A 115343-nucleotide genomic window follows, 5' to 3' on the forward strand; every position below is an offset into this window, starting at 1 on the left:
AGGCGCGGGACGCTGTTCTTGCCGGTGAGACGTGCCAGCGTCAGGTTGCCGAGGATCAGCGCACCGAACACCGGAATTTGCAGCAGACCGTAATCCAGCGTCGACAGCGACTCGCCGCTGATCAGGATCACCGGCGATTGGGCAATCCAGGCCAGCAGCGGCAGGCTGGCGAAACCGATGGCCAGCGCGCCGCAAATAAAGCGGCGGTTGGACAATACCTGACGATAGTCGCGCCACAGGTTGGCGGCCGAGAATTTCTCACCCTGCAGCGAAGCCGTCTCCGGCATGGCTTTCCACAGGCCGTAAAAGGCAAACGCAGCCAGTGCGGCGAACAGTACGAACATGCTCTGCCACGGCGCGACGTGGATCAGCGCGGCACCGGCCAACGGCCCCAGCAGCGGGGCAATCAGCGCCACGTTGGCCATCAGAGCGGTGATTTTGATGCACACCGACTCTTCAAACGACTCCTGGATGGTGGCGTAACCCACTGCGCCGATAAAGCACAGGCCAATCCCCTGCAGGAAACGCATAAAGATAAACTGTTCAATGCTGGTCACCAGCAAAATAGCCAGACAGGCGACGATAAAAAACGCCACGCCGGCCAGCATGACCGGGCGACGCCCGCGCCGATCCGACAACGGCCCCAGCAGCCATTGCAGGAAAATACCGCCGGCCAGATAGGCGGTCATTGAGGTTGGCACCCACTCTTCACCGGCGTTGAAATCGGCCACTACCGCCAACATGCCAGGTTGGATCATATCGTTGCCGATATAGGTGGCAAATTCGAACAGCACCAGACAAAGCGGGAATAAAAGCGCCTGTCGACCCAAGCGAGCCGCAGGTGGTAAAGTAGTTTTCATATTTATCGTACTGAAAGTAAAGAAGAAATAAGGAACTGCCAGGGCGGGAAGCGCAATCTGAGCGAGTTGTGGCGGCTATTTTGCCGCCAATTGTTCACCTTAGCAACGATAAGGTGTTGTTTCAGCACATTCTGATATTCGCCGTCAGGGTTGCCACCCACACTTTCGCTCTATAACCTTATTTTAACAAATCAAGATGACAATATTGCGGGCGATCTTTTGAGCAATAAAATTGGCTGGATAGATAACTTGCGCGCAGTGGCGTGCATGATGGTGGTGATGATCCACGCCACCACCTATTACGTCACCAGCGGGGTGGCGGTGGGCGAACATAACTGGGACATCGCTAACGTACTGAACTCACTGTCGCGCGTTTCGGTACCCCTGTTTTTCATGATTTCCGGCTACCTGTTTTTCGGCGAGAAAAGCGCCGGCAAAAAGCATTTCATCCGCATTGGCTGCTGTATTGCGTTTTACAGCGCGGTCGCGCTGATTTATATCGCGGCGTTTACCAAAATCGGTTTCTGGCCGTCGCTGCGTGGCATATTGTTAAAGCCGGTGTTCTACCATCTGTGGTTCTTCTATGCGATCGCGGTGATTTATCTGCTGTCGCCGCTGATCAACGTCAAGCCGGTATCACGCCGCTACCTGGCCGGCGTGCTGGTGATCCTGGCGGTGGTCGCCAATCCCAATACCAGCTCGCTGACCCTGGGTAACGCTCACCTGCTGCCGGTCAATCTGTATATCTATGGGGACACCTTTTACTACCTGCTGTACGCGTTGGCCGGCCGGGCGATTGGCATGATGGACACCCAGGGGCGAGGTATCAGTTGGCTGGCGATATTGGGGTTTGTGGCTAGCGTGGCGTTGATCGTTCAGGGCACCAAAAGCCAGATGTTCATCAACGGTAACTTTGCCGATACTTATTACATCTACTGTGGGCCGCTGGTGTTTATCGCGGCGGTATCCCTGGTGGTATGGTTTAAAAATTGTCTGCCCGAGCCTATTGGCTGGTTGGGCATTTTTTCCCGACATTCGCTGGCAATCTACGGTTTTCACGCCATTATCATCAATTTTATGCGCAGCCGTCACCTGACGCTGACCGCCCATCCGTTACTGGATATCTTCTGGGTATTCGGCGTGGCGTTGGCGCTCAGCCTGCTGTTGTCGATGGGATTGCAGAAAATAGACTCTCGGCGGCTGGTGTCATAACGCGGTCGAGCCGCGCTGCTGGGCACGCCGCAGTTGACGACCGGATGAAAACCCCGCCGCCAGCGCCGCCTTTTCCAGCCCATAGCCCTGTTGCAGCCGCTGCTGCGCCACCGCCAGCCGCAGCTGTTCATGGTATTCACGCACGCTGATGCCGACGTGGCTACGGAACAGCCTGGCTAGATGGCGGCTGCTGACATGGGCCTTTTCCGCCACCTGCGGCACCGACCATTCGGCCTCGGGTTCGGCGGCCATCACGTCTTGCGCACGGTGCACCGCCGGGTGCAGATGGTTGCGGTAACGCAGCCAGGGGGAGAGCTGCGGATCATCGCCGGAACGGCGAAAATACACCACCATTTCGCGGGCAATCTCCATTGCCCGTATTGCACCGCATTGACGGTTAATCAAATGCAGCGCCAGATCGATACCGGCGGTAATGCCGGCGCTGGTGTACAGGTTGCGGTCTTCAACAAAGATACGGTTCTCTTTCACCTGCGCGGCCGGGGCCTGCTGACGCATGCGTTCGATCACATCATGGTGGGTGGTGCACTGATAGCCGTCGAGTAGCCCGGCCTGCGCCGCCAGCAGGGCGCCGGAGCAGATACAGACCAGCGTGATGCGCTGCTGCCGCAAATCGGGTTGCAGCGCCGCCAGCCAGTGGCGGGCCTGTTCGGCCGCCTGATGGTCAAAATCGCTACGTGAATCGCGTGCGCCGGGCACCACCACAATAGCGCCGTCTTCCAGTCGGGCGGGCAGCGGCTGCAGTTGGCTCAACGTCATGCCAATCGAGCAGGTGATCTGCGGCAGTGGGCTGATGTAGCGCAGGCTGAATGCCCCGGCCAAACGCAGGGTTTCGGCCGGGCCGCTGACGTCCAGCGACAGCGCGTTGGGCAACATCAAAAAATAGACGGCCTGCGGCATGATTACTCCTGTGAGAGTTGCGCCAGCACTTCATCCACGCTGGCGAGCTGGGCGAAGCGGTCGACCAGCACCGTCTCAGTATGACGCTTGAGCTGTTCGGTGGTAAAGACTTCTCCATTGGGATGCTGCATCGGGAAAGTCATCGTGGCCTCGGTGACGAAAGTCACCCGATAACCGAGATCGGACGCCACCCGGGTGGTGGTTTCGCAGCACTGTTCGGTGCGGATGCCGGAGATAATCAAGTGATCGATATCCCGTTGGCGCAGCCAGGCGTCCAGACCGGATTCGGTCAGTGCATTGTGCACCTGTTTATGAACGGTGACGTCTGCCTGATGGTTGAGGAACGGCAGCGGTTTTACCCAGCCGGATGCCAGCGAAAACGGCCCCTCCGGTGATACGTGGAAAACATCAACCAAGGCTACGCCCTGCCGGCGACAGCCTTCGATCAGCCGTGTCAGTGCCTGCTGGAAAGCGGGCAGATCTTCTTCCTGCCAGAATGGGCGATGCTGGAATGATTGTTGAACATCGATGATCAATAACGCGCTCTGTGACATTTTCGGCCCTCCGCCAATGGGTATGACGCCATACTGCGCCGTTACTTTGTCTGGCAGAAGGCCAAAAACGGCCATCATGGTGACATCAACGGACCAGCATCAGGCTTTGCCGACCTGGCCGGCGACCAGCCGCCCCTGATGGAAAGTGGCCGTGCGCGCCGGCAGGCGGGCCACCGCCTCGGCGGAGCAACTGGCGTTGACCAGTACAAACTCTGCGTTGTCCCCGGCCTGCGGCCAGACGCGTTGGCCTTTGTCGTTCAGCGGCAGCACGCCACCGGTCGAGATTGCCATAGCACGGGAGAGGTGGAATTCGTCGGAGCCGCGGTAAAGTTGGGCGTAAAGGTTGGCTTTTTCCAGAATGTCACCGCTGCCGAACGGTGACCAATGGTCGATCACGCTGTCGGTTCCGGTCATCACAAATACCCCTTTTTCACTGAGCTGCGGCAGCGGCATCATCAGCCCGCCAATCGGCACCGTAGAGGCGATGGTGATTTGCTGCGCCGCCAGCCGGCTAGCGGTTTCCTCCAGTTCATTCTGGTTCAGCACGGTCAGGGCAAACGCATGGCTGATGGTGACTTTACCGCGCAGCGCCGGGTTCTTTTCTACGGTGGCGATCATGTAGTTGATTGCCGCTACGCCGGCGGGGCTGGTTTCATGCAGGTGGATATCGACGCCTTTGCCGGTGTCGAGTGCAATCTGGAACATCGCATCCAGCGACTTCTCCATGGCGCCGTCAACGTTGGTCGGATCCAGTCCGCCGACGTATTGCACCCCCATTTGCATGGCCTCGCGCATCAAGCCGTCGACTTTGGAATGCAGCAGGCCATGCTGCGGGAAGGCGACGATTTCACAGCTGAAGTCCGCCCGGTGGTTTTCCAGCGCACGCTGCAGGTGTTCCAGGCTTTTCAACCCGCTGACCGGATCGATATTGCAGTGGCTGCGTGCCACGGTGCTGCCTTTCGATTGCAGCAAGGCGATCAGGTTTTCCGCACGCTGCTGCGAGGTGGGCAACAGCTTGGGGATCAAGGTCTGTTCGAGCGCGATCATGTCCATGATGGTTTTGCCCTGACGTGGGCGCGGTGCCTGCCATGGGCCGCTGTAGAAGGTTTTATCCAGATGGATATGCATGTCGCGAAATGCCGGCAGCAGCAGTTGGCCCTGCGCCTGATAGCGTGCTACGCCGGCGGGAGGCGTTGCTTCTTTCGGGTGAACTGCGGCAATTTTTCCGTCTTTGATTTCAAGTTGATACAGCGCGGTGCGGGTGCCGATCACCGTCTCGCCATCGTACTCAAAACCGTCTTCCAGTCGAACGTCGCTCAGCCAGTAGTGGCTGTCGGCCAGGCTCATAGGTGTGCTCTCTGGTATACATGCGCTGCTCGCTGGCGCTGCGGCTTGCGCCACACCCCCCGTCAGACCAATGACTGCGCAGGCGGTGGTGATTTTGCCGGTTTGGCTGAGGAAAGCTCTGCGGCTTTGTTGTTGGTTTTTTTCCACGTTCAATTCCTTAATCCAGAGGTGAGGTGCGTCAAAAGACAGCCACCAATTTAGGAGAGGAGCGCGTGGGTTGGCAGCGACATTTGCCACTGGCGACTATTCGATTTGGCAATAATAAGGGGCGCTGTTTGGCCCCCTTTCGGTTTTACATCAACGGTAACAGACGGGAATAGAGCTCGCGGAAGGTGCTGCGCAGCGCGGTGTACTGCTGGTGGCGCTCGGCATCCGGTGTATGTACCTGTTCCAGCGGCAATTCAGGCAACAATTCAGCCAGTGGGCGCTGCGGGTTCAGGGCAATCTGAGCCAAGCGAGCCGCCCCCAGCGCCGGGCCAACATCGCCGCCGGTGCGGTATTCCAGCCGCTGGCCGCTGATATCCGCCAGCATTTGTCGCCAGAAGGGGCTGCGCGCGCCGCCGCCAATCAGGGTGATACTGGACGGCTGCAGACCGCTGGCGTGCAGTACGTCCATGCCATCAGCCAGGGCGAAACCAACCCCTTCCAGCACGGCGCGCGCCAGGTCGGTTGGCCCATGCTGGTGAGTCAGGCCCCAGAATGCGCCTTTGGCGTTAGGATTGTTGTGCGGCGTACGCTCGCCGGAAAGATAGGGCAGGAACCACAGCGGCGCTGCCGCCGGCGGCGCCTGTTCGACATTGCGCAGTAGGGTAGCGACGTCCTCGACGTTGGTCAGTTTGCACACCCAGTCCAGGCAGGATGCAGCGCTGAGCGTGACCGACATCAGGTGCCAGGTGTCGGGCAACGCATGGCAGAAACTGTGTACCGCGCTGGCCGGGTTACTGAGAAAACCGTCGCTGACGGCAAAATAAACGCCGGAGGTGCCGAGTGACAACATCGCCTGCCCCGCCTGATACAGGCCTACGCCGATCGCCCCGGCGGCATTATCACCGCCGCCGGCCACCACCGGCACTGGCGACATGCCCCAACGTTTGGCCAGTTCAATATGGGTCTGGCCGGTGATCTGATTGCCTTCGAACAGCTGTGGCATCTGGCGGCGAGTCAGGCTGCAAGCCGCCAGCATCTCCTCGCTCCAGTTGCGCCGCGCCACGTTCAGCCAGCCGGTTCCTGCGGCGTCCGACATGTCGCTGGCGAATTCGCCGGTGAGGCACCAGCGCAGGTAATCCTTGGGCAGCAGGACTTTATCTATACGTTTGAACAGCTCGGGCTCATGCTGCCGTACCCACAGCAGTTTGGGAGCGGTAAAGCCCGGCATCATCAGGTTGCCAGTGATTTGCCGCGACTGCGGCACCGCCTGTTCCAGCGCCAGACACTGTGCGGCGCTTCTGCCGTCGTTCCACAAAATCGCCGGGCGCAGCACCTGCTGACGTGCATCCAACAGTGTGGCACCGTGCATCTGACCGCTGAGCCCAATGGCTTTTACCTGCTGCAGGTTGTGTTGCTTGCCCAGCGCCAGCATCGCGCGGTCGGTGGCGTGCCACCAGTCCTGCGGGGCCTGCTCTGACCATAGGGGATGAGGACGGGAAATGGGCAGCGATTCACCGTGGCTGGCGAGCAATTGGCCCTGCTCGCTGAGCAAAATAACTTTTACGCCGGAAGTGCCGAGATCGATGCCGATATACATGGTTGAGGATCCTTAAAGGCGCGGCGTGTGCCGCGCGATCGGTTAGCCGAACAGATAGCGGTTCATCAGGTTTTCGAGCTGTTCCTGACGGCCGCTGACGTGCTGCGGCGCCAGTGCATGGCCTTCAGCGTACTGCGCCAAGGCTTCGAGCGACAGTTTGCCCTGCAAAATTTGCTGGCCCAATTCACCATTCCAGCCGGCATAGCGTTTCGCTACCTGCTGATGCAACTGGCCGTCAGTCACCATTTTTGCCGCGACCTTCAGTGCCAGTGCCATAGTATCCATGGCGCCAATATGACCATAGAACAGATCGTACTTGTCGGTGCTTTGACGGCGGACTTTGGCATCGAAGTTCAACCCACCGGTGGTGAATCCCCCGGCGTTGAGAATTTCGAACATCACCAGCGCGTTCTCTTCTACGCTGATCGGGAATTGGTCGGTATCCCAGCCCAGCTGTGGGTCACCCCGGTTGGCATCGACAGAGCCGAAAATGCCCAGCGCAATGGCGGTGGCGATTTCATGATGGAACGAATGGCCTGCCAGCGTGGCGTGGTTGGCTTCGATATTCACCTTGATCTCTTTTTCCAGGCCGAACTGCTTAAGGAAACCATAGACGGTGGCGACGTCGTAGTCGTACTGATGTTTGGTCGGTTCCTGCGGTTTGGGCTCAATCAGCAGGGTGCCCTGGAAACCGGTTTTGTGTTTATGCTCCACCACCATCTGCATAAAGCGGCCAATTTGCTCACGTTCCTGGCGCAAATCGGTATTTAGCAAGGTCTCATAGCCTTCACGCCCGCCCCACAGCACGTAGTTTTCACCGCCCAGGCGCTGGGTGGCGTTCATGGCGGTGAACACCTGGGTGGCTGCCCAACTGAAGATTTCCGGATCCGGGTTGGTGGCGGCCCCGGCGCCATAACGCGGATGGGTAAAACAGTTGGCGGTGCCCCACAGCAGTTTCACGCCGCTGCTGTGCTGCTTTTCTTCCAGCACGTCGGTCATTACCGCAAAGTTGTGCAGATACTCTTTCAGCGAGGCACCTTCCGGTGAGACATCTACGTCATGGAAGCAGTAGTAAGGTACGTTCAGCTTGTGGAAGAACTCGAACGCCACGTCGGCTTTGCGTTTGGCCAGCGCCAGCGCGTCGCCCGGCTGCTGCCAGGGACGATCGAAGGCACCGACGCCGAACATGTCCGCGCCGTTCCAGCAGAAGGTATGCCAGTAACAGGCGGCGAAACGCAGATGTTCCGCCATGCGCTTGCCAAGCACCAGTTCATCCGGATTGTAGTGATGAAAGGCCAGGGGGTTATTGCTGGCTGGGCCTTCGTAGCGCACTTGCTCAAGCTGATCAAAATAAGGTTGCATTATCGACTCCTGGGTAGCAATGCCCGAGTTACGGGATGGCTTTATCTTCGGAGTTTGCGGCAGACGGCTCAATTACGTTATTTCACACTTAAATTCACAGAATTATTAAATGTGCGGCAGATCCCATAATAAGGGTTTAACCGTGCTTTATTTAAGGCTTCTTTCATTTTTATTTGTCGATGTGCTGTTTTACAGCGTGAAAGCATGACCGCCATCATAAAAATAACATTAAACCAAAAATCGTAATTGGCCGGTAAAAATCAGTAATTGCCGAAGTATAAATAAGCGACAACAATCTGCTCGAAGCTGTGTAATCGGCCTATTTCAATTACCTTCCTTATGCTTTAAATAACAAAGGTATATAAGATGAAATTTAAACCTGTGTTCCTTTCTGTCTGCGCGCTGCTGGCGCTGGCCAGCCAACCGGCGTTCAGCAAAGAAGTCAAAATCGGCATGGCGATCGATGACCTGCGCCTGGAGCGCTGGCAAAAAGACCGCGATATCTTCGTCAGCAAAGCCAAGTCGCTGGGTGCAGACGTGTTTGTTCAATCCGCTAACGGCAATGAAGAAACCCAAATGGCGCAGATCGAAAATATGATCAACCGCGGCGTCGACGTGCTGGTGATTATTCCTTATAACGGCCAGGTGCTGAGCAACGTCATCAGCGAAGCCAAACGGGAAGGCATTAAGGTCCTGGCTTACGACCGCATGATCAATAACGCGGACATCGATTTCTACATCTCCTTTGATAATGAAAAGGTCGGCGAATTGCAGGCGCAAAGCCTGGTGCAGCGGGTACCGCAGGGCAATTATTTCCTGATGGGCGGCTCGCCGGTGGATAACAACGCCAAGCTGTTCCGCCAGGGCCAGATGAAGGTGCTGCAACCGCTGATCGACGGCGGGAAAATCAAGGTTGTGGGCGATCAGTGGGTTGATGGATGGCTGCCGGAAAACGCATTGAAAATCATGGAAAATGCGCTGACCGCCAACAATAACAAGATCGACGCGGTGGTGGCTTCTAACGATGCCACCGCCGGTGGCGCAATTCAGGCGCTTGCCGCACAAGGCCTGGCGGGCAAAGTGGCCATTTCCGGCCAGGACGCCGATCTGGCGGCGGTGAAGCGTATCGTCGCTGGTACCCAGACCATGACGGTCTATAAGCCAATCAGCAAACTGGCCGATGAGGCTGCGGGCATTGCCGTGCAGCTGGGCAAGGGCGAACAGCCGAAAACCAATGCCAGCTTAAATAACGGCAGCAAAGAAGTGCCCTCCTGGTTATTAACGCCGATCCCGGTGGATAAAGCGAATATTGACAGCACCATTATTGCCGACGGTTTCCACAAAAAAGCCGACATTCAATAATTCCGAAAGCCGGTAATGTGGAGGGAATAATGCCCAACCTATTAGAAATGAAAAATATCACCATGCAGTTCGGTGCGGTTAAGGCGGTGGATAATGTCAGCCTGAAACTGGAAGCTGGCCAGGTATTATCGCTGTGTGGTGAGAACGGTTCGGGAAAATCCACCCTGATGAAAGTGCTGTGCGGAATATATCCACACGGCAGTTATCAGGGAGATATTTATTTCTCTGACGATTTATTGACGGCGAAAAATATTCGTGACACCGAGCAGAAAGGTATTGCCATCATTCACCAGGAGCTGGCGCTGGTAAAGCAGATGACGGTGCTGGAAAACATGTTTCTCGGCAATGAATGGCGCCGCTACGGGGTGATGGATTATGACGCCATGTACCTGCGCTGCCGTCGCATGCTGGCGCAGGTCAAACTGGAGGTGGATCCCAATACGCCGATTGGCGAACTCGGGTTGGGGCAGCAGCAGCTGGTGGAGATCGCCAAGGCGCTGAACAAACAGGTTCGGCTGCTGGTATTGGATGAACCTACGGCTTCGCTGACGGAAAGTGAAACTGCCACGCTGCTGGCGATCATCGGGGATCTGCGCGATCACGGTATTGCCTGTATCTACATTTCGCACAAGTTGAACGAGGTGAAGGCGATCTCGGATCTGATCTGCGTGATCCGCGATGGCAAGCACATCGGCACCGGTCCGGCGGCGGAAATGAGTGAGGACGACATTATCGCCATGATGGTGGGGCGAGAGCTGACCGAGCTGTATCCGCAACAACAGCATGAGATAGGCGAGGTGATCCTGCAGGTGGATAACCTGACCGCCTGGCATCCGGTTAACCGTCAGGTTCGCCGAGTGGACGATGTCTCTTTCAGCCTGCGGCGCGGCGAAATACTCGGCGTTGCCGGGCTGGTCGGCTCAGGGCGTACCGAAACCATGCAGTGCCTGTTCGGCGTCTACCCTGGTCGTTGGCAGGGCAGCATTACCCTCAATGGTCAGCCGGCCACTATCAACAACTGCCGTCAGGCGATGCGCTACGGTATTGCCATGGTGCCGGAAGACCGCAAGCGTGATGGCATCGTCCCCGTGATGGGCGTCGGGGCCAATATGACGCTGGCGGCGCTGAGTGATTTCAGCGGCATGCTGACGGTGATCGACGACGCCCATGAACAGGCAACCATCCGCCAGTCGCTGGCGCAGCTGAGGGTGAAAACCTCCTCGCCAGAACTGGCTATCGCCCGCTTGAGTGGGGGCAATCAACAGAAGGCGATTCTGGCCAAGTGTCTGCTGTTGAAGCCGAAAATCCTGATTCTGGATGAACCGACACGCGGCATCGACATCGGTGCAAAACAAGAAATCTATAAATTAATCAATCAACTGGTACAGCAGGGGATTGCGGTGATCGTGGTTTCTTCCGAGTTGCCGGAAGTGCTGGGATTAAGCGATCGGGTGTTGGTGATGCACCAGGGGCGCATCAAGGCTTCGTTGATCAACCGCGGTTTGACTCAGGAACAGGTGATGGAAGCCGCTTTGAGGAGTGAAACAGATGTCGAAAAACACGCAGTCTGAAGCGTTGGTAGCGGCAAGGGTGGAGAAAAAAACGACGGTGAAGCTGAAATCCATCAATTTGCAGGTGTTTGTAATGTTGGCGGCGATAGTCGTCATTATGCTGTTCTTTACCTTTACCACCGAAGGGGCCTATCTCAGCGCGCGTAATATCTCCAACCTGCTGCGCCAGACGGCGATCACCGGCATTTTGGCAGTCGGAATGGTGTTCGTGATCGTTTCGGCGGAAATCGATCTGTCGGTCGGTTCGATGATGGGGCTGCTGGGCGGCGCGGCGGCGATTTTTGACGTCTGGTTCGGTTGGCCGTTGCCGCTGACCATCGTGGTGACGCTGGTGGCCGGTCTGCTGTTGGGGGCCTGGAACGGCTGGTGGGTTGCCTATCGCAAAGTCCCTTCGTTTATCGTCACTCTGGCGGGGATGTTGGCCTTTCGCGGCATCCTGATCGGTATCACCAATGGCACCACGGTGGCACCGACCAGCGGCGCCATGTCGCAAATCGGTCAGAGCTATTTACCGGGTGGGCTGGGTTTCGGTATCGGCGCGGTGGGGCTGATGCTGTTTGTGGCCTGGCAATGGCGGCGGCGCAGTCGACGCGTACAGCTGGGGTTGCCGGTAGCCACGCCGACCGGTGACGCAACCCGCCAGAGCATTTTGGCGCTGCTGGTACTCGGCGCAATCTATTTACTCAACGACTATCGCGGGGTGCCTACGCCGGTGCTGATCCTGACCGCGCTGATGCTGGCGGGGATATTTATGGCCACCCGCACCGCCTTTGGCCGTCGGATTTACGCTATCGGCGGCAATATTGACGCTGCGCGCCTGTCGGGCGTCAACGTCGAGCGCACCAAACTGGCGGTGTTTGCCATCAACGGTCTGATGGTGGCGATTGCCGGTCTGATCCTCAGTTCGCGGCTGGGCGCCGGTTCGCCTTCGGCGGGCAATATTGCCGAGCTGGACGCCATCGCTGCCTGCGTGATTGGCGGCACCAGCCTGGCCGGAGGCATAGGCAGCGTGGCCGGGGCGGTGATGGGGGCGTTTATCATGGCCTCGCTGGATAACGGCATGAGCATGTTGGACGTACCGACTTTCTGGCAGTACATCGTCAAGGGGGCCATTTTGCTGCTGGCGGTGTGGATGGATTCCGCCACCAAGCGCCGGGCATAAGAATATATCCTTCATACTTGAAGCTGCATCTGTGTTGGCTACACTCACTCACCCGGATCACTGACTTTAGTAAGCTCATCGGAATGAGTTCCTTTGCCGCCCTGATACGACTCCAATTATTTTGGATATAGCGCCCGCGGTCACAGTTATGAGGTGACGCTTGCTGCTCTCGCAGAGAATACCCTGTAGCTTTCAAGTTGCAGTCAGGCGACTCACTCGCCATCCCCAGACAGGGTAGGGGCGCTGCATGCTGCGCCCGCCTTAATCGGGGCGAATTTATTCGCCCCTACCGTCACTGGGGGTTACTGGGGATACCGCATGTTCGAAAAGCGCTTTCGCATTACGTTGCTGTTCAACGCCAATAAAGTGTATGACCGCCAGGTGGTTGAGGGCGTTGGTGAGTATTTACAGGCTTCACAGTGCGATTGGGACATCTTTATCGAAGAGGATTTTCGCTGCCGTATCGACAACATCAAGGACTGGCTGGGCGATGGGGTGATTGCCGATTTCGACGACCGTGAAATCGAACATTTGCTGCATAACGTCAGGGTGCCGATCGTCGGTGTGGGCGGCTCTTATCATCGTGATGAGGATTACCCGCCGGTGCATTACATCGCCACGGATAATCAGGCGTTGGTTGAGGCGGCGTTCAGCCACCTGAAGGACAAGGGCATTAATCGCTTTGCCTTCTACGGCTTGCCGAGCGAAGGCGGTAAACGTTGGGCGCAAGAGCGTGAACATGCTTTCCGTCAGCGGGTGGCGCTGGAGCAGTATCAGGGCGTGGTCTATCAGGGCATGGCCACTGCGCCGGAGAATTGGCAATACGCCCAGAACCGGCTGGCGGACTGGGTACAGACGCTGCCGCAGCAGACCGGCATCATCGCCGTGACTGATGCCCGGGCACGCCATCTGCTGCAGGTTTGCGAACATCTGGACATTGCGGTGCCCGAAAAGCTATGCGTCATCGGCATCGACAATGAAGAGCTGACGCGCTACCTGTCGCGGGTGGCGCTGTCTTCCGTGGCGCAGGGCACCCGCCAGATGGGCTACCGTGCCGCCAAGCTGCTGCATCAGTTGCTCGATCGTCGTGAGCTGCCGCTGCAACGTATTCTGGTGCCGCCGGTGAAGGTGATCGAGCGTCGTTCCACCGACTTTCGCTCGCTGCGTGACCCGGCGGTGATCCAGGCCATGCATTATATTCGCCATCACGCCTGTAAGGGTATCAAGGTCGAACAGGTGCTCGATGCGGTAGGGCTGTCGCGTTCCAATCTCGAAAAACGCTTCAGAGATGAAACCGGCGAAACCATCCACCATGTAATCCATCAGGAAAAGCTGGATCGGGCCTGTAACCTGTTAAAGGCAACTTCATTGACCATCAACGAGATTTCGCAGATGTGCGGCTACCCCTCACTGCAGTATTTTTACTCGGTATTCAAGAAGGGTTACGACATGACGCCGAAAGATTACCGCGAGCGTTACGGTGAGGTCGGGTATTAGTGCTTGCTTGTTTAATGTAGCTTTGTTGGCTACATTTGTAGCTAATAGGGCTACATAGAGAAGCACCATGTACGACTCTTTGCTCGATCTTTTATTCAGTGAATATCGACGAAAAGTGCTAAATCTGCTGCTAATGCAGCCGGAGCAGGCATTTCATGTCCGCGAAATTGCGCGTCGGACCGCAACTCAGGCCGGTACTCTACATAAAGAGTTGAGCAAGTTGGCGCTGGGCGGCATTCTGCTAAGACAGCCCCAAGGGAAGCAGATTTATTATCGCGCTAACCCCGACTGCCTGATTTTTGCAGAGTTGGTAGCGATTTTCCGCAAAACCTCTGGGGTGGCCGCACGTTTGCGGCAGGTATTATCCGAGCTTAATGCTGAGCTTGAGCTGGCGTTTATTTTTGGTTCGATCGCCAGTGGTAAAGCGACGGCAGACAGTGACATAGACGTCCTGATCGTCGGTCACTTGTCTTTTTCTGAGGTGATCAACGCGTTTTACCCGTTACAGCAGGAACTGGGTCGAGAAATTAACCCCAAGCTGTACTCGCCGGCAGAGTGGCAAATGGCTTTGGCGGAAAACTCAGCCTTTATTCAGGATATTATGAGTAAGCCCCAGCTAAGGATTTTGGGAGGCAAGGATGACGTTAGACAACCTGATAGGTCTTGGCCTGGAGGCGATACAACCTGACGCGGGCGCCATCAGAAAATTACTCTCCGCCGCTGCGCGTAACCAGCATGATGCCAGCATCACTTTGCTTAGCAATGAAACACGTTTTGATGCGGCCTATAAAGCGGTTATGCAAATTGCCAATGCTGCTCTGCAGGCGGAAGGTTTTCGGACTTCGACAAATAAACCTGGTCATCATCAGCTAATGATTCAATCGTTGCCGCTTACCCTGGGTATCTCGCGTGAAGCAATGATCTGTCTGGATGCTTTGCGAAAACAACGCAATATCGCTGATTACTCAGGTGATTTAGTGACGGATGCAGCAGTGTACACCTGCCTGGAACAAGCCGAGGCACTGTGGTTGGCGATTAATGATTGGTTGTCACTCAAACATCAGCATCTTTTGGAATAGCCTGTTCACACCAATCCGCAAAACGCCTTCAGCCGTTCAGCCAGTGCCGGGGTGGCGGCGGGGGCACCGTCGCGGTAATACAGCGCCAGTTCGATGCTGTCGATCGGCGGTAACCCTTCGGCGATGCCGAGCACCCGGTGGCTGGGCAAGCGACAGCTCGCTGGCAACAGCGTGACGCCCAACCCGGCGGCGGATGCGGCGGTGAGAGCCGCCAGACTGGCACTGCTGTAGCCGATGCGCCAGCGCTTGCCAAGGTTATCCAGCGCCTGGCACAGGTCATCGCGGTATAGGCCATTTAGCGGGAACACCGCCAGCGGTACCGGGGATTGTTCGATGGCCGGAAAGGCCAGGCTATCCAGCCACAGTAGCGGCTCCGGCCTGGCGGCGCGCGGAGGTTGACTACGACGCTGTTTCACCAGGATCAGGTCCAGTTCTTCACGGGCATAGGCGCTGTGCAGATCGGCGCTCAGGCCGCTGGTGACGTCCAGCCGCAGGTGCGGGTGCGCCCGGCTGAATTCCGCCAGCAGTTCCGTAGTTGGCGCCGCGAAATCCTCCGGCATCCCCAACCGCAGTACGCCGTCGCGCCAGATACCGGTCAGGGCGTCGTGTGCCTCTTCATTCAGCGCGATGATCCGCCGCGCATAGCTCAACAGTTTGACGCCTTCCTCGGTCAGCAACACCTGATGAGAGGAGCGCTCAAACAGCGGTTTACCGAGCATCTCTTCCAACCGGCGCACCTGCTGGCTGACGGTGGACTGCGATAAAAATACCCGGTCCGCGGCGCGGGTGAAGCTACCGCTGTCGCACACGGCGACAAAGCTGAGCAATAACTGCGGATTGAACATCGGGTAGCGATTCATTTTCCCACTGCTGGCTATTTTATTATTTAATTTCCCAATACTAGCGGCGTTGCCTAGAGTAATGCAACGCTGCGGCGTACAGGTTGTGACGTCGCACTCTTCACCCCGGAAGTTCAGGAATAGACCGTGTTAAATCATTTTATTGCTCCCCCTTTCTTACGCCGCTGGTTCAATCCCCTGCTGTGGGTACTGGTGCTGATTGGCTTGAATATGCGGCCGTTGCTGACGTCTATTGGCCCGCTGCTGCCGACGCTGCGCCAGGCTACCGGGCTGAGTTTTGGCGGCGCGGCCCTGCTGACCACCTTGCCGGTGTTGATGATGGGGCTGATGGCGTTGGCTGGCGGTGCCCTCAACCGTTTGTTCAGTGAACGCACCAGCGTTGTCCTGAGTTTGCTGGCCATTGGCCTGGGTGCTGCCTGGCGCGAGCTGGCACCGGGCAGCACGCAGTTGATGTTGAGTGCGGTGCTGGGCGGGCTGGGAATTGGCGTTATCCAGGCGGTGATGCCCGGTATTATCAAGCATCATTTTCTCAAGCAGATGGCGTTGGTGGCCGGGCTGTGGTCGGCGGCGCTGATGGGCGGCGGTGGACTGGGGGCGGCGATTACCCCCTGGCTGATGAGTGTTGGCCATGACTGGCATAGCGCGCTGGCCTGGTGGGCAGCACCGGCGCTGGTGGCGTTGATCGCCTGGTGGCCCGTCAGCCGAGGTTTGGCACGCCTGACGCCATCCGGTACTGCTCGCGGACCGAGCTTATGGTGCAGCCGTCGCGCCTGGTTGCTCGGTGCCTATTTCGGTTTGATTAATGGCGGCTACACCAGCCTGATCGCCTGGCTCCCCCCTTATTACATGCAGCTCGGCTGGCAGCCGCAGGCCAGCGGGTCGCTATTGGCGCTGATGACCTTCGGCCAGGTCGTGGGGGCGCTGCTGTTGCCCGCCTTGGCGCGCGCTACGGACCGCCGTCCGCTGTTGTTGCTGGCGCTGATCATGCAGTTGGCAGGTTTCATCGGCCTTATCTACCTGCCGCAAACGCTGCCTTGGCTGTGGGTACTGCTTTCCGGCCTGGGGCTGGGCGGTGCGTTCCCGCTGTGCCTGGTGCTGGCGCTCGACCATATTCCGCACCCGGCGGCGGCGGGGCGACTGGTGGCATTTATGCAGGGTATCGGCTTCCTGCTGGCGGGTACGACGCCGTACATTTCCGGCCTGTTGCGTGATTACAGCGGTGGTTTTGTGCTCGATTGGCAAATTCACGCACTGCTGGTGGTGGTGCTTATCGCCATCACCTGGTGCTTCCACCCGCGCAGCTACCGGCGAGCGTTCGCCGAATAATATTTCTGTCATTGCGGCTCCCTATAGTGACGTTGCTTTTACTTCTGGGCGATAACAACAAAAAGGGAACCATGACATGCACATCACCAAAACTCGTTTGGCGCTGTTGGCTGGCTGTATGGCGCTGAGCGGTAACCTGTGGGCTGATGCCCAACCGGTGTCTGCGACGCTGGCCGGGCATGCGATACTGGCGGTAAAATCCAGTATTGCGGCGCCACAGGGTGCTCCCACTGATTTGCAACAAAGCGGTAAGTACACCAGCGGCAAACGCGTGACGGAACTGGGCAGCGTGGCGGGAAAATCCGCCGATCGCATGACCGGTATCGGCCTGCCGATCGCGGGCCAACCCCTTCAGGGCCATTCCGGTATCAAGCACATGCCCGACGGCACCTACTGGGTGTTGACCGACAACGGCTTCGGCAGCAAAGCCAACTCACCGGATGCGATGCTGTACCTCAATCACTACAAAATCGACTTTGACAACGGCACGGTGACGCCGCTGAAAACGGTATTCCTGCACGATCCTGACCAGAAAGTGCCGTTCCATATCGTCAATGAGAGCACCGACCAGCGTTACCTGACTGGCAGTGACTTCGACCCGGAAAGCTTCCAGTTCGCCGACAATGCCCTGTGGATCGGCGATGAATTCGGCCCTTACCTGATCAAGGCCGATCTGGACGGTAAGGTTTTGGCGGTGTTCGACACCAAGGTGGACGGCAAGGTAGTCAAATCGCCGGATAACCCGACGCTGACCCTACCGGGTGCACCGGATGGCAAACAGAACTTCCAGGTAGCGCGTTCCAAGGGTTTTGAGGGCATGGCGGCATCGCCGGACGGCAGTAAGCTGTACCCGTTGCTTGAGGGCGCGCTGTGGGATGGCGAAAAGTTTGAAAACCGCGATGGAAAACGTTACCTGCGGGTGCTGGAATTTGACGTGAAACAGCAGGCCTGGACTGGCCGCAGCTGGCAGTACGTGCTGGAAGACAACCAGAACGCCATCGGCGATTTCAATATGATCGACGCTACCCATGGACTGGTGATTGAGCGTGATAATGGCGAAGGTACGCCGGACAAAGCTTGTGCGGCGGGTGCGCCAACCGACAACTGCTTCAGCCAGGTGGCGAAGTTCAAGCGGGTATATAAAATCGCTTTTTCTGATGCCAACGTCGGCAAACCGGTCGATAAACTGGCTTATATCGACCTGTTGAACATTCAGGACCCGAACAAGTTGGCGCGCAAACCGCTGAACAACGGTGTGCTGACCTTCCCGTTCTTCACCATTGAAAACGTCGACGTGGTGGACGGCAGTCATATTATTGTCGGTAACGACAATAACTTCCCGTTCTCCTCCAGCCGCCAGCCGAACATGGCGGATGACAATGAATTTATCCTGCTGGACGTCAAAGATCTGTTGAAGCCGTAATTCTGCCGGCCTCCGGTATTTTTGCCGGGGGCCGCCGCTATTTCCCTCTTAGCGCTAAGGATAAACTGCGCTATAATCAGGCTCTTGCTTCTGACTCCCGAAGGAAGATCCTCGTCCCCGGTGGGGCGGCCGGACTTCAAATCCGGTTGGGGCCGCCAGCGGTCCTGGGCAGGTTCGACTCCTGTGATCTTCCGCCACTCTCCAGCGTAAACCCCTTCGGAGCAGCCAATGACCTTCTGCCGCGATGGCTTTATCCCCACGGTAACCGACTTCTCATTGCAGGATGCGTTCACGCCTGTGCTGACAGCGTTGGTCGCAGGCTTGCCGAGCCATTTCCCCGACTTGATCCACTGTATTTATCTCTATGGCAGTGTGGCACGCGGGCAAGCGACACCGGGGGAGTCCGATTTGGATATCACCTTGTTGCTGAGTCGGCGGGCTACTGACGCTGAATTGGCGCTTATTGAGCAATGGCGTGAGGATTTCCAGCAACATCAGACGATAGTCAGTAAGGTGGATTTTGATATTGGCACCCTCGATGAAGCGCTAAATCCCGCCAATCGCTATAGCTGGGGCTATTGGTTGAAACACCATTGCCGCTGTCTTTGGGGAAATGACGTAAGCAACGCACTGCCACTGTTCCGGCCGGATCGTCGCATTGCGCGGGCGGTAAATGCCGATCTGCGCACCGTGCTGGAAGATTATGGTGTGAAAATCTCGGGCGGGTCTCGGGTTGCTGAGCTGCAACGACTCAAACGCGAAGCGGCCAGAAAGCTGATCAGAGCAACTAATATGCTGCGTGATCCTGATAGCCTGTTTTGGCCGATAGCGCTTGATGATTATGCCGAGCAATTATTAGCGCGGCATCCTGATAAGGCTACAGAAATAGATTATCTGCTGGCACATGCTATCAATAACGCTAATGACGCTGAGTTTACCGAGCGAATGATGGACTTTCTTTGTTGGCTTGAACGTCAGCAATAAAGCCGCCCCGAAGTGGCGGCTTATAACTTAAGGCTTAGGCGTACTGGGTTAACTTCCAGGTAGCCGCCTTATTATTGTAGGGCGGCATGGTATTACCTTTCGCGATGGGGGCGGTGGTTGATGGTGTGCCCACGACCTTCCAAACGCCGCTTTCCGGGCATTTTTGCCCTGTTGAAGCAGTAGTACCAAGGGGGGATCTGGTCATCATGATCTTTCCTTAATCAGTGCGGCGCTACCCTAGCACCGCTAATAAAGATATTTACAGGTTCCTGTAGATATTCAATCCCATAAGTGAAATACAAGACATTAGTTTGATATTAGTGAATGCTGGAGTTGATTTTCTAAATTTAAAGATATTTAGCTATTGTTTGTTTCGATATATAAATAATTTATATCATTTCTATTGCACTATTTTATTTATATATATGTTGATGAGTAATCTTAATTGATTATTATTAAATGGTTGGGGTGTTTATAAAATAGTCCAATATATAATAAATTAAAATAGCGCAGTGGACTCGGCTCAAAGACGTTATCTCTGGCGAACACCATTCTTTGCACTGACGCTAGATCGTCTAGTCAAACAGGGGCTGGTCAACAGCGTCAGCGCAGATGAATTTGAAAGGATAAATTAGCAGTGTTAAAGTAAGGATCCCGGTCAGCAGTGATTTTTCGTATACCCTGTCTGACCGGAAATTTTTCCCTGGTGTTGGCTGTGTTGGCTACCTGACCGTACAGGTCAGGTTTTTTTTCCAGTGCCTAACGAGACTCATTATATGTTGCGGTTCCAAATCCGTAAGTTGTACTTAAGTCCCATCTATACCTAAACTTAAGTTCAGGTTCGATCACCAAAGGGAAAGTCTGACCGCCACGGAGCCTGTATGTTTTCTGCCTTCAATGAAAATCGAACAATAACGGAAACCCTTCGGGATCATATCGATAGGAAGTTGTTACCATTCGGTAGCCCGGAATATGCCTACCTCGCTCTCAGAAAGAACAATCCATCAGATTCACTTATTATTTCAAGCTATCCGGGTGAGTGGCTGGATCTCTATCGAACCAATAATTTCCAACTCACTGACCCGGTAGTATTGATTGCGTCTAAACGCACTTCACCCTTTGTATGGGACGAGAATATTACTCTGATGACAGATAAGATATTTTCTCTCTCTAAACGGTACAATATTGTTAATGGATTGACCTTTGTGTTGCATGACCATCTGAACAATCTGGCGCTATTATCTGTCGTTATAGGCAGTCGCGTACAAGGGGAATTGGAAAAACGTATCTCATCCGATCTCGGGACTATGCAGATGTTACTGATCGATATTAATGAGCAGATGTATCGTCTAGCCGGATCGGCAATTCCCGGCATGCAGAAAAATAATATGAACACACAGAAGCCTATTTTCACCCCACGAGAAAAGGAAGTGCTGTATTGGGCGAGTATGGGTAAAACCTATGGGGAAATTGCTGCTATTTCAGGTATTTCCGTGAGCACGGTGAAATTTCATATGGGTAATACAGTGGTTAAATTGGGCGTCAGTAACGCTCGCCAAGCCATCCGGCGGGGCGTTGAGCTGGAACTTATTACGCCGGTGGCGACATCGGGCAGATAAAACGAAAGGTCAGGCGGTGAAACCTTCAGCCTTCTTGCAGGGCTGCCAGAAGGCAGTATGGTATTACCCCGCGAAAGGGCAGCTCTCCGCCAACTGAGTCAACCCCTCACGTTCTTGCCGGAACGAAACCTTGCCCTGATCCAGCGTGACCACAAAAATGCTGTCGAAGTCGCTGCCTGGCCATTCGGGCACCAAACTGGCGTCGCCGCCGCGCGCGGCAACGATGTTCTTCACTGCCTTATCGAGATTCTTGTGCTCCCAGGCGATGAAGATGCGCGAGTTTTGGTACTTATCGCTGAGCAGCTCCTGCTGCAGCCCGGCGATGTCATCGGCGTGGAATTGAATGCCGATCGGCAGTCCGACACGTATCGCGGTGGGCATAATGGTCGACAGTGCTCGCAGCGAACTGCCGGTCTTATTCTCTTTGGGCCCGGCGGCAAAGATAAAGTCAGGTTTGCCATAGCGGTCCAGTAGCACGTCCGGCAGTGCCAGCGCGCGATTGAGCCCTTTACAGGTTAACTGCCCGCTGTCGTTGGCGGGTTTTTCCCCGTGCCGCATGAAGATCAGCGTTTCCTGTGCCAGTACGCTTTGGCTGAGCAGCAGCGCCGCTAAACCGCCCAGGATTTTGTTGCCGATTTTGTTAAACATCCTCAACCCTTATGTAATGGCCTGCTGATTTCTGAGCGCTTTTCGTCACGTTACTCGCTATCATAACTGGCGTGACAACAAGGCATGCCGCACTGATGCGGTGCCTCTGGGATAATTAAATACTGGCCTAAGGAAGGATTTACAATGAAAAAAATTTTCTTTTTTGATGCGATGCTGACGCCGAAAATCATCACCGGCGTGTACTGGCTGTGCCTGCTGGGCATCATTGTTGTCGGGATTGGGTTGATGTTCTACGGTGAGTTCTTCCGCGGCCTGTTTGCGATCATTATCGGCGGCGTGTTCACCCGCGTTTGTTTCGAAATGATCATCATTGCGTTTAAAAATAATGAGTACCTGCGAAAAATCGCCGAAAAGCCTTAATTAAATAGTAAACGCCGGGCCATGCCCGGCGTTTTGTTATTCCCCCAGCGTTATTGCCAGCCGTTCCCTCATTAATTCAATAAAATTCTCCGGCACGGTTCTCGCCGTTGGCGCGCGTAGCGCCTGGCTCCAGACCGGCTCCGGGAAATGTGAGTCGTCGAGGTAGCGCGGGATGATATGCCAATGCAAATGGGGCAGTGCGGTGCCCAGGCTGGCGATATTGATCTTCGCCGGCGTCAGCAATTGCCGTAGTTGCGCTTCAACCTGAGCGACCACGGTCATGATGCTGTTGCGTTGGTCGTCACGCAAATCGCTCAGTTCGGCGATATGCTCATGCCAGACCACCCGACACCAGCCGGGGAAAGGGCTGTCGGCAATGAAAATGGCCCGGCACAGCGGGTTTTGCCACAGCAGGATTTCATTGGTTGGATGGCAGTAAACGCAGGATTCATTGTTCATTTTTATTCTCCCGCTGCGGTTTTGGGCGCAGCGAAGCTCCCGCCGCGCTTTAGCGCAGCATGGATTCAGTATGAAAGAGAGCGGAGCCGTAGCCCCGCAGGAGGTTACGTGTTAATGACCGACTGGCGGCGCACCAGGCTAGGCGCGAATAAAAACTCCTCCACCGGCAATTCAGGGTTTTCCAGCCGACCAATCAGCCGATCGACGATTTTCACCGCCATCTCGCGCAGCGGCGGCGCCACTGAGCTAAGCGCCGGGTTAAACAGCTCGGACAGGAACATGTTATCGATGCCGACAACTGAAATATCCTCGGGCACCCGCACACCAAGCCGCTGGAAGGAGGAAATCATGCCGATAGCCAACATGTCGTTCAGCGCCACAATGCCGTCCGGCCGGGTTTCACTCTGGCAAATTTGTTCGGCCAGCGTCTTGCCTAACTCGGCCATTTCAGCATCACCGTAGGCGAACTGCGCCTTGCCTTCGATCACCCAGGCCGGCAGCCCTGCGTTTTCCAGTGCCTGCCGGTAACCGGCAATTTTGTTGGCGCGGCTGCTGGTCATGCCGGAAGCGGTAGCGAAGGCGATACGGCGGCAGCCTTGGGCTATCAGATGCTGTGCCGCCATGCTGCCGGCGGCGCAATTATCCATCGACACGCTGTCAATCGGCAGCGCCGCCTCGCCAGGGACGGCCAGGGTGCGCTCGTCGTAGTTAATCATCACCAGGCCGCGTTTCAGGGCATCGCGAAAATGGGGGCGATCGTAAAACGTGGAGGCAACTACTACGCCGCGAATGCCTAACGCCAGCAGATCGTCGAGAAAACGGATCTCTTCTTCCTGTTGGCGATGGGTATCACCCAGCAACACCTGATAACCATAGTTTTGCTTGGCCGCCAGCTCAATTTCGCGCACCAGCGCAGCGAAGCTGGGGTTGACGATGGACGGCACCAGCAGGCCCAGCATTTTGACCTGCCCGGTTTTAAGCTGCTGCGCGGCGCGGTTTGGCTGGTATTGCAGTGCCGCCATCGCCTGTTCAATACGGGCCAGCGTATCCTTGCGCATCTGATCGACTCGGCCGTTCAGCACGTTGGATACCGTACTGACCGACACCCCGGCATGACGTGCCACATCACGTATATTCGCCATCACATTCCCGTTTTGCATTAACCCATTACCCCGACTTTATCACGCGGCCGAAAGTGAGTCACAGACCCTTAGGGCGCGAGTTGACCGCCGTTGACGTCGATAATTTGCCCGGTGATATATCCGCTACAGTTATGCGAGGCCAGGAACAGGTAGGTGGGCGCCACCTCTTCGCTGCGGCCAAAGCGGCCCATCGGAATGGAAGCGCGCATTTTACCCAGCACTTCGTCGCTCTTGCCGTGATGGAAGGCGGTGTCGATGCTGCCTGGCGACACGATATTGAAACGGATATTGTCCTGGGTGAACTCCTTCACCCAGTTGCGGTGGATATTGTGCAACCAGGCTTTGGCGCTGGCATACAGCCCGGCGCCGATCCCGCCGCCTTCGCGTGCAGCAATGGAGCCGGTGCTGATGACGCTGGCGGTCGTCCCATTCTCGCGAGCCGAAGCGCGCAGGTGAGGGATAGCGAATTTGGTCACCATCAGCGCCGAGCGGCAGTTCAAATCTATCACTCGATCAAAAAACTCGTCGTCTATCGCTTCCAGCCCGTTGCGACCGCCCAATCCACCGGCGTTGTTGATCAAAATATCGATGCCGCCAAAGCGGGCGACAAAGGCTTCCACCAATGCCTCACAGCCGGCGGAGCGCGACAGATCGGCCGAGAAGAATGCGCATTCACCGGGGAAGGTGGCGATCTCTGCCGGTGGCTCACTGCGCAGGCCGTTAATGCCTACCTTGGCGCCGTGCCGGGCGAACAGGGCGGCGGTCGCCAGCCCGATACCGGCGGTGGAACCGGTGATCAATACGCGTTTGTCGGTTAAATCAGAGAACATGGTGTGACTCCTTGCTTGAGAAAATCAGTAGCCCAGCCGCGTCGGCAACCAGGTGGAGAGCGCCGGGAATAGCGCGATAACGATGATGCCGAACAGCACGATCAGCAGGTATTTGGCCATAGGTTTAATCACGTCCTGCATCGGGACGCCGCAGATGGCGCAGGTGGTGTACAACCCCAGGCCGATCGGCGGGGAAAACAGGCCGAAACCCATCGCCAGAATCATCACAATGGCGTAGTGCAACGGGTTGAAGCCGAGCTGGGTGGCGATGGGCACCAGGATCGGCGCAAAGATAATCAGCGCCGGAGCGCCCTCCAGCACTGCGCCGAAGATAATCAGGATGACAATCGACAGCAGCAGGAACAGCCACGGACCGTAGTCTGCGCCGATGGCGACCAGCAGCTGTGCGCACTGCTGCGGGATCATTTCGATGGTCAGAGCGAAGGACAAACTGGTGGCGCAGGCGACGATAAACAGCAGCATGCCGGACAGCGCGGCGGTGTCGACAAACAGCTTCAGGGTAGCTTTCAGCGTCAGCTCACCAAAGGCCAACCGCCCGACCACGATGGCGTAGACCACCGCGAAGGCGGAGATCTCCGTGGAGGTGGCGATGCCGGCCACCACCCCCTTGCCGATCATCAAAATCATGACCAGACCGACGGCGGCGCCGATCAGCAGTTGGCGCGTCGGCATCCGTACCGGGTAGGCGTCATCGACGTTGATGCGTTTGCCGAATATCACGGCGGCAATCAGCAGCAATACCAGCAGGCATAGGGCGGGGATCAGCCCGGCGATAAACAGCGCGCCAATCGAAATGTTGGCGATAAAGCCCATTACGATCAGGTTTACACAGGGGGGAATGGTCTCCGCCATAATGGCTGAAGCGGCGAATACCCCGGCAGACTCTTCGGCAGGTTGGCGAGCCCGACGTACCGCCGGCATCAGCACGCCGCCGACCGTGGCGACGTCCGCCAGCTTGGAACCGGAAATGCCGGAGAAAAACGCCATCGACAAAATCGTCGTCATGTTCAGGCCGCCGCGATAGCGCCCCATGCCGCGCACGATCAGCTCAACCAGCCGTGACGACATGCCGTTGACTTCCATCACCGCGCCGGCCAACAGAAAGAACGGGATCGCCAGCAGCACGAAATGGTCGACGCCGGCGGTGACCTGTTGGGCAAAGAAGACGAACGGTAGCGACGGATCGCTGAGGAAAAACACCATCGCCGACATCCCGAGGGTAAAGGCGATCGGCACGCCGGAGATAATGCCAAGAATAAAGCAGGCCAGCATCAACGCGGCGGGCAGCGAGCTGAGCCCGGTGGCAGTATGCAAGCTAAGGTAGCCCGCGCCACCCAACAGCGCGACAACGGCGGCGCTGGTTAACACCACTTTCAGCGGCGCCTGGCAGGCGTGGTCGAGCGCGCTGACCAACATCACCGCGGCACCGATAAATACCGGCACCACGAAAATTGCCTGCGGCAGGCCGTGCTCGGTGGTCTGCGGCAGCGAAATACCGACCAGGCTGAAGCTGGATACCGTCAGCCCCAATGCCACCAACACCAAAACCCAGCGGCTGGCATGCACCACATACGGCCGGGTGGCTTCCGGTAGCCAGCGCAGAAACAGATCGACACCAATGTGTCTGCCGCGCCCGGTGGAGGTGGCGACGCCGAAGAACACCAGCGTCACCATCAGCGCTCGCGCCACCTCTTCAGCCCATTCGATCGGGCTGTGCAGCGCGTAGCGCCAGACGACTGAAGCGAATACCACCACCACGTTCACCAGCAGCGCCAGTGCGCCGCCCCAGGCGGTAAAGCGGGTCAGGCCGCGGCTTAACTGCGTCAGAATAGCCACTTTTTTCACGCTCATTTCAAGGGTTACAGGAAGGGTCATAGCAAATCCTCCGCCGGGGCGCGTTACGGCTGCGCTGCGGCATGAATGGCGTCCAGCACCGCTTTGGCCTGTGGATACTTAGCGGTAAATGCCGCCTGCAGCGGCAGGGTTTGCTGGCGGAAATAGTCGCGGTCGGTTTCGCTGAAAATCACGCCGGCGGCTTTCAGTTTTTCCATGGCCTGAATTTCTTTTTCCGCCGCAATTTTGCGTTCATAAAGGGTGGCTTCGTTGGCCGCGGCCAGCACCTCGTCACGCAGGTCTTGCGGAATGCGCTGGAAAGCCGCCTGGCTGATGGTGGCTACTATCGGGTTATAGATATGACGGGTCAGCGTGGCGTTTTTGGCGATCTCGTAATACTTGCTGGTGTACACCGTGGCGGCATCGTGTTCCACGCCGTCGATCACTCCCATCTGCAGTGCGGAGTAAACCTCACCGCCGGGCATTGGGATTGCCGTAGCGCCCATGCTTTTCAGCGTGGCGATGAAATTGGGGGCCGGCAGCACCCGCACCTTCATCCGATTAAGATCCTGCGGCGACTGCAGCGGTTTTTTACTGTAAATGTTGCGCGCCCCCAGGCTGAAACCGTAACCCAGCACCTTGATATTGCTCTGTTTGGCCAACATGGCGCTCAGCAGTTGGCCTGCCTGGCCGTCGAGCGCCCGGCCCAGCTGTTGGTTGTCATTAAACAGATAACCCAGATCCAACACGCCGATCTCCGGCACCAGCGTGGCCCAGATGGAAGTCCCGGAGATCATCATGTCGATCGCGCCGATGCGCACCTGCTGCACCGCATCGGCTTCTTTTCCGAGCATGCCGTTCGGGAAATAGTTGAGGGCAATTTTACCCGGCAGACGCTGCTCCAAATTCTGTTTGAAACGGTTGAACCAGATAGCGTGTGCGGAGTAGCCATCGTCGGGTAACGATGAATACACCCGCAGGTTGACTTCGGCGGCGTTGGCGCGCAGCGGCAGGGTAAACAGCATAAATAACAACGTGATAAACAGGCGCGGCGTTAAGCGGCATGTCATTGATTTCATGAGCCTGGCTCCCGATCGCAGACAGCCTGCGATGCTGGTGGTGAAGATGATTCCCCTGCTGGGCAATGCGGTAGGGACAGGGGGGAACGGGACGATACTTTGTGTCTTAATCTTTAACTATAACGTTTTAGTGTATCGTTACAGAAAACCTACAAACATTCGGTTGGCAGATCAATTTTTATCCGTGAAAAAGGCCGGGAAATGCGCGTTCTGTGAGCAGGCTCTAAAAATAGGCGAGTAGAAGTTGGCGGTCAGTGAGCTGACCCTGCGGGCGTTTAGCTTCTATAATCGCTGCTGGATAACCGCGAATTCAGGAGTGAGCATGCCTTCCAGGGCGATAATTAAATGGACCAAACGACTGACGATAGTGGGCGTCACCGTCTTGCTCACGCTGTTTGCGGTGCGGGTTTACGATACTCAGCGCGGCCCTGCGTTGGAGCCTTGGCATACTTTTGTGCCGCACGAGTTGTCGGCCGCCGAGCTGGATAAAACCAACTGGCAAGGTTATCTGGCCGCAGAGAGCCGGGTGTTTGACGAGGTGAAAGTTAACGTCACGGACAAACTCTCCGCCAGCGAACGCATTCCGCTCAACCGCTATTTTGACGGCAGCCCGGTCTACCCGGAACATTTTGCCCACGACTGGAACCGCTCCTACGAATTGCTGCCGCAGGGCGAACCCCGTGGTGCGGTGGTGCTGCTGCACGGCCTGACAGATTCGCCTTATAGCCTGCGGCATATCGCTGAGAACTACCGGCAGCAGGGGTATGTGGCGGTAGGTATTCGCCTGCCGGCGCACGGTACGGTGCCGGGGGCACTGACCGATATTGAATGGCGCGACTGGCTGGCGGCAACGCGTTTAGCCGTGCGCGAGGCGCGCAGCAAGGCCGGAGGCGACAAGCCGCTGCATATCGTGGGCTTTTCCAACGGTGGTGCGCTGGCGATGAAGTATGCGTTGGATGCGCTGGACGATCCGCAGTTAGCGGCGCCGCAGCGGTTGGTGTTGATCTCACCGATGATTGGCGTGACCAGTTTTGCCCGTTTCGCCGGTATTGCCGGCTGGCCAGCGGTGTTTCCGGCGTTTGCCAAAGCGGCCTGGCTCGGCGTCCTGCCGGAGTTTAACCCCTTCAAATACAATTCATTTCCAGTGAACGGCGCGCGTCAGTCTTACCTTCTCAGCAACGGTCTGCAACAGCAAATCGCTCGGGCAGCGCGTGACGGCAAGCTGGACAAATTGGCGCCGGTGCTGACCTTCCAGTCGGTAATGGATTCGACCGTCAGTACGCGGGCGGTGATCCGCGCGTTATATAATGAATTGCCGGCTAACGGCAGCGAACTGGTGCTGTTTGACGTCAATCGTACGGTAAACTTTGGGCCCTTGCTGCGACCCAATGCGGCGGCGGCGGTCAGCCAACTGTTGCCTGCTCCGCCGCGCCGTTATCAAACCACGGTGATTGCCAACGCCTCGCCCGAGAGTAGCGAGGCCATTGCCAGTGTGACAGCGGCCGGAGAAACGACGCAAAGCGTACAGCCACTGGGCATGACCTATCCGGCGGACATCTATTCGCTGTCGCACGTGGCACTGCCATTCCCGGTGAGCGATTCGCTTTATGGCCGCTTCCCGGCTCTGCGCGGCGAGTTCGGCATCAGCCTGGGCACGCTGGCAGCGCGTGGCGAACGTTCGGTGCTGGTGGTCGATCTGGATTCGCTGATGCGCATTGCCTCTAACCCGTTTTTCCCTTATCTGCTGCAGCGCATCGATAGCAAGCTTTAGTCGAAACCGAGGATGCTGAAGGCATCGTCCTGCGGGTAGTAGCCGAGCAGGCGGGTGGTTTCCTCCAGCGACAGGCGCTTATAGCGGTTGTTGGAAACGCCGTGCACCACCGCATGGTGCACGCCTTCAATGCGCAGGCAGCGTTCGAGCAGATCGGCGGCGTCGCGATGGCTGAGGAAGGCGCTCATATCACGGGCGCTGAGTTGTTCACCGCGTTCCAACGTGGTGAAGTTGGCGATGCGTACCGACAGTGAAGACAGCCCCTCCTGATGGGCAAAGTAGGCGGCGATGCCCTCGCCAAACGCTTTGCTGACCCCGTACAGATTTTTCGGCTTGGGCGCGTCCTGCGGTCGAATTTGGTAATCCAACGGATAGCCCTCCACCGCCTGCGCGCTGCTGGCGAACACCACGCGTTTGCAACCGGCGTCCTTCGCCGCACGGAAGATATTGAAGGTGCCGAGGATATTGTTGTCCATCAGTGAATTGCAAAAATCGGCATCGGGGGAAGGATCGGCCGCCAGGTGCAGTACGGTATCGATATTGGCGCAGGCCGCCCGGCAAGCTTCGATATCGGCGATATCAAAACTGATGATCTCGTCGTCCGGCTGCAGATTGTGCAACAGGCTGACGTCTCTTTCCGCCAGCCGCAGCTGATAGCGATTGCCAACGGACTGACGGAATGCCGTAGCGACCCGGCCGCCCGCGCCGGTAATCAGAATTCGTCCAAACTCAGTACGCAAAGTCATGATCTCAGCTGTCCCTAAAGTGAATTACGCGGTGATCAGTAATAATCCCCTGCGTGACTTTTGTCCAGCATCAATTAGCCTTGCTGATGTTTTATGTCACCAATGGGCATTTTTTTTCGATGGTATCCGCCAGAAAAGTCATCACTGCGCGTACGGCAACGGACCGCGCCAGATCGGGATAAGTGACCAGCCACAGCTCGCGAGTTGGCGCGGCGATGGGGGTGGGTAAAACCACCAGATCTGGGTCGCTATCGGCGACAAACGTCGGCAATACCACGGCACCTAGCCCCGAACGCGCGGCTTCTTGCAGCGAGAACAGATCGCTGGCCTCAAAAACCACCGGGCGGCCCTGCAACAGTTGCTGCAGCCACTGCTGGTGGGGCTGGTGTTGGTAGTGGTGGTCATAAGCGATAAAGGCCCGTGCGGCTTCCGGCAGGGCTGCGTGCTGCGGCGTGGCGTACAGCGCGTAGCGCATCATGCCGATGCGCTGAACCAGCAGATCTGGTTGTTGCGGACGTACCATCCGCACCGCCACTTCGGCATCGCCACGGTCCAGTTCGGCGATGGCCGACTCGCCGGAAAGTATCAACGTAATATGCGGAAAAGCCTGATGAAATTTCGCAATCTCCGGTGCGATAACCCGTGCGGCTATCGACGGCGGTGCACTGATGCGCACCTGGGTTTGCGGTGTTTCGCCGGCGCTGCGCGCATGACGGATAATGGCATGGCTTTGGTTTTCAATCTCGGCAGCCAGGCCGGCAATCATTTTGCCATCCTGTGTCAGCGGTGTGCTGCGCGGCAGGCGGAGGATCAGCCGCAGACCGAGCGCTTTCTCCAGTGCTGCGACTCGGCGGCCCACGGTGGCGTGATCACAGCCCATTTCTCGCGCCGCTGCCGACAATGAACCGGTACGCGCCAGCACCACAAAGTGTTTTAAATCCTGCCAATCGAACATCAGTGAATTCCTGCACAGTATCGTTGCAAATTTATGGAATATTCACACAGAGCGGGGTGTGATTCAATGCCGTTATGTTTGAAACCAAATTGAATTATTCAATAAGGTAATCTTATGAATTTGCAACTGCAGGATCGCGTCGCGTTGGTGACCGGCGCCAGTGAAGGAATCGGTGCGGGTATGGTCAGGGTATTTGCAGCGCAGGGCGTTACCGTGGTGGCTACCGCCCGTCGTGAAGATCGCCTGCTGGCCCTGGCAGATGAGATCGCGAAAAGCGGTGGCATACGGCCTTACGTGATTGCGGCGGATATCACCGATGCAGGAGCACTCGACAGCCTGCTTGCTCAGGTGCAGCAACGCTTCGGCACGATAGACATTGTGATTAATGCCGTCGGCGGGGCTCGTCCAACCGCACTGAACGAAGGCGACGCGGGTTGGGAAGAGGCGTTTGCCCTGAATTTCACGCCGGCGCGTCGGGTCACCCACGCACTGCTGCCCGGCATGCAGGCGCAGGGATGGGGCCGGATCATCAACATCAGTGGCTCGATGGAGCCGCGTAGTTTAAACGCCGCCACTGCCGCTAAAGGCGCATTGCATCTGTGGGCCAAGGGGCTGGCGGGAGAGGTGGCGGCGCAGGGCATTACCGTCAATACGCTGCAGCCCGGGCGGATTAATAGCGAACAGGTGCGTGAAAAACTGCACCCGACCGACGCCGCGCGCCTGGCATTTATCGAACAGAATATCCCGATCGGCTATTTTGGCGAGCCGGAAGACATGGCTCATCTGGCCGCGTTTCTTTGTTCCCCGCTCGCGCGATATATCACCGGTGCGGTGATTCCGGTAGACGGCGGCATGCACTATTTCGCTCACTGACGCTGTTTTGTACGGCGGATCACAGTTCGGTAATTTGCCGTCGCAAGCTCTTGCCTCGACAAAAAGTCGGGTGGTAACGTCATAACTCAGCCGATTTAGGGTTGTCACTGCTCAGGCAGGCAAAACCTAAACCTCGTGCTTCTGTTCCCTTCGTGGGTGCAGAGGCCATGAGGTTTAGGTTTTTTTTTGCGCTGAATTCTGTGGCGGCGATTGGCCACCGCTGAATGGGATTTGGCAGAATGCAGGATTGAAGGATATCGCGATGAAATATGAAGCATTAGCCAGTGAGATTTTGGCCGGCGTCGGTGGCCGCGACAACGTAAAAAGCCTGGTGCACTGCGCCACTCGCCTGCGCTTCAAGCTGCGCGACAGCCGCCGTGCCGACGCCGCCGCCCTGAAAAAAAATCCGGGTGTGATCATGGTGGTGGAAAGCGGCGGGCAGTTTCAGGTGGTGGTAGGCAACCATGTGGCCGACGTCTACAACGCGGTCAATCAGGTGGGCGGCCTGAGCGAGCGTGAGGCGGTGGCGGAAGATGGTGACAAAAAAGACAATCTTTTCAGCCGCTTTATCGACGTGGTCTCCGGCATTTTTACTCCGCTGTTGGGGGTGATGGCCGCTTCGGGGATCCTGAAAGGCTTCCTGGCATTGAGCCTGGCCTGCGACTGGCTGCTTGAGAGCAGCGGCACCTTTAAAATGCTGTTTGCTGCCAGTGATGCGCTGTTTTACTTTTTGCCCATCATGCTCGGGTACACCGCTGGGAAAAAATTTGGCGGTAACCCCTTCATCAGCATGGCGATCGGCGGTGCTTTGACCCACCCCCTGATGATGGCGGCGTTTGAAGCCGCCCAGCAGCCCGATGCGGTGCGGGAGTATTTCTTCGGTATCCCACTGACCTTTATCAACTACAGCTCGTCGGTCATTCCGATCATATTTGCCGCCTGGATTTCGTGCCGCCTGGAGCCGCTGTTTAACCGGGTGATCCACAGCGCGGTCCGCAACTTTATTACGCCGCTGTTGTGCCTGGTGATCACCGTCCCGCTGACTTTCCTGCTGATCGGCCCGGCGGCCACCTGGCTCAGCCATCTGCTGGCCAATGGCTATCAGAGTATTTACGCCTTTAACCCAATTATTGCCGGGGCGTTTATGGGCGCGATGTGGCAAGTGTGCGTGATCTTTGGCCTGCACTGGGGACTGGTTCCCTTGATGATCAACAACCTGAGCGTGTTTGGCCGCGACACCATGGTGCCGCTGCTGCTGCCGGCCGTGATGGGGCAGGTGGGGGCCACGCTGGGCGTGATGTTGCGTACCCGTGACGCCAAACTTCGGGCGCTGGCAGGTTCTGCTATCGGCGCAGGGATTTTTGGTATCACCGAGCCCGCCGTTTATGGCGTGACCCTGCCGAACAAGCGGCCGTTTATTTTCGGCTGTATCGGGGGGGCGCTGGGCGGAGCGGTGATCGGTTATTTCCACACTGCCACCTATTCCTTTGGTCTGGTGAACGTTTTCACCTTTGCGCAGATTATTCCCGCCGGTGGCTTTGACGCCACGGTGTGGGGCGCGATTGCCGGTACCTTGCTGTCGTTCTGCTTTGCGGCGGTGGCCAGCTATCTGTTCGGCGTGGTCCCCGTTGAAGCTGTCGCCGAGCAGGCGCCTGCAGCCCCGCTTAATCGCAAACAGTCCGTCGTCAGCCCGATTGCCGGTGACGTATTGCCGCTGGAGCAGGTGAACGACGCGACTTTCGCCAGCGGTTTATTGGGCAAGGGGGTAGCGATTGTCCCATTGCAGGGCCGAGTGGTTTCACCGGTCGCCGGACACGTGGCCTCATTGTTTAAAACCCGGCATGCCATCGGCATTGAATCGGACGACGGTGCGGAGATCTTGATTCACGTCGGTATAGATACCGTCAAGCTCGACGGGCTGCATTTCAGCGCCCATGTGCGAGAGGGGGATCGGGTTAAGCCAGGCGATCTGCTGATTGAGTTTGACCAGGCAGCGATCCGCGCCGCCGGTTTTGACACCACTACGCCGATCATCATCAGCAACAGCGATGACTACGTCGAGGTGTTGGCCAGTGGCGAGAGCAGGGTGCGGGAGCAGGCGCCGCTGCTGACTTTATTACGTTAACCGAGGAGAAAACCATGAGCAGCAAATTTCCAGACCATTTTCTGTGGGGCGGTGCGGTAGCGGCCAATCAGGTGGAAGGAGCCTATCAGACCGACGGCAAAGGCCTATCGACCTCTGATTTGCAGCCGCAGGGCATTTTCGGCGCGATTGTCCCACGGGTTGACGGCGACAGCGGCATCAAGGACGTGGCGATCGATTTTTATCATCGTTACCCGCAGGACATCGCGTTGTTCGCTGAAATGGGCTTCAAGTGCCTGCGAACCTCCATCGCCTGGACGCGGATTTTCCCGCAGGGCGATGAGGACACGCCGAACGAGGCGGGGTTGGCGTTCTATGATCGGTTGTTCGACGAAATGGCAAAGTACGGCATTCAACCGCTGATCACGCTGTCGCACTACGAAATGCCGTATGGGCTGGTGAAACGCTACGGCGGCTGGGGCAGCCGCAAGACCATCGGCTTTTTTGAACGCTACGCACGCACGGTGTTCGAGCGCTATAAGCACAAGGTGAAGCACTGGCTGACCTTTAATGAGATCAATATGTCGCTGCATGCGCCCTTTACCGGCGTTGGCCTGGCGGAGGACAGCAGCAAGAGCGAAATTTACCAGGCCATTCATCATCAACTGGTAGCCAGCGCCAGGGCGGTCAAAGCCTGCCACGAAATCGTGCCGGACGGCAAAATCGGCAATATGCTGTTGGGCGGTATTGTTTACCCGCTGAGCTGCCGACCGGAGGATGTACTGGAGACTCAGCGCCAGAACCGCGACTGGCTGTTCTTTGGGGACGTGCAGGCCCGCGGTGACTATCCGGCCTATATGCAGCGCTACTTCCGCGAAAACGGCATTCAGATTGAGATCACCGCCGAAGACCGGCTGGCGCTGCGCGAGACCATCGATTTTATCTCCTTCAGCTATTACATGAGCGGCTGCGTCACCACCGACGAACAGCAAAACAACGCCGCCCGCGCCAACATTCTCAATATGGTGCCTAACCCGCATTTGGCCAGTTCGGAGTGGGGCTGGCAGATCGACCCCGTTGGCCTGCGTTATTTGCTGAACGTCTTGTACGATCGCTATCAGAAGCCGTTGTTTATCGTCGAGAACGGGTTGGGGGCCAAGGACCGTATCGAAGCCGACGGCAGTATCAACGACGACTACCGCATCGATTATCTCAACGATCATCTGGTGCAGGTGGCGGAAGCGATCGACGACGGCGTAGAAGTGATGGGCTACACCAGTTGGGGGCCGATCGATCTGGTCAGCGCTTCTAAAGCCGAAATGTCCAAACGCTACGGCTTTATTTATGTCGACCGCGACGATGCCGGTAACGGTAGCCTGGAGCGCCATCGCAAAAAGAGTTTTTACTGGTATCGCGACGTGATTCAAAGCAACGGTAACTCACTGAAAGAAAAAGCCTAGGTTTTACCCATTAACCCGGTGGCAATCACCGGGTCATGACCTTTATCTACTGCTGCCAATGTTTGGGGAATTCTCGCCCAGGGAATGCTGTTGCCCGCAGTCAGCGTAATATGCGGAGAAATATAATAATGAAATACCCATTACCTCACTCAATAACCTGCGCAGGATTACTGTGGATCAGCGTTGGCGCACAGGCGGAAACTTTGCAAACCGCCAAAGACGTGGAGGCGCCAACGGCCCAGTGGCAAGGCGTCGCGCTCGGGTTTGAACCGCCACAACCTGGGTTGTTGGGCGACATGCTGGGGATCAGACCGATCCTGGAAGATCATGGCTTTCACTATAATCTGGGTTATCTCAGCCAGCTTTCCTATAACGCCGGCGGTGGATATAACCACGACAGGCAGGCGTCCTATATTGATCAGTTCTCGCTGACCTTCAGCCAGGACCTGCAGGCGCTGACCGGCATTCCGGATGCGGCGCTTGAAGGCAATATCGTTAACCGCAACCATGATAACAACCTGACGCGCGACCGCCTGCAGGATCCGCGCGTTAATCCGACCGATTTGTCCCAGGAAAGTTACGGCGGCCAGTCGATCACCCGGCTGGGGTGGCTGACCTTTAGCCGCAGTTTTCTGGAGCGTCGGCTGCAATGGCGTATCGGCATGATGAACAAGGTGCAGGATTTCGATCAGATCATTCCCTGTGATTTCCAGACGCTGACGCTGTGCGGCGGCAAGTCCGCCAACTCATTGACCTGGTATAACTGGAACGTCCACTACTGGGGTACCACGCTGCAATACAAACTGACCGACGGGTTGACCTTCAAAACCGGCCTGATGGAGCAGAACCCAAGCGCCCCAAGCCGCAGCCATGCCTGGAGCTGGTCGACCAAAGGCAGTAAAGGCCTGTTGCTGCCGATGGAGCTGGAACTGAAAACCCATGCGGTCAATCAGTTGCCGGGGGTATATAACCTGGGAGTGTTGTTCACCAATGCCCGGCAACAAGATTTGTATGAGGGGGTCTCCGGCGGCCCGGGAGCGAGCGATCCAAACGGCTATCGCAGCCATGACCGCACCTGGTTCCTGTACAGTGGTTTTAACCAACAGCTAACGCGTCATCCGGATGATGCCAATCGGGGTCTGAGTCTGTTCTACAGCCTGGGATTGGCAGATCCGCGTTCCAACTATATGCATTACTCCACCTCCACCGGTATTCGCTACCGCGGATTGTTTGACGCGCGGCCGGACGATTGGCTGGGCCTGGGCGTTTCAATGGTCAAGTTGAGCGACCATTACCGGGATAATCAGCGTTACCTGAATCAACTCAACAACGCCACCGCGTATAACGATCCCAATTTCCGCCCGGTGCCAGGACATTCCGTGACGGCAGAACTCTACTATCGCTTTAACGTCACCCCCTGGCTGCAGCTGCAGCCGGGCCTACAATACTGGCATCATCCGGGGGGCGTAAGTGAAACGCAGGATGCCTGGGTGACGGCGTTGAAAACCGTGGTGACCTTCTGAGGGTTACGCCGCATCGCTTTCCCGGTAACGCTGGCGTGCATGTTCGAACCAGCTTGCCGGGACGTTATGCGGCGGCAACAGCAGCTTTTCCAGACCCTGCTCGACGATATGGTTGGCCTGGCGCCACAGCGTCGGGTCACCTTCGGTCAGCACTTCCAGCAGACGCTGTTTTTCTATCAAATAAGTGCGCGCAAAATGGCTGTCGAATTCCAGCAGTGAACGGGTGTTGTCGATCAGATCGGCCAGTTTGATGGTTTTGGCCTGCGGTGAAGCGTTGGCGCTGTGCCGTCGATCGCGGTTTTTACGTTCGAAGCGGTTACCGCCGCCGGTGCCGCTGACGTTGGTCAGCATTGCCACCAGTTCTGCCACCTTTGGCCCAAAATGGCTCTCGATATCGCCGAGGGTGGTGGGCGTGTCTTCCACCGTGTCGTGCAGCCAGGCGGCAGCCAGCATTTCCTCGCTGTGCGGCACGCTGCTGACGATTTCCATTACCGCCTGCGGATGAACGATGTAGGGGTCATTGGTGTATTTGCGGCGCTGATCGATAGCCGCATGCGCCTTGGTGGCGTAGCGGCGTGCGCGTTCTACCAGTGTGGTTGTCATATCCTTTTCCTCCGGCACAGCACCCTGCTGTGGCATCCCCTGCATTAAAAAAGGTAGCATACCGATTAAAAAATAGCTTGCGATTACATCGTGCGCTATCTATATTCAAAACATGAAAAGTAAAAACCCCGAACACCCCGTAGCGAAAAACCTGCTGCTGCTCGATCAGCAGATGTGTTTTGCCCTGTACTCCGCCAATCTGGCGTTGCACAAGGTGTATCGCAAACTGCTGAGCCAGCTTGATCTCACCTATCCGCAATATTTGGTGATGCTGGTGCTATGGGAGCGTGACGAAATCACGGTTTCGGACATCGGCGAGCGGCTGTTTCTTGATTCCGCCACGCTGACGCCGCTGTTGAAGCGGCTCGAGACGGCAGGGCTGTTGTTGCGTTACCGCGCCACGACCGACGAGCGACAGGTGATTATCGCGTTAACCGACGCCGGGCGCGCGCTGCGTGAAAAAGCGCAGGCGGTGCCGGAAGCCGTGATGTGCGCTACCGATTGCAGCCTCGATGAAATCGTTAATATCAAGCAGCAGCTCGAAAAGCTGCGCGGCAAGCTGATAGATCAGATTTGAAGAACGGCTGCCAGACGCAGGATCGGCGATCCTGCGCTACACTGAAATAAGTGGGTAATTTGAGTAGTGCGCGATTTAATCGTGAAAGATAGACCTGTGATCGGGTTCAGCCAACTGGATCCGATATGATGCCTCCAACCAAAAGAAGGAATGATTTATGTCGATTGAAAAAGTTGTTTACCGCGCTCATGCCACCGCAACCGGTGGCCGCGATGGCCGTGCGACCTCATCCGACGGCGTGTTGGATGTCAAACTGGGCGTGCCGAAAGAAATGGGTGGCGCGGGTGGCGAAGTCACTAACCCGGAACAGCTGTTTGCTGCCGGTTACTCGGCCTGTTTCCTCGGCGCGCTGAAGTTTGTTGCGGCGAAAGAAAAGGTGAAAATTCCTGCCGAAGCCAAAATTGATGGCACCGTCGGCATCGGTGAAATCCCCAACGGTTTCGGTATCGAAGTGCAACTGGATATCAGCCTGCCGGGTATCGAGCGCAGCGTGGCGGAAGACCTGGTGAAAAAAGCCCACGTGGTCTGCCCTTATTCCAATGCTACCCGCGGCAATATTGATGTAACGCTTAACGTTAAGTAAGACTTTCGCCAACGTCACGGAAAAAGGGGAGGGTTATCCCTCCCTTTCTCGTTCTGCCCCGCCTTTACACTTCTCACAAAAAATGAAAAAAATATCCGTTTCTTGAGAATTCTCTTGATTATTACCCCCGAAATAGCGCTTATTGCCGATCGGCTGAACCTGAAGCCGCATTGAATGTCTGACTGATTCAGAACTGTTACCGTCCGGAGCCACCGCGTTACATGAACAAAGTTAAATCGCTTTCACAGCAGAATTTATCGTTATTGTTAGCGATTTATATCGGCATCTTTTTAAACCTTTCCGTTTTCTATCGTCGCTTTGATTCGTTTTCGCACGGCATTCAGGGGATTAAGGTTATTTCTGCGGTAACCGAGGTTATCGCGATCGTGCTGTTTACCTTCTTTATCATGCGGCTGGTCTCGCTTGGTGGCCGGCTGTTTTACCGTATCGTTGCTTCACTACTGGTGCTGATTTCCGTTGCCGCCAGCTATTACATGACGTTCTTCAACGTGGTGATTGGCTACGGCATTGTGGTTTCGGTCATGACTACGGATATCGACCTGTCAAAAGAAGTGGTCGGCTTGCACTTTGTATTGTGGATGCTGGTGCTCAGCGCCTTGCCGCTGTTGTGCATTTGGAAAAACAACCTGCGCTACACGCTGATCGAACAGCTGAAAACCCCAGGGCACCGGGTGAAACCGCTGGTGGTGTTGGTGGCGGTGGTGGCGCTGGTGTGGTTGCCGCTGCGTATGTTGGACAGCGAACAGAGCGCGCAGGAAAAAATCACCAATGTGGATTTGCCGAGCTACGGTGGCGTAGTGGCGCACTCCTATTTGCCATCCAACTGGCTGTCTGCGCTGGGGCTGTTTGCCTATACCCGGTATGACGAAAGCCAGGATCAGGCCAATTTGTTCGACCCGGCCAAGAACTTTACCTATGTGCCGCCGGCCGATATCGATGATACCTACGTGGTGTTTATTATCGGTGAAACCACGCGCTGGGATCACATGGGGATACTGGGTTACGATCGTGACACCACACCACGCCTGTCCAAAGAGAAAAACCTGGTGGCGTTCCGTGGTGAATCCTGCGATACCTCGACCAAACTTTCTCTGCGCTGCATGTTCGTGCGTGAAGGCGGTACCTCAGACAACCCACAGCGTACGTTGAAAGAGCAGAACGTGTTTGCAGTGCTGAAGGATCTGGGCTTCACCTCGGAGCTGTTCGCCATGCAGAGCGAGGTCTGGTTCTATAACAATACCGAAGTGAACAACTATTCGTTCCGCGAAATGATCGCCTCCGAGAAACGCAATGACGGTAAATCGGTTGACGACATGCTGTTGGTAGACGAAATGAAAGAGTCGCTGGCCCGCTATCCGCAGGGCAAGCACATGGTGATCCTGCACACTAAAGGTTCGCATTACCTCTATTCACAGCGTTATCCACGCAGCTACGCGCGTTACCAACCTGAGTGTACCGGCGTCGACAATTTCTGTTCTAAAGAGCAGCTGGTTAACGCCTTCGATAACTCAGTGTTGTATACCGACAGCTTTATCGCCAACGTGATTGATCAGGTGCGTGAGAAGAAGGCAATTGTGTTCTATTCGTCCGATCACGGCGAATCTATCGGCGAGAATTCGCACCTGCACGGCACGCCGCGTGAAATGGCACCGCCGGAGCAGTTCCGCGTACCGATGATGGTATGGGCATCCGATAAATTCCTGGAAGATCCTCAGCATCGCGGGGCGTTTGAACAACTTCAGGCCCAACAGCGCGTGGGTAAAACCCACCGTCATGTAGAGCTGTTCGATACCATTCTCGGCTGCCTCGGATATACCTCGCCGAACGGCGGCATCGTGGCGAAAAACAACTGGTGTAATATTCCGCAGGAAAAATTGCCGGCGGCACAGTTGTAACCTCTGCAATACCGGGCGCACTGCGCCCGGTAAAATCTGTTAATACCTTCCCTTCATCAATTAATCCGGCACAGGCTTGCGGTATATACCCGTCATCTTTCAACTTGCAGCGTTATTACCTGCTTACAAGACCCGTCCGTGGGTCTTGCCCCTTCGGGGCTGCTGCAAGCAGCGTTCAAATCTGTTCCCGACAGATTTGTCGTTCACCCCAGTTACTGTAGGGGGCGAATAAATTCGCCCCGATTAATGCGGGCGCAGCATGCGGCGCCCCTACAGTACCTGGAGATGAACGAGCTGGGCGCCTAGCTGCAACTTGAAAGCTATAGGGTATACTTGGGCACTTTCCCCCTCGAACCGGAGATTTCCATGACCTTGCGCGTGGCGTTTATTGACGATCATGACATTGTGCGATCGGGCTTTGTGCAACTGCTGTCGCTTGAGGCGGATATTCAGGTGGTGGGGGAATTCAGCAGTGCTGCTCAGGCGCGCGCTGGGTTACCAGGCCTGGAGGCGGAAATCTGCATCTGCGATATTTCGATGCCGGATGGCAGCGGGTTGGATTTGCTGGCGGACATTCCCTCGGGTATTCGGGTGGTGATGCTGTCGATGCATGACAATTCGGCGCTGGTAGAAATGGCGCTTGAGCGTGGCGCCTGTGGCTTCTTGTCCAAACGCTGCAAGCCGGAAGATTTGATCACCGCGGTGCGCACCGTCGCCAGCGGCGGCGTGTACCTGATGCCTGAAATCGCCCAACAGCTGGCACGGGTGAAGGTGGATCCCCTCACGCGTCGCGAACGCGAAATCGCGCTGTTACTCGCCCAGGGGCTGGAGGTACGGGAGATTGCCGTCGCCCTGGGGCTATCGCCGAAAACGGTCCACGTGCATCGCGCCAATCTGTTCGCCAAGCTGGGCATTAACAATAACGTCGAACTGGCGAAGCGGATGCTGAATCTGTGATGCAACGCCTGATCACCCAACTGGCGCTGTTTTTCATTTATGCCACCAGTGCGTTTTGCCTGTGGGGCATCGGTACCGCGCTGATCGACCCGCCCTGGCAGGCGCTGCTGCTGTTCCCGTTCGGCCTGCGCCTGGGCATTCTGCTGCAAAGCCCTTATCGCTTCTGGCCGGGGATCTTGCTGGCCGACCTGTTGCTGATGGTATTGCTGGCGGATCAGTTCGGTTACGGGCCGGCGCTGTGGGCTTCGGTGGTGGTGCTGGTGTTGACGGTGCTGCTTAGCCTGGTCGCGTCCCCGTGGCTGCTGCGCCATCAACAAAACGACAGCGAATGGCAATGGCCGCTGATGCAGGGCGCAGTGGTGGCGGTCGCCGCACTGCTGCAGGCGCTGGTGTGGCAGGTGGTGAACGGCGAGGGCGCACGGGCGCTGTTGCTTGGGCTGGCGGGTGGCTTCACCATCGCCCCGACCTGCCTGCTGCTATGGCACTATCTGGCGCGGCAAATCTGGGTACCGCTCGAACCGGGCCTGATCCATAAACCGGTGACGCTGCGGTTACGGCATCTGGCTACCTATCTGCTGCTGTTTGCGCTCAGTATCTGGCTGCAACAGCAGGTGAATGCCGCCGAACTGCGCCGCTTTGCGCCGTTTTGTCTGGCCATCCCGATCGTCTTCATGTCGTACCGTTACGGTTGGCAGGGGGCGCTGTTGGCGACGCTGCTCAACGGCGTGGTGTTGGTCGCCAACGAGCCACCGCAGCCCGAGTCGCATCGCGACCTGCTGTTGTCGCTGCTGGCCCAGAGCCTGACCGGGCTGCTGCTTGGGGCCGGCATTCAACGCCAGCGTGAGTTGAACCAGCAGCTACGGCTGCGATTGACGGAAAACCGCCAGTTGGCGCGCGCGCTGGTGACGGCCGAAGAGCAAACCCGGCGGGAGGTCGCGCGTGAGCTGCACGACGAAGTCGGCCAGACCATCACCGTTATCCGTACCCAGGCCAGTATTATCAAGCGTCTGGCACCACAGCCGCCGGTGATCGGCTGTGCAGAAGCGATAGATACGCTGGCGCTGCGGGTGTATGACGGCGTTCACGACGTGCTGACTCAGCTGTGGCCCGCCGCCCTGAATAACCTGCCGCTGTCGGCGGCGGTGGCGGCGATGTTGCGTGAGTCGCTACCGCAGGATACGTCGCTGGTGAGCACGATGCAGTGGCAGGTGCCGGATGAACTGTTGGATGAAACGCTGAAAATTACCCTGTACCGGGTCTGTCAGGAGGGGGTGACCAACGTCTGCCGCCACGCTGCTGCCAGCCGCATTGAGCTGGACGCGCGTCTTCGTCACCGTAAAGGGCGACCGCCGCAAATCCTGCTGACCATTCGCGATAACGGCATCGGCATCGATTTGGCTGACCATGAGCCGGGTTACGGCCTGCGCGGCATGCAAGAGCGCATTAGCGCACTGGGGGGCCAACTGCGGCTGACGTCGGAGCATGGCACCTGTTTGAATGTGATCTTACCCACAGTTTCAACGGCAGAAGCGTAAAACTAGGAAATACTCCTAACTGCGTCGGGAATCCGGCGTAAGCCATTCGCGCGCGCGCGCAGCATGATAGCGGCACTTTTCCTATTCTCTGAGGTTTCACATGTGGTCTTTCCTTAAAAGCCGCCAGGATGTGCCGCCGGTTACCGATCAAAAACAGATCGATGCCAGCTATAAATACTGGCGTATCCAGCTGATGTGGACGATGTACATCGGCTATGCCGCGTTTTACTTTACGCGCAAAAGCTTCAACTTCATCATGCCGGCTATGCTGAGCGATCTTGGCCTGACGATGTCCGATGTCGGCATCCTGGGTACGCTGTTCTACATTACTTACGGCTGCTCTAAATTCATCTCAGGCATGATCAGCGATCGTTCCAACCCGCGCTATTTTATGGGCCTGGGTCTGATCATGACCGGCGTGCTCAATATCTTCTTCGGGCTTAGCTCTTCGTTGCTGATGCTGGGTACGCTGTGGATCCTCAACGCCTTCTTCCAGGGCTGGGGCTGGCCGCCTTGTTCAAAAATCCTCACCAGTTGGTATTCCCGCTCCGAACGCGGCAGTTGGTGGGCTATCTGGAACACTTCGCACAACTTCGGTGGTGCGCTGATCCCGCTGCTGGTCGGCTTTATCTCGCTGCACTTCAGCTGGCGCTACGGCATGATCATTCCGGGCATTATCGGCGTGTTATTGGGCCTGCTGATGTGTTGGCGCCTGCGTGACAAGCCGTCATCCATGGGGTTGCCTAGCGTCGGTAAATGGCGCAACGACGCCATGGAACTGGTGCAGGAATCGGAAGGCCAGGGCCTGACCAATCGGGAAATCATCAAGCGTTACGTGCTGACCAACAAGTACATCTGGCTGCTGGCAGTGTCTTACGTGCTGGTATACATCGTACGTACGGCGATCAACGACTGGGGCAACCTGTACCTGACGCAGGAAAAAGGCTATTCGCTGATGACCGCCAACTCGGCGATTTCCCTGTTCGAAGTGGGTGGCTTTATCGGCTCGCTGGTGGCCGGTTGGGGCTCCGACAAGCTGTTCCGCGGTAACCGTGGGCCAATGAACCTGATCTTCGCCATCGGTATCTTCCTGTCGGTGGCGGCGCTGTGGCTCATGCCGGGCGTGACCTTCCTGCTGCAGGCTGCCTGCTTCTTTGCCATCGGCTTCTTTATCTTTGGCCCGCAGATGCTGATCGGCATGGCGGCGGCGGAATGTTCGCATAAGGATGCCGCCGGAGCGGCGACCGGTTTCGTCGGTCTGTTTGCCTATCTCGGGGCGGCACTGTCCGGCTACCCGATTGCCCGCATCATGGAAATCTGGCACTGGAACGGTTTCTTCGTGGTGATCTCTATCGCCGCCTGCCTGTCCGCGCTGTTCCTGCTGCCGTTCTTGCGTGCGCAATCACCGGCGCTGAAAACCGCCAAGGCATGATGCAAAAGCGCGGTACAGGGCATCGTACCGCGCTTTATGACGCTTTTATCGCCACTTGGCGGGCTGGGTTGAAAAAGTGATTGACGCGTATTATCCCCAGCAGTAAGATGCGCCCCGCATCGGCGAGTAGCGCAGCTTGGTAGCGCAACTGGTTTGGGACCAGTGGGTCGGAGGTTCGAATCCTCTCTCGCCGACCACATTTGAAAAACCTGCTTTATAAGCAGGTTTTTTTTCGCCTGTTATTTATAGGATGAGAACCTCCGAAGGAGGTTTGAGCCGAGCGCAGCGAGACCACGTTGCTTTAGCAACGGCCCGCAGGGCAAGCATCAAAGATGCGCGTAATCCTCTCTCGCCGACCACATTCGAAAAACCTGCTTTATAAGCAGGTTTTTTTTCGCCTGTTATTTGCCCTTCAGGCTGCTTTTCCTGTTACGAAGTCAAAATGAATTTCGTCATAAGAGAAGATAATCTTTGCACCTTTCTTATCTAAAACGCCGGCATTCAGTAGTGCTTGCACATCCGTATGTACGGCTTTGAAATCCCGGTTTAGTCGTCTGGAAAGCTCTCGAATCGACATAGCTTCTGCACCGGTCATTATTTCCAGCAGAGTCATCCGATTAGCGTTCAGCAAGACATAAGTCAGCGTTTTGACATCGGGAAATATCAGCCTGTTACCCATCTCCTTACCGGATAAAGCTTTGGCAAAATCAGTCTTCAACCCGTCTATTGCCTGTTGGACAGGCATTACACTTACCCTCAGAGTGCGCATTTCGGCCTCCTTAGCTGGTTAACTTCTGCAATAAAGTCGTCAATCAGCTGATTAATATCGATAAAATTTATCGAGATCTCAACGGTATCCAGATGCTTATGGTCACCTTTGCCTGCCTCGTTGTCGTAGCGTAATACGCATTTATCCTCAACCACATAGGCCAAGCGATATTTGTACTTGTGGTTGCTGCCTCTTACCGCAGAAGTGACGTCCCATACAACCAGACTGAGCAAACTGTTTGTATCCAGCCAAATACGCCTGTTCATTACGAGTGTCGCTGGCATTGAACATTCCTTGTTGATGTTTACGCTACCATCAATTTAAATTTGATGTCAATAATGACATCAATCCCATGACAAATATTGATCCTTGCCCAGAAATTAATTCACACTCCTTATTCCTATTGGCAGCGGTGATTCATTATTAAATAAATTCATCGCTGCTCAATAAAACCCGCTTGATGGCCATCTTGTTTTAATGATTATTTTATCTATAGTCTGAATACACGAAATGGGAATGATAGATTTCCGTTGCGTGGAAAGATGAATACTTATTTATTGATTTTAATCGGCCAGGATTATTGCGGGATTATTTTGTTCCGACAATGGGTGGCCATGATTAATTATTTTATGTTTATCCTCTCGGAATAAAGGAATCAGTTATGCGCAAATTTAATAAACCGCTGTTGGCGTTGCTGATCGGCAGCACGCTGTGCTCTGCGGCGCAGGCCGCTGCACCGGGCAAACCTACGTTGGCCTGGGGCAATACCAAATTCGCCATTGTCGAAGTCGATCAAGCGGCGACGGCTTATAATAATCTGGTGAAAGTAAAAAGTGCCGCCGACGTTTCTGTTTCATGGAATTTATGGAATGGCGATACCGGTACCACGGCGAAAGTATTATTAAATGGCAAAGAAGTTTGGAGTGGTGCCTCAACCGGTGGTTCGGGAACCGCAAACTTTAAGGTGAATAAAGGCGGCCGTTATCAAATGCAGGTGGCGTTATGCAACGCCGACGGTTGTACCGCCAGCGATGCAACCGAAATTGTGGTGGCAGATACCGACGGTAGCCATTTGGCACCTTTAAAAGAACCTTTGTTGGAAAAGAATAAGCCTTATAAACAAGACTCCGGCAAAGTGGTCGGCTCTTATTTCGTTGAATGGGGCGTTTACGGCCGTAATTTCACCGTCGATAAACTTCCGGCTCAGAACCTGACGCACCTGCTGTACGGCTTTATTCCTATCTGTGGCGGTGACGGCATCAACGACAGCCTGAAAGAGATCGAAGGCAGCTTCCAGGCGTTACAGCGTTCCTGTCAGGGGCGTGAAGATTTTAAGGTATCGATCCACGATCCGTTCGCTGCGCTGCAGAAAGGTCAGAAGGGCGTGACCGCCTGGGACGACCCCTACAAAGGCAACTTCGGCCAGTTGATGGCGTTGAAACAGGCGCGCCCGGACCTGAAAATCCTGCCGTCGATCGGTGGCTGGACGTTGTCCGATCCGTTCTTCTTTATGGGCGATAAGGTGAAGCGCGATCGCTTCGTCGGCTCGGTGAAGGAGTTCCTGCAAACCTGGAAGTTCTTTGATGGCGTAGATATCGACTGGGAATTCCCGGGCGGGCAGGGTGCTAACCCGAAACTGGGCAGTGCGCAGGATGGGGCAACCTATGTGCAGCTGATGAAAGAGCTGCGCGCCATGCTGGATCAGCTTTCGGCGGAAACGGGCCGTAAGTATGAACTGACCTCTGCGATCAGCGCCGGCAAGGATAAAATCGATAAGGTGGATTACAACACCGCACAAAACTCGATGGATCACATTTTCCTGATGAGTTACGACTTCTATGGGGCATTCGATCTGAAAAATCTGGGCCACCAGACTGCGCTGAAAGCGCCGGCCTGGAAACCGGATACGGCGTATACCACGGTGAATGGCGTTAATGCACTGCTCACGCAGGGCGTGAAGCCGGGCAAAATCGTGGTGGGCACCGCCATGTACGGTCGCGGTTGGACCGGGGTGAACGGTTACCAGAACAACATTCCGTTTACCGGCACCGCCACTGGCCCGGTGAAAGGCACCTGGGAAAATGGCATCGTGGATTACCGCCAGATCGCCAATGAGTTTATGAGCGGCGAATGGCAGTACAGCTACGATGCTACCGCTGAAGCACCCTATGTCTTCAAACCTTCCACTGGCGATCTGATCACCTTCGACGATGCGCGCTCGGTGCAGGCGAAGGGCAAATATGTGCTGGATAAGCAGCTGGGCGGGTTGTTCTCATGGGAAATTGACGCCGACAACGGCGAAATTCTGAATAACATGAACAGCAGCCTGGGCAACAGCGTCGGTACGCCTTAAATCGGTTGTAGTACGTTGCCGGGGGATATCTTTTCGCCCCCGGCTTTTTACAGACGAAAGTTTTTTAACGGCGCATAGATTGTGGTGTCGTCTCGATCAAAAAGGGCTTCAGTGCCTCACTCTTTCGGGTAGGGGATCAGCATTTCATCCTGTATTTAACGCAGATCACAAAAATAACCGTTCAGATATTCATCATTCAGCAACAAACTTTTTTAGTTTTTTATCGGAGTTAAACACCAGTAACTTTCTTCAGTGCAGGCTAACGAACTAAAAATGACCGTGTAGCATAATTTTTAATGCTGCAACTGTTAAAGAAAGGTTTTTTTTATGTTTGTTTGCTGTTTCTCACAGTCTGTGTAAATCCCTACTGGTTATATTGACGACACCCCAAACAGTTGGCAATTTGGTAGCCTCAGGGGTAAGAGCGAGAGTTGTTTGAGTGAATTCCACGCGCTCAGACGCCCCCACCGGGACGCGTTCCACCCGGCTCTCTCGCGCAATTATCCCTCCCAGCCTTCGGGCACACTGCACAGGCCGCGCAATAAAAAATACAGGCTCTGGCGGTAAAACACACATCACATCACATAATGGAGCACTAGCGATGACAAGTTCCTTGGGAAAAACAGGGATTCTGAAATTCGGTATTGGGCTGATTGCGTTGACCGTTGCGGCCAGCGTGCAAGCCAAGACTCTGGTTTACTGTTCTGAAGGTTCCCCGGAAGGGTTCAACCCGCAGTTGTTTACCTCGGGTACCACTTATGACGCCAGCTCGGTGCCGATTTACAACCGTCTGGTCGAATTCAAAATCGGCACCACCGAACTGCAGCCGGGCCTGGCTGAAAAATGGGACGTTAGCGAAGACGGCAAAGTCTACACCTTCCACCTGCGTAAAGGCGTGAAGTGGCAGAGCAGCAAAGATTTCAAACCGACCCGTGACTTCAACGCCGACGACGTGGTGTTCTCCTTCGAACGCCAGCTGGACGCGAATAATGCCTATCACAAAGTCTCCGGCGGCAGCTATGAGTACTTTGAAGGCATGGACATGCCGAAACTGATCGCCAAAATCGAGAAGGTGGACGATTCCACTGTCCGTTTCGTGCTGAACCGTCCGGAAGCCCCGTTTGTGGCTGACCTGGGTATGGACTTCGCATCCATTCTGTCTGCCGAATACGCCGACGCGATGATGAAAGCCGGTACTCCGGAAAAAGTTGACCTGAACCCAATCGGTACCGGTCCGTTCCAACTGCTGCAATACCAGAAAGACTCCAAAATCCTTTATAAGGCATTCGACGGTTTCTGGGGCACCAAGCCGAAGATCGACCGTTTAGTGTTCTCTATCACGCCAGACGCTTCAGTGCGTTACGCCAAGCTGCAGAAAAACGAATGTCAGGTGATGCCGTTCCCGAACCCGGCTGACATCGCCCGCATGAAGCAGGACAAAACCATCAACCTGATGGAACAACCGGGGCTGAACGTTGGCTACCTGTCGTTCAACGTTGAGAAAAAACCGCTGGATAACCTGAAGGTGCGTCAGGCGTTGACCCTGGCGGTCAACAAGCAGGCGATCATCGACGCGGTGTACCAGGGCGCAGGCCAGGCGGCTAAAAACCTGATCCCGCCAACCATGTGGGGCTATAACGACGCGGTGAAGGATTACACCTACGATCCGGTCAAGGCCAAAGAGCTGCTGAAAGAAGCGGGCATGGCAGACGGCTTCGCCATCGATCTGTGGGCTATGCCGGTACAGCGTCCGTACAACCCGAACGCGCGCCGCATGGCGGAAATGATCCAGTCTGACTGGGCGAAAATCGGCGTGAAAGCCAAAATCGTGACCTATGAGTGGGGTGAGTACCTCAAGCGCGCCAAAGCGGGCGAGCATCAGACGGTGATGATGGGCTGGACTGGCGACAACGGGGATCCGGACAACTTCTTCGCCACGCTGTTTAGCTGTGCGGCGGCGAAAGATGGTTCCAACTACTCTCGTTGGTGCTACAAGCCGTTTGAAGATCTGATCCAACCGGCACGCGCTGAATCGAACCACGACAAACGCATCGAACTGTACAAGCAGGCTCAGGTAGTGATGCACGATCAGGCTCCGGCACTGATTGTCGCCCACTCCACCGTTTACGAGCCAGTGCGTAAAGAAGTGAAGGGCTATGTTGTGGATCCGCTTGGTAAGCATCACTTTGAGAATGTCTCTCTAGATTAATTCTGGCCGTTAAGCCGGCGACACACGAATGGACTTGGCAGGGGCGCAACAGGTTGCGCTTCTGCTGACCAGTCTCCGGCGTATGGCATCAGGATTGTTCAAAGTGTGTGAGCTTTAATAAGCCTGGCGGACGATGAGCTGCCGGGCACTTTATACAGAGAGTTCGGGATATGTTGCAGTTCATACTCCGACGTTTGGGGTTAGTTATCCCAACGTTTATCGGCATAACTTTGCTGACTTTTGCATTCGTCCATATGATCCCCGGTGACCCGGTGACCATCATGGCCGGGGAACGCGGGATCTCCGCAGAACGCCATGCGCAGTTGATGGCGGAAATGGGGCTGGATAAACCGCTCTATCAACAATATTTCTCTTACGTATCCAACGTGTTGCAGGGTGATTTGGGTACGTCCCTCAAAAGCCGCATCTCCGTTTGGGATGAGTTTGTTCCACGCTTCAAGGCCACGCTGGAATTAGGGTTCTGCGCGATGATTTTTGCCGTGCTGGTGGGTATCCCGGTCGGGGTGCTGGCGGCAGTCAGGCGAGGCTCAATATTCGATCATACCGCGGTGGGCATCTCGCTGACCGGCTACTCGATGCCGATTTTCTGGTGGGGCATGATGCTGATCATGCTGGTCTCGGTGCAGCTAAACCTGACGCCGGTATCGGGGCGGGTCAGCGACACGGTGTTCCTCGACGATACCTTGCCGTTAACCGGCTTTATGCTGATTGATACCCTGATTTGGGGCGAACCGGGCGACTTCGCTGATGCCGTGATGCATATGATCCTGCCGGCTATCGTACTCGGCACAATTCCGCTGGCGGTGATCGTGCGTATGACGCGCTCCTCAATGCTGGAAGTGTTGGGCGAAGATTACATCCGTACCGCGCGCGCCAAAGGCGTGAGCCGCATGCGGGTGATCGTGGTGCATGCTTTGCGCAATGCCTTGCTGCCGGTGGTAACGGTGATTGGCCTGCAGGTCGGCACCATGCTGGCCGGTGCCATCCTGACCGAAACCATCTTCTCCTGGCCGGGCCTGGGGCGCTGGCTGATGGATGCGTTGCAGCGTCGCGACTATCCGGTTGTTCAGGGCGGCGTATTGCTGGTCGCCTGTATGATTATTCTGGTTAACCTGCTGGTAGACGTGCTCTACGGCGTGGTCAACCCGCGTATTCGCCACAAGAAATAAGGGGCGCTCTAATGTCTCAAGTCACTGAGTCTGTAGTTAAAGGTGCGCCGAAGCCCATGACCCCGTTTCAGGAGTTCTGGCACTATTTCAAGCGCAATAAAGGGGCCGTTGTCGGCCTGGTTTATATCATTGTGATGTTCGTTATCGCCATCGGTGCCGGGGTGCTGGCACCGCATGCGCCAGCGGATCAGTTCCGCGACGCGCTGCTCAAACCGCCGGTCTGGCAGGAAGGCGGCAGCTGGCAATATATCCTCGGTACTGACGATGTGGGCCGTGATGTACTGTCGCGCCTGATGTACGGCGCGCGGCTGTCGCTGTTGGTCGGCTGTCTGGTGGTGGTGCTTTCGCTGATCATGGGCGTGGTGCTGGGCCTGCTGGCCGGCTATTTCGGCGGCGTGGTAGATGCAATCATCATGCGTATCGTCGACATCATGTTGGCGTTGCCGAGCCTGCTGTTAGCATTGGTGCTGGTGGCTATCTTCGGCCCCTCCATCGTCAACGCTTCGCTGGCGTTAACCTTCGTCGCCTTACCGCACTACGTGCGACTTACGCGCGCGGCGGTCTTGGTGGAAGTGAACCGCGACTACGTCACCGCTTCACGCGTGGCCGGTGCCGGTGCGCTGCGCCAAATGTTTATCAACATCTTGCCAAACTGCCTGGCGCCGCTGATCGTCCAGGCCTCTCTTGGCTTCTCGAACGCCATTCTGGATATGGCCGCTCTCGGCTTCCTGGGCATGGGTGCGCAACCGCCAACGCCGGAGTGGGGCACCATGCTCTCCGACGTACTGCAGTTCGCTCAAAGCGCCTGGTGGGTCGTGACCTTCCCCGGCGTGGCGATTCTGCTGACGGTGCTTGCATTTAACCTGATGGGGGACGGTTTGCGTGACGCTCTCGACCCCAAACTCAAGCAGTAACAGAGGATGAGAGAGATGGCGTTATTAAATGTAGACAAGCTTTCGGTGCACTTCGGTGACGAAGGCACTCCCTTCCGCGCGGTAGACCGCATCAGTTACAGCGTGGAGCAGGGCCAGGTGGTGGGCATTGTCGGCGAATCCGGCTCCGGCAAGTCCGTCAGCTCGCTGGCGATTATGGGGCTGATCGACTTCCCCGGTAAGGTGATGGCCGAAAAACTGGAGTTTAACGGCCAGGATCTGCGCAAAATTTCCGAAAAAGAGCGTCGCCAACTGGTGGGCTCGGAAGTGGCGATGATTTTCCAGGATCCGATGACCAGCCTTAACCCGTGCTACACCGTCGGCTTCCAGATCATGGAAGCGTTGAAGGTGCACCAGGGCGGCAACCGCCGCACTCGTCGTCAACGGGCTGTTGATTTGCTGACCCAGGTAGGTATCCCCGACCCGGCTTCGCGTCTCGACGTTTATCCGCACCAGCTTTCGGGTGGGATGAGCCAGCGCGTGATGATCGCCATGGCGATTGCCTGCCGACCAAAGCTGCTGATTGCCGATGAACCGACCACCGCGCTCGACGTGACCATTCAGGCGCAAATCATCGAACTGCTGCTGGAACTGCAGCAGCGTGAAAATATGGCCCTGTTGCTGATCACTCACGATCTGGCGCTGGTGTCTGAGGCGGCGCATCACATCATCGTGATGTATGCCGGGCAGGTGGTGGAGTCCGGTAAGGCATCGGAAATCTTCCGCGCACCGCGTCATCCTTATACTCAGGCGCTGCTGCGCGCGTTGCCGGAATTCGCCGCCGATAAAGCGCGCCTGGCTTCGCTGCCTGGCGTGGTACCGGGCAAATATGACCGCCCAAGCGGCTGTTTGCTCAATCCACGCTGCCCGTACGCCAATGAGCGTTGCCGTACTGAAGAGCCGGAACTGCGCAGCATTCCCGGCCGTCAGGTTAAATGTCACACACCGCTGGATGATGCGGGGAGGCCGACCGTATGAGCCAGAACCAACCCTTATTGCAGGCGATTGACCTGAAGAAACACTACCCGGTCAAGAAGGGGCTATTTGCCCCGGAGCGGCTGGTCAAAGCGCTGGATGGCGTTTCCTTTACGCTTGAGCGTGGCAAAACGCTGGCGGTGGTGGGCGAATCCGGCTGTGGTAAATCGACGCTGGGTCGCCTGCTGACGATGATTGAAGTTCCGACCGGTGGCGAGTTGTACTATCAGGGGCAGGATTTGCTGAAGCCGGATGTCACGGCTGAGAAGCTGCGACGCCAGAAGATCCAGATCGTGTTCCAGAATCCTTATGGATCGCTCAACCCACGCAAGAAGGTCGGGCAGATCCTTGAGGAGCCGTTGCAGATCAATACCGCGTTAAGCAGCGCAGAACGTCGTGAGAAAGCGCTGGAGATGATGGCCAAGGTCGGATTGAAAACCGAGCATTACGATCGTTATCCCCATATGTTCTCCGGCGGGCAGCGGCAGCGTATCGCTATTGCACGCGGGTTGATGCTTAACCCGGACGTAGTGATTGCCGATGAGCCGGTTTCCGCGCTGGACGTGTCCGTGCGGGCGCAGGTGTTGAACCTGATGATGGATTTGCAGCAGGATCTGGGGCTGTCTTACGTGTTTATCTCCCATGATTTGTCGGTGGTGGAGCACATTGCCGACGAAGTGATGGTGATGTATCTCGGCCGCTGCGTGGAGAAGGGCAGTAAAGACGCCATCTTCAACAACCCGCGTCATCCGTATACCCAGGCGTTGCTGTCCGCGACACCGCGCCTGAATCCGGATATGCGTCGCGAGCGCATCAAGCTGACCGGCGAACTGCCCAGCCCGATGAACCCACCGCCAGGTTGTGCATTCAATGCTCGCTGCCGCCGTGCTTTCGGGCCTTGTACCCAATTGCAACCCCAGTTAAAGCAATACGGCGAGCAGATGGTGGCCTGCTTTGCGGTCGATCAGGATGAAAATTCTGCGGCATAACTTTGTTATCCATGACAATTAACTAAAAATGCCGGTTTTTACGCCGGCATTTTTTTGCTTTTAATTATGATCGTATTAATTAGTTTATTGAGTGGATTTTTTATTTGTATTAATGGCGCTTATTTTTCTTAGCGAAATCCTGACGAAATAAGCTGAATTAGGAATCTTCGCAAACCACTGATAATTAATCTATTGGCTTTTTCTATCCGGATTATTACGCCGATTGGAATGGAATGCCCAAAGCCAATGTTAAGGATTAAGGTTCCGCCGCAGATTGATGGCTGCAAAAAAAAGCACGCCTGAAGGCGTGCCCAGATGGCTGATAAAGTCCTTTGCAATTAAAAGTTCTGATTTAGGGACTAATAAAAACAAAGGATTATGTTTTCTGATTTACCCCAAACATCCGAAAACCACGTTTTTTCGGGTGTTTGTCATCAGACTAAGCACGCCTGAAGGCGTGCCCCTGAGTCATCAGGTAATGCAATTACTGGGGATAAGGTACCCAATCGCCGCCGTTTAGCCGGATGTAAGGCTTGCCCTGGTATTGCATCACGATGGCGTTGTCATTCTCGGAAATGACCGCCGTCTGCGGCAGGTTCTGCGTCAGTGCCTGCCAGTCTACGCTCGGTGCGGTGAAGGCCTTGCCGTCTACCAAACGAGAAACCAGCTCGGAAAGCGCCAGGTAGCTGCTTGGCGTTTTGACCTGCAGCGGGCTGCCCTGATGCGGCGCTTTCATACCAACCAGTTTGATACCTACCGGCGTATGGGTAATGTTCGGACTTGGGATATCGCGCAGGCCGGACATCTGCATTTTGTCTCCCACCAGTGCCGCGCCGTGTTCCGGCACGATCACCACCATCACCTTGCGGCCAGACTTCTCCAATTGATCCAGGAAGGTGTTCAACTGGTCGAACAATTTCTGCGCCCGGGGTTGATAGTCCGCGCTCTTGTTCGAACCGACGAAACGGTTACCGTCATGCAATGGAATGATATTGAAGAAGGTGGCGCTGCGGGTCTCACCGGCTTTCTGCTGCTGATCCAGCCAGCGGGTGAGCAGTTCCAAATCGTTGTATATCGGTTCGCCATCGAACGAGGCCAGCTCATTGCCGATCCCGGCCTGAGACATCAGCGGTGCCTGCATATCACCCTGTTCGCGCAGCTCTTTCAGGAAGTTGCCGAACACGCCGGAGTGATCCAGCATCAGCTGCTCTTTGAAGCCCAGCTTGGCAAGATTATCAAACAGATAGCATTGCTGATTGACCGGCTGATACAAATCGTGATGCGAAGGCTGACCACAGCTGGCGCGTAACAACCTGATTGCCGCCGGGCCGCTGTAGGCGGTGGCCGAATTGAAGTTGTCGAACATAATGTCCATCTTCGACCACAGCGGATGGTTTTCCAGTTTTACCGCGTCCATGTCGGCCCAGGCCAACGAACAGATATTGATCACCAGCAGGTCAAACGGCTGAGCATCGGCAGGCAGGCTGGCCGGGAAGGCGGTTGCGCGGGTTTTTTCCTTGTCGTAGAACTGATTCAGATAGGCCGTCAGGTTGGCGCTGGTTGGTGGCGCACTGTCCGCCGGTGCGCTGTCGCCCCCGGTGGCCGGCGGCGTCGTTGCCGGGGTGCTACTGGTAGAAGCGTTGGTACTGGCCGGTAACAGGGAGACGGCCGGCCCGGCAATGTTGACCAGGTTCAACCACACCAGTGCGGCAACGGTGAATACGGTAACCCGTACCCATTGAGCCAGGAACAGGTAGGCAATCAGCATCACGAAGGCCGCGCCGATCATCTGCCAATTGATAAAGCGATTTATCAGCTCCAGCAGATATTGGGCGCTAAAGCCGGTCAATTGCGAACCCTGGCTCATGATGCTGTTGATGCCGGGCAACCAGGTGTCGTGATAGAACAACGCAATCCCAATCGGGATCGCCACGTAATGACGCCAGCGGTGCAGACGCATCGCAGGTATCGGCATTAACAGAAATGCCATGAACACCAGGTTGGGCAAGGCGTGGAAGTTCAGGTAACCGAACCACAGCAGGGCAAATTTGGCCAGGAAGTAGTAGTTCCAGCCACCCAGCCCACGCCAGTAGCGCCACAGGGAGTTGTCGGATTGCGGGGTGTTTGTTGGCTTCATGGCTGTTTCTTACGCTTAATCTGAGATGAAGAACCTTCGCGCACCCATAATCCGATGGATTTTAAATAGCGCGGTGATAACAACAGGTTTTGCCAGTACTGACGCCAGTGCGGGAAACGCCGGTGAAAGGCGTAACCCAGCGGGATGAAAATAATGGCGCACAGAATAATCAGTTGCACAATGTCGTTAAGATTCAACATGCTTATTCTCCTGCGCACCGGTAGTCAGCGTGAAAGCCACCGGTTGACGGCGCTCCTGCGGGCGGTCTGCCTCGGCGGCGGCCTGGCGCGGTGTGGCCTGTGCGGTCGTTGCAGGCAACGGAATATTGGCGTTGTGCGCCAGCCGTTTAATTTCAGAAATAATATCTACGTCCTGGTGCCACACCACCCGGTTACTGAAGGCTTCATCTACCGGCAGACGAAAAATAAACTTCAGAGCGGTATCCAAATCGTTAATCCGGCAGGTGGAGAGAAACAGGACCAGTCGGCCTTGCACCACGGTCATTACGTCGCCGAAGCGCCGTAGAAAGCAAAGGGTCATCGCCTGTTCGGCGCGCAACCCGGGCACCGGGCGCAGCGCTACCATCACACCTTTACCGTCTTCCGGCAGCAGCGTGTTGCCCATCAGCGAAATCACCGCCTGACTAAAATCGTCCGGCCGCATATAACCTTTCAGTTGCAGCGGACGCAGCCCGGCCAGCAGGGCATCAATATCTGCCGGAACGTGGCGTGAGAAGCGCTGCCCCTGAATACCCTCAAGCATGGTCAAAAAGCGCGATAACGGTGCCACGTGCGGCACAATCAGATTGGCGCCGCAGGCCAACAGCAAGCGTTCGTCACTGTAACGCAGGCTGGCGCTCATCTCGCGTACCACGATTTTCAGTCCGTTGCCGCGCTGACGGCGCAGGCTGTGGATTTGATGTGCCAGCGCATCAATTTCATCACTTTGGTACAGGGCGAAGATCAACGTAGCCGAAAGCGTCAACATGCCGTGCTGCGCCAGTTGCGCATTGGTTTGCAGCAGTTGCCAGTTGGCCGATAGCGGCGGCGCGCCTTCAAGAATGCTCTGCTGGGCCAGGTAGCGCCCTTCATCGCTGCGGATGGAGGTCGGAGAAGGTTTATTGCTGTCGTCGTCACCCTGCCAGCCGTGTTCACCGGCATACAGCGTCAGTAATTGGTTGGCGTTGATGCCGTTTTCGGTGCTCCACCAGTTAACCAGATACTGTGCACTGTCCTGCTGCCACTGCAGGCTGGCCAGCCCGTTAAGGATGCGGTGTTGAGTGCTGAGTTGCCCTTTGAGTTTATTCACGCCGCCGCCGTGGCTGAGGATCAGCAGCGTGCAGCCTTGTCGGCGCAGCCAGGCGCCGGTGGCGCGGGTCCAGTCACCCAACTCTTCGCGGGTGAAGGTCTGCCATAAGCTAGCATGGGCCAACAGAATCAATAGGCGATTTTGCGGTTTTAGGGCGCGCATCAGGTCGTCGCTAAAGTGCATCAGCGCCGCTTTTTTCTCGGGTAGCTGGTACAGCGGGATTTTTTTCAATGCGGGGGAGACAAGTTCCGCCAGCAACCCGTCAGGTTTTTCTCCGCTGCATATCAACGCGACCTGGCTGGTTGCAGCCTGGGCAGCCAAGGTTTGCTGGCAGAGCAGGTTGGCATCGGTTTGACGGTCGACATTCACCCAATACAGCCCCGGGGCTTGCATGACAGACAGCTCTTCCCAAATCTGCCGAACACCTAATGAGAAAGATTGCGCCATAGGATATTTTTCTACTTTCGTTGAAAGTGTCGTCGCGGCCAACTGAGTATAGCTATTCGGCCATCCTGTCATTGGGAACAATAATAAAAAAATTAAAACCAGCCATGTACTAATATTTGTTGAGAATCATCTTATTGGCCATGTCTTTTTTTTAGCGTTGCTATAGTAATTAACATTAGCCTATTTTTTTGAGGCGGCAGAATGAATGATCAATTAACGCGCTTTCACGCAGTGGTGCCATCGGAAACTCAGGACGATTTGCTGGCGCTTAGTCAGGCATTTTCGCTGCCAAAATTAAGCTATGTCGATATCGCACGTCAGGAGCGGTTAACGCAAATGATGGCCAACTGGCCGCTGCTGGCCGAATTAGCGCAGACCACGGGGAGCCGTTAGTTTATGCCAGTGATTGCTCTGCAGGGGTTGCGAGGCGGGATGGGGGCGACGTCGGTCACCGCGGCGCTCGCGTGGGCATTACAGCAACTGGGCGAGTCGGTATTGGCGATTGATTTTGCGCCGGATAACCTACTGCGTCTGCATTTTAATATGCCATTCGAGCTGGCGCGGGGTTGGGCCCGGGCCGAGCAAGACGGCGGCGATTGGCAACAGGGCGCGATGCGCTATTGTGAAAACCTCGACTTTCTCCCCTTTGGCCAGCTCACCCTGGCGGAACGGTTGAATGTACAGCAATCTTGTCGGCAGCAGCCCGCCCGCTGGCAGGACAATCTGGCGCAGCTAAACGCCGCGGCGCAGTACAACTGGATCCTGTTGGATCTGCCGGCGGATGATGAAGCACTGGCTCAGCAGGCGCTGGCGGTGGCAGATTGCGTCTTTACCCTGATTGCTCCGGACGCAAACTGCCAGGTGCGGCTGCATCAGCAAGCGCTGCCGCAAGGCTGCCGTTTCCTGATTAACCACTATTTCGCCGCCAGCCGACTCCAGCAGGATTTACACCAACTGTGGCTGCAAACGCTGGGGGGATTGTTGCCGGTGGTTATCCACCGCGATGAGGCGATGGCCGAAGCCCTGGCGGTGAAACAGCCTTTGGGGGAATATCGGCCGGAAAGCCTGGCTGCGGATGAAGTGCTGACGCTGGCTAACTGGTGTCTGATTAACCTGAAGGGGACGCCGACATGAGCCGGGTGATGAACCTGCTGCTGGTGCCGCCGGTCCATCAGGCGGTGCAGACGCGTTACCGTAACTACCGACGGCATGGTTCGTCGGCGTTTACCGCCTTTTTCACCACGCTGCTGGTGGCACTGGGCTGGATTTTCCTGCGTTTCGAATCCCCCGGCTGGCAACGGTTGCGGGCTGCGCGCAGCTATTGGTTCCCCCATCTATCCTCCGGCCGTCCGCGGCCGGCGGACGCGCTGCGCTATCTGGTGCAAGGGTTGTGGCTGCTGGTGTTCCGCACCGATCGTGCACCTGTAACCCATCATCGTTTCGCCGGCTGGCGGCGGTTGCAATTGCGCTACGCCCAGTGGCTGCAAACCCTGCCACAGCGGCTGGAAAATGCCGGGCTGGAGCAGCGTTCGGTTGAGCGCCTTGGCCGGATGAGCCAGCGCATGCGCCGTCTGCTGTTTATCATTGTCGGCGTATTGGCGGCAATCCTCGCCATACTCTGTATTTCTCAACCGTTCGATCTGCCGGCGCAGTTTGTGTTTGTGGTGCTGCTGTGGGCCATTGCCATGGTGGTGCGCCGGGTACCAGGCCGTCTGCCGGGACTGATGCTGATCGTGCTGTCGCTGACCGTTTCCTGCCGCTACCTGTGGTGGCGCTATACCGCCACCTTGAACTGGGACGATCCGCTCAGCCTGACCTGCGGCCTGCTGCTGCTGATAGCGGAAACCTATGCCTGGGTGGTGCTGGTGTTGGGGTATTTCCAGACCGTCTGGCCGCTGAATCGCCAGCCGGTGCCGATGCCTGCCGACAGCGCAACCTGGCCGACGATCGATTTGCTGGTGCCGACCTACAACGAAGATCTGGGGGTGGTGAAGCCGACCATCTACGCCGCGCTGGGCATCGACTGGCCGAAAGAGAAGGTCAGTATTTACATCCTCGATGACGGTAACCGGCCAGAATTCAAAGCGTTCGCCGAAGAGGTGGGGGTTAAGTATATCGCCCGGCCGACTCATGAGCATGCCAAGGCCGGTAACATCAACAACGCGCTGAAACAGGCCACCGGCGAGTTTGTCGCGATTTTTGACTGTGACCACGTACCCACGCGCTCGTTCCTGCAACTGACCATGGGTTGGTTCTTCAAAGACAAAAAGCTGGCGATGCTGCAGACCCCGCATCACTTCTTCTCGCCGGATCCTTTTGAGCGCAACCTGGGGCGTTTTCGTCAGACGCCGAACGAAGGAACGCTGTTCTATGGCCTGGTGCAGGACGGCAACGACATGTGGGACGCGACCTTCTTCTGCGGTTCCTGCGCCATTCTGCGTCGCAGTGCGCTGGATGAAATCGGCGGTATCGCGGTGGAAACCGTCACCGAAGATGCCCATACCTCCTTGCGTTTGCATCGCCGTGGACACACCTCGGCGTATATCCGTATCCCCCAGGCCGCCGGGCTGGCGACCGAGAGCCTGTCGGCGCACATTGGCCAGCGTATTCGCTGGGCACGCGGCATGGTGCAAATCTTCCGGCTGGATAACCCGCTGTTAGGCAAGGGGCTGAAGTTGGCGCAGCGGTTATGTTATGCCAACGCCATGCTGCACTTCTTGTCCGGTATTCCGCGGCTGATCTTCCTGACCGCGCCCTTGGCTTTCCTGTTGCTGCATGCCTACATCATTTTCGCCCCGGCGCTGGCGATCGCGCTGTATGTGTTGCCGCATATGATCCACGCCAGTCTGACCAACTCGCGTATTCAGGGGAAATACCGGCACTCTTTCTGGAGTGAGATCTACGAAACGGTATTGGCCTGGTATATCGCCCGGCCAACGACGGTGGCGCTGTTCAATCCGCACAAGGGCAAATTCAACGTCACCGCCAAAGGCGGGCTGGTGGAAGAAGAGCACGTCGACTGGGTGATCACCCGGCCCTATATGTTCCTGGTGATCCTGAATCTGGCCGGGCTGTTCTTCGGCGTTTGGCGGCTGGGTTACGGCCCGACCGATGAAGTCATGACGGTGATCATCAGCCTGGTGTGGGTGCTGTACAACATGACCATTCTCGGTGGGGCGGTGGCGGTAGCGGTAGAGGCCAAACAGGTGCGTCAGGCGCACCGGGTAGAGATCGCGATGCCGGCCGCAATCGCTCGTGCCGACGGCCATCTGTTCCCTTGTACGCTGCGTGATTATTCCGATGGAGGGGTGGGCATTGAGATGCGCGTAGCGGATGCGCTGAAAGATGGCGACAAGGTGTCGCTGCTGCTCAAACGCGGGCAGCAGGAATACAGCTTTCCGTGTGTGGTGACCCGAGCGTTCGGCAGCAAGGTGGGGATCCGTATGGTTTCCATGACCACCCGCGAACACATTGATTTTATTCAATGCACCTTTGCCCGCGCCGATACCTGGGCGTTGTGGCAGGACGGGTTCCCTGAAGATAAACCGATCGAAAGCCTGCGCGACGTTCTGGCGCTGGGCTTCCGGGGTTACGTACGTATGGCGGATTATGCACCGCCGATGGTGCGCCGCCTGCTGGTCGGGTTCACGACGCTGATTGCGTGGGTAGTGTCATTTATCCCACACGGCGTTGGCAGAGCCCCGGCCTTCAGCCAAAAAGAGACAGTGGTATAGGCAAACCGCCCGCTCACTCGCCTGGCCCCCAGGCTATAACATTGATGATGATACGATGACGAGAAAAATAACCTGGTTTACCGCCCTGGCCTTAGGCATCAGCACCTTGTCTCAGGCTGAAACCGCCACCGCGCCGACCGGACAGCCGCCGGTGACGATACCCGCCGATGCGTCGGTCACCACCCCTATGGGATCGGCCGCGCCGGTGGATCCGAATGCGCCGGTTCGTGATGTGCAGTTGCCGTTCGCCACTATTGCTCCGCCGCCGGGGACCTTTACCCTGCGCGGTACGCGGCCGGATGGCCAGGTTGAATTCGGCGTGCGCAGCGATGAGGTGGTGTCGCAGGCGATGCTTGATCTGGAGTTTACGCCGTCACCGTCGCTGATCCCGGTGGAATCGCACGTCAAGGTGTACCTTAATGATGAGCTGATGGGGGTGACGACCCTTGCCAAAGAGCAGCTCGGTAAACCAAATCGCATCCAAATGGCGATAGATCCTCGCTATATCACCGATTTTAACCGCGTACGGCTGGTGTTCGTCGGCCATTACCAAAACATTTGCGAAAACCCGGCCAGCACGACCTTGTGGTTGGAAGTCAGTAAATCCAGCTCGTTGAACCTGCGCTTCCAGACCTTGCCGGTGAAGAACGAACTGTCGCATTTCCCGGAGCCGTTTTTCGACAGCCGCGACAACCGCCCACTGATCTTGCCGATGGTGTTTGCCGGCCAGCCGGATATCACTCAGCAGCGCGCGGCAGGCATTTTGGCTTCGTGGTTCGGCAGCAAAGCACAGTGGCGCGGTCAGTCGTTCCCGACGCTATACAACAAGCTGCCGGAACAGCACGCCATCGTCTTCGCCACCAACAAGCAGCGTCCGGATTTCCTGCGGGATTATCCGGCGGTCAACGGGCCGACGGTGGAGATGATAAGCCATCCGGATAACCCGTACATCAAACTGCTGCTGGTGCAGGGGCGCGATGACAACGATTTGATCACCGCGGTGAAAGGTATCGCGCAGGGCAATATTCTGTTCCGTGGCCAAAACGTCACGGTGGACAAGGTCGAACAGCTGGCTCCGCGTCAGCCCTATGATGCGCCTAACTGGGTGCGCACCGATCGGCCGATGACCTTCGCCGAGCTGCAGCAGTACGCTGAGCAATTGCAAACCAGTGGTATCGAGCCGGGCCCTATTTCGTTGACCATGAATTTGCCGCCGGACCTGTTCCTGATCCGCAGTACCGGCATCGATATGCACCTGAAATACCGCTATACCGCCCCGCGCATTCAGGACGGTTCGCGGCTGAGCGTCAGCCTGAACAACCAGTTCGTGCAGGCTTACTCGCTGGTGCCCGAGCATGAGCAGGGGGCCCAGTTGCTGCGCTTGCCACTGACCCAGGGGCTGATCGACTCGGACAAGAACGTCAATATTCCGGCGCTGCGTCTGGGGGCGACCAACCAACTGCGTTTCGACTTTGACTACACCACGCTGTTGGCCAGCGGCGCGGAAGGTCGTTGCGAAACCTATTCCTTTACCGCTAACCATGCGGTGATCGACGGCGCATCGACCATTGATTTCTCCGGTTACCGTCACTTTATGGCGATGCCGGACCTGCGGGCCTTTGCCAATGCCGGTTTCCCTTTCAGCCGCCTGGCCGATTTGTCGCAAACGCTGGTGCTGGTGAACAAGCAGCCGCAACCGGCGCAGGTCAGCGCTTTGCTGAACGCGATGGGCATCATTGGCGCGCAAACCGGTTACCCGGCGTTGGCGATGACGCTGAGTGACGACTGGTCGCAGGCCAAGGATCGGGATGCTGATATTTTGATGATCGGCACTATTCCCCCGGAGCTGAAGGACGATAAAAAGATCAGCCTGCTGGTGGATGCCACCCAGAGCTGGGTCAAACAACCGACCCGGCAGTTGCCGCTGCCGACCATGGACGTGCTGGCAGAAGACACCAAGCCGGACAGCAAAACCACCATCAGTTCTGAAGGGGCGATGGCCGCAATTATCGGCGTGCAGTCGCCGTTTAACGCTCAGCGCAGCATTGTGGCATTGCTGGCCGACAGCGCGCGGGGCTACGACCTGTTGAACACGGCGCAGCTGGACAGCGGCAAGCGTGCCGCGGTGTTTGGCTCGGTTGCGGTGATCCGTGAATCAGGCGTGAACAGTCTGCGAGTGGGCGATGTTTATTATGTTGGCCATCTGCCATGGTGGGAGCGTATCTGGCACGCGCTGTCGACCCATCCGGTGTGGCTGGCGGTGATCGCCGTGGTGGTCGTGGTGGTGCTGGCGCTGATGTTATGGCGTGGCCTGAAGGCCTTCAGCCGCCGTCGCCTGTCACCTGAAGACCGGGACTGATTGCCATGCCTGCGAGGTTGAAGCGTCTGACCATCGGCATGCTGCTGCTGTGCGCATTCAGCGCGGCGGCAGCCTGTGAATGGCCGGCCTGGCAACAGTACAAACAGTTTTATATCAGTGAGCAGGGACGAGTGATCGATCCGAGCAGTCCTAACCGAATCACCACCTCGGAAGGCCAGAGTTACGGACTGTTCTTCGCGCTGGTGGCAAACGATCGGCCTGCTTTCGATCAATTGCTGACATGGACGGAAAACAATCTGGCCGCGGGCGATCTCAGTGCGCATTTGCCCGCCTGGTTGTGGGGCGAAAACGAACAAAAACAGTGGACGGTGCTAGACAGCAATTCGGCATCCGATGCCGACCTGTGGATTGCCTACAATTTGCTGGAAGCCGGTCGGTTGTGGAAAAGCCGCCGTTATCAAACCCTTGGCACCCTGTTGTTGCAACGTATCGCTCGTGAAGAAGTGGCGGATATCCCGGGGCTGGGGTTGATGCTGTTACCGGGCAAAGTCGGCTTCGTGGCGGAAGATCGCTGGCGCCTCAATCCGAGCTATTTACCCCCGCAACTGCTGGCACGTTTTGCCGTGCTGAATGGCCCATGGCGGAAGATGCAGCAAACCAACCAGCGGTTGTGGTTGGACACTGCGCCGCACGGCTTTTCGCCGGACTGGGTGGTGTGGCAGGTCGGCAAAGGCTGGCAGCCGGATACCGTCAAACCGAATATCGGCAGTTATGACGCCATCCGGGTTTATTTGTGGGCCGGCATGCTGGCGGACGACGATGAACATAAGGCGGCGTTGCTCAAGCAACTGCAACCTATGGCGCAGCTAACGGCTCAGCAAGGCGTGCCGCCGGAGAAAACCGACACTGCCAGCGGTAAAACCCACGGCGATGGTCCGGTGGGTTTCTCGGCGTCGATGTTGCCGATGTTGGCGCACGAGCCAGAGGCCTTGCAGGTGCAGCGCCAACGTATCAAACAAAACCCGCCTGGCGATCGGGCCTATTTCAGCGCCTCGTTGGCGCTGTTTGGTCAGGGATGGGATCAACAACGTTATCGTTTTAATCGGCAGGGTGAACTTCAACCCTCCTGGGGCGGCCAATGCGTAACTTCCGAATAAACTGGCTGGGCCTGGTGCCTTTAAGCCTGGCGATGCTGCCACAGGCGCAAGGAGCAGAAACCGTTGCGCCGGAACAATGGCTGCTGGAGCAGGTGCGGGTTGGAGAGGCTGGCAACAAAGATGAGTTGGTTCGCCAGTCGCTCTACCGGCTTGAACTGATGGATCCGAATAACCCGGAGGTGATTTCCGCGCGTATGCGTTTGGCATTGCGACAGGGCAATTTGGCATTGGCACAGCAGCAGTTGGATAAGCTGAAACAGATTGCGCCGCAGTCAACTAGCTATCGGCAGGCGGAAATGAACATGCTGCTTACCCAGCCGGAAACCCGCCAAAAGCTGCAGCAGGCGCGGCTGATGGCGACCGCCGGGCGTTTGCCGGAGGCGAAAGCGCAGTATGACGAGCTGTTCCACGGCGATCCGCCGACGTTGGAGTTGGCGGTGGAATACTGGCGGTTGGTTGCGCGGTTGCCGGGACAGGAAGCCGCGGCGCTGAAACAGTTGCAGACGCTGGATCAGCAATATTCCGGCAACGTGCCGCTGCGCATGTCGCTGGCGCGGATGCTATTTAGCCAGGATCGCGACGCCCAGGCCTATGATCTTTTGCAGAAAGTAGCTGCCGATCCTGCCGGACGCGGAGATGCCGCCGATCTGTGGTTGGAGAAAGTCAAAGCGATGCCGGTCAGTCCGCAGAGCGTTGCTGCCCTTAACCGTTTTCTTGGCGTTTTTGAAACCGGCGATCAGGCGGTCAGCGCCCGACAAGAACTGGCCCGGCAGCAGGCGCTGCTGTCGGATCCTGCCTACCAGGCGCGGGTGCGCGGGCTGGCGCAGGTGGACAAGGGCGGCAGTCGTGCCGCCATTCCAGAGTTGAAAAAAGCGTTGGCGGCTTCACCCAATGACGCCGACGTGCTGGGCGCGCTTGGGCAAGCCTATTCCCGCGTCGGTAATCGTCCACAGGCGCTGAGCCTGTTTCGTCAGGCCCTGCAGGCCGATAAAAGCGGCTACGGCGGCAGTAAATGGCAGAGCCTGATCAAGAGCAACAGTTACTGGCTGGCGGTGGATGAAGGTGACAAGGCGCTGAAAGCCGGTAACTTGGCGCTGGCACAGCAAAAATACCAACAGGCGCGACAGATAGACAACGGTGACAGCAGCGCGGTAATTGGCTTGGGCGACGTTGCGGTGGCGCGTAAAGATGATGCTGCCGCCGAACGTTTCTACCAGCAGGCGCTGCGGTTGGATCCCGGCAGCGGCAGCGCGGTACGCGGTCTGGTGAATATTTATCAGCGGCAGTCGCCGGAAAAGGCGCTGGCCTATCTCAACAGCCTGCCACGCGGCCAGCAAAACAAGCTGCGTGGCACGCTGGAAGGTTTGCAGCTCGATATGCTCAAGCAGCAGGCCGACCAGCTCGTACAGCAAAAGCAGTGGCATCAGGCGGCGGAGAAATACCGTCGTGCTCAGCAGATGGATCCCGATGACGTCTGGCTGACTTACCACTATGCGCAGACGCTGCGTCAGGCTGGGCAGCCGGAACAGGCAGATGCTCTGTTCAGTCGACTGGCGCAAAAACAGCGTGCGAATCCGCAGTTGGCATACGCCTATGCGCTGTATCTCTCCGGCAGCGATCGTGATACTCAGGCGTTGGCACAGCTGAATACCCTGCCCGCCGCGCAGTGGAACGACAATATGCGTGAACTGGCGCAGCGCTTGAAGATGCAGGCGACGCTGGAACATGCCGATCGGTTACGTACTGCGGGCGATGAGCCGGGGGCGGTGGCTTATCTGCGCCGCCAGCCGGCGGATACCCGCATTGATCTCCAGTTGGCCGACTGGGCGCTGGCGCGCGGTGAATATGATGCCGCACTGGCTGACTATCAGCGCGTACGGACGCGTGAGCCGAACAACCCGGATGCCAGGTTGGGTGAAATAGAAGCCTATGTAGCGCAGGGCAAGCTGAGTGAAGCACGTCAGCGGCTGCAAACTGCCGCGCCGGACCCGAGCGAATCAGACAACAGCGAGCGGCGGGTGGCTAACGCCTGGTATGCCGTTGGTGAACCGCAAAAAGCGACCGAGATTTTTACCCGGCTGAAAACGACGGCGCCGCTAGCGCCACCCAGCCAGGCGAAGGCGCTGATTTACCGCGACGCGGCACGGCTCGAACGTGATCAACAGCAGCCGGTGCTGGCCCAGCAGGATTATAAACAGGCGATGGTCGCCAGCGGTATTGCCCCTAGTGTGCCGCAGGATAACGACAGTTACACCTACCTGACGCGCAACAATCCGACAGATGACTGGCTTAAACGGGGCATTCGTTCAGACGCGGCGGATCTGTACCGCCAGCAAGACGTGAATGTCACCCTCGACCATGATTATTGGAGCTCCAGTGGCACGGGTGGCATCTCCGATTACAAAGCGCATGACACCATGTTACAGGTCGATATGCCGTGGTATGACGGGCGGGCGTTTTTCCGTTCCGATACCGTACAGTTGGATGCCGGCAGCTTCTCCACCGACGGCAGCGGCAAATATTACGAAACCTTCGGTACCTGCAATACTCAGGGGTGCAGCGGCGATGAGCGTCAGAAAACCACCGGCACCAGCGTGGCCGTGGGGTGGAAAAACGATCGCTGGGCGGGGGATATCGGCACCACACCAATGGGCTTTGAGGTGGTTGACTGGGTCGGTGGACTGGCCTACAGCAATGACTGGAACCACATTGGTTGGACGTTGGCGGCCTCGCGCCGTCCCATTTCCAGCTCATTGCTGGCGTTTGGCGGTACCAAAGACCCAAATACCGGTACCACCTGGGGCGGCGTGCGCGCGACTGGGGTCAGCCTTAGCGCCAGCTACGATCGCGGCGAAGCGCACGGTGTCTGGGCCGACCTCAGCGCACATCAGTTAACCGGCAAAAACGTTGAAGATAATCAGCGTGAACGCTTTATGGCCGGTTATTACTATAAGTTGATCAACGAAGATAATCGCCGCGTCACCGTCGGTCTGAACACCATGCTGTGGCACTACCAGAAGGATTTGAGCGGTTATTCTCTCGGTCAGGGGGGCTATTACAGCCCGCAGCAATATATGTCGCTGGCGATACCGGTAAACTATCGCCAACGTACTGATAATTGGTCCTGGGAGCTGGGCGGTTCGGTGTCGTTGTCCCATTCGAAAACCAACAGCCAGCGGCGTTACCCGCTGCAGGGGCTGATCCCGGATTCGCTGCCGGACAAGTTTGCCGTCGAGGATGGCAGCTCTTCTTCCGGCGTCGGCTATACCCTGCGGGCGATTGTCGAACGGCGTCTCAGTTCGCACTGGACACTCGGTGCCGGCATCGACATCCAGCAGGCAAAAGACTATACCCCGAGCCACGCTTTGATTTACCTGCGCTATTCGCTGGCCGGTTGGCAGGGTGACCTGGATTTACCGCCGCAACCGCTGACGCCTTACGCCGACTTCAAGTAACCCCGCTGAGGGAGATTCGGAGTGTCGGCACAGAGGAGTTTTGCTACCCTGTGTACAGGCTGTGTCCCACAATTGGCTGTGGCGCGCAGCCTTTCATTAGGAAAAGACTGAAACCCTCGTTTTTCTTGGTTTTGCCCTGGGCATGAAGAGATAAAAACAGTCAACAATCGAGTATACTCAGACCGGTTCAAGGGATGGGTATTATTCATCCCTTTTTTATTTCAGCCCGAATTAGCGGAGAGCAGGTTTGCGGGTCAGGCGCTCATTAACGATTAAACAGATGGCAACGGTGTCCGGTGTGGCGCTGGTGACGATCTGTATCTTTATCGTGATCCAGTTATTCCATTTTGTGCAGCAGCGCAGGGATGACTATGCCCAGCAACTGGAAAATATCGCTCATTCGGTACGCCAGCCGCTGGCGGAAGCCGTGCTGCGCATGGACGTGCCGGAAACGAAGAAGGTGCTGAATACGCTGTTGCCGGTGGGCATCCTGACGCGCGCGGATATCGTGCTGCCGAACGAATTTCAGGCACTGCACGCCAACTTCCCGCCGGAACGTCCGGTACCGACAATGATCGCCCGCCTGTTCGAGTTGCCGATCCAGATTTCCGTTCCTCTCTATTCGCTGGAACGCGTGCCGGCCAACCCGCAGCCATTGGCTTATCTGGTGCTGCAGGCCGATTCGTTCCGCATGTATCAATTTATTCTCAGCATGCTGTCGACCATGTTGTCGACCTATTTGCTGCTGGCCTTGATTCTTTCGGTCGCCATTAGCTGGTGTATGAACCGACTGATGGTGCATCCGCTACGCGCGATGGCCAAAGAGCTGGAAAACATTTCCCAGGAAGAAGCGCCTTATCATCAACTCATGTTGCCGGCGCTGCACCAGGACGATGAGCTGGGCTTGCTGGTGCGTAACTACAACCGCAATCAGCAGCGGCTGGCCAAAGCCTATGCCGAACTGAGTCGCATGAGCACTCGCCATCCGGTCACTGAGTTGCCAAATCAGGCGCTGTTCACCGCGCTGCTGGAACAACACATTGCTTCCAGCCTGCGGCCCGAGCGTTTCAATCTGCTGGTAATCGGCATTGAAACGTTGCACGAGGCCTCTGGCGTACTTAATCCGACGATGCGTGAAGCGCTGTTGTTGACGCTGGCGAAGAAATTACGTGAATGCATTGATGAAAACGGCGTGCTGGCGCAGTTAAGCAATACCGAATTCGCCATTCTGGCTAAAGGCGTTGAACGGCCGTTCCACGCCATGCAGTTAGCCCGTCGCATCATGGCGCAGATCAATGCGCCGCTGAGCCTGCAGGAAATGCCGCTGCGGCCCAGCGCCAGTATCGGTATCGCCCATTATCTGAACGCAGGGGAGAGCGCGGAGCAGCTGTTGCGTAGCGCCACCTCGGCGATGATGTCGGCGCATCGCGAAGGCAAAAATCAGGTGTTGTTCTTCGAACCGAGCCTGACGGAACGCACCCAAAAGCGTCTGACGCAGGAAAGTGAGATCTTGCATGCCATTGAGCAGCGTCGTTTCACCCTGTTCCTGCAGCCGCAGATAGATATGCAGTCCAACGCGGTGATCGGCGCGGAAGCATTACTTCGTTGGCAGCAGTACGACGGCAGTTTTACCTTGCCGGCAGACGTCATTCCATTGGCTGAAGAGCTCGGGGTGATTGTGCCGCTGGGTAACTGGGTACTGGAAGAGGCTTGCCGCATCCTGGCGGATTGGCAGACTCGGGGGATCACCCTGCCGCTGGCGGTAAACGTGTCGCCAATCCAGATGCAGCATGAGAATTTTGTCCCGCATCTGAAAAGCCTGCTGGCCCAGCATCGAATTGACCCGCGCAAGCTGCTGCTGGAAATTACCGAAACGGTGCGCATTGACGACCTCGATCGTGCGTTGGCGCTGCTGCGGGAACTGCACGATCTGGGGCTTTCCATCGCGTTGGACGATTTCGGCATGGGCTATTCCAGCCTCAATTACCTCAATCGATTGAAATGCCTGCCGATAGATTTGATTAAAATCGACAAGAGCTTTATTCAGGGACTGCCGATGGACGACGCGATGGTGCGCATCGTCAGTTCGATTTCCGAGGTGCTGGCGCTGCCGGTGATGGCCGAAGGCGTCGAGAATGCCGAACAACGCGATTGGCTGCTGCAGCACGGTATTCATAGCGGTCAGGGGTTTTTGTTTGCCCGCCCGTTGCCGCGCAGCGAATTTGAAGCCGAGTTCTGCCCGCCGCCAGCCTGATTTCCCTCTTGAGCCTTTTGCGGCGGGCGGCATCCACGTTGCCCGCTGGCCCTCTGGCTTGAAATACCCCGCTTTATCTACCCCTTTTGCGTTAGTGCAAAGAAAGGGTTACATCCTTTACAGCCTTGCATTCGGGCTGGCGCGTTTCAGCTCTTAAATTCGTATCAACATGTATCTATTGGTGCAACAAATTATTTCCATGTTGTTAGGCGGGTGTTATTTTCCGCGCAAGCGATGAACAGGCGAGATAACCATAAAACCGCCTGGTGCGTGTCTTCCCCCAAAGGATGTCCATATGAAACTCACTATCTTTAAAAGCCTCTATTTTCAGGTGCTGACGGCGATTACGCTGGGTGTCCTGCTTGGCCATTTCTATCCTGACATTGGCGCACAGATGAAACCTCTGGGCGACGGATTCGTTAAGCTGATTAAAATGATCATCGCTCCGGTGATCTTCTGTACCGTGGTGACCGGCATCGCGGGCATGGAAAGCATGAAGGCCGTTGGCCGTACCGGTGCGATCGCACTGCTTTATTTTGAAATCGTCAGTACCATTGCGCTGCTGATCGGTTTGCTGATTGTCAACCTGGTGCAGCCGGGTGCCGGGATGAACATCGATCCGGGTACGCTGGATGCTAAAGCGGTGGCGGTCTACGCCGAGCAGGCTCAGCAGCAGGGCATCATTCCATTCTTGCTGGATATCATTCCGGGTAGCGTCATCGGCGCCTTCGCCAGCGGTAACATCTTGCAGGTGTTGCTGTTTGCCGTGCTGTTCGGCTTCGCCCTGCACCGCCTGGGTGAGAAAGGCCAGTTAATCTTCAACGTGATCGACAGTTTCTCCCGCGTGATTTTCGGCATCATCAACATGATTATGCGTCTGGCGCCGCTGGGGGCTTTCGGGGCGATGGCATTCACCATCGGTAAATATGGCGTGGGCACGCTGCTGCAGCTTGGCCAGTTGATCGCCTGCTTCTATATCACCTGCGTTCTGTTCGTGGTGGTGGTGCTGGGCTCCATTGCCCGTGCCAACGGCTTCAGCATTTTCAAATTCGTTCGCTATATAAAAGAAGAGCTGCTGATCGTGCTCGGGACCTCTTCTTCCGAGTCGGTGCTGCCGCGCATGCTCGATAAAATGGAGAAGCTGGGTTGTAAGAAATCGGTGGTGGGCCTGGTTATTCCTACCGGCTACTCCTTTAACCTGGACGGCACATCGATTTACCTGACCATGGCGGCGGTGTTTATCGCGCAGGCGACCAACACCCATATGGATATCGTGCATCAGGTGACGTTGCTGGTGGTGCTGTTGCTGTCTTCGAAAGGGGCTGCGGGCGTGACCGGCAGCGGCTTTATCGTGCTGGCGGCGACCATTTCTGCCGTGGGCCACCTGCCGCTGGCCGGTCTGGCGCTGATTCTGGGCATTGACCGCTTCATGTCTGAAGCCCGCGCCCTGACCAACCTGGTCGGTAACGGTGTGGCTACGGTGGTGGTGGCTAAATGGTGTAAACAGCTGGACGAAAAACAGCTGCAAGACACCCTGTCCAACAAGCCGGGTGCAGGTGCCGACAAAACGCTGCCTTCAGCCTGATTTAATCCTCAAATCACCGGTTGCAGCCGCAGCCGGTGACGTTTTATCCCCCCGCGTAATGATTTCTTGCATTTAAAAACCGGTTATCCATTATTTTTCACCCTAATGAGTGACATCCGCAAAGGCGCGCGGTCTAACTCGATGGTACACTTTCTGCTTTCCGCCCCACCGTGAAACTCAGGGCGTTTTTATAGGCTGTGCGTTATGGCCTAATATTCCGGCGAATGGAATATCCGCATTTGCATAAAGAAATTGGATAGTCATTAAGTAGGGGTTCACATGCAGGGCACCAGAATTCATCTCATCGTAGGTGGGCTGCTGTTGGCTGCAGCCAACAGCAGCGTGCAGGCCGAAGCACTGCAACCCGATCCTGCCTGGCAGCAGGGGGCACTGGCCAACGGGTTTTCATGGCAGATACTGGATACACCGCAGCGGCCGAGCGACCGTGTAGAGCTGCGGTTAATGGTTAATACCGGCTCGCTGGTCGAGTCCTCACAGCAGATCGGCTTTGCCCATCTGCTGCCGCGCCTGTCTTTAGCGCGCAGCGAAAGCTTTACGCCACCGCAGTTGCGTTCACTGTGGCAGCAGAGCGTGGATCCTGAGCGGCCTTTGCCGCCGGCCATCAGTTCTTACGATTTCACCATGTATAATCTCAGCTTGCCGAATAACCGCCCAGACTTGCTGAAAGAAGCGCTGGCGTGGCTTTCCGACACCACCGGCAAACTGGCGATCGACGAGCATACCGTGCATGCGGTAATAAACTCCAATGTCGATCCGGTGGGCACTTTCCCACCGAACCCGAAAGATGCCTGGTGGCGATACCGCCTGAAAGGCTCGACGCTGTTGGCGCACGATCCGGCCCAGCCACCGAAGCGACCGGTGAATGTCGATCAACTGAAAAAATTCTACCAGCAGTGGTATACCCCGGACGCCATGACGCTGTACGTGGTGGGCAAGGTAGACAGCCGCAGCCTGGGCGAACAAATCAACAAGGCCTTCTCGCCGCTGAAGGGCAAGCGTGAAACGCCGGCCACCATGCCGACGCTGACGCCGCTGCCACCGCAGCCGGTCAGCCTGATCAGCGAGCAGGTCAAGCAGGATACGCTGTCGATCATGTGGGATGCGCCATGGCACCCGATCCGCGATTCGCAGAATTTGAGCCGCTACTGGCGTGGTGATATGGCCCGCGAGGCGCTGTTCTGGCATCTCCAGCAGGTGCTGGAAAAGAGTGACCAGAAAAACCTGCATCTGGGCTTTGATTGCCGCGTGCAATACCAGCGTGCCCAGTGCGCAATTCATCTCGACACGCCGAATAACAACCTGAACAACAGCCTGGGCTTTATCGCTCGTGAATTGGCTAATGTGCGTAACAACGGGCTGTCGCAGGATGAGTTTAACGCCCTGCTGGCGCAGAAAACCGATCAGTTGAGCAAGTTGTTCGCAACCTATGCCCGCACCGATACGGACGTGCTGATGAGCCAACGCCTGCGTTCACAGCAGAGCGGCGTCGTAGATATCGCACCGGAGCAGTATCAGAAACTGCGCCAGGAGTTCTTGAGCGGATTGACGCTGGAAGCGCTGAATCAGGAGCTGAAACTTCAGCTTTCTCAGGATGCGACGCTGGTGTTGATGCAGCCGAAGGGCGAACCGGAAATGAGCATGAAGCAGTTACAGGAAACCTATAACGGCATTATGTCTCCGGCTCCGGCCGTGGTGTCGGAGGAGGTCAAACCGGCCGATACCGCACCGGCCCCGGAAACCAGCGCACAATAACGGCTGAGGGGGCGTTTGCCCCCTCACTCAGTTGCGGTACAGCACCTTGATAATGTGGTAGCCGAACTGGGTTTTCACCGGGCCGTAGGGCTTCAGCAGCGGAATGCTGAACACCGCTTTATCGAAGGCCGCCACCATGGTGCCCTTGTTGAATTCGCCCAGCGAGCCGCCGTTGCGCTTTGACGGGCAAGTTGAGTATTTGCGCGCCAGCGTGTCAAAACTGACGCCGCGTTTAAGCTTGGCCAGCAGTTCTTCAGCCAGTTTTTCGTTATCTACCAGAATGTGCAGGGCGCACGCCGTCTTTGCCATGGTATTGCCTTTATCGATACAGAAATTGCGCTGATTATACCCGTTAAATCTCATCGGCGCTTTCTGCTACAATCCCCTTCCACGTTATAAAGTCGAGCAATAAAGCGCCATGCGATTAAACCCCAGCCAACAACAAGCCGTCGAATTCGTTACCGGGCCCTGCCTGGTGCTGGCCGGTGCAGGTTCCGGCAAGACGCGCGTCATCACCAACAAGATTGCTCACCTGATCCATAATTGTGGCTATCAGGCGCGGCACATCGCCGCCGTGACCTTTACCAATAAGGCCGCGCGTGAGATGAAAGAACGTGTGGCGCAAACCATGGGGCGCAAAGAGGCGCGCGGTTTGATGATTTCTACGTTCCACACCCTGGGGCTGGAAATCATCAAGCGGGAATATGCCGCGCTGGAGATGAAATCCAACTTCTCGCTGTTCGACGATCAGGACCAGTTGGCGCTGCTGAAAGAGCTGACCGAAAAATGGCTGGAAAATGACAAGACGCTGGTGGCGCAGTTGATTTCCACCATCTCCAATTGGAAGAATGATCTGGTCGATCCCAAGAAGGCGATGGAGCTGGCGCGCTCTGAACGCGACAAGCTGTTCGCGCATTGCTACGGTCTGTATCACGCGCACATGCGTGCCTGTAACGTATTGGATTTCGACGATTTAATTCTGTTACCGACCCTGCTGTTGCAGCGCAATGAAGAGGTGCGCGAGCGTTGGCAGAACCGAATCCGCTACCTGTTGGTGGACGAATATCAGGACACCAACACCAGCCAATACGAGCTGGTAAAACTGTTGGTGGGTAACCGTGCGCGTTTCACCGTGGTGGGGGATGACGATCAGTCAATCTACTCCTGGCGCGGTGCGCGCCCGCAAAACCTGGTGCTGTTGAAGGAAGACTTCCCGGCGCTGCAGGTGATCAAGCTGGAGCAGAACTACCGTTCGAGCGAGCGTATTCTGAAGGCGGCGAACATTCTGATCGCCAATAACCCGCACGTATTTGAAAAACGGCTGTTTTCCGAACTGGGTTACGGCGAAGAGCTGAAGGTGGTGACCGCCAATAATGAGGATCACGAGGCCGAGCGCGTAGTGGGTGAACTGATAGCTCACCATTTCGTGAAGAAAACCAACTACGGCGATTATGCGATCCTCTATCGTGGCAACCATCAGTCGCGGCTGTTTGAAAAAATGCTGATGCAAAACCGTATTCCCTACAAGATCTCCGGCGGCACCTCGTTTTTCTCGCGGCCGGAAATCAAGGATCTGCTGGCCTACCTGCGCGTCCTGACCAATCAGGATGATGACAGCGCCTTCCTGCGTATCGTCAATACGCCAAAACGCGAGATTGGCCCGGCGACGTTGCAAAAGCTGGGTGAATGGGCAAACCAACGCAATAAAAGCCTGTTCCGTGCCAGTTTTGATCTTGGATTGAGCCAACACCTGACCGGACGCGGGCTGGAGTCTTTGCAACGCTTCACTCACTGGCTGGACGGCATCGCCCAACTGGCGGAGCGCGAGCCGGTGGCTGCGGTGCGTGACCTGATCCACGGTGTAGATTACGAGAGCTGGCTGTTCGAAACCTCTCCCAGCCCGAAAGCCGCCGAAATGCGCATGAAAAACGTCAATACGCTGTTCGGCTGGATGACGGAAATGCTGGAAGGCAGCGAGCTGGATGAGCCGATGACGCTGACCCAGGTGGTGACGCGCTTTACCCTGCGCGACATGATGGAACGCGGTGAAAGCGATGAAGAGCTGGATCAGGTGCAACTGATGACGCTGCATGCCTCCAAAGGGTTGGAGTTCCCCTATGTGTTTCTGGTGGGGATGGAGGAAGGGTTATTGCCGCATCAGAGCAGCATTGACGAAGATAACGTTGATGAAGAGCGACGCTTGGCCTACGTAGGCATCACTCGCGCCCAAAAGGAGCTGATTTTCACGCTGTGCCGCGAGCGTCGTCAATATGGCGAGTTGGTTCGCCCGGAGCCGAGCCGTTTCTTGTTGGAACTGCCGCAGGATGACCTGGCGTGGGAAAGTGAGCGCAAAGTGGTCAGTCCGCAGGAAAGGATGCAAAAAGGGCAGAGCCATCTGGCCAATATTCGTGCTCAGTTGGCCAAGGCCAAGGGCAGCAACTAGAAGAAAGGGCGCGGTTAGCGCCCTCAGATGGCTGACAAAGTCCTTTGCAGTTAAACGTCCTGATCTTGGGGCTAATAAAAACAAAGGATTATGTCTTCTGATTTACCCCCAAACATCCGAAAACCACGTTTTTCGGGTGTTTGTCATCAGACTAAGGGCGCGGTTAGCGCCCTTGTCATTTTAACGTTGTTCTTCCAGTATCAGCGGCCAGTGAACGTAACTTTGCCAATGGCTTTCCTGCTCCAGCGCTTCTGCCCGTAACGGGTGCTGCTCCAGCCAGCCAGGCGGCAGGATCACCGTCAGCTCGTCATCATGATTGGCGCGCAGACGCACCGCAGGCAGCGTGTCGTCGCGGCGACGGCTGGCAAAGATGATCGCCAGGCGTAAAATCCGGCATAAACGTTGTGCCGTACGTGGTGGCAGGGCGTTTTGCTGGCTCAGCAGTGGCAAGTCGAGGGTGTTGCTCTGGTTTTGCAGCAGGGTGGCTAACAGTTTTTTCTGTGCCGGGGTGAAACCGGGTAAATCCAGATGGCGAATCAGGTAAGCGGCGTGTTGCGGCGCCTGCTTGAAATCAACGCTGAGGCCGATTTCGTGGATCAGACAGGCGCTGTGCAATAACTCGCGACATCGTGCGTCCAACTGCCATTCATTGCTCACCTGCTGCGAGAAATTGGCGGCCAGTTGGCTGACGCGCTCGGCCTGTTCAGTATCCAACAGATAACGCCGTTGCAGGTTGCGAATGGTGCGACTGCGGATATCCTGTTCGACCGGCAAATGCAGCATGCCGTAAACCAGACCTTCGCGTAGCGCACCGCCGGCCAACATCATGCTTTCAATGCCCAACTCCTGGAAGATCGCCAGCAGAATGGACAGCCCGCTTGGGAATACCAAGGCGCGCTCCAGCGTTAGCCCTTCAATTTCCAGTTCTTCCAGCTTGCCGCACTGAATGGCGCGCTGTTTCAATTGGCGCAGCTTGGATAGGGTGATGCGTTCATCCATGCCCTGCGCCACCATGATTTCCTGCAGCGCCTGGACGGTGCCGGAAGCGCCGACGCAGATTTGCCAGCCGTGCTGACGCAGCTGCGGTGCTATCGGGCGCACCATTTCACGCGCAGCCTGTTCGGCCCGCTCGAAGTTTTCCTGCCCCAGATTACGATCGGTGAAGAACCGTTCCAGCCAGGTGACGCAGCCCATCGACAGGCTATACAACTGAGCGGCCTGCGCACCGGTCCCCGTGACCAGCTCTGTGCTGCCGCCGCCGATATCGACCACCAAACGTTGGTCCGGACCGCCGGTGGTATGGGCTACACCGTGGTAAATCAGGCGCGCTTCTTCCTCGCCGCTGATCACCTGGATCGGGCATCCGAGAATCTGCTCGGCGGTCTGCAGGAATTCATCGGCATTGGACGCCAGCCGCAGCGTGGCCGTGGCGACCACGCGAATTTGCTCGCGAGGGATGTCCTGCAGGCGTTCGGCGAACAGCTTCAGGCATTGCCATCCGCGTTGCATGGCCTCATGCGACAGAAGGTTGTTCTGATCCAGTCCGGCCGCCAGACGCACTTTGCGCTTGATGCGCGCCAGGGTCTGAATACTGCCGGCCACCTCGCGCACCACCAACATGTGGAAGCTGTTGGAGCCGAGATCGATAGCGGCATAAAGTGCGCTGGAACTGAGCATTGTCTATCAGCCTGAACGTTTACGGTTGTTGCGCGGCGCACCGCCACGACGTGGCGCTGAGTTACGACGTGGACCGTTGCCGCCGCGTGGGCGAGCCAGGCGTTTCGGCGCAGGCAGGTCAGTCAGTAACGCATCGCTGTTGTACTTGCTCACCGGAATGCTGTGGCCGGTATAGGTTTCGATCGCCGGCAGGTTGAGCGCGTACTCTTCACAGGCCAGGCTGATGGAATGGCCACTTTCGCCAGCACGGCCGGTACGACCGATACGGTGGACGTAGTCTTCGCAGTCGTCAGGCAAGTCGTAGTTGAATACGTGCGTCACCAACGGGATGTGCAGACCGCGAGCGGCGACGTCGGTGGCGACCAGAATATCCAGGTTGCCCTTGGTGAAATCGTCGAGAATGCGCAGGCGTTTTTTCTGCGCCACATCGCCGGTCAACAGGCCTACGCGGTGACCATCGGCGGCCAGGTGGCCCCAGACGTCTTCACAGCGGTGCTTGGTGTTGGCGAAGATGATGCAGCGGTCTGGCCACTCTTCTTCGATCAACGTCTGCAGCAGACGCATCTTTTCTTCGTTAGAAGGGTAGAACAGCTCTTCTTTAATGCGGTGGCCGGTTTTTTGTTCCGGTTCCACTTCGACATATTCAGCGTTGTTCATCTGCTCGAAAGCCAGTTCGCGTACGCGATAGGACAGGGTGGCAGAGAACAGCATGTTCAGGCGTTGATCGACCGCAGGCATGCGGCGGAACAACCAGCGAATGTCTTTGATAAAGCCCAGATCGTACATACGGTCGGCTTCATCCAGCACCACGACCTGGATTGCGCCCAGATCGATATAGTTCTGTTTGGCGTAATCGATCAAACGACCGGTAGTACCGACCAGGATATCCACGCCGCTTTCCAGCACTTTCAGCTGTTTGTCGTAGCCGTCGCCGCCATACGCCAGGCCAAGTTTTAGGCCGGTGGATTGGGACAGGGCTTCCGCGTCGGAGTGGATCTGTACCGCCAGTTCACGCGTTGGCGCCATGATCAAGGCGCGCGGCTGGTTGGTCTGGCGATCCTGTTTCGCCGGGTGAGAAAGCAAATAGTGAAAAGTAGACGCTAAAAATGCCAGCGTCTTTCCGGTACCGGTTTGCGCCTGACCTGCAACGTCACGCCCGGAGAGCGTGAGCGGCAATGCTAACGCCTGGATAGGCGTGCAATGTTGAAACCCTTTCTTTTCAAGGGCTTCAAGGACTAACGGGTGCAGGGCGAAGTCGGAAAACTTCTGTTCGGTCAAGTGTGTTTTGCTCATAGTGTGGTAGAATATCAGCTAACTATTGCTTTACGAAAGCGTATCCGGTGAAATAAAGTCACCTTAGGTTGGTTAATGCTACACCAACAAGGTAGACACAATCCTTTGGAGTAGAACATGAGCGATAAAATTATTCACCTGACTGACGGCAGCTTCGAAAACGACGTGCTGAAAGCTGAAGGGCCAATCCTGGTCGATTTCTGGGCTGAATGGTGTGGACCGTGCAAGATGATTGCTCCGATTCTGGATGAGATTGCCGAGGAGTTCGAAGGCAAGCTGACCATCACCAAGCTGAATATCGACCAAAACCCGGCAACCGCACCTAAGTACGGTATCCGTGGTATCCCTACGCTGTTGCTGTTCAAGAACGGTGAAGTGGCCGCGACCAAGGTTGGTGCGCTGTCCAAAGGCCAGCTCAAAGATTTCCTTAACGCGAATCTGTAATCGGGCGGGATGCCCTATGCCCAAGGGGTCTGACGTTGCGGTCAAAAAGCCGCGAAGTGAGAGACTACGGGGATATACAGGCGTCTAGCGGGGATGTTCAATTCACCGCTAGACGCCTGCCAAGAAGCGTGTTAAGTTTAACCATACTGCATATAGAACTTGCCCGAAGTTTTAAATCTAAAGAGTCTAAATCTAAAGCTTTACTCTGTGTTGAACCGCTGGCGTTGAAAGAAAAAATGAACTCAGCCCGTGTTTTAACAATCAAACGGTTTTGCAAAATCAATTTTAAGGTACCTTCGATCTTAAACCGTCAATGCGCGCGTCCTCTGTAAGCCATTTCTTACCGTGACGGCTCAGCGCCCGGCGATCGAACGTCCAGTAAACAGGCACGAATATCCAAAGGATTTCAAGGTGTGGCCCGTCGGCAACCGAACGAATCTCTGCAGCTTAGTCCGCTAAGTGGCGGGGTAAGCAAGGAAGGCCAAGGCGACCACCAGAAAGACGAAAGATATATCCCGCTGCCATACCATTCACGATATAAGTTCGAGACATACCCCGAGTTTAAGAACCCACCACTATGAATCTTACCGAATTAAAGAATACGCCGGTTTCTGAGCTGATTACTCTCGGCGAAAATATGGGGCTGGAAAACCTTGCCCGCATGCGCAAGCAGGACATTATCTTCTCTATCCTTAAGCAGCATGCGAAAAGTGGAGAAGATATCTTCGGCGATGGCGTGTTGGAGATATTGCAGGATGGATTTGGTTTCCTCCGCTCTGGAGACAGTTCCTACCTTGCAGGCCCCGACGACATCTACGTATCCCCCAGCCAAATCCGCCGTTTTAACCTCCGTACAGGTGACTCCGTTTCCGGTAAGATTCGTCCGCCAAAAGAAGGCGAGCGCTACTTTGCCCTGTTGAAAGTTAACGAAGTTAACTACGACAAACCGGAAAACGCCCGCAGCAAGATCCTGTTCGAGAACTTAACCCCACTGCATGCCAACTCCCGTCTGCGGATGGAACGCGGTAACGGTTCAACCGAAGACCTGACGGCTCGTGTGCTGGATCTGGCCTCGCCGATTGGCCGTGGTCAGCGTGGTCTGATTGTTGCTCCGCCGAAAGCCGGTAAAACTATGCTGCTGCAGAACATTGCACAAAGCATCGCTTACAACCATCCAGACTGTGTGTTGATGGTTCTGCTGATTGACGAACGTCCGGAAGAAGTTACCGAGATGCAGCGTCTGGTGAAGGGCGAAGTTATCGCTTCTACCTTTGACGAGCCGGCTTCCCGCCACGTCCAGGTTGCAGAAATGGTGATCGAGAAGGCCAAGCGCCTGGTTGAGCACAAGAAAGACGTTATCATCTTGCTCGACTCCATCACCCGCCTGGCGCGTGCCTACAACACCGTAGTACCGGCTTCCGGTAAAGTGTTGACCGGTGGTGTGGATGCCAACGCCCTGCATCGTCCCAAGCGTTTCTTCGGTGCGGCACGTAACGTTGAGGAAGGCGGCAGCCTGACCATCATCGCTACCGCGCTGGTCGACACCGGGTCGAAAATGGACGAGGTTATCTACGAAGAGTTTAAAGGTACCGGCAACATGGAATTGCATCTGGCGCGTAAAATCGCCGAGAAGCGCGTATTCCCTGCGATTGACTACAACCGCTCCGGTACCCGTAAAGAAGAATTACTCACCACGTCTGAAGAACTGCAGAAAATGTGGATCCTGCGTAAAATTATTCACCCAATGGGCGAAATTGACGCAATGGAATTCCTCATTAACAAGTTGGCCATGACCAAAACCAACGATGAATTCTTCGATATGATGAAGCGCTCATAAATGACGATGCGCTCATAATTGAGTAAAAAATTCAGAGAACGCCACGCCTAGTCGTGGCGTTTTTTGCTTTTGGCAGATACGATAAGTAACAGAAATGGAAACGTAAGTTATTTTCATGGCTTACTGAGAATTCATCTTATTTGCGGTCGGCGTTTCGTCGTTCGCGTATAGCTACTGTTTAAACGGCAGACAGAAGCGTGGAAATAAGAATGAATGGCTGTTGTCATAGGAAATGACTGAAAGGTAGCGGGACCTCATGGCGCGACCTGTCGCCCGTGTTAAGCTGCCTTATCATCTACAGAGATCTTATTAACTGTGAACTTACTCACTATGAGTACTGAAATTCTATTTGTTTTCCTGTTTTCCTTGGCTTTTCTCTTTGTTGCTCGTAAAGCAGCAAAACGTATTGGTCTGGTTGATAAACCTAATTACCGTAAACGTCATCAGGGCTTGATCCCGCTTGTCGGTGGTATTTCTGTTTACGCCGGGTTGTGCTTTGCTTTCCTGATCTCTGATCAAACGATTGCATACGGAAAACTCTACCTCGCTTGTGCGGGGGTATTGGTGTTTGTCGGTGCTCTTGACGATCGTTTCGATATCAGCGTTAAAATTCGTGCGTTGGTTCAAGCTCTGGTTGGCGTCGCGATGATGGTGTTCGCCGGGCTCTACCTGCGCAGTTTTGGTCATGTGCTGGGCGACTGGGAAATGCAGTTAGGTCCGTTCGGCTATCTGATTACGCTGTTCGCCGTTTGGGCGGCAATCAACGCTTTTAATATGGTGGACGGCATCGATGGCCTGCTGGGTGGGCTCTCGTGTGTTTCTTTCGGTGCGCTGGGCGTGCTGCTGTACCTGAGCGGCCACTCCGATTTGGCCTTCTGGTGTTTCGCGATGATTGCCGCTATCGTTCCTTATATCCTGCTTAACCTCGGCATTCTTGGCCGACGTTATAAGGTGTTTATGGGGGATGCTGGCAGTACGCTGATTGGTTTCACTGCCATATGGTTGCTGTTGCAAAGTTCGCAAGGTAAAGCCCATTCCATCAATCCTGTTACCGCCCTGTGGATTATCGCTATTCCATTGATGGACATGATTGCGATCATGTATCGTCGCTTACGTAAAGGGATGAGCCCCTTCTCCCCAGACCGCCAACACATTCACCATCTGATTATGCGAGCAGGCTTCACGCCGCGGCAGGCTTTCGTGCTGATTACCCTGGCAGCGGCGCTGCTGGCGGCTGTCGGCGTGCTCGGCGAACGTCTTACTTTTATTCCAGAATGGGTGATGTTGGCATTATTCTTGCTTGCCTTCTTCTTGTACGGTTACTGCATTAAGCGCGCCTGGCGTGTTGCTCGTTACATTAAGCGTATCAAACGGCGCCTGCGGCGTTCGAATGACAATAAGCAAGAATCCTAACCAGAGGCTTTTGGGCAGTGATGAATCCAGAAACAACGTCTGACAAGACTATCCCGGCAGTGGATAACGAACTCGATATTCGCGGCCTGTGCCGTACCCTGTGGCGCGGTAAGTCATGGATTATTGGTATTGCGGCGCTATTCGCCGTGATTGCACTGGTGGTGTCCTACCTGGTGAAACAGGAGTGGAGTGCGGCAGCGATTACCGATCGGCCAACGGTGAATGCGTTGGGAGGATATTATTCCCAGCAACAATTCTTGCGTAACCTGGATGTGCGTACTCTGCCGGCGGCGGCTACCGAACAACCGGGCATTGCTGACGAAGCCTATAATGAATTCATTATGCAACTGGCAGCCTACGACACGCGCCGTGATTTCTGGCTGCAGAGCGATTATTACAAACAGCGCCAGGAAGGCGACGCAGGTGCCGATGCGGCCTTGCTCGACGAACTCATTAACAACATCCAGTTCACGCCGCGTGACGACAAAAAAGTGCCGAATGACGGCGTGAAGCTGACTGCGGAAACGGCAGTGGATGCCAATCGCTTGCTGCGTCAGTACGTAGCATTTGCCAGCCACCGTGCGGCTCAGCATTTAAACGAAGAAATTCAGGGCGCCTGGGCGGCTCGAACCACCTCGATGAAGGCGCAGGTCAAGCGTCAGGAAGCGGTAGCGGAGGCCGTGTATAAACGTGAGCTGAACACCATCCAGCAGGCGTTGAAAATTGCCGAAACGCAGGGCATCAGCCGGACCCAAACCGATACGCCGGCAGAGCAACTGCCAGACTCCGATTTGTTCCTGCTGGGCAAACCGATGCTGCAGGCGCGTCTGGAGGGATTGCAGGCTTCGGGGCCAACCTTTGATCTGGATTATGACCAAAATCGCGCGATGTTGGCGACGTTGAACGTTGGCCCAACGCTGGACGAGAAATTCCAGACTTACCGCTATTTACGGACTCCGGAAGAGCCGGTTAAGCGTGATAGCCCGCGGCGGGTATTCTGGTTGATCATGTGGGGCGCGATGGGCGCTTTGGTTGGCGCAGGTGTTGCTCTGGTGCGTCGGCCGCGTAATTAAAAATAATATAATAATTCGCTGATGGGCGTGTAAGCGCCCAATTCGCAGGTTCGCCTGCGGTTAACCGACCAAAAGAGATTCGCTGTGAAAGTGTTGACAGTTTTCGGCACCAGGCCTGAAGCCATCAAAATGGCACCGCTGGTACATGCCCTGGCTCAGGATGAAGCCTTTGAATCAAGAGTCTGCGTGACTGCACAGCATCGTGAGATGTTGGATCAGGTATTGCGTTTATTTGAGATAGTACCTGATTACGATCTTAACATCATGAAACCCGGCCAGGGATTGAGTGAGATCACCTGCCGTATCCTCGAAGGCCTGAAAAGCGTTCTCGAGGAGTTCAAACCGGATGTGGTGTTGGTTCACGGTGATACCACAACCACGCTGGCGACCAGCTTAGCAGCGTTTTATCAGCGAATCCCCGTTGGGCATGTAGAGGCGGGCCTGCGTACTGGCGACCTTTACTCCCCATGGCCGGAAGAGGCCAACCGCAAGCTCACCGGCCACCTGGCGATGTACCATTTTGCCCCGACGGAAAATTCGCGACAGAACCTGTTGCGCGAACTGTTGCCGGACGATCATATCTTCGTCACTGGCAATACGGTGATCGACGCACTGTTCTGGGTGCGCGATCGGGTAATGGGCGACGCTGCTTTGCACGACAGCTTGGTACAACGTTACCCGTTCCTGGATGCCGATAAAAAGCTGATTCTGGTGACAGGCCATCGACGTGAAAGTTTTGGCGGCGGTTTTGAGCGAATTTGCAGCGCGTTGGCCGAGATTGCCCGCACTCACCCAGAGGTACAGGTGGTCTATCCGGTGCACCTTAATCCCAACGTCAGCGAGCCGGTCAACCGCATTCTGAAAGGGATTGATAATATCATCCTGATAGATCCGCAGGATTATTTACCCTTTGTCTATCTGATGGCCAAGTCTTATATGATCCTGACCGACTCAGGCGGTATTCAGGAAGAGGCGCCATCATTGGGTAAGCCGGTGCTGGTGATGCGCGACACTACCGAGCGACCGGAAGCGGTGGATTCGGGCACGGTGCGTCTGGTAGGCACCGACGTAGCCAAAATTGTTGATGCGGTTAACCGGTTACTGACGGATGAAAATGAATATCACGCCATGAGCCGGGCGCATAACCCTTACGGTGACGGGCATGCCTGCCAGCGTATTCTAGAAGCTTTGAAGAATCATCAGGTGACACTATGAATTTTAACACTATTTCGGTTATCGGCCTGGGTTATATCGGTCTGCCAACGGCGGCGGCGTTTGCCTCCCGCAAGAAAAAAGTGGTGGGCGTAGATGTTAACCAACATGCGGTGGATACCATTAACCGTGGCGCGATCCATATCGTTGAACCCGACCTGGATAAAGTGGTGAAAGACGCGGTCGACGGCGGCTATCTGCAGGCGGTGACCAAACCTCTGGCTGCAGATGCTTTCCTGATTGCGGTACCGACGCCGTTTAAAGGCGACCATGAGCCGGATCTGGCGTATGTCGAAGCCGCCGCCAAATCATTGGCGCCGGTGCTGAAAAAAGGCGATCTGGTGATCCTTGAGTCCACCTCGCCGGTGGGCGCGACCGAACAGATGGCGCAGTGGCTGGCAGAAGCGCGTAGCGATCTCAGTTTCCCGCAGCAGGCCGGTGAGGCCGCTGATGTGAACATTGCCTACTGTCCGGAGCGCGTGCTGCCGGGGCAGGTGATGGTTGAGCTGATTCAAAACGACCGGGTGATTGGCGGTATGACGCCAAAATGCTCGGAGCGCGCCAGCGAGCTGTACAAGATTTTCCTTGAGGGCGAGTGTGTGATTACCAATTCACGCACCGCTGAGATGTGCAAGCTGACCGAAAACAGTTTCCGCGATGTGAATATCGCCTTTGCCAATGAGCTGTCGTTGATTTGTGCCGATCAGGGCATCAATGTCTGGGAGCTTATTCGCCTGGCGAATCGCCATCCGCGGGTCAATATTTTGCAGCCTGGCCCTGGCGTAGGTGGCCACTGCATCGCGGTTGACCCTTGGTTTATCGTCTCGCAGAATCCGCAGCAGGCGCGTTTGATTCATACCGCGCGCCTGGTGAATGACGGGAAACCGCTGTGGGTGGTTGATCGCGTGAAAGCGGCGGTTGCCGACTGTCTGGCAGCAACCGATAAGCGTGCGTCGGAAGTGAAAATTGCCTGCTTCGGCCTGGCTTTCAAGCCGAATATCGACGACCTGCGCGAAAGCCCAGCGGTAGAAGTGGCGCATCTGATTGCCGATTGGCACGTGGGTGAAACTCTGGTGGTGGAGCCGAACGTCGAGCAACTGCCGAAATCGCTGGCGGGCCATGTAACGCTGAAAGCGATGGCCGACGCGTTGCAGCAGGCAGATGTGATCGTGATGCTGGTCGATCATAAACAATTCAAGGCAATCAGGCCGGAAGAGATCACGCAATCTTGGGTAGTTGATACCAAAGGGGTGTGGCGTTGAAACGTATTTTAGTCACTGGAGGCGCCGGTTTTATCGGTTCTGCGGTAGTCAGGCATATTATTGAAGCTACGCAGGACAGCGTGGTGGTGGTGGATAAGCTGACTTACGCGGGCAACCTGGAGTCGCTTGCGGTGATTGCTGATAGCGAACGTTATGCGTTTGAACAGGTGGATATCTGCGATCGTGTGGCGTTGGATCGGGTGTTTGCCCAATATCAGCCGGATGTGGTCATGCACCTGGCGGCGGAAAGCCATGTCGACCGTTCGATTGATGGCCCGGCGGCCTTTATCGAAACCAACGTGGTGGGAACCTACACCATGCTGGAGGCGGCACGGCATTACTGGCAACCGCTGGATGCGGAGAAGAAGCGGAGCTTCCGTTTCCACCATATTTCCACCGACGAAGTGTATGGCGATTTGCACGGTACGGATGACTTGTTCACCGAAACCACGCCTTACGCGCCAAGCAGCCCGTATTCGGCCTCCAAGGCATCCAGCGATCATTTGGTCCGTGCCTGGCTGCGGACCTATGGCTTGCCGACCCTGGTCACCAACTGCTCCAATAACTACGGCCCATACCACTTCCCGGAGAAACTGATCCCGTTAGTGATACTCAATGCCGTTGCCGGTAAACCTTTGCCGGTGTATGGCAACGGCGCGCAGGTGCGTGACTGGCTGTATGTCGAAGACCATGCGCGCGCGTTGTATCAGGTGGTTACCGAAGGTGTGGTAGGCGAAACCTACAATATCGGTGGCCACAACGAACGCAAAAATATTGAAGTGGTGCATACCATTTGCGATCTGCTGGAGGAGTTGGCGCCGAACAAACCGCAGGGCGTGGAGAAATACCGCGATCTGATCACTTACGTCAAGGATCGGCCGGGCCATGATATGCGCTATGCGATCGACGCCGGGAAAATTGACCGGGAGCTGGGCTGGCACCCACAAGAAACCTTTGAAAGCGGCATTCGCAAAACGGTTTCCTGGTACCTGAACAATGAAACCTGGTGGCGTCGCGTTCAGGATGGTTCCTATGCGGGTGAGCGTTTAGGTTTATCCGACTAAGTTTACCCGGGCTGCCTGAGTGGTGGCCCAGTGGATTCTGGAGTGAGTATGAAAGGTATTATTCTGGCGGGTGGATCCGGTACACGTTTGCATCCAATTACTCGCGGCGTATCCAAGCAGTTGCTCCCGATCTACGACAAGCCGATGATTTACTATCCGCTGTCGGTGCTGATGTTAGCCGGGATCCGCGACATTCTGATTATTTCCACACCGGAAGACCTCCCTTCATTCAGACGTCTGTTGGGTAACGGCGAAGAGTTTGGCATTAATCTCAGCTATGCCGAACAACCCAGCCCCGATGGTCTGGCTCAGGCGTTTCTGATCGGTGAAGAGTTCCTGGCCGGCGAGCCGAGCTGTCTGGTGTTAGGCGACAATATCTATTTTGGTCAAGGGTTTAGCCCGAAACTAAAAACGGTCGCTGCACGTACCCAGGGCGCGACCGTGTTCGGCTACCAGGTGATGGATCCCGAACGTTTTGGGGTGGTGGAGTTTGACGATAACTTCCGCGCTTTATCGATCGAAGAAAAGCCTGCCGAGCCCAAGTCCAACTGGGCGGTGACCGGCCTGTACTTCTACGACAGTCAGGTGGTGGAGTTTGCCAAACAGGTCAAGCCTTCCTCCCGTGGCGAGCTGGAAATTACCAGCATTAACCAGATGTATCTGGAGCGTGGCGAACTGACCGTTGAACTGCTGGGCCGCGGTTTCGCCTGGCTGGATACCGGTACTCATGACAGCCTGCTGGAAGCCAGCAGCTTCGTGCAGACGGTGGAAAAACGCCAGGGCTTTAAAATTGCCTGCCTGGAAGAGATCGCCTGGCGCAACGGTTGGCTGGATGATGACGGTGTGAAACGTGCCGCACAGGCGCTGGTCAAAACCGGTTACGGCAAGTATCTGCTGGATTTATTGCATGCGCGTCCACGCCAATATTGAGCCCTTAGCCTGGGAAAGCGAATTTTTCGCTCTTGGCAGCGCCAGGCTCAACTTTTCCACCACGGCCCCGGCGTTGACCGAGGCCGGTCTGGCAGCCTACGCCTTGGTGCAAGCTAAAATCCCGGCGCACCAAACCGCCTGGGCGGACGCATTGTCGGGTCTGGGTTTCCAACTGGTTGAGGCTGAGGTCGATCTGTTGCTGAATATCGGCATGGAATGTGCATCGTCGCAGAGTGCGCTACCGCCTGCGATTCGCCTGGCAGTGCCGGAGGATATTCCGGTATTGCGTGCGGCAGCGGCCAAAGTGTTCACCGCCAGCCGTTTTCGGGCCCCTTGGTACGACGTTCAGGATAGCGGGCGTTTCTATGCCGCCTGGATCGAAAAAGCGGTACTGGGAACCTTCGATCACCAATGCCTGTTGGCACTGGACGAAGCCGGTCAGCCGGAGGGCTTTGTCAGCCTGCGTGATATCGGCGGCCAAGAGGTTAGAATCGGCCTGCTGGCAGCTTTCCCCGGGGCGTCAGGCAAAGGTATTGGTGCGCGATTAATGGCGGCGGCCATTGCAGAGTGCCGGCAACGGTCGCTGCAACGCCTGCGGGTGGCGACACAGCTCGGTAATTTAGCCGCATTACGGCTCTATCAACGACAGGGTGCTGTTATTGAAAGCACCTCGTATTGGTTATACAGAGGAAAACATGATCCCATTTAACGCTCCACCGGTTGTTGGCACTGAACTTGACTATATGCAGGCTGCAATGGACAGCGGCAAGCTGTGCGGAGATGGTGGTTTTACTCGCCGTTGCCAGCAGTGGATGGAACAGCGTTTTGGCAGCCCGAAGGTGCTGTTGACGCCGTCCTGTACCGCGTCACTGGAGATGGCGGCGATCCTGCTGGATATCCAGCCGGGTGATGAAGTGATCATGCCGAGCTTCACCTTTGTTTCAACCGCCAATGCCTTTGTGCTGCGCGGGGCCACCGTGGTGTTTGTCGACCTGCGTCCGGACACCATGAACATCGATGAGACTAAAATCGAAGCGGCCATCACCGAAAAGACGCGCGCTATCGTGCCTGTGCATTACGCCGGTGTGGCCTGCGAGATGGACACCATCATGGCGCTGGCGAAAAAATATAACCTGCGGGTGGTAGAAGACGCCGCGCAAGGTGTGATGTCCACTTACAAGGGCAAAGCGCTCGGTACCATTGGTCATATTGGCTGTTTTAGCTTCCACGAAACCAAAAACTACACCGCTGGCGGTGAGGGCGGCGCAACGCTGATCAACGATCCGGCACTTATCGACCGGGCAGAAGTCATTCGTGAGAAAGGCACCAACCGCAGCCAGTTCTTCCGTGGGCAGGTGGACAAGTATACCTGGCGCGATATCGGTTCCAGCTATCTGATGTCAGATTTGCAGGCTGCCTATCTCTGGGGCCAACTCGAAGCGGCTGACCGTATCAACCAGCGCCGCCTGGCACTGTGGCAGACCTATTATGACAGCCTGCTGCCGTTGGCAAAGGCCGGCCGTATTGTGCTGCCGACCATCCCGGCGGACTGCGTGCATAATGCGCACATGTTCTATATCAAACTGCGTGATATTGAAGATCGCACGGCCTTTATCGATTATCTGAAAGAAGCGGAAATCATGGCGGTGTTCCATTACATCGCGCTGCACGACTGCCCGGCGGGCGATCGTTTTGGCCGCTTTTCCGGTGAAGACCGCTTCACCAGCCAGGAAAGTGCGCGTCTGGTGCGTCTGCCGTTGTTCTACAATATGTCTGATGTCACTCAACGTACGGTGATCAATACCATTCTTAGCTTCTGCGCCTGATATGTCGCTGGCAAAAGCATCAATTTGGACCGCAGGCTCCACGCTGATCAAGATTGGCGCGGGGCTGCTGGTAGTGAAACTGCTGGCGGTAGCGTTTGGCCCCAGCGGGGTTGGACAGGCGGGCAACTTCCGTCAGCTGATTACCGTGCTGGGCGTGCTGTCCGGTGCCGGGATTTTTAACGGCATCACCAAGTATGTTGCCGAATATCATCAGGATCCGCAGCGGTTACGGCTGGCTGTCGGGACGGCGTCAAGCATCGTGCTGGGTTTCTCCACGCTGCTGGCGCTGGTGTTTCTGTTTGCGGCGGAGCCTATCAGTATCGGGTTGTTCGGCCATGCTGACTATGTCGGCGTGGTGCGGGCGGTAGCCTTTATTCAGATGGGTATCGCCTATGCCAACCTGTTTATGGCGGTGCTGAAAGGCTACCGCGATGCGATGGGCAACGCACTGGCGGTGATTGGCGGTAGCCTGATTGGCGTAGTGGCCTACTACCTGTGCTTTAAGCTGGGCGGCTACGAAGGCGCGCTGGCGGGGTTGGCACTGGTGCCAGCCTTGGTGGTGTTGCCCGCAGGTTTTATGCTGTGGCGGCGCAAAACCTTGCCGCTGCGCTATTTGGCATTGGCATGGGACAAGGCGTTAGCCAGCCATCTTGGCAAGTTCACCATCATGGCATTGATCACATCAGTGACGCTGCCGGTGGCCTATGTGATGATGCGTAACCTGCTGGCCAGCCATTACAGTTGGGATGAGGTCGGGATTTGGCAGGGCGTCAGCAGCATCTCCGACGCTTACCTGCAGTTTATCACCGCCTCGTTTACCGTTTATCTGCTGCCAACGCTGTCGCGATTGAAGGAAAAAAGCGCCATCTCTCAAGAGATTGTGCGCTCCTTAAAATTTGTACTGCCCGCAGTAGCGGCGGCGAGTTTCACGGTCTGGTTACTGCGCGACTTCGCCATCTGGTTGCTGTTCACGGACAAGTTCGTCGCGATGCGCGATCTGTTTGCCTGGCAACTGGTAGGGGACGTACTGAAAGTGGGCGCCTATGTGTTCGGCTATCTGGTGATTGCCAAGGCGTCGCTGCGTTTTTATATCCTGACCGAAGTCAGTCAGTTCCTGCTGTTAACGCTGTTCTCGCATTGGTTGATACCGCTGCATGGCGCGCTGGGAGCGGCACAGGCCTACATGGCAACCTACATCGTGTACTTCACGCTCTGTAGCTGCGTATTTATTCTTTACCGTAGACGAGTATGACGACACTGATTCACGTATTGGGATCTGACATCCCGCATCACAATCAGACGGTGCTGCGTTTCTTCAACGATGTGTTGGCGAAACGCCTGCCGTCCGAACAGACGCGTCATTTTATGGTGGCTGCCAAAGATGCCGCTGCGTTAGGGGTGTTTCCCGAGCTGAGCATTGAATGCCATCCGGACAAGAAAAGTCTGGCGATGGCGGTCATCGCCCGCGCGCAGGCCGATCGCAATCAGCGTTTCTTCCTGCACGGCCAGTTTAACCCTACGCTGTGGTTGGCGTTGCTGAGCGGAAAAATCAAGGCCGATCAGGTGAGTTGGCATATCTGGGGCGCTGATTTGTATGAAAACGCCACCAGTTGGAAATTCCGCCTGTTCTATTTGCTGCGCCGTATTGCGCAGGGCAGAGTGAGACACGTGTTCGCGACCCGCGGTGATATTATTCATTACCAGCAGCGCCATGCCCGCGTACCGGCCTCTCTGTTGTATTTCCCGACGCGGATGGATCCGGCGTTAACCGGCATTGAGGTAGAGAAAAACCTGGCCGGGCCGATGACCATTCTGGTGGGGAACTCTGGCGATCGTACCAACCGTCATATTGAGGCGTTGAAAGCGATTCATCAGCAGTTTGGCGCCGAGGTGCGGGTGATCCTGCCGATGGGCTACCCGGCCAATAACGACGCCTATATTGAACAGGTGCGCAGCGCCGGGCTAGAGCTGTTCAGCGCCAGGAACCTGCAGGTGTTGACGCAGCAGGTGGCGTTCGACGATTACCTGAATATTCTGCGCGAGTGCGATCTGGGTTACTTTATTTTTAACCGCCAGCAGGGCATAGGCACGCTGTGTCTTCTGATCCAGTTTGGCGTGCCCTTTGTGCTGAGCCGGCAGAACCCGTTCTGGCAGGATCTGGCGGAGCAACATCTGCCTGTGCTGTTCTATGGCGATTCGCTGGATGAGGCGGTCGTGCGTGAAGCTCAACGCCAACTGGCCTCCGTCGATAAACAGGCCATCGCTTTCTTCAACCCTAACTACGTTGATGGCTGGCAGCAGGCATTAACCCTGGCGGCAGGGGACAACGTATGACGCTGGCGCAATTTGGCGGGTTGTTTATCGTTTATCTGGTGAGCGTGCTGTTTATTCTGACGCTGGCTTACCAGGAGTTTAGGCGCGTCCGTTTCAATTTTAATGTCTTCTTTACGCTACTGTATTTGCTGACGTTTTACTTCGGTTTCCCGCTGACCTGTCTGCTGGTGTTTCAGTTTGACGTCGAGGTGGTACCGGTAGAGTTTTTACTCTATGCGATCCTCTCCGCTACTGCGTTTTATGCGATTTATTACGTCAGCTATAAAACCCGGCTGCGAAAGCGCAGCGTGCAACCGCGTAAGCCGGTATTCACCATGAACCGGGTGGAAACCCATCTGACCTGGATGTTACTGGCGCTGGTGGCGATGGCGACCGTCGGCATTTTCTTCATGCAAAACGGTTTCCTGCTGTTCAAGCTCAACTCTTACAGCCAGATTTTCTCCAGCGATGTCTCTGGGGTGGCGCTCAAGCGGTTCTTCTATTTCTTCATCCCGGCGATGCTGGTGGTGTATTTCCTGAAGCAAGATCTGCGCGCCTGGTTCTTTTTCCTGGCGGCGACGGTGGCCTTTGGCATCCTGACTTACGTGATAGTTGGCGGTACCCGCGCCAATATCATTATTGCCTTCTCGCTATTTCTGTTTATCGGCATCGTGCGCGGCTGGATCTCGTTGTGGATGTTGGTGGCCGCCGGCGTGTTTGGTATCGTCGGCATGTTCTGGCTGGCGTTAAAGCGCTACAGCCTGGACGTCAGCGGTCCCGAAGCGTTCTATACCTTCCTTTACCTGACGCGCGATACCTTCTCGCCATGGGAAAACCTGGCGCTGTTGCTGCAGAACTACGACAAGATTGATTTCCAGGGCCTGGCACCGATAGTGCGCGATTTCTACGTGTTCATTCCGGCCTGGCTGTGGCCGGGGCGACCGGACACGGTGCTCAATAGCGCCAACTATTTCACCTGGGAAGTGTTGAATAACCATTCCGGCCTGGCGATATCACCCACGCTTATCGGCTCACTGGTGGTGATGGGCGGTGCGGTGTTTATTCCCGTTGGCGCGGTACTGGTCGGGATGATCATCAAGTGGTTCGACTGGCTGTATGAGATGGGCAAAAGCGAACCTAACCGGTATAAGGCCGCGATATTGCAAAGTTTCTGCTTCGGTGCGGTTTTCAACATCATCGTGTTGGCGCGAGAAGGGGTAGATTCCTTTGTCTCGCGAGTGGTGTTCTTCTGCCTTATTTTTGGCGCCTGCCTGCTGATGGCTAAGTTGTTGTACTGGCTGTTTGACACTGCCGGGTTGATTAAGGCACGGGTGCGGCGTACGCGTACGCTGGCATCGACGCCATCATCCGTACGGGTCGACGGCCTTCTGTAAGGGTAATAATAACGATGGACGCAAAAATTTCGGTTCCTCAATATGAGCTGCGCGGTTTCAGCCTGTGGGGATTTCGCGATATGGCGCAATGCCTGGATTTTCTGTTTGACGGCGGCCGGGTAAAGCAGGGCACGCTGGTCGCGATGAACGCCGAAAAGATACTGAAGGCGGAGGAAGATACTGCGCTGCACGCTTTGCTGGATGAAGCGGAATACAAGTATGCCGACGGCATCAGCATGGTGCGCTCAATACGCCGTAAATACCCGGGGGCGCAGGTATCACGCGTCGCGGGAGCCGACCTGTGGGAAGCGTTGATGCAGCGTGCCGGACGCGAGGGTACGCCGGTCTTCCTGATTGGCGGCAAACCCTCGGTGCTGGCGGAAACCGAAGAGAAGCTGCGTAGCCAGTGGAATGTAAACCTGGTGGGCAGCCAGGACGGTTATTTCAAGCCTGAACAGCGAGATGCGCTGTTCGAGCGCATTCGCGGCAGCGGTGCCGCCATAGTGACGGTGGCCATGGGATCGCCGAAACAGGAAATCCTGATGCGTGACTGCCGTAAAGTGCATCCGCAGGCGCTCTATATGGGCGTAGGCGGTACTTACGACGTGTTCACCGGGCACGTGAAGCGTGCGCCAAAGATTTGGCAGAACCTCGGTCTGGAGTGGCTCTATCGGCTGTTAAGTCAACCGAGCCGCCTGGGACGCCAACTGAAACTGCTGAAGTTTGTCAGCTATTATTACCGCGGCAAGATGTAAGAACGATGCTGGGGCGGAAGATCCCGCCCCGGCGCGCCATGTTGTTCAAATAACCTGCTTTATGACGGATTCGTCAGCACTCCTATAACCTCAGCCCATAAACTCGCCTGTATTTATTCCATAAAGTTTTAAATTGCGGTTTGCTTATAGCGGCAAAATGCGAAACGATACCGCCCGGAAATTATCCCTGAGCGTTGGCGCAAAACGTGATAGCGCTTAACGACGTTTTTCTCACCGTAAGATCGTCCCATCACAAGCTGGTGTCCGCCAACGCGGCGGGAGAGGTTTTACGCTATTTTCATTAAAACAATAACGACCGGTAACGGCCGGCATGCAAACACAATCAAAAAAATAATATTGAGGATTTATGGCACACAAAGAAAAACCGCAAGGCCTACACCGGGGGCTGGAAGCCCGGCATATCGAGCTGATTGCTCTGGGGGGCACCATCGGGGTGGGCCTGTTTATGGGCTCGGCCAGCACGCTGAAATGGGCGGGGCCATCGGTATTGTTGGCTTATATCATCGCCGGCCTGTTCGTGTTCTTCATTATGCGTTCGATGGGCGAGATGCTGTTCCTTGAACCGGTCGCGGGCTCCTTTGCCGTTTATGCCCATAAATACATGAATCCCTATTTTGGCTACCTGACCGCCTGGGGCTATTGGTTTATGTGGATTGCCGTAGGCATCTCGGAAATCACCGCCGTTGGGGTCTACGTGCAGTTTTGGTTCCCGGAAATCCCGCAGTGGATACCGGCGTTAATCGCCGTGGCGATGGTAGCGCTGGCCAACCTGGCCGCCGTGCGCCTGTACGGCGAGCTGGAGTTCTGGTTTGCTATGATCAAGGTTACCACCATCATTGTGATGATTTTGGTGGGGTTGGGGGTGATCTTCTTTGGCTTCGGGAATGGCGGGCAGCCGATTGGCTTTGCCAACCTGACCGAGCACGGCGGTTTCTTTGCCGGCGGCTGGAAGGGTTTCCTGTTCGCGCTCTGTATTGTTGTGGCGTCCTATCAGGGCGTTGAGTTGGTCGGTATCACCGCCGGTGAAGCCAAAAACCCGCAGGTGACTCTGAAGCGTGCGATTAACAATATCCTGTGGCGTATCCTGATCTTCTACGTCGGCGCTATCTTTGTCATCGTCACCATCTTCCCCTGGAATGGCATTGGCACCGCAGGCAGCCCCTTCGTGCTGACCTTTGCCAAAATCGGTATCGTCGCTGCCGCCGGTATCATTAACTTTGTGGTGTTGACCGCCGCGCTTTCAGGTTGTAACAGCGGGATGTACAGCGGTGGCCGTATGCTGTACGCACTGGCTAAAAACCGGCAGTTGCCGGCGTCGTTGACCAAGCTGTCCGCCAACGGCGTGCCGGTTAACTGTATCGCCGTGACCATTGCCTGCCTGCTGGTCGGCTCGGGGTTGAATTACCTTATCCCCAATCCACAGGCGGTGTTTGTCTATGTCTATAGCGCCAGCGTGTTGCCAGGCATGGTGCCGTGGTTCGTGGTACTGATTAGCCAACTGTATTTCCGCCGTGCCCATAAGGAAGCGATTAAAACCCACAGCTTTAAGTCGATTATGTTCCCCTATGTGAACTATCTGACTATCGCTTTCTTGGTCTGCGTGCTGATCGGCATGGGAATTAACCCGGATACGCGAATTTCTTTGCTGGTCGGGGCGATTTTCTTAGCGGCAGTCAGCCTGTGCTACTTTGCTTTCGGCATGCACAAGAAACATCATCCGGCTGAAAAACGGACAGAAACACAGCAATAACCGGTGAAAAGGGGCTACGGATAGCGCTTTCCTGCGCGGGAGTGAGCAAAGCGTAATCAAACACAACATTTCTGCGAAAAAGCACTAGACAGGATTGTGTTAAATCCGTAGTATCCCCTCCCGCAACGGCGCTATGCGCCCGTAGCTCAGCTGGATAGAGCGCTGCCCTCCGGAGGCAGAGGTCTCAGGTTCGAATCCTGTCGGGCGCACCATTAAGTTTGTGTGCAAGAGCTGCGGTGGTAGTATTACCGCGTGAAGTAGTTAAGAAGTAATGGTGGCTATAGCTCAGTTGGTAGAGCCCTGGATTGTGATTCCAGTTGTCGTGGGTTCGAGTCCCATTAGCCACCCCACTTCCTAAGAGAAGTGAAGAATTTTAAGCTGTTTTGTGACTGTGCGAAGGTGGCGGAATTGGTAGACGCGCTAGCTTCAGGTGTTAGTGTTCTTACGGACGTGAGGGTTCAAGTCCCTCTCTTCGCACCACACAAAATGTCTAATAAATTTAATATTTACATAGACATAAGCGATAAAATTTAGTAGTATCTGCAACAAGAAATCGGCGAGTAGCGCAGCTTGGTAGCGCAACTGGTTTGGGACCAGTGGGTCGGAGGTTCGAATCCTCTCTCGCCGACCACATTCAAGAAAGCCCGCTTTTAGCGGGTTTTTTTACATCTGTAGTTTATAGGATGAGCACCTCCGAAGGAGGTTTGAGCCGAGCGCAGCGAGACAACGTTGCTTTAGCAACGGCCCGTAGGGCGGCATCGCAGATGCAAGTCATCCTCTCTCGCTGACCACATTCAGAAAAGCCCGTTCAGCAATGAACGGGCTTTTTGCTTTCTGACATTCCGCTTTACACCCTCCTGCTCTGGTTTTACCTCTGCCCGCTAGCTATCGTATCCCGCCAGGACGCTTTTGGCTTGGTGTTGGCTTCTGGCGACATCGGCATGCTGCATTGTCGTCAGCTTGAGACATTTAATACATTGATTTTATTTAATAAAAATGACTTTGGCTTAAGTCGTCGTTTTAAGGCGACATATCTGCAAACGTCAGGTGATAGCAGCAGAAAGGGCAGTGAGCGGAATGAAACGAAGTGCTGAGATTAAATCTGTTTTAATTCAGCTTATTAGGCTTTTCGCCTGAAGGGGTGATGCGTTTTTCCCAAAGTTGGCACGCCAAGTGCAATATCCACCATGTAGATGCTCATTCCACCTCTTATGTTCGCCTTAGGCTTCATAAACCCTGGGAATGACGCAGAGCCGATTTAGGGTGCCTATTGCCCACCAGAACGATGACGGCGTTGCTTGCAATGGTCGACATCACACTCCGGGCATAACGTTGAGTGAGGCACCGCCCCTGTTGTCCTAGACCTGATTGCTTTTTATACACTTGCCACCGCGGCAAGTGTTTTTTTTTGCCTAATACCCATCATATTTGAAGCCACAGCTGCGTTGACTGCGCGCTCTCACCCCAGTCACTTGGTTGACCAAGCTCCTGGGGATTCGTGAGCTTGCCGCCTTGCTGTCACTCCAACTATCTTGGGTATAAACAACGTTAGATAAAAAAGGCGCGACCCGTGGGCGCGCCTTGAAGACAGTGCATTGTGCGTTATTCGCCGTTCTGCTTCAGCGTTAGCATCAGGCCTTCACGACGCATCTGTGCGGCTTCATCCGAGCGGTGCAGCTTCTCCAGCACGTCAGCCAGCCAAGCGTAATCGTAGGCATCTGGACGCTGTTTCAGCGCTTCCCGGAATGCATCGGCCGCCGCCTGCCATTCGCCGTGCTTCATCAGCAACTGGCCCAGGGTGCTGTTCAGCAGTGGTGTGGCACCATGCTGCTTCACCTGCTGACGCAACGCTTTCTCCAGCTGTTGCGGGTTGCCGGACTTCAGACGCGGGATCAGCAACACCAGGCGTTCGTCATACTGGCGCTTGAGGCTGTCGAGCACGATCTCTTGCGCCAGTTCATGGTCATTGCATTCGATCAGGTGCTCCACCATCGCGATTTGCAACGGCACCTCATGCCGGATTTTGCGGCTCTGATCTTTCCACCAGCGTTTCAGGCCATCGCTGCCCTCATCCGCCATCGCCTGATTCATCAGGCCAATGTAGGCCTGTTGTTGCAGTGCCTGCAGCTCAGCCTCGTTGTGCAGATTGATCTTGCTCATCGACGGCAGGATCTCCAGCAATGAGGCAAAAGCGCCGGTGCGCAGATAAGCCATTTCCGCCAGTCGCAATACTTCGGGATGACGCGGAGCCTGGTTAAGCAGACGATCGACACCGTGGCGTGCCGCATGGTTTTCGCCCTGAGCCAGTTGAATGCGCACGCGGGTGATGTCTACCGGCAGCTGGTCGGTGTCGGCGGCTTCGGCGGCGCGTTCCAGGTACTGATTGGTACGGAAATCGTCACCCCGTTGCTGTGCGGCCTCAGCAGCTAACAGGTAGTTCACCACCGGTTGTTCAGCGTGATCGGCATTGCGCGTCAGCAGTTTTTCAACTTGCTTGTAATCACCTTCGGCCAGTTTGATCAGCGCGGCCTTGGTCTGCTTACGCGCACGGCTGCGTTTGCGGCCCAGGAACCAGCCGCGAGTGCGGGCGCTGGTGCTGAAGATGCGGCGCAGGATCCACTCGATCACCAGCAGCACCACAAACAGCAAGATACCCATGATCACCAGGCCGGTGACGCTGGTTTCGATATTGTAGTTATCGGTCTGAATCAGCACATAGCCCTGATGGCCGGCCAACATCGGCCCAACCACCACGCTGGCGATCAGCACCAGGAACAGAAATAGCACGCGTAACATGGCTTATCCCTCCTGATGAGCGGCAGGGGACTGGGCCATCAGATTCCGCACCCGGGTCTGCATCAGTTTTTCCAGCAGCGGCTGGCTTTTCAGCTGATCCGGCACGTCCATGGTGATCGACTGCTGGCTCAGGGTATCCAACTCTTCCAGGAACGCTTTCGTGGCCGGGTCGGTGGTATCGAAGTAGGCGCGAACCCAAGTGGAAATGGTCTCCAGCGACTGCTTATACACTTCGTTCTGATGGCGTGGGATGGCCTGTGCGGCAACCAGCAGGCGCGAACGGATATTTTCGCGCAGGTAAATGTCCTGGTTCGGGGCCAGCAGCGGCTCGGCATTGCTATCGCGGCGGCGGACGGTAATAAAGTCGGCCATAAAGTTGTGCCAGCTTTTGGCCAGGTTTTGCCGCCATTCGCCGATCGAGCTCGACAGCTCGCTGCTGTCTTGATCCATCGGCGCTTCGTCGCTGTCGTTATCCGCCAGGCGCAGATTATCCACCTGATTGGACAACTGATTGGTCTTGAGAATGATGCCGTCGAAATCCACCTGAGTCAGCGTGGACAGCGTGCTGACGTCTTCGGTGATGGCGCGACGAACCTCGAGCAGGCTCGGGTCATTCATGTCAGCCAGGCTGGCATCGGCGCTTTTTAACAGCGCGGCGGCGGTGGTGACGTCCTGATCGCTCCACAGCTTACGCCCGGCCATTTTCACCAGAAAATCGGCCTGCGCCAGCAACCAGGTTTTGGCGTCGCTGCCGGAGATGATGGCGACTTTCTCTTGCAGTTCATTGAGCTGACGCGCCAGGGTTGCCTGTTCGCGATCGGCGGCGTCCAGCGTTTTGCCCTGTTGCTGCAGCAGGCCTTCCAGCGCGCTTCTTTCCTGCTGTTGGTTCTGTTTCAGCGCTTCAAGCTGTTGCTGCAACGTTTGGTTGGCGGCGATAAGCTGCTGCGCCTGTCGATGTGTATGGTAATAGCCGCCGGCAGCCAGAGCGATAACCAGCACGATCGCGATCGCGCCCAACACCGGGCCGGTATTTTTACCTTTACGCTTTTCAGCGTCTGGCTGCTGGGGGCTCTCAACCGCAGAGGTTGGTTCTTCAACCGGGGCGGATGGGGTATTTTGTTCCGTCATAGTGGCACATCCCATAGTCAGGTTTGTTGTAGCGCGCGGATCAGCGCGTCATTATCGGCGGTATCAGCTACCCGAATTGTGCTCCAGCCCAATTCCTGGGCAAGGGTAGCCAGGCGTTCACTCACTACGACCAGGCAGCAACGTAACAGCCACGAAGAACGGTAGTAATCAGGAACTAAAGTATAGAGCTGTTGTAACATTTCACCGCTGGTGACGACCAGCGTATCAACACCGGCACGCTGCCAGTGGGCGCTCTGCTCGCTGCCATCATAGTGCACCGGGCTGCGTTGATAACATTCATAATAGCTGACCGCAGCGCCGCGCTCGCTCAGTGTGTTTCCGAGCAGCTCACGGCCGCCGTTACCGCGCAAGATCAGCGCTTGTTTACCTTCCAGCTTCTGCAGTGCCGGCAGCAACAGCAATGTTTCGCTGATCTCCTGCTCACGCGGGTATTCTATCGGCAGACTGCTGATGCGGTGCATTGCCAGCGCCGTGGTACGACCGATAGCGTAATAGGCCAGCCTGGCAGGCCATGACAGCCCGACGCGGCCCATCACAGAATGGGCGTAGCTCACCGAGTGCTGCGACAGGATGAACACCAGATCGCCATCATTAAGCTGCTGTAACGCCTGCGGCAATTTTGGCAAATCGCCGCCGGGGGCGAAGTCGATCAACGGAGCATGATAGGCAACCCGACCGAGCGCACGCAGTCGGCTGACCAGTTCTTCTCCGGAAGGAGAGGGGCGGGTTACCAGAATCGTCATGCAGGGGGATTCCCCTGATAAACGTCCTGCAGAATTTCACGAGCGCCTTGCGCCAGCAGTTCTTCCGCCAGTTCAATGCCCATCTGCTCTGCTTGAGCTGCCGGACCGCGGCGTTCGCCGCGCACCATTTGGCTGCCGTCTGGAGAGCCCACCAGGGCTCGCAGCCACAGGCTGTCGCCATCCAGTTCGGCATAGCTGCCGATAGGCACCTGGCAACCGCCTTCCAGCCGGGTATTCATCGCACGTTCGGCACGTACGCGGGTTTCTGTGGCAACGTGATTGAGCGGTGCCAACAGCGCGCGGGTGGTTTCGTCATCTAGGCGGCATTCGATACCCACTGCGCCCTGGCCAACGGCCGGCAGGCACTCCTCCGGGCTCAATGGACTGCGGATACGCTGTTCCAACCCCAGGCGCTTAAGCCCGGCGACCGCCAGAATAATGGCGTCGTAATCACCGTTATCCAATTTTGCCAGCCGGGTACCGACGTTGCCGCGCAGATCGCGCACGATCAGATCCGGACGGCGCTCACGCAGTTGGCACTGACGACGCAGGCTGGAGGTACCGACCACGCTGCCCTGCGGCAGTTGATCGAGCGATGCGAAACGATTGGAAACAAATGCGTCGCGAGGATCGTCACGCTCACAAATAGTCACTAAACCCAAGCCTTCGGGGAAATCGACCGGGACGTCTTTCATTGAGTGAACGGCGATATCCGCACGGCCGTCCAATAACGCCAGTTCAAGTTCCTTAACAAACAGCCCTTTACCGCCGACTTTCGCCAGCGGCGTATCCAAAATAATGTCGCCTCGTGTGACCATAGGCACCAGTTCGACCTGCAGGCCGGGGTGGCTGGCCATCAGGCGCTGCTGCACATAATGTGCTTGCCAAAGCGCGAGAGGGCTTTGTCGGGTGGCAATTCGAATAATTTTGTCTAACATGCTTGTTACCGTTTTTATAATTCGCCGTTCATCCTACCACTGAGTGTGAAAACTGTCAGTGCAAGAAGCCATAGGCGAAGAAAGGACAACGGAATCAACGGGACGTGTGATGTGTTTTGGGGCAGTTAACACTGCGGGTAAATCGTTTAGAGTGGCGCTACAATAATAGTGAAGCGTTACTTCCTTTACGGTCAATCAGCAAGGTGTTAAATTGATCACGTTTCCAACAATAAGTTGCCAAATATTCTTCCAACACTAACGGCACTTATGGAATACGGGTTTTTTTCTAAACACCGGGATAATCAGGCGAGACGTCTTGTACCTCTACATCGAGACATTGAAGCAGAGACTGGATGCGATCAATCAATTACGAATCGATCGCGCCCTAGCGGCCATGAAGCCCGCGTTTCAACGGGTATACAGTCTGCTGCCTACCTTATTGCATCACCACCATCCACTGATGCCAGGTTACCTGAACGGTAACGTTCCCCATGGCGTTTGCCTCTACACGCCTGATGAAACCCAACAAGATTACCTCAATGATTTAGAAGACAAATGGGGCAGCCCGTTTGACAAAATGGCCAGCGGTGAACTGCCGATTACCGGGGTTTACTCGATGGGCAGCACCTCGTCGATCGGCCAGAGTTGCAGCTCGGATCTCGACATCTGGGTGTGCCACCAATCCTGGCTGGACAACGAAGAGCGTAACCGCCTACAGCAAAAATGCAGCCTGCTGGAAAAATGGTCGGCGTCGATGGGGGTGGAAGTCAGCTTCTTCCTGATCGATGAAAACCGCTTCCGTCATAACGAAAGCGGCAGCCTGGGGGGCGAAGACTGCGGCTCCACCCAACATATCCTGCTGCTGGACGAATTTTACCGCACCGCGGTGCGCCTGGCCGGCAAACGTATTTTGTGGAACATGGTGCCGGGCGAAGAAGAAGCACACTACGATGAGTATGTGCTGTCGCTTTACTCGCAAGGTGCGTTAACGCCGAACGAATGGCTGGATCTCGGCGGTCTGAGCACGCTGTCGGCGGAAGAATATTTCGGTGCCAGCCTGTGGCAACTGTACAAAAGCATCGACTCGCCTTACAAAGCGGTGCTGAAAACCCTGCTGCTGGAAGCCTATTCCTGGGAATACCCGAATACGCAGCTGCTGGCGATGGACATCAAACAGCGCCTGCATCAGGGCGAGATCGTCTGCTTTGGTCTCGACGCCTACTGTATGATGCTCGAACGCGTTACGCATTACCTGAATCAAATCAACGACACTACCCGCCTTGACCTGGTCCGCCGCTGTTTCTACCTGAAAGTCTGTGAAAAACTGTCCCGCGCCAATGCGTGCGTCGGCTGGCGTCGTGAAATTCTCAGCCAATTGGTCAGCGAATGGGGCTGGGACGAAGAGCGTCTGGCGATCCTGGATAATCGCGCCAACTGGAAAATCGAACGGGTACGTGAAGCACACAACGAATTGTTGGATGCGATGATGCAAAGCTATCGCAACCTGATCCGCTTCGCTCGCCGCAACAACCTTAGCGTCAGCGCCAGCCCGCAGGATATCGGCGTGCTGACCCGTAAGCTGTACGCCGCGTTTGAAGCGCTGCCCGGCAAGGTGACGCTGGTGAACCCACAGATTTCGCCGGACCTGTCAGAAGACGACTTGACCTTTATTCACGTGCCGATTGGCCGTGCCAACCGCACCGGCTGGTACCTTTATAACCAGGCACCGGCCATGGACTCGATTGTTAGTCATCAGCCGCTGGAATATAACCGTTACCTCAACAAGCTGGTGGCCTGGGCCTATTTTAACGGGCTGCTGACGCCGAAAACCCGTCTGCACATCAAGAGCGGCAACCTGTGCGATACCGCAAAACTGCAGGAACTGGTGGCCGATGTGTCGCACCACTTCCCGCTGCGCCTGGCGGCCCCCACGCCAAAAGCGCTGTACAGCCCGTGTGAAATCCGCCACCTGGCGATAATCGTCAATTTGGAAAACGATCCGACCGCCGCCTTCCGCAATCAGGTGGTGCATTTCGATTTCCGCAAGCTCGATGTATTCAGCTTTGGTCAGCAACAGCAGTGCCTGGTGGGAAGTATCGATCTGTTGTACCGCAACTCCTGGAACGAAGTGCGTACTTTGCATTTCAGCGGCGAGCAATCGGTGCTGGAAGCGTTAAAGACCATTCTCGGCAAAATGCACCAGGATGCCGCGCCGCCGGAATCGGTCGAGGTGTTCTGCTACAGTCAGCACCTGCGCGGCCTGATCCGTACCCGTATACAGCAGCTGGTGTCGGAGTGTATTGAGCTACGCCTGTCCAGCACCCGACTGGAGCCGGGCCGTTTCAAAGCGGTACGGGTTGCCGGCCAGACCTGGGGCTTGTTCTTCGAACGGCTGAGCGTGTCGGTGCAGAAGCTGGAAAACGCGGTGGAGTTCTACGGCGCCATTTCCAACAACAAATTGCACGGCCTGTCGATCAAAGTGGAAACCGATCAGGTGCATCTGCCGCCGGTGGTGGACGGTTTCGCCAGCGAAGGGATTATTCAGTTCTTCTTCGAAGACACCTCGGACGACAAAGGCTTTAACATCTATATTCTGGATGAGTCTAACCGGGTTGAGGTTTATCACCATTGCGAAGGCAGTAAAGAGGAACTGGTGCGTGACGTTAGCCGTTTCTACTCGTCCTCGCACGATCGCTTTACCTATGGCTCCAGCTTTATCAACTTCAACTTACCGCAGTTCTATCAGATAGTGCAGCTTGATGGCCGCACCCAGGTGATCCCGTTCCGCAGCAACGTGTTGTCGAGCCTGTGCGTTCCCCTGACCGACGGCGCTGCTCAGCCGCTAAAGCATCAGTTTCAACTGCATTGATATCGTCAAGGTTCAGCAGGCTGAGCCTTGACGACGAGTGCTGCCATTCTCAGGAAAACGTCACCTCTTCGCCGGCCTGTGCGCTGGCCGCTTCACTCAGTAAGGGGTAGAAGGCGCGGTCGCTGCGATCGCACAGCCACACGCCGTCACGGTAGTTAAAGTGATAGCCGCCGGTTTTGGTCGCCAGCCAAATCTGATGCAATGGCTCCTGGCGATTGATCACAATTTTGGTGCCATTTTCGAAGCTTAACGTCATTACGCCGCCGTTAGTTTCGTAATCGATGTCCGCATCGCCGTCAAAATCGTCCAGGGTCTCTTCAATATTCAGCATCAGTTGGTCAGCCAACTGGTGAAACTCACTGTCGTTCATATTCAATTCCTATTGCTTTTCATGATCCACCTGCGATTATAGAGACCTTGGACGCATGAATTACAGGCATTAATGCAAATGAAAAAACAACTACGCTATGCGCTGATGGCAGTTCTGCTTGCCGGGCTCTCCGGCTGCGGCCTGAAGGGCCCGCTGTACTTCCCGCCAGCCGATCCGGCCAGCACTAAGAAACCGGCTACCCAGGTTCAGACCGGCGATCAGGTACAGAAAAATCAGCAGGAACTTTCTGGCTCTCAGCAAAAACCGTCGATGAGCGACCAGTAACACCTTGTTTGCGGCGGCGTGAGTCACCGCAAACCCAAGACGGATAGCGGAGTATGATATGCAGTTCTCCAAAATGCACGGTCTGGGCAACGACTTTATGGTGGTCGATGCCGTTACACAGAATGTCTATTTCTCACCCGAGTTGATCCGCCGTTTGGCCGATCGGCACTTGGGCGTTGGCTTTGACCAGCTGCTGGTGGTAGAACCGCCTTACGATCCGGAACTGGATTTCCATTACCGCATTTTTAACGCCGACGGCAGTGAAGTGGCGCAGTGCGGTAACGGCGCTCGCTGCTTTGCCCGCTTTGTACGGCTGAAAGGCTTGACCAATAAGCGCGATATTCGCGTCAGTACCCAGACCGGGCGCATGGTGTTGAGCGTGACCGACGATGATCTGGTGTGCGTGAATATGGGTGAGCCGAACTTCGATCCCCAGGCAGTGCCGTTTCGCGCAACCAAAGAAGAAAAGACCTACATCATGCGTGCGGCGGAACATACGGTACTGTGCGGCGTGGTGTCGATGGGCAATCCACATTGTGTTTTACAGGTGGATGATGTAAAAACCGCCAAGGTGGAGTTGCTCGGGCCGGTACTGGAAGGGCATGAGCGCTTCCCGGAACGGGCCAACATCGGTTTTATGCAAATTGTCAGTCGCGAGCACATTAAACTGCGCGTCTATGAGCGCGGCGCTGGCGAAACGCAGGCCTGCGGTAGCGGAGCCTGTGCGGCCGTGGCAGTAGGGATTCAACAGGAATTGCTGTCAGAAGAGGTGCATGTAGAACTGCCGGGCGGCAGCCTGCATATTCGCTGGAAAGGGCCGGGCAGCCCGCTGTTTATGACCGGTCCGGCAACCCATGTATATGACGGATTTATTCATCTATGAAGAGCGTTGAGGACCAGGCTGTCGCAGGCATTGAGCTTGATGACGACACCGTGATGCAGTTTCTGCTGCAAAACCCGGATTTCTTTATGCGCAACGCGCGGTTGGTGGAGCAAATGCGCGTTCCCCATCCCGTTCGCGGCACCGTATCGTTGGTCGAGTGGCATCTGGCTCGCCAGCGCAATCACATCCATCGGCTGGAAGAAGAAATCACGCTGCTGATGGAGCAGGCCAGCGCCAACGAAACGCTGTTTGCCAGCCTGCTGCATTTGCAGGCCAATCTGGCCACCGCCGACAGCCTGCAGGATATGCTTAACCGCCTGCAGCGTTGGGCGCGCGGTTTCGGTTTGGCCGGCGCCAACATCCGCCTGTTTTCCGAAAGCTGGAAAATAGGCGCACCTTCCGATTTCACTCACCTTGCCCTGACGCGCTCTTCGTTTGAACCGTTACGCATTCAGCGCCTGGGTGACCAACAGCACTTTCTCGGCAGCCTGAATGGCCCCGAGTTGTTGTTGCTGCTGCCGCAGGCCAAGTTGGTCGGCTCGGTAGCGCTGTCGATGCTGGGTGATGAGGGCGAGCTGGGTATGGTGATTTTCAGCAGCCGCGATACGCAACATTATCAGCAGGGCATGGGCACGGTGATGCTTAATCAACTGGCGCGCATGCTGCCGGAACTGCTGGAACGCTGGATCGAACGAGCATGACCCCGCTGGCGGCCAGCCTGCAACAGCCGGTCGATGCCTTTCTGCGCTATCTGAAGGTGGAACGCCAGCTCAGCCCCTTGACGCAGTTAAGCTATTCACGCCAATTGCAGGCGCTGATGGCGCTGGCTCAGGATATGGGCATCACGGAGTGGCCGGCGTTGGACGCCGCCAAAGTCCGGATGCTGGCGGCGCGCAGTAAACGCGCCGGCCTGCAGTCTTCCAGCCTCGCGTTGCGCTTGTCGGCATTACGCAGTTTTCTCGACTGGCAGGTCAGCCAGGGCATGCTGATAGCCAACCCCGCCAAAGGGATCCGCACGCCACGCAGTGGCCGTCATCTGCCGAAAAACATCGACGTCGATGAAATGAATCAGCTGCTGGATATCGATCTCAACGATCCGCTGGCGGTACGCGATCGCGCTATGCTTGAGGTGATGTACGGGGCAGGGCTGCGTCTTTCTGAACTGGTGGGGCTGGACTGTCGCCACGTCGATCTGGCCGCCGGTGAAATTTGGGTTTTGGGCAAGGGCAGCAAGGAACGCAAGCTGCCGGTCGGCCGCACCGCCGTGACCTGGCTGGAACACTGGCTGGCGATGCGCGACCTGTTCGGGCCGTCAGACGATGCGATGTTCCTGTCCAATCAGGGAAAACGCATCTCGACCCGTAACGTGCAAAAACGTTTTGCCGAGTGGGGCGTCAAGCAGGGCGTTAACAGCCACATCCATCCGCACAAGCTGCGTCACTCCTTTGCCACCCATATGCTGGAGTCCAGCGGCGATCTGCGTGCGGTGCAGGAACTGCTTGGCCATGCCAATCTGACCACCACCCAAATCTATACCCACCTCGACTTTCAACATCTGGCGAACGTGTACGATGCCGCGCATCCACGCGCCAAACGGGGGAAATCCTGATGCACTTTTATCGTCCGCTACGCCCACTGGCGGCATTGACCTTCGATCTGGACGACACGCTGTACGACAACCGTCCGGTGATCAAACAGACCGAATTGCAGTCGGTGGCTTTCCTGCAGAATTATCATCCCGGGCTGAACCACTTCCAGTCGGCGGATTTTCACCGCCTGCGCCAAGAGTTACGTGAACAGGATCCAGAGATTTACCACGACGTCACCCAGTGGCGCTGGCGTGCCATCCACCTGGCGCTGAGCCGTCAGGGGCTGCGTGATGCCCAGGCTGCTGAAGGGGCTGACGCGGCGATGCAGAATTTTGCGCTGTGGCGCAGCCGCATCGAAGTGCCTGAAGCGACCCACGCTACGTTGAAAGCATTGGGCGAACGTTTCCCATTGGTGGCGATCACCAACGGCAATGCCGATCCTGCAATGTGCGGGCTGGACGGTTACTTTCAGTTTGTGCTGCGCTCCGGGCCGGATGGCCGCGCCAAACCTTATCAGGACATGTATCAACTGGCCGCAGAGCGTTTAGGCGTCGCCCCTGAGCATATTCTCCACGTCGGCGATGATTTAACCACCGACGTCGCCGGCGCGTTGCGCTCAGGCCTGCAGGCCTGTTGGATCAACGATCGCCAGCGCAGCCTGATGCAGGCTGCCGATAGCCGGCTGCTGCCACATATTGAGATTTCGCAGTTGGCATCGCTGACAGCATTGTTATAATCCCTGCCAGAAATCTGTATAAATTCCCAGTGGAATCGCGTCGATGACGCGCTTTCCCTTACCAATTAATGGTGCCTATGGACGTTTCCGATCTGCTCGACAGCCTGAATGAAAAACAACGCGAAGCCGTGGCGGCGCCACGTGGCAACCTGTTGGTACTGGCCGGCGCGGGCAGCGGTAAAACACGGGTGCTGGTGCACCGCATCGCCTGGCTGCTGTCGGTAGAGAACTGTTCGCCGTATTCGATCATGGCGGTGACGTTCACCAACAAAGCCGCGGCGGAAATGCGCCACCGTATCGAACATCTGATTGGCACCAGTCAGGGTGGCATGTGGATCGGCACCTTCCACGGGCTGGCTCACCGGTTGCTGCGCGCACATCACATGGATGCCAATCTGCCGCAGGATTTCCAGATCCTCGACAGCGACGACCAGTTCCGCCTGCTCAAACGCATCGTCAAGGCGTTGAATATCGACGAGAAACAATGGCCCCCGCGTCAGGCGATGTGGTACATCAACGGCAAAAAAGATGAGGGCCTGCGCCCGCAACATGTCGAGACCTATAATAATCCGGTGGAGGCAACCTGGTTGCGTATCTACCAGGCCTATCAGGAAGCCTGCGATCGCGCCGGGCTGGTGGATTTTGCCGAGCTGTTGCTGCGCGCCCATGAGTTGTGGCTGAACAAACCGCATATCCTCAACCATTACCGCGAACGTTTTACCAATGTACTGGTAGATGAGTTTCAGGATACCAACAGCATTCAATATGCCTGGATCCGCCTGCTGGCCGGCAATAACAGCAACGTGATGATCGTGGGTGACGATGACCAGTCGATTTATGGCTGGCGCGGCGCTCAGGTGGAAAATATTCAACGTTTCCTGAGGGACTTCCCCGGTGCGCAGAGCGTCCTTCTGGAACAAAATTACCGTTCGACCAGCAATATTCTAAAGGCAGCCAACACCCTGATCGCCAACAACGGCGGGCGCATGGGGAAAAACCTGTGGACAGAGGGCGGGGATGGCGAACCTATTTCTATCTACTGCGCGTTCAACGAACTCGACGAGTCGCGCTTTGTCGTCGGCCGCATCAAAACCTGGCAGGAAAATGGCGGCGCACTGAATGACTGCGCCATCCTTTACCGTAGCAACGCCCAGTCGCGCGTGCTGGAAGAGGCGCTGCTGCAAACCGCCATGCCTTACCGCATTTACGGCGGGCAACGCTTCTTTGAACGTCAGGAAATCAAGGATGCGCTGGCCTATCTGCGGCTGATAGCCAACCGTAATGACGACGCTGCGTTCGAGCGCGTAGTAAATACCCCGACCCGTGGCATTGGTGACCGGACGTTGGACGAAGTGCGTCGAACGGCGCGCGATCGTCAATTGACCCTGTGGCAGGCCACCCGCGCCCTGCTGCAAGACAAGGTGCTGGCCGGCCGTGCGGCCTCTGCGCTGCAGCGCTTTACCGAACTGGTGGATTCACTGGCGCATGAAACCGCCGATATGCCCTTGCACGTACAGACCGACCGGGTGATCCGCGATTCGGGGCTGTTCATTATGTATGAGCAGGAAAAGGGCGAGAAAGGCCAGGCGCGTATCGAAAACCTTGAGGAGCTGGTGACGGCAACCCGTCAATACAGCTATCAGGATGAAGATCAGGATCTGATGCCGCTGCAGGCATTTTTGTCGCATGCTGCGCTGGAGGCGGGCGAAGGCCAGGCCGATGCCTATCAGGATGCGGTGCAGTTGATGACCCTGCACTCGGCCAAGGGGCTGGAGTTCCCGCTGGTGTTTATCGTCGGTATGGAAGAGGGGATGTTCCCGAGCCAGATGTCGCTGGATGAAGGCGGGCGGCTGGAAGAAGAACGTCGTCTGGCCTACGTTGGCCTGACGCGTGCCATGCAGAAACTGACGCTGACCTATGCCGAAACGCGCCGTCTGTACGGCAAGGAAGTTTACCATCGGCCTTCGCGTTTTATCGGTGAACTCCCGGAGGAGTGCGTGGAAGAAGTGCGGTTGCGTGCCAGCGTATCGCGACCGGTGAGCCATCGTCGTATGGGCACGCCGATCAGTGAAAACGATACCGGCTACAAGCTGGGGCAGCGAGTGCGTCACCCTAAATTTGGCGAAGGCACCATCGTCAATCTGGAAGGCAGCGGCGAACACAGTCGGCTGCAAATTGCGTTCCCAGGGGAAGGCATCAAGTGGCTGGTGGCCGCCTATGCCAGATTGGAAACGGTGTAGCGGGGCAGTAGCCGCCGAACCCAAAGGGGCGAATCTCTTCGCCCCAGCACTCAGGCTTAAAGCGTACGGGTATAGCGATCGCCAACTTGCGCGGTGGCATACCAGCGCATAACAGCTTCGATGCCTTCACCACCTTCCGGAGGGGCCCAGTGCATGCAGTCCTCTTCCGACAGCGCCTGATAAGGCCCCTGTTTTACTTCGAACACCACGCCGCCGGGATCAACCGACAGCACGGCATGCCAGGTAAACGCCGGCATCTCCAGTACTTTGGTTTCTTCACCCAGCAGCGTGCGTTGGGTGACGACACCTTCCTCATTAAACTGCAATACCACAAAGCGGCCGCGCAGCGGTGTCAACAGTTCCCAGGTTTGTGGATGGCGGTGCGGTCGAATATAGGTGCCAGGTTCCATGGCAATCGCCAGTCGCTGCACCGGCTCGCTCAACTCGTCGTGTAACGTACGGTGCGCGCGCAGGCGAGCCACTTTAGCGGCCTGCTCACTCATGGCGGTCAGGTCGTGGGCGGTAATCTGTTTCATCGTTAAAGTCCGCAAGCTTATCGTGGCTTCATATTAGCAATATTCACCGACGCGGTCAGAGATCCCCGCGACTTTTTCGTTACCCTTTATCACGGATTAAACCGATTTTGTCCCATTGGTTATGGCGATGAATTGTTGCGCAATTATCGGGCCTAACCGGTTGACAGACTTTTTCTTCTCGGCGTAACATGCGCGCACTATTATCAATGAGGACATACGCCTTGGACACACCCAGTAGATACTGGCTCACTGACCTGGACAACAACAGGTACAACTTCTAAGGCTATCCCATCGAGCTGATAGCCTTCGTGGTTGTCGGCGACCTCTTAAGTGTCGCTACGAGTCAGATCCTTCATGGTCTGAAACAAGCTGGTGATGCAACACCCCTCTGTTTCTGTGCTTCCACGCGTTGTTTACCCCTGTCACCCTAAGGGAGTTTTAGCAGATGCTGAGCGCGTTTAAATTAGATAAAAGCCGCCTGTCCCGTCTGGAGTTGGATGACTCCGATGATCTCACCACCTCGCTGTGGGTTGATCTGGTTGAGCCGGAAGAAGGCGAGCGTGAACGCGTGCAAAACGAGCTGGGCCAAAGCCTGGCGACACGTCCGGAGCTGGATGATATCGAAGCCTCCGCGCGTTTCTTCGAAGACGAAGACGGCCTGCATATTCACTCCTTCTTCTACTTTGAAGATGCGGAAGACCATGCCGGTAACTCCACCGTAGCTTTCACCATCCGTGATGGCCGTCTGTATACCTTGCGCGAGCGTGAGCTGCCGGCGTTTCGCCTGTACCGCATGCGCGCACGTAACCTGACGATGGTGGACGGCAACGCTTACGAGCTGTTGCTGGATCTGTTCGAAACCAAAATTGAGCAGTTGGCGGACGAAATTGAAAACGTCTACAGCGATTTGGAAAAGCTCAGCCGGGTAATCATGGAAGGCCATCAGGGCGATGAATACGACGAAGCACTGTCGACACTGGCCGAACTGGAAGATATCGGCTGGAAAGTGCGACTGTGTTTGATGGATACCCAGCGTGCGCTGAATTTCCTGGTGCGTAAGGCGCGTTTGCCGACCGGTCAGTTGGAGCAGGCGCGTGAAGTGCTGCGCGACATCGAATCTTTGCTGCCACACAACGAATCGTTGTTCCAGAAGGTGAACTTCTTGATGCAGGCGGCGATGGGCTTTATCAATATCGAACAGAACCGCATCATCAAGATCTTCTCGGTGGTGTCGGTGGTGTTCCTGCCACCGACGCTGGTGGCCTCAAGCTACGGGATGAACTTCGAGTTTATGCCGGAGCTGAAGTGGTCGTTCGGCTATCCGGGCGCCATCAGCCTGATGATCCTGGCGGGGCTGGCCCCGTACCTGTACTTCAAACGCAAGAACTGGCTGTAAGCTGACGGGCGAACCTGTTCGCCCGATATTTCTGCTGTCGACCAACGCTTAGCCTGCTAAATAGGGGTAGAATGCCCTTTTGGCTTATCTGTCCGTAAGGCATGCGTTTTGATGGAGAGGTTTCCCCGCTTGATCCAATGGTCGATCCTACTGCTGGCTTCGCTGGTGCTGGGGTTTGGCCTGCAAAGATTCCATATTCCCGCTGCACTGTTGCTGGGGCCGATGATTGTCGGCGTGGCCATGGGGCTGCTGGGCGCCACGGTTCGCATTCCAGGTTACCTGTTCATCGCCGCACAGGCGGTGCTGGGCTGCATGATCGCGCAAAGTCTCTCTCCTGCTATTCTCACACCGTTACTGGATGACTGGCCGTTGGTGCTGCTGGTGTTGATCGCTACGCTGCTGGCCAGCGGAGTTTCAGGCTGGTGTCTGGTGCGTTATAGCAGTCTGCCGGGGCCAACCGGTGCCTGGGGCTCATCGCCCGGCGGGGCATCGGCGATGGTGGCGATGGCCGGGGATTTCGGTGCCGACGTGCGGTTGGTGGCGTTTATGCAATACCTGCGGGTGCTGTTTGTCGCAACCGCGGCGGCGATGGTGGCGCGCATTGGGTTGGGTGATGAAGCGGGGCATGGCGGCGCGATGCTGGAGTGGTTCCCTTCACTGGATTGGCGTTTCCCGGCGACGCTGGGCATTGCCGTGGTCGGTGCCTGGCTTGGCCCCCGGTTGCGTATTCCCTCCGGCGCGTTGTTGCTGCCGATGATCATCGGCGCGACGCTGCATTCCAGCGGTACCATGGCGTTGCAGGTGCCGGAATGGCTGTTGGCCCTGGCTTATACCCTGATTGGCTGGAGCGTCGGGCTGCGCTTCACCCGGCCGATTTTTTTGTTGGCGCTGCGTACCTTGCCGCAGATGGTGGTGTCGATCGTCGCGCTGATGCTGTTTTGCGGTCTGCTGGCATGGATGCTGACGCGTTTCCTGCCGGTGGATTTGATGACCGCCTATCTGGCGACCAGCCCGGGCGGCCTGGATACCGTGGCGATCATCGCCGCCGGCAGTCGGGTCGACATGTCTTTCGTGATGGCGATGCAGACGCTGCGTTTGTTCACCATCTTGCTGACTGGCCCGGCGATGGCTCGATTCATTTCTAACCGCGCCACCCCGGCTTCAACTTAGCGCTGCTTCAACGCAGTTTGCGTTGGGTATAGAGCGCGTCGAGGATAAACAACAGCAGTGCGGCCCAGATAAAGCCAAAGGTCACCAGCTTGTCCTGGCCGACAGTTTCGCCATAGAAGGTGACGGCCAGCAGGAACATCAGCGTGGGGCCGAGATACTGGAAGAAGCCGAGTGTCGACAGGCGCAGGCGGGTGGCTGCGGCGGTAAAGAACAGCAGCGGTACGGTAGTGACGATGCCGGCTGCCACCAGCAGCAGGTTCAGCGACCAAGGGTTGGCGCTCAGGTGACTGGTTGGGCTGTCGGCGAACAGGAAAAGATACGCAGCCGCGACCGGCAGCAGCCACAGGGTTTCAATCAGCATGCCGGTTTGCGCGTCGATGGCGATCTTCTTGCGCAGCAGACCGTAGAACGCAAAGCTAAATGCCAGCCCCAGCCCGATAATCGGCAGCGAACCGAATTGCCACAGCTGAATCAACACGCCGGCAAATGCCAGTACCACCGCTATCCACTGCATGCGGCGGAAACGTTCACCCAGGAACAGCATCCCCAGCAGCACGTTCACCAGCGGGTTAATGAAATACCCCAGGCTGGCTTCCAGCATATGGTGGTTATTCACCGCCCAGATAAACAGCAGCCAGTTGCCGCCGATCAACACCGCGGTCACCGCCAACAAGAACAGCCGTTTGCGATTGTGGCAGGCGGCGCGCACCTGCGACCAGTTACGCCCGAGCGTGATCAGCGCCAGCATAAAGAAGAATGACCAAATAACCCTGTGGGTGAGGATCTCATCCGCAGGTACCTGTTGGATCAGTTTGAAATAGGCTGGAGCTATGCCCCAAATAAAATAGGCGGCCAGAGCAAAGAAGATGCCCCGCCGCGTTTGCTGTGCGTCCATGACGTTACTCAGATGGGAAAAACGGAGATGCGGTGAGTGTACTGAAGAGCCTCACCGCATACAATCACCCGACCAGATAGGTCGCGGTAGCGCTGGCGATGTGCAGGCCATCGTGGTTATGCAGTTCAACGCGGGCGACCGCGACTTTGTTGCCGCTGCGCAATACG

96 protein-coding genes, 6 tRNA genes and 2 other RNA genes (2 of these 104 running past the window's edge) are annotated in these 115343 nt (G+C 56.2%); 72 read left to right on the forward strand and 32 right to left on the reverse strand.

The features are described 5' to 3' along the window. Positions 1–860, reverse strand: the 5' portion of a protein-coding gene (locus tag NR114_RS15340; protein WP_174573582.1) for an MFS transporter. The gene continues 388 nt to the left of window position 1, outside the view; only the first 860 of its 1248 coding nucleotides appear in the window; its start codon is at positions 858–860; the stop codon falls past the left edge of the window. A 219-nt stretch (positions 861–1079) separates the two neighbouring features. Here NR114_RS15340 and NR114_RS15345 point away from each other — a divergent pair, with 219 nt between their 5' ends. Continuing rightward, positions 1080–2072: an acyltransferase gene (locus tag NR114_RS15345; RefSeq protein WP_129941227.1), complete on the forward strand. Its 993-nt coding sequence runs from the start codon at positions 1080–1082 to the stop codon at positions 2070–2072. Here the strand turns inward: NR114_RS15345 and NR114_RS15350 are convergent. The 5 genes from NR114_RS15350 to xylA form a co-directional block, all read right to left on the reverse strand. Continuing rightward, positions 2067–2990: a GlxA family transcriptional regulator gene (locus NR114_RS15350; protein ID WP_020824688.1), complete on the reverse strand. Its 924-nt coding sequence runs from the start codon at positions 2988–2990 to the stop codon at positions 2067–2069. The genes NR114_RS15345 and NR114_RS15350 overlap by 6 nt on opposite strands. Before the next feature lie 2 nt (positions 2991–2992). Beyond that, the gene (locus NR114_RS15355; RefSeq protein ID WP_020824689.1) at positions 2993–3544 is read right to left on the reverse strand and encodes a cysteine hydrolase family protein; all 552 of its coding nucleotides are present in this window, start codon (positions 3542–3544) and stop codon (positions 2993–2995) included. Between the two features lie 99 nt (positions 3545–3643). Then, positions 3644–5038, reverse strand: a complete 1395-nt coding sequence (locus NR114_RS15360; RefSeq protein WP_256814271.1) for an amidohydrolase family protein — start codon at positions 5036–5038, stop codon at positions 3644–3646. A 145-nt stretch (positions 5039–5183) separates the two neighbouring features. Next, a complete protein-coding gene (gene xylB, locus NR114_RS15365; RefSeq protein ID WP_256814273.1) occupies positions 5184–6635 on the reverse strand; it encodes a xylulokinase in 1452 nt (483 codons plus the stop codon). 42 nt (positions 6636–6677) lie between these two features. Further along, positions 6678–7997, reverse strand: a complete 1320-nt coding sequence (xylA, locus tag NR114_RS15370) for a xylose isomerase (protein ID WP_020824691.1) — start codon at positions 7995–7997, stop codon at positions 6678–6680. A 366-nt stretch (positions 7998–8363) separates the two neighbouring features. Here xylA and xylF point away from each other — a divergent pair, with 366 nt between their 5' ends. The 6 genes from xylF to NR114_RS15400 all read left to right on the forward strand — a co-directional run bounded on the left by xylF (position 8364) and on the right by NR114_RS15400 (position 14668). Continuing rightward, on the forward strand, positions 8364–9359 hold the full coding sequence (gene xylF / locus NR114_RS15375; RefSeq protein ID WP_020824692.1) for a D-xylose ABC transporter substrate-binding protein: 996 nt from the start codon (positions 8364–8366) through the stop codon (positions 9357–9359). A 29-nt stretch (positions 9360–9388) separates the two neighbouring features. Further along, complete coding sequence (locus NR114_RS15380; protein ID WP_020824693.1) at positions 9389–10930, forward strand: xylose ABC transporter ATP-binding protein; 1542 nt, start codon at positions 9389–9391, stop codon at positions 10928–10930. Next, the gene (xylH, locus tag NR114_RS15385; protein WP_256814274.1) at positions 10908–12092 is read left to right on the forward strand and encodes a xylose ABC transporter permease XylH; all 1185 of its coding nucleotides are present in this window, start codon (positions 10908–10910) and stop codon (positions 12090–12092) included. The genes NR114_RS15380 and xylH overlap by 23 nt, the downstream gene beginning before the upstream one ends. Positions 12093–12410: 318 nt before the next feature. Continuing rightward, positions 12411–13589 carry a D-xylose utilization transcriptional activator XylR gene (gene xylR, locus NR114_RS15390; RefSeq protein ID WP_115057929.1) on the forward strand — a complete coding sequence of 393 codons (1179 nt, stop codon included), beginning with the start codon at positions 12411–12413 and terminating at the stop codon, positions 13587–13589. Positions 13590–13656: 67 nt separating this feature from the next. Continuing rightward, positions 13657–14277, forward strand: a complete 621-nt coding sequence (locus tag NR114_RS15395; RefSeq protein WP_020824696.1) for a nucleotidyltransferase domain-containing protein — start codon at positions 13657–13659, stop codon at positions 14275–14277. Further along, a complete protein-coding gene (locus tag NR114_RS15400) occupies positions 14228–14668 on the forward strand; it encodes a DNA-binding protein (protein ID WP_256814275.1) in 441 nt (146 codons plus the stop codon). The genes NR114_RS15395 and NR114_RS15400 overlap by 50 nt, the downstream gene beginning before the upstream one ends. Positions 14669–14673: 5 nt before the next feature. On the opposite strand, the gene NR114_RS15405 is transcribed toward NR114_RS15400, so the two are convergent. After that, positions 14674–15528 (reverse strand): LysR family transcriptional regulator, encoded by an 855-nt coding sequence (locus NR114_RS15405; RefSeq protein ID WP_020824698.1) that lies wholly within the window; start codon positions 15526–15528, stop codon positions 14674–14676. Positions 15529–15654: 126 nt separating this feature from the next. Here NR114_RS15405 and NR114_RS15410 point away from each other — a divergent pair, with 126 nt between their 5' ends. The 5 genes from NR114_RS15410 (at position 15655) to NR114_RS15430 (ending at position 20880) form a co-directional block, all read left to right on the forward strand. Further along, positions 15655–16854 (forward strand): cyanate transporter, encoded by a 1200-nt coding sequence (locus tag NR114_RS15410; protein WP_129941222.1) that lies wholly within the window; start codon positions 15655–15657, stop codon positions 16852–16854. 76 nt (positions 16855–16930) lie between these two features. Continuing rightward, entirely contained in the window at positions 16931–18277 is a 1347-nt protein-coding gene (locus NR114_RS15415) for an esterase-like activity of phytase family protein (protein ID WP_256814276.1), read from the forward strand. Positions 18278–18379: 102 nt separating this feature from the next. After that, positions 18380–18474, forward strand: a tRNA-Sec gene (locus NR114_RS15420). Between the two features lie 31 nt (positions 18475–18505). After that, positions 18506–19261 (forward strand): nucleotidyltransferase domain-containing protein, encoded by a 756-nt coding sequence (locus tag NR114_RS15425; RefSeq protein ID WP_176984496.1) that lies wholly within the window; start codon positions 18506–18508, stop codon positions 19259–19261. Between the two features lie 881 nt (positions 19262–20142). Continuing rightward, entirely contained in the window at positions 20143–20880 is a 738-nt protein-coding gene (locus NR114_RS15430; RefSeq protein WP_020824702.1) for a LuxR family transcriptional regulator, read from the forward strand. A 63-nt stretch (positions 20881–20943) separates the two neighbouring features. On the opposite strand, the gene NR114_RS15435 is transcribed toward NR114_RS15430, so the two are convergent. Beyond that, a complete protein-coding gene (locus NR114_RS15435) occupies positions 20944–21528 on the reverse strand; it encodes a histidine phosphatase family protein (protein ID WP_234529265.1) in 585 nt (194 codons plus the stop codon). 144 nt (positions 21529–21672) lie between these two features. Between NR114_RS15435 and NR114_RS15440 the strand changes: the two genes are divergently transcribed. After that, complete coding sequence (locus NR114_RS15440; protein ID WP_234529266.1) at positions 21673–21909, forward strand: DUF4282 domain-containing protein; 237 nt, start codon at positions 21673–21675, stop codon at positions 21907–21909. Between the two features lie 36 nt (positions 21910–21945). On the opposite strand, the gene NR114_RS15445 is transcribed toward NR114_RS15440, so the two are convergent. The 5 genes from NR114_RS15445 to NR114_RS15465 all read right to left on the reverse strand — a co-directional run bounded on the left by NR114_RS15445 (position 21946) and on the right by NR114_RS15465 (position 27273). Then, a complete protein-coding gene (locus tag NR114_RS15445) occupies positions 21946–22368 on the reverse strand; it encodes an HIT family protein (protein ID WP_048759415.1) in 423 nt (140 codons plus the stop codon). 104 nt (positions 22369–22472) lie between these two features. Further along, positions 22473–23510, reverse strand: coding sequence for a LacI family DNA-binding transcriptional regulator (locus NR114_RS15450; RefSeq protein ID WP_234529267.1), 1038 nt, complete (start codon positions 23508–23510; stop codon positions 22473–22475). 68 nt (positions 23511–23578) lie between these two features. Beyond that, complete coding sequence (locus tag NR114_RS15455; protein WP_048759418.1) at positions 23579–24340, reverse strand: SDR family NAD(P)-dependent oxidoreductase; 762 nt, start codon at positions 24338–24340, stop codon at positions 23579–23581. Positions 24341–24364: 24 nt separating this feature from the next. Beyond that, on the reverse strand, positions 24365–26236 hold the full coding sequence (locus NR114_RS15460) for a TRAP transporter large permease subunit (RefSeq protein ID WP_234529268.1): 1872 nt from the start codon (positions 26234–26236) through the stop codon (positions 24365–24367). A gap of 23 nt (positions 26237–26259) precedes the next feature. Continuing rightward, a complete protein-coding gene (locus NR114_RS15465; RefSeq protein ID WP_041414090.1) occupies positions 26260–27273 on the reverse strand; it encodes a TRAP transporter substrate-binding protein in 1014 nt (337 codons plus the stop codon). A gap of 322 nt (positions 27274–27595) precedes the next feature. Between NR114_RS15465 and NR114_RS15470 the strand changes: the two genes are divergently transcribed. Next, entirely contained in the window at positions 27596–29044 is a 1449-nt protein-coding gene (locus tag NR114_RS15470; RefSeq protein ID WP_234529269.1) for a carboxylesterase, read from the forward strand. Here NR114_RS15470 and NR114_RS15475 read toward each other — a convergent pair. Both NR114_RS15475 and NR114_RS15480 read right to left on the reverse strand, forming a co-directional pair. Further along, on the reverse strand, positions 29041–29790 hold the full coding sequence (locus NR114_RS15475; RefSeq protein ID WP_122080534.1) for an NAD(P)-dependent oxidoreductase: 750 nt from the start codon (positions 29788–29790) through the stop codon (positions 29041–29043). The genes NR114_RS15470 and NR114_RS15475 overlap by 4 nt on opposite strands. A 91-nt stretch (positions 29791–29881) precedes the next feature. After that, positions 29882–30745: a LysR family transcriptional regulator gene (locus NR114_RS15480; protein WP_234529270.1), complete on the reverse strand. Its 864-nt coding sequence runs from the start codon at positions 30743–30745 to the stop codon at positions 29882–29884. Between the two features lie 114 nt (positions 30746–30859). Between NR114_RS15480 and NR114_RS15485 the strand changes: the two genes are divergently transcribed. From NR114_RS15485 to NR114_RS15500, 4 genes are all read left to right on the forward strand, one after another. Further along, positions 30860–31618: an SDR family NAD(P)-dependent oxidoreductase gene (locus tag NR114_RS15485; protein WP_234529271.1), complete on the forward strand. Its 759-nt coding sequence runs from the start codon at positions 30860–30862 to the stop codon at positions 31616–31618. 262 nt (positions 31619–31880) lie between these two features. Then, complete coding sequence (gene bglF, locus NR114_RS15490) at positions 31881–33743, forward strand: PTS beta-glucoside transporter subunit IIABC (protein ID WP_234529272.1); 1863 nt, start codon at positions 31881–31883, stop codon at positions 33741–33743. A gap of 14 nt (positions 33744–33757) precedes the next feature. Then, complete coding sequence (locus NR114_RS15495; protein ID WP_115057938.1) at positions 33758–35161, forward strand: glycoside hydrolase family 1 protein; 1404 nt, start codon at positions 33758–33760, stop codon at positions 35159–35161. Between the two features lie 128 nt (positions 35162–35289). Next, positions 35290–36684 (forward strand): carbohydrate porin, encoded by a 1395-nt coding sequence (locus NR114_RS15500; protein WP_041414092.1) that lies wholly within the window; start codon positions 35290–35292, stop codon positions 36682–36684. Positions 36685–36687: 3 nt separating this feature from the next. Here the strand turns inward: NR114_RS15500 and NR114_RS15505 are convergent, their stop codons facing one another. Further along, complete coding sequence (locus NR114_RS15505; RefSeq protein ID WP_041415142.1) at positions 36688–37287, reverse strand: HD domain-containing protein; 600 nt, start codon at positions 37285–37287, stop codon at positions 36688–36690. Between the two features lie 112 nt (positions 37288–37399). Here NR114_RS15505 and NR114_RS15510 point away from each other — a divergent pair, with 112 nt between their 5' ends. The 8 genes from NR114_RS15510 to NR114_RS15545 all read left to right on the forward strand — a co-directional run bounded on the left by NR114_RS15510 (position 37400) and on the right by NR114_RS15545 (position 44646). Continuing rightward, positions 37400–37864: a MarR family winged helix-turn-helix transcriptional regulator gene (locus NR114_RS15510; RefSeq protein ID WP_020824719.1), complete on the forward strand. Its 465-nt coding sequence runs from the start codon at positions 37400–37402 to the stop codon at positions 37862–37864. A 157-nt stretch (positions 37865–38021) separates the two neighbouring features. Continuing rightward, positions 38022–38447 (forward strand): organic hydroperoxide resistance protein, encoded by a 426-nt coding sequence (locus NR114_RS15515; protein ID WP_004934114.1) that lies wholly within the window; start codon positions 38022–38024, stop codon positions 38445–38447. A 221-nt stretch (positions 38448–38668) separates the two neighbouring features. After that, complete coding sequence (gene eptB, locus NR114_RS15520) at positions 38669–40363, forward strand: kdo(2)-lipid A phosphoethanolamine 7''-transferase (protein WP_048759427.1); 1695 nt, start codon at positions 38669–38671, stop codon at positions 40361–40363. Between the two features lie 366 nt (positions 40364–40729). After that, entirely contained in the window at positions 40730–41320 is a 591-nt protein-coding gene (gene uhpA / locus NR114_RS15525) for a transcriptional regulator UhpA (RefSeq protein ID WP_234529273.1), read from the forward strand. Further along, complete coding sequence (uhpB, locus tag NR114_RS15530; RefSeq protein ID WP_046374768.1) at positions 41320–42855, forward strand: signal transduction histidine-protein kinase/phosphatase UhpB; 1536 nt, start codon at positions 41320–41322, stop codon at positions 42853–42855. The genes uhpA and uhpB overlap by 1 nt, the downstream gene beginning before the upstream one ends. A 100-nt stretch (positions 42856–42955) precedes the next feature. After that, complete coding sequence (locus NR114_RS15535) at positions 42956–44287, forward strand: MFS transporter (RefSeq protein ID WP_020824723.1); 1332 nt, start codon at positions 42956–42958, stop codon at positions 44285–44287. A gap of 120 nt (positions 44288–44407) precedes the next feature. Next, a tRNA-Pro gene (locus NR114_RS15540) sits at positions 44408–44484 on the forward strand. A 32-nt stretch (positions 44485–44516) separates the two neighbouring features. Continuing rightward, positions 44517–44646: non-coding RNA, RtT sRNA (locus NR114_RS15545), on the forward strand. A 53-nt stretch (positions 44647–44699) separates the two neighbouring features. On the opposite strand, the gene NR114_RS15550 is transcribed toward NR114_RS15545, so the two are convergent. Then, positions 44700–45056 (reverse strand): hypothetical protein, encoded by a 357-nt coding sequence (locus tag NR114_RS15550; RefSeq protein WP_020824724.1) that lies wholly within the window; start codon positions 45054–45056, stop codon positions 44700–44702. Then, positions 45044–45340, reverse strand: coding sequence for a DUF6516 family protein (locus NR114_RS15555; RefSeq protein WP_048762474.1), 297 nt, complete (start codon positions 45338–45340; stop codon positions 45044–45046). Before NR114_RS15555 ends, NR114_RS15550 begins: the two co-directional genes overlap by 13 nt. A gap of 377 nt (positions 45341–45717) precedes the next feature. Between NR114_RS15555 and NR114_RS15560 the strand changes: the two genes are divergently transcribed. The 6 genes from NR114_RS15560 to dppF all read left to right on the forward strand — a co-directional run bounded on the left by NR114_RS15560 (position 45718) and on the right by dppF (position 53704). Next, positions 45718–47409 carry a glycosyl hydrolase family 18 protein gene (locus NR114_RS15560; protein ID WP_256814281.1) on the forward strand — a complete coding sequence of 564 codons (1692 nt, stop codon included), beginning with the start codon at positions 45718–45720 and terminating at the stop codon, positions 47407–47409. 601 nt (positions 47410–48010) lie between these two features. After that, a complete protein-coding gene (dppA, locus tag NR114_RS15565) occupies positions 48011–49618 on the forward strand; it encodes a dipeptide ABC transporter periplasmic-binding protein DppA (protein WP_122080540.1) in 1608 nt (535 codons plus the stop codon). A gap of 170 nt (positions 49619–49788) precedes the next feature. After that, positions 49789–50808, forward strand: a complete 1020-nt coding sequence (gene dppB / locus NR114_RS15570) for a dipeptide ABC transporter permease DppB (RefSeq protein ID WP_020824728.1) — start codon at positions 49789–49791, stop codon at positions 50806–50808. 11 nt (positions 50809–50819) lie between these two features. Next, positions 50820–51722: a dipeptide ABC transporter permease DppC gene (gene dppC, locus NR114_RS15575; protein ID WP_041414095.1), complete on the forward strand. Its 903-nt coding sequence runs from the start codon at positions 50820–50822 to the stop codon at positions 51720–51722. A 15-nt stretch (positions 51723–51737) separates the two neighbouring features. Continuing rightward, the gene (dppD, locus tag NR114_RS15580; RefSeq protein WP_020824730.1) at positions 51738–52718 is read left to right on the forward strand and encodes a dipeptide ABC transporter ATP-binding protein; all 981 of its coding nucleotides are present in this window, start codon (positions 51738–51740) and stop codon (positions 52716–52718) included. Then, positions 52715–53704 carry a dipeptide ABC transporter ATP-binding subunit DppF gene (gene dppF / locus NR114_RS15585; RefSeq protein WP_020824731.1) on the forward strand — a complete coding sequence of 330 codons (990 nt, stop codon included), beginning with the start codon at positions 52715–52717 and terminating at the stop codon, positions 53702–53704. Before dppD ends, dppF begins: the two co-directional genes overlap by 4 nt. Positions 53705–54188: 484 nt before the next feature. On the opposite strand, the gene bcsG is transcribed toward dppF, so the two are convergent. From bcsG to bcsE, 3 genes are read right to left on the reverse strand one after another with little or no spacing between them, the layout of a single operon-like run. Continuing rightward, complete coding sequence (bcsG, locus tag NR114_RS15590; RefSeq protein ID WP_256814282.1) at positions 54189–55841, reverse strand: cellulose biosynthesis protein BcsG; 1653 nt, start codon at positions 55839–55841, stop codon at positions 54189–54191. After that, positions 55838–56041, reverse strand: a complete 204-nt coding sequence (bcsF, locus tag NR114_RS15595; protein WP_020824733.1) for a cellulose biosynthesis protein BcsF — start codon at positions 56039–56041, stop codon at positions 55838–55840. The genes bcsG and bcsF overlap by 4 nt, the downstream gene beginning before the upstream one ends. Then, positions 56028–57596 (reverse strand): cellulose biosynthesis protein BcsE, encoded by a 1569-nt coding sequence (gene bcsE, locus NR114_RS15600; protein WP_256814284.1) that lies wholly within the window; start codon positions 57594–57596, stop codon positions 56028–56030. Before bcsE ends, bcsF begins: the two co-directional genes overlap by 14 nt. Positions 57597–57797: 201 nt before the next feature. Between bcsE and bcsR the strand changes: the two genes are divergently transcribed. The 9 genes from bcsR (at position 57798) to NR114_RS15645 (ending at position 73874) form a co-directional block, all read left to right on the forward strand. After that, on the forward strand, positions 57798–57989 hold the full coding sequence (gene bcsR, locus NR114_RS15605; protein ID WP_046374762.1) for a cellulose biosynthesis protein BcsR: 192 nt from the start codon (positions 57798–57800) through the stop codon (positions 57987–57989). A gap of 3 nt (positions 57990–57992) precedes the next feature. Continuing rightward, complete coding sequence (gene bcsQ, locus NR114_RS15610) at positions 57993–58730, forward strand: cellulose biosynthesis protein BcsQ (RefSeq protein ID WP_234529276.1); 738 nt, start codon at positions 57993–57995, stop codon at positions 58728–58730. Beyond that, positions 58727–61330: a UDP-forming cellulose synthase catalytic subunit gene (gene bcsA, locus NR114_RS15615; RefSeq protein ID WP_174573598.1), complete on the forward strand. Its 2604-nt coding sequence runs from the start codon at positions 58727–58729 to the stop codon at positions 61328–61330. Before bcsQ ends, bcsA begins: the two co-directional genes overlap by 4 nt. A gap of 55 nt (positions 61331–61385) precedes the next feature. Then, positions 61386–63689 (forward strand): cellulose biosynthesis cyclic di-GMP-binding regulatory protein BcsB, encoded by a 2304-nt coding sequence (bcsB, locus tag NR114_RS15620; protein ID WP_020824738.1) that lies wholly within the window; start codon positions 61386–61388, stop codon positions 63687–63689. 5 nt (positions 63690–63694) lie between these two features. Next, a complete protein-coding gene (gene bcsZ, locus NR114_RS15625; protein ID WP_234529278.1) occupies positions 63695–64807 on the forward strand; it encodes a cellulose synthase complex periplasmic endoglucanase BcsZ in 1113 nt (370 codons plus the stop codon). Further along, positions 64789–68262, forward strand: coding sequence for a cellulose synthase complex outer membrane protein BcsC (gene bcsC, locus NR114_RS15630; RefSeq protein WP_234529279.1), 3474 nt, complete (start codon positions 64789–64791; stop codon positions 68260–68262). Before bcsZ ends, bcsC begins: the two co-directional genes overlap by 19 nt. A 247-nt stretch (positions 68263–68509) precedes the next feature. Further along, a complete protein-coding gene (gene hmsP / locus NR114_RS15635) occupies positions 68510–70516 on the forward strand; it encodes a biofilm formation regulator HmsP (protein WP_116691469.1) in 2007 nt (668 codons plus the stop codon). Between the two features lie 295 nt (positions 70517–70811). Further along, positions 70812–72101, forward strand: coding sequence for a dicarboxylate/amino acid:cation symporter (locus NR114_RS15640; protein WP_020824742.1), 1290 nt, complete (start codon positions 70812–70814; stop codon positions 72099–72101). Positions 72102–72380: 279 nt separating this feature from the next. Continuing rightward, on the forward strand, positions 72381–73874 hold the full coding sequence (locus tag NR114_RS15645; RefSeq protein ID WP_020824743.1) for a pitrilysin family protein: 1494 nt from the start codon (positions 72381–72383) through the stop codon (positions 73872–73874). Between the two features lie 27 nt (positions 73875–73901). Here the strand turns inward: NR114_RS15645 and ppiC are convergent, their stop codons facing one another. Beyond that, a complete protein-coding gene (gene ppiC / locus NR114_RS15650; protein WP_041415145.1) occupies positions 73902–74183 on the reverse strand; it encodes a peptidylprolyl isomerase PpiC in 282 nt (93 codons plus the stop codon). A 109-nt stretch (positions 74184–74292) separates the two neighbouring features. On the opposite strand from ppiC, the gene rep reads away from it, so the two are divergent. Beyond that, positions 74293–76317, forward strand: a complete 2025-nt coding sequence (rep, locus tag NR114_RS15655) for a DNA helicase Rep (protein ID WP_234529280.1) — start codon at positions 74293–74295, stop codon at positions 76315–76317. A gap of 180 nt (positions 76318–76497) precedes the next feature. Here rep and ppx read toward each other — a convergent pair whose 3' ends face one another. Next, positions 76498–77994, reverse strand: coding sequence for an exopolyphosphatase (gene ppx / locus NR114_RS15660; RefSeq protein WP_020824746.1), 1497 nt, complete (start codon positions 77992–77994; stop codon positions 76498–76500). Between the two features lie 6 nt (positions 77995–78000). Continuing rightward, positions 78001–79287 (reverse strand): ATP-dependent RNA helicase RhlB, encoded by a 1287-nt coding sequence (gene rhlB, locus NR114_RS15665; protein WP_020824747.1) that lies wholly within the window; start codon positions 79285–79287, stop codon positions 78001–78003. A gap of 117 nt (positions 79288–79404) precedes the next feature. On the opposite strand from rhlB, the gene trxA reads away from it, so the two are divergent. The 21 genes from trxA to NR114_RS15770 all read left to right on the forward strand — a co-directional run bounded on the left by trxA (position 79405) and on the right by NR114_RS15770 (position 97675). After that, a complete protein-coding gene (gene trxA, locus NR114_RS15670) occupies positions 79405–79731 on the forward strand; it encodes a thioredoxin TrxA (RefSeq protein ID WP_020824748.1) in 327 nt (108 codons plus the stop codon). A 577-nt stretch (positions 79732–80308) separates the two neighbouring features. Further along, on the forward strand, positions 80309–81568 hold the full coding sequence (gene rho, locus NR114_RS15675) for a transcription termination factor Rho (protein WP_004950874.1): 1260 nt from the start codon (positions 80309–80311) through the stop codon (positions 81566–81568). 315 nt (positions 81569–81883) lie between these two features. Then, positions 81884–82981 (forward strand): UDP-N-acetylglucosamine--undecaprenyl-phosphate N-acetylglucosaminephosphotransferase, encoded by a 1098-nt coding sequence (wecA, locus tag NR114_RS15680; protein ID WP_104410927.1) that lies wholly within the window; start codon positions 81884–81886, stop codon positions 82979–82981. Between the two features lie 20 nt (positions 82982–83001). Beyond that, positions 83002–84054, forward strand: coding sequence for an ECA polysaccharide chain length modulation protein (gene wzzE, locus NR114_RS15685; protein ID WP_046374753.1), 1053 nt, complete (start codon positions 83002–83004; stop codon positions 84052–84054). A gap of 84 nt (positions 84055–84138) precedes the next feature. After that, positions 84139–85269, forward strand: a complete 1131-nt coding sequence (gene wecB, locus NR114_RS15690) for a non-hydrolyzing UDP-N-acetylglucosamine 2-epimerase (protein WP_046374752.1) — start codon at positions 84139–84141, stop codon at positions 85267–85269. Then, positions 85266–86528: a UDP-N-acetyl-D-mannosamine dehydrogenase gene (gene wecC / locus NR114_RS15695; RefSeq protein ID WP_048762498.1), complete on the forward strand. Its 1263-nt coding sequence runs from the start codon at positions 85266–85268 to the stop codon at positions 86526–86528. Before wecB ends, wecC begins: the two co-directional genes overlap by 4 nt. Next, positions 86525–87592: a dTDP-glucose 4,6-dehydratase gene (gene rffG / locus NR114_RS15700; protein WP_234529281.1), complete on the forward strand. Its 1068-nt coding sequence runs from the start codon at positions 86525–86527 to the stop codon at positions 87590–87592. Before wecC ends, rffG begins: the two co-directional genes overlap by 4 nt. 48 nt (positions 87593–87640) lie before the next feature. Beyond that, complete coding sequence (gene rfbA, locus NR114_RS15705) at positions 87641–88522, forward strand: glucose-1-phosphate thymidylyltransferase RfbA (protein WP_020824754.1); 882 nt, start codon at positions 87641–87643, stop codon at positions 88520–88522. Continuing rightward, the gene (rffC, locus tag NR114_RS15710) at positions 88500–89231 is read left to right on the forward strand and encodes a dTDP-4-amino-4,6-dideoxy-D-galactose acyltransferase (RefSeq protein ID WP_234529282.1); all 732 of its coding nucleotides are present in this window, start codon (positions 88500–88502) and stop codon (positions 89229–89231) included. The genes rfbA and rffC overlap by 23 nt, the downstream gene beginning before the upstream one ends. Then, the gene (rffA, locus tag NR114_RS15715; protein ID WP_044554399.1) at positions 89218–90348 is read left to right on the forward strand and encodes a dTDP-4-amino-4,6-dideoxygalactose transaminase; all 1131 of its coding nucleotides are present in this window, start codon (positions 89218–89220) and stop codon (positions 90346–90348) included. The genes rffC and rffA overlap by 14 nt, the downstream gene beginning before the upstream one ends. Before the next feature lies 1 nt (position 90349). Further along, positions 90350–91600, forward strand: a complete 1251-nt coding sequence (wzxE, locus tag NR114_RS15720; RefSeq protein ID WP_020824757.1) for a lipid III flippase WzxE — start codon at positions 90350–90352, stop codon at positions 91598–91600. Next, positions 91597–92682, forward strand: coding sequence for a TDP-N-acetylfucosamine:lipid II N-acetylfucosaminyltransferase (locus NR114_RS15725; protein WP_020824758.1), 1086 nt, complete (start codon positions 91597–91599; stop codon positions 92680–92682). Before wzxE ends, NR114_RS15725 begins: the two co-directional genes overlap by 4 nt. Further along, a complete protein-coding gene (gene wzyE, locus NR114_RS15730) occupies positions 92679–94055 on the forward strand; it encodes an ECA oligosaccharide polymerase (protein ID WP_020824759.1) in 1377 nt (458 codons plus the stop codon). Before NR114_RS15725 ends, wzyE begins: the two co-directional genes overlap by 4 nt. Positions 94056–94069: 14 nt before the next feature. After that, a complete protein-coding gene (wecG, locus tag NR114_RS15735) occupies positions 94070–94810 on the forward strand; it encodes a lipopolysaccharide N-acetylmannosaminouronosyltransferase (protein ID WP_020824760.1) in 741 nt (246 codons plus the stop codon). A gap of 367 nt (positions 94811–95177) precedes the next feature. Further along, a complete protein-coding gene (locus NR114_RS15740) occupies positions 95178–96581 on the forward strand; it encodes an amino acid permease (protein ID WP_020824761.1) in 1404 nt (467 codons plus the stop codon). 135 nt (positions 96582–96716) lie between these two features. Continuing rightward, positions 96717–96793: transfer RNA gene (locus NR114_RS15745), tRNA-Arg, on the forward strand. Positions 96794–96855: 62 nt separating this feature from the next. Then, a tRNA-His gene (locus tag NR114_RS15750) sits at positions 96856–96931 on the forward strand. Positions 96932–96974: 43 nt separating this feature from the next. Further along, a tRNA-Leu gene (locus tag NR114_RS15755) sits at positions 96975–97061 on the forward strand. A gap of 74 nt (positions 97062–97135) precedes the next feature. After that, positions 97136–97212 (forward strand) — tRNA-Pro (locus tag NR114_RS15760). Between the two features lie 31 nt (positions 97213–97243). Further along, positions 97244–97372: non-coding RNA, RtT sRNA (locus NR114_RS15765), on the forward strand. A 36-nt stretch (positions 97373–97408) separates the two neighbouring features. Further along, positions 97409–97675, forward strand: coding sequence for a hypothetical protein (locus tag NR114_RS15770; RefSeq protein ID WP_234529284.1), 267 nt, complete (start codon positions 97409–97411; stop codon positions 97673–97675). Between the two features lie 508 nt (positions 97676–98183). Here NR114_RS15770 and hemY read toward each other — a convergent pair. The 4 genes from hemY to hemC are packed head-to-tail and all read right to left on the reverse strand — an operon-like array spanning position 98184 to position 102207. Next, complete coding sequence (hemY, locus tag NR114_RS15775; RefSeq protein ID WP_020824762.1) at positions 98184–99377, reverse strand: protoheme IX biogenesis protein HemY; 1194 nt, start codon at positions 99375–99377, stop codon at positions 98184–98186. Positions 99378–99380: 3 nt separating this feature from the next. Further along, positions 99381–100505, reverse strand: coding sequence for a uroporphyrinogen-III C-methyltransferase (gene hemX / locus NR114_RS15780; RefSeq protein WP_020824763.1), 1125 nt, complete (start codon positions 100503–100505; stop codon positions 99381–99383). A 17-nt stretch (positions 100506–100522) separates the two neighbouring features. Then, complete coding sequence (gene hemD / locus NR114_RS15785; RefSeq protein ID WP_020824764.1) at positions 100523–101269, reverse strand: uroporphyrinogen-III synthase; 747 nt, start codon at positions 101267–101269, stop codon at positions 100523–100525. Next, entirely contained in the window at positions 101266–102207 is a 942-nt protein-coding gene (gene hemC / locus NR114_RS15790) for a hydroxymethylbilane synthase (RefSeq protein ID WP_046374742.1), read from the reverse strand. Before hemC ends, hemD begins: the two co-directional genes overlap by 4 nt. 316 nt (positions 102208–102523) lie before the next feature. Between hemC and NR114_RS15795 the strand changes: the two genes are divergently transcribed. Beyond that, the gene (locus tag NR114_RS15795) at positions 102524–105076 is read left to right on the forward strand and encodes a class I adenylate cyclase (protein ID WP_048762216.1); all 2553 of its coding nucleotides are present in this window, start codon (positions 102524–102526) and stop codon (positions 105074–105076) included. A gap of 49 nt (positions 105077–105125) precedes the next feature. Here NR114_RS15795 and cyaY read toward each other — a convergent pair whose 3' ends face one another. Beyond that, a complete protein-coding gene (cyaY, locus tag NR114_RS15800; RefSeq protein WP_020824767.1) occupies positions 105126–105446 on the reverse strand; it encodes an iron donor protein CyaY in 321 nt (106 codons plus the stop codon). Between the two features lie 78 nt (positions 105447–105524). On the opposite strand from cyaY, the gene NR114_RS15805 reads away from it, so the two are divergent. From NR114_RS15805 to uvrD, 6 genes are all read left to right on the forward strand, one after another. After that, entirely contained in the window at positions 105525–105731 is a 207-nt protein-coding gene (locus NR114_RS15805) for a lipoprotein (protein WP_020824768.1), read from the forward strand. Between the two features lie 58 nt (positions 105732–105789). Continuing rightward, entirely contained in the window at positions 105790–106614 is an 825-nt protein-coding gene (gene dapF, locus NR114_RS15810) for a diaminopimelate epimerase (RefSeq protein ID WP_020824769.1), read from the forward strand. Further along, positions 106611–107315 carry a DUF484 domain-containing protein gene (locus NR114_RS15815; RefSeq protein ID WP_234529286.1) on the forward strand — a complete coding sequence of 235 codons (705 nt, stop codon included), beginning with the start codon at positions 106611–106613 and terminating at the stop codon, positions 107313–107315. Before dapF ends, NR114_RS15815 begins: the two co-directional genes overlap by 4 nt. After that, the gene (gene xerC, locus NR114_RS15820; RefSeq protein ID WP_020824771.1) at positions 107312–108223 is read left to right on the forward strand and encodes a tyrosine recombinase XerC; all 912 of its coding nucleotides are present in this window, start codon (positions 107312–107314) and stop codon (positions 108221–108223) included. The genes NR114_RS15815 and xerC overlap by 4 nt, the downstream gene beginning before the upstream one ends. Further along, positions 108223–108939, forward strand: a complete 717-nt coding sequence (gene yigB / locus NR114_RS15825) for a 5-amino-6-(5-phospho-D-ribitylamino)uracil phosphatase YigB (RefSeq protein WP_234529287.1) — start codon at positions 108223–108225, stop codon at positions 108937–108939. The genes xerC and yigB overlap by 1 nt, the downstream gene beginning before the upstream one ends. 77 nt (positions 108940–109016) lie before the next feature. Further along, entirely contained in the window at positions 109017–111179 is a 2163-nt protein-coding gene (uvrD, locus tag NR114_RS15830) for a DNA helicase II (protein WP_234529288.1), read from the forward strand. A 56-nt stretch (positions 111180–111235) separates the two neighbouring features. Here uvrD and NR114_RS15835 read toward each other — a convergent pair whose 3' ends face one another. Beyond that, positions 111236–111715: a WbuC family cupin fold metalloprotein gene (locus tag NR114_RS15835; RefSeq protein ID WP_020824774.1), complete on the reverse strand. Its 480-nt coding sequence runs from the start codon at positions 111713–111715 to the stop codon at positions 111236–111238. 445 nt (positions 111716–112160) lie between these two features. Here NR114_RS15835 and corA point away from each other — a divergent pair, with 445 nt between their 5' ends. Continuing rightward, positions 112161–113111 (forward strand): magnesium/cobalt transporter CorA, encoded by a 951-nt coding sequence (corA, locus tag NR114_RS15840; protein ID WP_020824775.1) that lies wholly within the window; start codon positions 112161–112163, stop codon positions 113109–113111. Positions 113112–113222: 111 nt separating this feature from the next. Beyond that, positions 113223–114281: an AbrB family transcriptional regulator gene (locus NR114_RS15845; protein WP_046374739.1), complete on the forward strand. Its 1059-nt coding sequence runs from the start codon at positions 113223–113225 to the stop codon at positions 114279–114281. Positions 114282–114288: 7 nt separating this feature from the next. Here the strand turns inward: NR114_RS15845 and rarD are convergent, their stop codons facing one another. Then, the gene (gene rarD / locus NR114_RS15850) at positions 114289–115176 is read right to left on the reverse strand and encodes an EamA family transporter RarD (RefSeq protein WP_234529289.1); all 888 of its coding nucleotides are present in this window, start codon (positions 115174–115176) and stop codon (positions 114289–114291) included. Between the two features lie 64 nt (positions 115177–115240). After that, positions 115241–115343, reverse strand: the 3' portion of a protein-coding gene (locus tag NR114_RS15855) for a thioesterase family protein (RefSeq protein ID WP_020824778.1). The gene runs 368 nt beyond the window's last position; only the last 103 of its 471 coding nucleotides appear in the window; the start codon falls outside the window, past its right edge; its stop codon occupies positions 115241–115243.

Source organism: Serratia sp. Ser99, from assembly GCF_024519545.1.
In the GTDB taxonomy this organism is placed as follows: domain Bacteria; phylum Pseudomonadota; class Gammaproteobacteria; order Enterobacterales; family Enterobacteriaceae; genus Serratia; species Serratia liquefaciens.

Coding starts and splice junctions, on each gene's coding strand:
- hemY (WP_020824762.1), bottom strand. CDS start 99,377: ATGTTACGCGTGCTATTTCTGTTCCTGGTGCTGATCGCCAGCGTGGTG.
- NR114_RS15395 (WP_020824696.1), top strand. CDS start 13,657: ATGTACGACTCTTTGCTCGATCTTTTATTCAGTGAATATCGACGAAAA.
- NR114_RS15495 (WP_115057938.1), top strand. CDS start 33,758: ATGAGCAGCAAATTTCCAGACCATTTTCTGTGGGGCGGTGCGGTAGCG.
- NR114_RS15645 (WP_020824743.1), top strand. CDS start 72,381: ATGCAGGGCACCAGAATTCATCTCATCGTAGGTGGGCTGCTGTTGGCT.
- NR114_RS15485 (WP_234529271.1), top strand. CDS start 30,860: ATGAATTTGCAACTGCAGGATCGCGTCGCGTTGGTGACCGGCGCCAGT.
- dppA (WP_122080540.1), top strand. CDS start 48,011: ATGACAAGTTCCTTGGGAAAAACAGGGATTCTGAAATTCGGTATTGGG.
- bcsB (WP_020824738.1), top strand. CDS start 61,386: ATGACGAGAAAAATAACCTGGTTTACCGCCCTGGCCTTAGGCATCAGC.
- uvrD (WP_234529288.1), top strand. CDS start 109,017: ATGGACGTTTCCGATCTGCTCGACAGCCTGAATGAAAAACAACGCGAA.
- NR114_RS15805 (WP_020824768.1), top strand. CDS start 105,525: ATGAAAAAACAACTACGCTATGCGCTGATGGCAGTTCTGCTTGCCGGG.
- NR114_RS15475 (WP_122080534.1), bottom strand. CDS start 29,790: ATGACTTTGCGTACTGAGTTTGGACGAATTCTGATTACCGGCGCGGGC.
- bcsQ (WP_234529276.1), top strand. CDS start 57,993: ATGCCAGTGATTGCTCTGCAGGGGTTGCGAGGCGGGATGGGGGCGACG.
- rffC (WP_234529282.1), top strand. CDS start 88,500: ATGCGCGTCCACGCCAATATTGAGCCCTTAGCCTGGGAAAGCGAATTT.
- NR114_RS15845 (WP_046374739.1), top strand. CDS start 113,223: ATGGAGAGGTTTCCCCGCTTGATCCAATGGTCGATCCTACTGCTGGCT.
- rfbA (WP_020824754.1), top strand. CDS start 87,641: ATGAAAGGTATTATTCTGGCGGGTGGATCCGGTACACGTTTGCATCCA.
- bcsA (WP_174573598.1), top strand. CDS start 58,727: ATGAGCCGGGTGATGAACCTGCTGCTGGTGCCGCCGGTCCATCAGGCG.
- xylH (WP_256814274.1), top strand. CDS start 10,908: ATGTCGAAAAACACGCAGTCTGAAGCGTTGGTAGCGGCAAGGGTGGAG.
- NR114_RS15415 (WP_256814276.1), top strand. CDS start 16,931: ATGCACATCACCAAAACTCGTTTGGCGCTGTTGGCTGGCTGTATGGCG.
- rarD (WP_234529289.1), bottom strand. CDS start 115,176: ATGGACGCACAGCAAACGCGGCGGGGCATCTTCTTTGCTCTGGCCGCC.
- xylF (WP_020824692.1), top strand. CDS start 8,364: ATGAAATTTAAACCTGTGTTCCTTTCTGTCTGCGCGCTGCTGGCGCTG.
- NR114_RS15640 (WP_020824742.1), top strand. CDS start 70,812: ATGAAACTCACTATCTTTAAAAGCCTCTATTTTCAGGTGCTGACGGCG.
- wecG (WP_020824760.1), top strand. CDS start 94,070: ATGGACGCAAAAATTTCGGTTCCTCAATATGAGCTGCGCGGTTTCAGC.
- NR114_RS15440 (WP_234529266.1), top strand. CDS start 21,673: ATGAAAAAAATTTTCTTTTTTGATGCGATGCTGACGCCGAAAATCATC.
- bcsZ (WP_234529278.1), top strand. CDS start 63,695: ATGCCTGCGAGGTTGAAGCGTCTGACCATCGGCATGCTGCTGCTGTGC.
- NR114_RS15560 (WP_256814281.1), top strand. CDS start 45,718: ATGCGCAAATTTAATAAACCGCTGTTGGCGTTGCTGATCGGCAGCACG.
- rffA (WP_044554399.1), top strand. CDS start 89,218: ATGATCCCATTTAACGCTCCACCGGTTGTTGGCACTGAACTTGACTAT.
- NR114_RS15815 (WP_234529286.1), top strand. CDS start 106,611: ATGAAGAGCGTTGAGGACCAGGCTGTCGCAGGCATTGAGCTTGATGAC.
- xylB (WP_256814273.1), bottom strand. CDS start 6,635: ATGTATATCGGCATCGATCTCGGCACTTCCGGCGTAAAAGTTATTTTG.
- NR114_RS15405 (WP_020824698.1), bottom strand. CDS start 15,528: ATGAATCGCTACCCGATGTTCAATCCGCAGTTATTGCTCAGCTTTGTC.
- NR114_RS15430 (WP_020824702.1), top strand. CDS start 20,143: ATGTTTTCTGCCTTCAATGAAAATCGAACAATAACGGAAACCCTTCGG.
- NR114_RS15835 (WP_020824774.1), bottom strand. CDS start 111,715: ATGAAACAGATTACCGCCCACGACCTGACCGCCATGAGTGAGCAGGCC.
- NR114_RS15480 (WP_234529270.1), bottom strand. CDS start 30,745: ATGTTCGATTGGCAGGATTTAAAACACTTTGTGGTGCTGGCGCGTACC.
- hemX (WP_020824763.1), bottom strand. CDS start 100,505: ATGACGGAACAAAATACCCCATCCGCCCCGGTTGAAGAACCAACCTCT.
- eptB (WP_048759427.1), top strand. CDS start 38,669: ATGAACAAAGTTAAATCGCTTTCACAGCAGAATTTATCGTTATTGTTA.
- dppF (WP_020824731.1), top strand. CDS start 52,715: ATGAGCCAGAACCAACCCTTATTGCAGGCGATTGACCTGAAGAAACAC.
- dapF (WP_020824769.1), top strand. CDS start 105,790: ATGCAGTTCTCCAAAATGCACGGTCTGGGCAACGACTTTATGGTGGTC.
- NR114_RS15500 (WP_041414092.1), top strand. CDS start 35,290: ATGAAATACCCATTACCTCACTCAATAACCTGCGCAGGATTACTGTGG.
- uhpB (WP_046374768.1), top strand. CDS start 41,320: ATGCAACGCCTGATCACCCAACTGGCGCTGTTTTTCATTTATGCCACC.
- NR114_RS15535 (WP_020824723.1), top strand. CDS start 42,956: ATGTGGTCTTTCCTTAAAAGCCGCCAGGATGTGCCGCCGGTTACCGAT.
- bcsG (WP_256814282.1), bottom strand. CDS start 55,841: ATGAAGCCAACAAACACCCCGCAATCCGACAACTCCCTGTGGCGCTAC.
- bcsF (WP_020824733.1), bottom strand. CDS start 56,041: ATGTTGAATCTTAACGACATTGTGCAACTGATTATTCTGTGCGCCATT.
- wzzE (WP_046374753.1), top strand. CDS start 83,002: ATGAATCCAGAAACAACGTCTGACAAGACTATCCCGGCAGTGGATAAC.
- ppiC (WP_041415145.1), bottom strand. CDS start 74,183: ATGGCAAAGACGGCGTGCGCCCTGCACATTCTGGTAGATAACGAAAAA.
- wzxE (WP_020824757.1), top strand. CDS start 90,350: ATGTCGCTGGCAAAAGCATCAATTTGGACCGCAGGCTCCACGCTGATC.
- uhpA (WP_234529273.1), top strand. CDS start 40,730: ATGACCTTGCGCGTGGCGTTTATTGACGATCATGACATTGTGCGATCG.
- NR114_RS15455 (WP_048759418.1), bottom strand. CDS start 24,340: ATGTTCTCTGATTTAACCGACAAACGCGTATTGATCACCGGTTCCACC.
- dppC (WP_041414095.1), top strand. CDS start 50,820: ATGTCTCAAGTCACTGAGTCTGTAGTTAAAGGTGCGCCGAAGCCCATG.
- wecC (WP_048762498.1), top strand. CDS start 85,266: ATGAATTTTAACACTATTTCGGTTATCGGCCTGGGTTATATCGGTCTG.
- dppB (WP_020824728.1), top strand. CDS start 49,789: ATGTTGCAGTTCATACTCCGACGTTTGGGGTTAGTTATCCCAACGTTT.
- xylA (WP_020824691.1), bottom strand. CDS start 7,997: ATGCAACCTTATTTTGATCAGCTTGAGCAAGTGCGCTACGAAGGCCCA.
- NR114_RS15435 (WP_234529265.1), bottom strand. CDS start 21,528: ATGTTTAACAAAATCGGCAACAAAATCCTGGGCGGTTTAGCGGCGCTG.
- NR114_RS15470 (WP_234529269.1), top strand. CDS start 27,596: ATGCCTTCCAGGGCGATAATTAAATGGACCAAACGACTGACGATAGTG.
- rho (WP_004950874.1), top strand. CDS start 80,309: ATGAATCTTACCGAATTAAAGAATACGCCGGTTTCTGAGCTGATTACT.
- wzyE (WP_020824759.1), top strand. CDS start 92,679: ATGACGCTGGCGCAATTTGGCGGGTTGTTTATCGTTTATCTGGTGAGC.
- NR114_RS15355 (WP_020824689.1), bottom strand. CDS start 3,544: ATGTCACAGAGCGCGTTATTGATCATCGATGTTCAACAATCATTCCAG.
- NR114_RS15510 (WP_020824719.1), top strand. CDS start 37,400: ATGAAAAGTAAAAACCCCGAACACCCCGTAGCGAAAAACCTGCTGCTG.
- NR114_RS15380 (WP_020824693.1), top strand. CDS start 9,389: ATGCCCAACCTATTAGAAATGAAAAATATCACCATGCAGTTCGGTGCG.
- bcsC (WP_234529279.1), top strand. CDS start 64,789: ATGCGTAACTTCCGAATAAACTGGCTGGGCCTGGTGCCTTTAAGCCTG.
- hemC (WP_046374742.1), bottom strand. CDS start 102,207: ATGTTAGACAAAATTATTCGAATTGCCACCCGACAAAGCCCTCTCGCG.
- NR114_RS15555 (WP_048762474.1), bottom strand. CDS start 45,340: ATGCCAGCGACACTCGTAATGAACAGGCGTATTTGGCTGGATACAAAC.
- NR114_RS15740 (WP_020824761.1), top strand. CDS start 95,178: ATGGCACACAAAGAAAAACCGCAAGGCCTACACCGGGGGCTGGAAGCC.
- NR114_RS15450 (WP_234529267.1), bottom strand. CDS start 23,510: ATGGCGAATATACGTGATGTGGCACGTCATGCCGGGGTGTCGGTCAGT.
- NR114_RS15550 (WP_020824724.1), bottom strand. CDS start 45,056: ATGCGCACTCTGAGGGTAAGTGTAATGCCTGTCCAACAGGCAATAGAC.
- trxA (WP_020824748.1), top strand. CDS start 79,405: ATGAGCGATAAAATTATTCACCTGACTGACGGCAGCTTCGAAAACGAC.
- NR114_RS15400 (WP_256814275.1), top strand. CDS start 14,228: ATGACGTTAGACAACCTGATAGGTCTTGGCCTGGAGGCGATACAACCT.
- NR114_RS15465 (WP_041414090.1), bottom strand. CDS start 27,273: ATGAAATCAATGACATGCCGCTTAACGCCGCGCCTGTTTATCACGTTG.
- dppD (WP_020824730.1), top strand. CDS start 51,738: ATGGCGTTATTAAATGTAGACAAGCTTTCGGTGCACTTCGGTGACGAA.
- NR114_RS15725 (WP_020824758.1), top strand. CDS start 91,597: ATGACGACACTGATTCACGTATTGGGATCTGACATCCCGCATCACAAT.
- NR114_RS15515 (WP_004934114.1), top strand. CDS start 38,022: ATGTCGATTGAAAAAGTTGTTTACCGCGCTCATGCCACCGCAACCGGT.
- NR114_RS15350 (WP_020824688.1), bottom strand. CDS start 2,990: ATGCCGCAGGCCGTCTATTTTTTGATGTTGCCCAACGCGCTGTCGCTG.
- xerC (WP_020824771.1), top strand. CDS start 107,312: ATGACCCCGCTGGCGGCCAGCCTGCAACAGCCGGTCGATGCCTTTCTG.
- NR114_RS15445 (WP_048759415.1), bottom strand. CDS start 22,368: ATGAACAATGAATCCTGCGTTTACTGCCATCCAACCAATGAAATCCTG.
- cyaY (WP_020824767.1), bottom strand. CDS start 105,446: ATGAACGACAGTGAGTTTCACCAGTTGGCTGACCAACTGATGCTGAAT.
- bglF (WP_234529272.1), top strand. CDS start 31,881: ATGAAATATGAAGCATTAGCCAGTGAGATTTTGGCCGGCGTCGGTGGC.
- rhlB (WP_020824747.1), bottom strand. CDS start 79,287: ATGAGCAAAACACACTTGACCGAACAGAAGTTTTCCGACTTCGCCCTG.
- xylR (WP_115057929.1), top strand. CDS start 12,411: ATGTTCGAAAAGCGCTTTCGCATTACGTTGCTGTTCAACGCCAATAAA.
- corA (WP_020824775.1), top strand. CDS start 112,161: ATGCTGAGCGCGTTTAAATTAGATAAAAGCCGCCTGTCCCGTCTGGAG.
- ppx (WP_020824746.1), bottom strand. CDS start 77,994: ATGCTCAGTTCCAGCGCACTTTATGCCGCTATCGATCTCGGCTCCAAC.
- NR114_RS15425 (WP_176984496.1), top strand. CDS start 18,506: ATGACCTTCTGCCGCGATGGCTTTATCCCCACGGTAACCGACTTCTCA.
- bcsE (WP_256814284.1), bottom strand. CDS start 57,596: ATGGCGCAATCTTTCTCATTAGGTGTTCGGCAGATTTGGGAAGAGCTG.
- yigB (WP_234529287.1), top strand. CDS start 108,223: ATGCACTTTTATCGTCCGCTACGCCCACTGGCGGCATTGACCTTCGAT.
- bcsR (WP_046374762.1), top strand. CDS start 57,798: ATGAATGATCAATTAACGCGCTTTCACGCAGTGGTGCCATCGGAAACT.
- NR114_RS15505 (WP_041415142.1), bottom strand. CDS start 37,287: ATGACAACCACACTGGTAGAACGCGCACGCCGCTACGCCACCAAGGCG.
- rep (WP_234529280.1), top strand. CDS start 74,293: ATGCGATTAAACCCCAGCCAACAACAAGCCGTCGAATTCGTTACCGGG.
- NR114_RS15460 (WP_234529268.1), bottom strand. CDS start 26,236: ATGACCCTTCCTGTAACCCTTGAAATGAGCGTGAAAAAAGTGGCTATT.
- hemD (WP_020824764.1), bottom strand. CDS start 101,269: ATGACGATTCTGGTAACCCGCCCCTCTCCTTCCGGAGAAGAACTGGTC.